This is a genomic window from Nitrospirillum amazonense (assembly GCF_007828035.1).
GTDB classification, from domain to species: domain Bacteria; phylum Pseudomonadota; class Alphaproteobacteria; order Azospirillales; family Azospirillaceae; genus Nitrospirillum; species Nitrospirillum amazonense.
Window position 1 is genome coordinate 57,672 of record NZ_VITV01000005.1, and the last position, 111,793, is coordinate 169,464.

The following is a 111,793-nucleotide window of genomic DNA, read 5'->3' on the forward strand; positions in this document are numbered from 1 at the left end:
GTTGGCGTTGATGTTGCCGGTGTTCAGGATGGCGCCCAGGCCGCCGTAGCGGTTTTCCGGACGCTCGGACAGGGCCAGCACGTGCGAACCGGCGGCGTTCACGCCGTTGGTCTGCGGCGGGGCGTACATGTAGCCGACATCGGCGCCGACATGGACGATGGTGTGCTCATCGTTGATCGGACGGAAGGCGGCGCGGGCGAAGGCGGCCTTCTGGTCGTCGGCGACACCGGTCACGGCACTGGACGTGACCGAGGCGGTCGCGCCGCCGGTGCTGGTCAGCACGGTGGTGCTGCCGAACGGGCTGGTGTTGACGTTGGCGCCGGTCAGGTAGACGTCGGCGAAATAGTTGTCGCCGAAGGTGCGCACGCCGGCCGACAGGCGGCCTTCGCTGGCGATCAGGCCGGTGACGACGTTGGTGATGCCGGGACGCTCCAGCAGGCCGATGTCGTTGGAGCTAATGCTGTCTTCGAAGGTGATGGCCGGCTGCATGGCGCCGACGTCGATCAGCCAGCCCTTGTAGCCGGTGTAGGTCAGCTGCGCGGTCTGCAGGCGGCCGGACTGGTTGAAGCGGCCCGGGAAGTCGGCCGTCACGTTGTAGGTGAAGTCGTTGAAGGCCTTGCCGGCGAAGCCGATGTAGGCGCGACGGAAGTTGAAGCCGTCGGTGATGTCCTTGTTGGCCCGGTTGTCGGGGTTCTTGGCATCCTGGAAGTTGTAACCGTAATCCAGGTGGATGCGGCCGACGGGCTGGAAGCTGAACGCCTTGTCCGCGGACGTGAAGGTCGGCACGCCGTTGGGGAAGGTGATGCTGGGCAGGTTCGCCGTGGCGGCGGTGGCCGAGGTGGCAGCCTTCTCGGCGGCGGCCTTGGACTCAGCGGCGGCCTTGTTGGCGGCGTCGGTCTGGGCCGAGATCGCCTGCAACTGCGCCTGCAGCGCCTGGATCTGCTTGTTCAGGGCGTCGATCTGCGCCTGGGTGGCCAGCGGGGTGGCGGCAGCGGCGGCGGTGGCGGAGGCGGCGTTCGACTTCTTGGTCTCTGCAGCGGAGGCGCCGGCGGCGGCGAAAGCCACGCTCAGCACCGTGCCAGCGAGCAACACGGTCTTCAGGTTCATTCCTAGATTCTCCCATCATCCGGTCTACGGCATGCCGCCCAATCCCGGGTTTCGGGGCCGACGTCACGCGTTTGGAGCGTTTGGGCTGCGGCCCTAACGAAGCGCTCGGTAGCAATATAGCATGACAGCGAGACTGCTAAAGGTTGACAGATTTATGAAAGGGGCTAGCTGTGGCGCCGCTGCAACAGTTTCGAGTCGGGCGTTTTAGGGGGCTTAAAGTAAGGCGGGGCAACAAATCCGGGACTACAGCAGTAGAGTTCGGACGGGCCCGGCGGGCTGAAAAAAGAGGGTGGGCGGATCGACTGCATCTATAGTGTTGTGAATAGGGCGCACCCCGGGGCCTGCTTATGACCACCAAGGGGATGCCGTTGCGGCGCAGAAAAAACGGCGGCGGGCTGCGCCTTCGCCGACACTTGAAAAGAAATTGAGAATCGGCGTTGACTCATAGAGTGCCGCCAGGTTGTGGCTGGTGTTGCAGCGGCACGCCAGCGCTGCCGGCCGGTACGGGGCGTGAACGAGGGGCGGCCCTGCGACAAAACGCCCACGGTTTCATAAAACTGTAACAAACTCGTCACCAAAGGTTCAGGACCCGGAATCTAGGGTCCGCCCGTCGAGACGGGATCAGGAAGCGGTCGCGGGGGCTTGCCCCTGGGCGGATCGGCCGAGGCCCCGAGACGGTCGACTAAGACGTTCCAACCCGTGGGGGAATCCCGTGAACTTTCAACCGAAGAACCTGCTGAAGGGCATGGTTGCCGCCGCGGCCGCGGTGGTGATGGTGGGCGCCGCCCAGGCTGCCGACATCAGCGGCGCCGGCGCCACCTTCCCGTACCCCATCTACGCCAAGTGGGCCGAGGCCTATAAGGCCAAGACCGGCGTGGGCCTGAACTACCAGTCCATCGGTTCCGGCGGCGGCATCAAGCAGATCAAGGCGAAGACGGTCACGTTCGGCGCCTCCGACATGCCCCTGAAGGCTGAAGAGCTGAAGGAAGCGGGCCTGCAGCAGTTCCCGATGATCATGGGCGGCGTCGTCCCGGTCGTGAACGTGAAGGGCATCGCCCCCGGCCAGATCCAGCTGGACGGCCCGACCATCGCCAAGATCTACCTGGGCCAGATCGCCTCGTGGAACGACCCGGCCATCAAGGCGCAGAACCCCGGCCTGAACCTGCCGAACACCTCCATCGTCCCGGTGTACCGTTCCGACGGGTCGGGCACGAACTTCCTGTGGACCACCTACCTGTCCAAGGAAGACAAGGAATTCGCCGAGCGCGTCGGCGCCAACACGTCGGTGCAGTGGGCCGCCGGCCTGGGCGCCAAGGGCAATGAAGGCGTCGCCAACATGGTGAAGCTGACCGACGGCGCCATCGGCTACGTCGAGTACGCCTACGCCAAGCAGAACAGCCTGACCTTCACCAAGCTGAAGAACAAGGACGGCAAGGTCGTCAGCCCGGAGATCAAGGCCTTCCAGGCCGCCGCCGCCGGTGCCGACTGGGCCAACGCCCCGGGCTTCTACCTGGTGCTGGTCGATCAGCCCGGTGCCGACAGCTGGCCGATCACCGGCGCCAGCTTCATCCTGGTCTACAGCCAGCCGCAGGACGGCGCCGCCGTCGCCGAGGCGCTGAAGTTCTTCGACTGGGCCTACAACAACGGCCAGGCCGCCGCCGAGCAGCTGGACTACGTCCCGATGCCGGCCGCCGTGATCGCCCAGGTCGAGAAGTCCTGGGGCACGGTGAAGACCGCCGACGGCAAGCCCGTCTGGTCGAAGTAAGAGTGCTCGGGTAAAAGGAAGCGCCCGCGGGGCTTCCGCCCCGGGGGACGAAGATCGGGAGAGGGGTCGCCTACGGCTCCTCTCCCTCTTTGTCGGCTTCCTTGATAGACATCCGGGTTTATTAGGTCATCGCGTTTCGGGTTATCGCAGGGCCTACGGCCGGAGGGGTGCTTTGGTGGACATGGCGGTAAAGGCATCGGACATCAGCGCGGAGAGTCCGCGGGCGCGCACGCAGCGCCGCAACGACCTTCTGTTTCGCGGCGCCACCCTGTTTTTCGCCCTCCTGGTGCTGACGCTCCTGGGCGGTGTAATTATCTCGCTCATTCACGGCGCGTTGCCGGCCCTGAAGGCCTTCGGCTTCGGCTTCGTCACGACCGAGATCTGGAACCCGGTGACGGAGAAGTTCGGCGCGCTGGCGCCCATCTACGGCACGCTGGTCACCTCGGCCATCGCCATGCTGGTGGGCGTGCCCGTCAGTTTCGGCATCGCCATCTTCCTGACCGAGTTGTGTCCCGCCTGGGCCAAGCGGCCCATCGGCATCGCGGTCGAGTTGCTGGCCGGCATCCCCAGCATCATCTACGGCATCTGGGGCCTGTTCGTGTTCGCGCCCTTCCTGCAGCGGACCGTCCAACCCTTCCTGATCAACACGCTGGGCACCATCCCGGGCATCGGCGCCTGGTTCAAGGGCCCGCCCTACGGCATCGGCGTGCTGACGGCCGGTCTGATCCTGGCCATCATGATCCTGCCCTTCATCACCTCCATCACCCGCGACGTGTTCGAGACCATGCCCGCCATGCTGCGTGAAAGCGCCTACGGCCTGGGCGCCACGACGTGGGAGGTGGTGCGCGACATCACCATCCCCTACACTCGCGTGGGCCTGGTGGGCGGCGTCATGCTGGGCCTGGGCCGCGCGCTGGGTGAAACCATGGCCGTGACCTTCGTCATCGGCAATTCGCACCGCATCGCCTCCTCGCTGCTGGCACCGGGCACCACCATCTCGGCCGCCATCGCCAACGAGTTCACCGAGGCGGTGGGCGACACTTACACCTCCTCCCTGATCGCGCTGGGCCTGGTGCTCTTCGTGATCACCTTCATCGTGCTGTCGCTGGCCAAGCTGATGCTGGTGCGCATGAACCGCAAGGCGGGGACCTGATCCATGGCCATCACCGACACCTCCCCTCCCGGCACCAACTTCGCGATGGGCCGCTATAAGCGCCGCAAGATTGGCAACACCATCACCATGGGCCTGGCCGTGGGCGCCGCCGTCTTCGGCCTGCTGTGGCTGGTCTGGATCCTGGCGGTCCTGCTGATCAACGGCATCAGCGCCATCAATCTGGGACTGTTTACCCAGATGACTCCGCCGCCCGGCAGCACCGGCGGCCTGCTGAACGCCATCTTCGGCAGCATCGTCATGACGGTGCTGGGCATGGTGATCGGCACGCCCATCGGCATCATGGCCGGCACCTATATGGCCGAATACGGCAAGGGCACGAAGCTGGCCGAGGTGACGCGCTTCATCAACGACATCCTGCTGTCCGCGCCCTCCATCATCGTCGGCTTGTTCATCTACACCATCGTCGTGGTCCCCATGGGCCACTTTTCCGCCTGGGCGGGCTCCATCTCGCTGGCCGTGCTGGTCATCCCGGTGGTGGTGCGCACGACCGAGGACATGCTGAACCTGGTCCCGGGTTCCCTGCGCGAGGCCGCTGCCGCCCTGGGCGCACCGCGCTGGAAGGTCATCGTGCAGGTGACCTACCGCGCCGCCCGCAGCGGCATCATGACCGGCGTCCTGCTGGCCGTGGCCCGCATCAGCGGCGAGACGGCGCCGCTGCTGTTCACCGCCCTGAACAACCAGTTCTGGAGCGTCAACATGAACGCTCCCATGGCGAACCTGCCGGTCACCATCTTCCAGTTCGCGCTCAGCCCCTATGAGGACTGGCAGCGCCTGGCGTGGGGCGGTTCGCTCCTCATCACGGTCGCCATCCTCGCGCTCAACATCGGCGCCCGCATGCTCGCTTCCATCGGCACCAAGAAAGGCCAGTGATCCCCATGACCGCGCTTTCCATGACGGCGGAACAGTCCCAGGCGGCCCTCGCCACCGACGGCGACATGCGCGAGAAGATCAGCGTCCGCAACCTGAACTTCTATTACGGCGGCTTCCACGCCCTGCGTAACATCAACCTGCCGCTGTTCGACAAGCGGGTGACGGCCTTCATCGGCCCGTCCGGCTGCGGCAAGTCCACGCTGCTGCGCATCCTGAACCGCATCTACGACCTCTACCCCAACCAGCGGGCCGAGGGCGAGGTGCTGCTGGACGGCGAGAACCTGCTGTCGCCCAAGCAGGACCTGAACCTGCTGCGCGCCCGCGTCGGCATGGTGTTCCAGAAGCCGACGCCCTTCCCCATGTCGATCTACGACAACGTCGCCTACGGCATCCGGCTGTATGAGAAGCTGAGCCGTGCCGACATGGACGTGCGCGTGGAAGAGGCGCTGCGCAAGACCGCGCTGTGGACCGAGGTCAAGGACAAGCTGCGCCAGAGCGGCCTGTCGCTGTCCGGCGGCCAGCAGCAGCGCCTGTGCATCGCCCGCGCCGTGGCCGTGCGCCCGGCCGTGCTGCTGCTGGACGAGCCGACCTCGGCGCTGGACCCCATCTCCACCTCCAAGATCGAGGAGCTGGTGGATGAGCTGAAGCCCGACTACTGCATCGCCATCGTCACGCACAACATGCAGCAGGCGGCCCGCGTCTCCGACTTCACCGCCTTCATGTACCTGGGCGAGCTGGTGGAATACGGCGCCACCGACACCATCTTCACCGCCCCCAAGGAAGAGAAGACCGAGCAGTACATCACCGGCCGCTTCGGCTGATCCGGCCGCTGTGTTGCCAGCGGGACGGGATTTTGACTCGTGCCGCTGTAGCCCGCGACTGCGGGCGCCGCAGCGAGCACCGCAGGGCGGAGCGAGGATAGCCAAGGCTGCGGATGCAGCCGCCCGGCGCCTGAGGTGCATTTGAGCGGCCACGATCAAATGCCACGCGTGTGAACGTGAAGGGCGGCGTCCTCCGGGACGGCCGCCCTTTTCCATAGAAGCGCCGCTTTTATCGTCCATATCGGCCCGGTCCCCTGCTATCACCCTTGTCCTGATCGGACGCGGCCCCATTTCCCCGATACCATGGATACCTTCCCGCCTTCCCAGCAGACACCGGCCGCGCCCTCCGGCCCGGAGTCCGCGCCAGAGGCGGAGGCGGAAGGAACGGCCGCGGCGGCCGTGGGCTCCACCCATGGACCGCAACAGGGCGCGGCGCAGCAGGGCGGGCCGCGCCGGCGCGCCAGCCGCCGCCTGCCGGTGGTCTGGCGGGCGCTGACCCATGCCCTGACGCCCAAGGGCCTGCGCTCCTCCGAGCTGTCCCTGGCCCTGCTCAGCGTGCCGGTGGGCATCGGCGTGGGCCTGGCGGTGGCGGGGCTGCACGCCCTGGTGCTGGCGCTGCACAGCCTGGCCTTCAAGGTGCCGTTCGGCGATCACATCAGCAGCGCCCTGTTCATCCCGTCCAGCCTGACGCTGGCCGCGCCGGTGGTGGGCGGCGCCCTGCTGGCGGGCCTGGGCCTGCTGTTCCGCCGCGCCCGTGACACCGTCGACCCCATCGAAGCCAACGCCCTGTATGGCGGCCGCATGTCCCTGCGCGACAGCTTGCGCCTGACCCTGTCCATCGTCGTATCGCACGGCGCCGGCGGTTCGGTCGGAATGGAGGCGGCCTTCACCCAGACCGGCGCCGGTCTGGCGTCCAACTTCGGCCGGCGGCTGAACCTGCGGCGCAATGATCTGCGCACCCTCGTGGGGTGCGGGGCGGCGGCGGCCATCTCCGCCGCCTTCACCGCCCCCTTGGCGGGCGCCTTCTACGCGTTCGAACTGGTCATCGGCACCTATACCATGGCGACGCTGGCGCCGGTCTGCGTCGCCGCCGTGGTCGCGAACCAGGTGGCGCAGATGGCGCTGAACCGCCCGGCCCTGTTCATCCTGGCCGAGCCGCCGGTCATCCGGGGCGGCGATTTCGCGACCTTCCTGCTGGTCGGCCTCGCCGCCGGGGCCCTGGCCATCCTCACCATGCAGGCCGTTACGCATGCGGAACGGTTGTTCCGCCAGCTGCCCATTCCCCGCGCGCTGCACCCCGTCCTGGGCGGGCTGCTGCTGGGGCCCATGGCCCTGGTGCTCCCGGGGGTGCTGGGGGGTGGGCAGGGCGCCCTGCAGTACGGCTTCGACCATGGCTACGGCCTGGGCCTGGCCTTCGTGATGCTGGTGGCCAAGGTTGTGGCGTCCGCGCTGTGCCTGGGCGCAGGCTTCCGTGGTGGCCTGTTCAGCGCCTCCCTGCTGCTGGGCAGCCTGTTCGGCAGCATGGTGTCCGACATCGGGACCCTGCTGCCCTGGGACCTGGTGGCCCAGCGCTCCGCCGTCATGCTGGTGGGCATGGGCTCCTTTGCCGCCGCTGTCGTGGGCGCGCCCGTGACCATGGTGCTGCTGGTGCTGGAGCTGACGGGCGACCTGCGCGCTTCGGCCGGCGTGCTCATGGGCGTCATCGCCTCCACCCTGCTGGTGCGCGAGACCTTCGGCTATTCCTTCGCCACCTGGCGCTTCCACCAGCGCGGCGTGCAGATCCGGGGCGGTCACGACATCGGCTGGGTCAAGGACATGACCGTGGGCCGGCTGATGCGCGGCGACCCCAAGACGGTGCCGGCCGACATCACCCTGGGCGCCCTGCGCGGCCACTACCCGCCCGGCAGCGCCAAGACGGTGTTCGCCCTGGATCCCAACGGCGCCTTCGCCGGCCGGGTGGACATGAACGCGGTGCACGACCCCCAGCACGAGCTGCCGGCCGACCAGCGGGCAGCGGAGGTGGCGCGCGATCGTGAGCATTTCCTGCTGCCCGACCAGTCGGTGCGCATGGCCCTGCAGCGCTTCGCCGACTGGGACGCCGACAGCCTGCCGGTGGTGGAGGGGGTCAGCAGCCGCCGCGTCGTCGGCTACCTGACCGAGGCCTACGCCCTTCGCCGCTATTCGCAGGAGCTGGAGCGCCGGCGCGGCGACGAACTGGGCGTGCGCGACCTGTTCGGCGGTGTCTGACGCCGCGAACTCTTCAACTAGACAGGGCTATAGATCGCCTTAGGCGTTGCGCCCGGTGCGCCGATGTTGCATCACGGGGGCGGCCCCATGTTCAGTGCGGCGTCCGCGCCCGGAACCCTCCGGGGTGCCGCCTGCCTTACTTCTCAGGGATAGTCCGCATTGTTCGATGATTTCGGCGTGTTGATCCGGGGTATCGTCCTGGGATTGGCCATCGCGGCGCCGGTCGGCCCCATCGGGCTGCTGTGCATCCGGCGGACGGTGGAGCGGGGCATCATCGCGGGGCTCGCCACCGGCTTCGGCTCCGCCCTGGCCGACGGCTTCTTCGGTGGCGTGGCGGCCTTCGGCGTCAACGCCATCCTGGAGGCCCTGCTGGGCCACGTGAAGGAACTGCGCCTCATCGGCGGCATCTTCCTGCTGGGCGCCGCCATCCATTCGCTGCTCAAGGAACCGCACGAGCGCAAGAACAGGCCGCCCGACGCCGGCAACCTGATCGGCTCCGTCGGCACCGGCCTGTTCCTGACGGTGACCAACCCCATCACCATCATGGGCATCATCACCGTCGTGGTGGGCTTCGGCGGCGCCCTGGACCATGCCAAGGCCGGCACCATGACCCTGGGCGTGTTCCTGGGCTCGCTGAGCTGGTGGTCCATCCTGTGCGGCGGCACCTTCCTCATCCGCCACCACTTCACACCGCGCCTCGTCCTGTGGATCAACCGGGGCACCGGCGTCGTGCTGGGTGTGGTGGGCCTGATGGCCCTGCTCAGCTTCTTCTCCCTGGTGCCGGAGAATTTGCAGGACCTGGTCGGGGCTTTTATTAGTAAATAGCCCTCAGATGCCGGGCGCCGCCATCCGGCGGCTTGGCTTCCTCGATTTCCAGTCCACTTCGTTCCCCGGAAATCTCCGGCGGACGCGGTCGCGTCCTACGGGCCTGGCGGCCCGCTGGTTTGGCGCCTCTCGGCCGCGACTGCGGCCGCCGCGGCGAGGAAGCCGAGAGGCCGGATGGCCACGCCGGCGCTCGAGGAAAACGGACCGACTAATAATCCCACTGGTACTTCAGGCCCACGGTGTCGTCCGTGCTGCCGACGGCGCCGTTCAGGCGCAGGCGGGAGGTCAGGGCGTATTCCAGGGTGACGTTGGTGCCGGTGCCGCCTACCGATTGGCTGACGCCGACATAGGTGCGGCTGTTGATGTAGCGGCCGGCGGTGACCGTGCCGAAGGCGCTGGAGCCAACGGCGGCGCTGGAGAATTCCAAGCGGTCGATGCCCAGGTTGCGCTTCACGTTGTCCAGGATGCCCGGGCCGCTGCCCAGCACGCCCGACAGCTGGGCCACGCCCTGGGCCAACTGCAAGGCCTCCAGCGCGCTGATCTGGCTGATGGGCCGGTCGAACAGCAGGCGGGACAGCACCTCGTCCTGCGGGCGGGGTGGGTCCGAGGTCAGGGCCACGGTGGGCTTGGACAGGCGGCCGGTGATGTTCAAGATGGCCGTGAAGTCCGCCTTGGTGGAGGAGGCGGAGATGTCCAGCAGGGGGTCGCTGTCGCCGGTGAAGGTGATGTCGCTCTTGGTCAGGGTGAAGGTCTGGCCCTGGGCGCTGAAATCACCCTTCACCAGGAAGACCCGGCCGGTCAGCTGCGGGTCGGCGCTGGTGCCGCGCGCCTGCATGTCGGCGGCGAACTCCGCCGTCAGGCCCCGGCCCTGGACGTAGATGCGGTTGCGCGCCTTGATGTCCACCTTCAGATGGACCAGCAGCCCGCCGCCGGCGGCCGACATCTGGCCCTGCGGTTGGCGCGGCCGGCCGTTGACGTAGCGCACGGGTAGGTCGGCCACGTCGGCCGGCGGCTTGTCCGGCAGGCCGACCCAGGTCTCGCGCAGGCGCACGGTGCCGGCCAGGTCCGGCTTGTTCATCAGGCCCTTCAGCGTCAGGTCGCTGTCCACCCAGGCGGTGATGGGGTCGGTGCGCAGCAGGCGGGCGTTGGTTGTGGTGACGTGCAGGTCCAGCACGGGCGCCTTTTCCTGGGCGTTGGGATCGCCCAGGTTGATGCGGCCGCTTAAATCCACGGCACCGCCGTCGGCCGTGTTGCCGTGGAACTTCTCCACCGCCAGGCCGCGCGCGTCGCCCACCAGATGGGCGTTGAGGCCGAAGATCTGGGTGCCGGTGCCGCCGTTCTCATACTTCGCGTCGATCAGGTCGACCGAACCGGTGACCTTCGGATCCGCCACCGTGCCGGCCACCGCCAGGTCGACCGAAACCTTGCCGCCCATGCGCTGGGCCGAGGCAGCCAGGAAGTCGTTGTAGCGCGACAGCTCCGTCCGGCCATTGATCTTGGCGCTGACCGGCCCCTGGATCACCGGCGACATCGTCTCCGGATTCAGCGCCAGGGGCGTGTCGGCCTCGGCGTTCAGGTCAACCGCACCGTCGGCGGTATGGGCCGCCAGGGTGCTGCGCAGCCGCCCGCCGCGCCAGGCGGCGGTCAGGGTGGCGTCGGCGTTCAGCCGCCGGTCGGCGCTGTTCTTGACCTCCAGCGTCTTTTTCTTGGCCGGGGTGGTGTCGGCGCCGGTGGCGTTGGCCGGATTGTTGGCGACGGTCGCGCTGACGGCGGGCTTGCCGTCGGGCGTGGCCTCGGGTGCGGTGCCCGGCGCCTCGGTTGCCCCGCTGTCCAGGGTCACGGCCAGTTGCTGCATGGACAGGCCGCGGATGCTGACGGTGGCGTCGGCCGTGGGGTTGGCGGCGGTGCCGCTGGCCGTGACCTTGGCGTCCAGGGTGCCGGCCAGGGTCAGCGCCGGGTCGGCCAGGGCGGCCAGCGCCAGCGGCAGGGCCGTCGCCTCCACCTGCGCCGTCACCTCCTTGCCGTTCAGCGCCAGGTCGGCGCGGATGCGGCCGGTGCCCAGCGCCACGTCCAGGCCCTTCACCGCCACGCTGCCCTTGGCCACGGTGATGGTGGCGGGGGCGGCCAGCTTCAGGGTGGTCTGGTCCAGGCGGCCGTCCAGCTGGTCCAGCCGCGCCACGGTGGGCCCTCGCGCCTCCTTCGGCGACCGGGGCTCCGGCGCCTGGGTCAGGTGGCCGGCGCTTTCCACCTGGAAGGCGCGGCGGCGGCCCACGCTGCCCACGCCCGTGGTGCCGTCCAGGGCCAGGGTGATGTCGCCCTCGCCCAGCGTGCCGCGCCAGGCGGCGGTCACCTTGTTGACCAGCACCTGGCCGGCCTCGATGCCGTCGGCCGCCAGGGTGACGTTGGGGCGGGGGCTGCCCAGCACGTCGTCGACATGGCCGCTCAAGGTGGCCTGATGGATGCGCTGGTCCTCCACCACCAGCTCGTCCAGCACCACCTTCAGGTCCACGCCCTGGGTGGCGCCCCTGGCGGGCGCGGGGGGCGGCGGGGCGGGCTGGCCTTTCTTCGCCTTGGGCTGCTGGGCCTTGGCTTGCCGGACGGCACGCGCGGGCGCCGGGGCGGCCGCGGCGGCGCCCAGCACGATGTCGGCCTTGGCGCGGCCCGCCAGGCGCGTGCCGGCCAGGGCGCCCAGGCTGGACAGGTCGGGGAAGGTTGCGGCCAGCTTGCCGGTGGCCAGCCGCCGGTCCAGGTCGGCGTCCAGCCCGCCCTCCAGCTTGTTCGGGCCCAATGCCGCCGCCAGGTCGCGCACGGTCAGGCGGGGCCCCGTCTTGACCACATGGGCGGCCACGCTGGCCGGGTTGCCCACCACCTGGCCGCTGCCCTTCAGGTCGGCCGTCAGGGTGTTGTCCTTCAGCGTGACGTTGCCGGCCAGGTCGATGGCGCCGGTGCGCACGGTCAGCGGGGTGACCGCCACGTCCTTGCCGTCCAGGGTGGCGCGGACCTTGCCGCTGATCTCCGCCCGGCCGGCCAGCAGCGCGTCCTCCGTCGGCTGGCCGGTGCGCAGGTCGGTCGCCTGCACGGACAGCGTGCCCTCGGCCACGCCGTCGGCCACCGTGCCCTCCACCGTCGCCGCCACGTGGCCGGTGATGATGTCCTCGGGCGCCGGCTTCGCGCTGGGCGGTTCCTTGCCGCCGGTGCCGCCCCCATTGGCCAGGGCCATCAGCGTGGCCAGCTCGCCATCGGCCAGCTTCAGGCTGCCCTTGGCCTGGCGGCCCCAGGCCTGGGCGCTGCCGCTGCCTGTCAGGTGGCCGATACCGCCCGTGAGGTCCAGCTTGTCCACCTGGATGTTGCCGCTGGCGCGGTCCAGCGCGCCGGTCAGGGCCAGGTCGGCATGGTCGGTCAGGGCCGGGGGCAGCCCGGGCGCATCCAGACCCTGCAGCTTGGACGTAAGGTCCAGCAGCAGGCGGGTGCCGTCCTCCTGCAGCTTGGTGGTGGCGGTCAGGTGGCGCACATGGGCGTCGTTGTAGCCCAGTTCCTCCACCGTCAGGTCGGCAGTCACCATGCGCTGCTTCTTGGCGCCGGCCTTGCCCGCCGCCGGGTCGGTGGTGTGCAGCACGGCGTCCAGCTTGCCCAGCGCCAGGCCGGGCACGGCGGGGGACAGGGCCTCCGGCGCCGCCGGCACCAGTTGCAGGGTCAGGTCGCCACCCTTGTCCTTCAGGCTGCCCTTGGCTGTGACGCGACCGAAGGCGGCGGCCAGATCCAGGCTTTCCAGGGTGATGGTGCCGTCATCGGCCAGGGTGGCGGCCGTCTGCAGGGTGGCGGCGTCGCCCGACATCCACACCAGATTGTCGGGCAACAGGCGGCCGGGGGCGGCCTTCAGGTCCAGGGTGACACGCTTGGCCTTGCCCTTGGGCCGGTCTAGGCCCACGTCGGCCACCAGGGCCACGGCGCGCGGGGTGATGCTGCCGCCATCGGCGGCCTTGGCCGCCTGCGGCGTCTCCTTCAGGTCCAGGTGCGCCTGGAACCGGTCCAGCGGCCCGCTGCCCGTCAGGTCCAGGGTCAGCGGCCCCAGTTCAGGGTGGCCGGCCAGGCGGGCCACCAGGCCGCCCGCCTCCTCCTGCCCGCGCAGCTCCAGGGTCAGGCTGCCGGGGCTGGTCAAGCCGGGTGCCGTGAAGCGGGCGGTCAGCTCGCCATGGGCGGCCCCGCCGTCCAGCTGCGTCAGGGTCAGGCGGCTGTCGCCGTCCAGGTTGGGCCCCAGCCGCACCGTGCCGCTGGTGGACAGCGCCGCCCCCTGGCCGCCGGCCAGGCTGGGCGCCAGCTCGATGCGCGGCAGGTCCAGGCGGGCCAGGGTGATGCTGAAGGGCAGGGTCAGGGGATTGGCGTCGTCCTTGACCGTGCCGTCCGGCGGCGGCTCCAGCGAGGGGGCCGGCTGGGCCACCCAGATGCGCCGGGCGCTGAGCGCGTCCACGGCCAGTTCGCGGTGGGCCAGGGGCAGCAGCCGCCAGTCGAGCGCCGCGTCCTCCACCAGCAGCCAGGGCTTGCCGGTGATCAGATCCACCAGGGTGGCGCGCGCCACCCGGGGGTGGAAGGGCAGGCCCGACAGGCCCTCCACCTTCAGGCCCGGCACATTGGCCTCCGCCTGGCGGGTGGCGAAGGCACGGCCGGAGCCCGTGTCCATCCACCACAGGCCGATGCCCGCCGCGGCGGCCAGGCCGGCGACGATGCCCAGGATGGCGAAGGCCGCGACATGGCCAGCCGACAGCAGGCGCCGTCCCCAGGAACGGTGAGGGGGCGGCGGGGCGGGGGCGGGACCGGGCGGTGGAAGGGTGTCGGACATGCCGGGTTCCGTCAGAAGGACTGGCCGATGCTGACGTACAGCTGCCACATGCTGTCGCCGCTGCGGCGATCCAGCGGCACGCCCACGTCCAGGCGCAGGGGACCGAAAGAGGTGAAATAGCGCACGCCCAGGCCGGCGCCCCAGCGCATGCCCTGGCTCAGGTCCGGATAGGCGGATTCGAAGACGTTGCCGCCGTCGATGAAGGGCACCAGGCCGATGGTGTCGGTCAGGCGGATGCGCAGCTCGGCGCTGGTCTCGATCAGCGAGCGGCCGCCGGTGGGGTCGTTGTTGACGTCCAGCGGGCCGACCTTCTGATAGGCGTAGCCGCGAACCGAGCCGCCGCCGCCGGCGAAGAACCGCTTGTCGGCCGGCACCAGGGCCAGCGAGCCGCCGAAGACGGCGCCCAGGTTCACCCGCGCCGCGAAGACATAGGCTTTGGCGTCGTCCAGCGCCCAATAGCCGCTGCCGCCGGCCTTGCCGATGACGAAGGTGCCGCTGTCGCCGAAGGGGCTGAAATAGGGAATGAGGCCGGTGTTCCAGCGATAACCCTGCGTGGGGTTCAAAAGGTTGTCGGTGTTGTCGAAGTTCAGCGTCACCGGCACGCCCACCAGGGTGTTGTCGGTGGTGGTCAGCACGCCGTTGCCCGTCAAGTCCTGCCGGATGGAGGACTGCTCCAGCGTCACGCCGGCGCTGGCCGTCAGATGGGGCGTCAGCGGGTGGGTGACGATGGCGCCCAGGGTGATGGCGTCGCGGGAATAAGCCTCGGGATGTTCGGAAACCGCCAGCGCCGACAGGTTCAGCGTGGTGTCGGTTTCCAGGAAGTCGGGCTTTTTCAGCGTGCTGCCCAGGCTGTAGTCCAGCCCGTCGGAATCGCGGAACTTCTTGCGGGCGATGCCGCCGATGGACCCGGTGACGGTCAGCGCCTCCGCCCCGCCCAGGAAGTTGCGGTCGCCCCAGGTGGCGGTGGCGGCCGCCCCGTCGGTGGTGCCGTAGGTCAGGCCGGTGTTGACGAAGTGGCGATCCCGTTCCTCCATCTGGCCCAGCATGGGAACCTCGCGCGACCCGTCCGGCTGCACCGTGCCCGGCACGTCGTCCAGAACCACCCGCACCTGGGAGAAGACGCCCAGGTCCGTCAGCTTGTTGCGGGCGGTATCGACCTTGGCCGGGTCGTACACGTCGCCCGGCTTCCACGGCAGGCGGCCATAGGCGACCTCGGGGTCCAGGCGGCCCAGCCCGGTGAAGGTGGTGGGGCCGAAGCGCACCAGCGGCCCCGGGTCCAGGGTGAAGGCCACAGCCATGGTGTGGGCCTGCACGTCCACCGCCAGGTCGCGCTGTCCCACCTTGGCACGGGCGTAGCCGCGCGTCGCCATCAGGGGCGTCACGGCCGCCTCCGCGTCACGGATGGCCGGCCCCCGGGCGGGGTCGCCCGGCTTCAGGTGCAGCTTGCCCAGGTCCAGCGGGCCGCCGGGGGGCGGGGAGCCGTCGGTCTGGGTCAGGGTGATCTTGGAGATCGTGTAGCGCTGGCGCGGTGTCACCTCGATGACCACGGCCACCGGTTTGGCGTCGGCGTCCACCTTCACCATGACGCTGCCGTCGAAATAGCCTTCGGAACGCAATGCGGCCGCCAGCTTGTCGTAATCGTTGTCGATGCGCTTCTCCAGGCCCAGCAGCGACGACGGCGGATCGTTCTGCAGGGTGATGAGGGAAGAGGCGCTGCGCAGCACGTCCATCAGGCCGTCGTCGGCCTCAACCCCCGGGGCCGGGTGGAAATCCACGGTGTAGGTCGCCGGTGGTGGCTCCGCGTCCGGCTGGCCGGCAGGGGCGGCGTCGGGCGCCTGCTCCGCCTTGCGCGCCAGCACGGCGCCGGGCGTGTCCGCATCATTGGACGAGTCCGCGGGCGTGTCGGCGGTCTGGGCCGCGCCTTGAGGGCGTCCGTCCTTGGTCGCATCCTCAGCGGCCGCGTCGTCGGGCTTGGACGGCGGTGTGGCGGGCGACGGCGCCGGCTGGGCCGCGGGCGCATCTTGGGCGTATCCCTGCGCGGACCAGCACACCAGGGGCAGGGCCAAGCTCAGGGAGGGGAGCAGCGCCAAGGCGATCGGGCGGACCGGCACTCGGTGCTGAAGACGGGGGGCGGCGAAGGGCGACGCGGGCTCCAACGGCTGCGGGTGGTCGGGCGGGCTTTGGGGCCAGGCGGATGACGGGCCGGGGCGGGGCGCCCGGGCGGGGGTTTTGCCTCCTTGTTTTTCGACCCATCCGCTGGCGGGCAGCGTTAAGTCTTTGTGACGCACCGGGGCCGGCCCAGGTGCCCCGAGTGAGGAAAAAGGGCCGGCGGACATGAGCTTAACCAACAAGATCGTGGCAAATTTATAGTCTGCCTTGCGGTACCCGTAACCCCCTCTTGCGTCCAACCCCCTTCGGCAGGCCTTTCTCCCGACCCTGCCAATAGCTATATTCCGCCTCGTGAAACCCGGTCCCGGCGCCGATGCGTCAGGGGGCGGGCTTTTGTTTTTGGGCCATCGCCAGGCGCACGTCGCGTTTTTGGACCGGGCCCCAAGCTTCGCGGGATTAGCGTCCAATGGATATGCGTAACATCGCCATCATCGCGCACGTCGACCATGGCAAGACCACCTTGGTTGACGTGCTGCTGCGCCAGTCGGGCGCTTTCCGCGACAACCAGCAGGTCGCCGAGCGCGCCATGGACAGCAACGACCTGGAGCGTGAGCGCGGCATCACCATCCTGGCGAAGTGCACCAGCGTCCTGTGGGAAGGCACCCGCATCAACATCGTCGACACCCCCGGCCACGCCGACTTCGGCGGCGAGGTGGAGCGTATCCTGAGCATGGTCGACGGCGTCATCCTGCTGTGCGACGCCGCCGAGGGCCCGCTGCCGCAGACCAAGTTCGTGCTGGGCAAGTCGCTGAAGCTGGGCCTGAAGCCCATCGTCGTCATCAACAAGGTCGACCGTTCCGACGCCCGTCCGGACGAAGTGCACAGCGAGGTGTTCGACCTGTTCGCGGCGCTGGACGCCAGCGACGAGCAGCTGGACTTCCCGACCCTGTTCGCCTCGGGCCGCAACGGCTGGGCGGCGGAAAGCCTGGACGCCCCGCGTGAGGACATGCGCCCGCTGTTCGAGCTGGTGCTGCGCCACGTGCCGGCGCCCAAGGTGGACGTCGACGCTCCCTTCACCATGCTGGCCACCACGCTGGAAGCCAACCCCTACCTGGGCCGTCTGCTGACGGGCCGCATCCAGACCGGTGTCGCCCGCGCCAACATGGCCATCAAGGCCCTGACCGCTGACGGCAAGCTGATCGAGCAGGGCCGCATCTCCAAGCTGCTGGCTTTCCGCGGGCTGGAGCGCGTGGGCGTGGAAGAGGCGCAGGCGGGTGACATCGTCGCCATCGCCGGCCTGACCAAGACCACCGTGGCCGACACCATCTGCGAGCCGCTGGTGTCCGAGCCGCTGGCCGCCCAGCCCATCGACCCGCCGACCCTGGCCATGACCTTCAGCGTCAACGACAGCCCGCTGGCCGGCCGCGAAGGCGACAAGGTCACCAGCCGCATGATCCGTGACCGCCTGATGCGCGAGGCCGAGGGCAACGTCGCGCTGCGGGTGCGCGAGACCGAGAACGCCGACGCGTTCGAGGTGGCCGGCCGTGGCGAATTGCAGCTGGGCATCCTGATCGAGAACATGCGCCGCGAAGGCTATGAGCTGTCGATCTCCCGTCCCCGCGTGCTGCTGAAGACGGATGAGAACGGCCAGCGCATGGAGCCGATCGAGGAAGTGGTGGTCGATGTGGACGAGGAATTCTCGGGCGTCGTCGTCCAGAAAATCTCCGAGCGGAAGGGCGACATGCTGGAGATGCGTCCGTCCGGCGCCGGCAAGGTCCGCCTGGTGTTCCACGTGCCGTCGCGCGGCCTGATCGGTTACCAGAGCGAGTTCCTGACCGACACCCGCGGCACCGGCCTGATGAACCGCCTGTACCACGGTTACGCCCCGTACAAGGGCCCCATCCAGGGCCGGCGCAACGGCGTGCTGATCTCCAACGGCGAGGGTGAGGCCGTGGCCTACGCCCTGTGGAACCTGGAAGATCGCGGTCCCATGATGATCGAGCCGGGCGCCAAGGTGTACCAGGGCATGATCATCGGCGAGCACAGCCGTGGCAACGACCTGGAAGTGAACGTCCTGAAGGGCAAGCAGCTGACCAACATCCGCGCCGCCGGCAAGGACGAGGCCGTGCGCCTGACCACGCCGATGGACATGTCCCTGGAAAAGGCCCTGGCCTACATCGAGGACGAGGAGCTGGTTGAAGTGACGCCGAAGTCCATCCGCCTGCGCAAGCGCCTGCTGGACCCGACCGACCGCAAGCGCGCCCAGAAGCAGGCCGAAGCCGGCTGATCGCTGGCCCTTCCGGTTTGATCAGTTCGAAGCCCCGTCCACCCACCGGTGGGCGGGGTTTTCGTTTAAGGACGCGCCGCGCACGAACGTCCAATACCGGTGTGCCGGTGGGGCGGCATGGTGCCGCCCACATCAAACCGGAGACCGTCATGCCGCCCACCCCCATCCGCTTCGCCGACAAGTTCGCCCTGTTCACCGAGCAGTGGCAGCCCAAGGTGGTGGCGGAAATGAACGACTATCAGTTCAAGCTTTCGCGCCTCGAGGGCGACTTCCTCTGGCACGCCCATGCCGACACGGATGAGACCTTCATCGTGCTGGAGGGAACGCTCCGCCTGGACTTCCGCGACGGCGCCATCACCCTGGGTCCTGGTGAGATGGCCGTGGTGCCCAAGGGCGTGGAGCACAAGCCCTCGGCCGAGGCGGAGGTGAAGCTGCTGCTGATCGAACCGCGCGGCGTGGTCAACACGGGCGACGCCGGCACGGGTGAGCGCACGGCGCTGAACGACGTGTGGATTTAAGCGACCACCCTGCGAATATCTGCTGTCTCCAGCACCGCCTGGGGTGCTCCTCTCTCGGCGGCGTTCAGCATGGCCTGGCCGATCTCCACCGTGGTCAGCACCTGGTTGGGGAACAGGCGGCGGGCCAGGGGCAGCAGCGGCGCCGTCAGTGTGTAGAACAGGCGGTAGGCCCGCGTCTTGGACCGGGCGCCGTGCAGGGGCGGGATCAGGCCGGGGCGGAACAGGTACACCGCCTTGAAGGGCAGGCGCCGCAAATCGTTTTCCGTCCGGCCCTTGACCCTTGCCCACATGGTGCGCCCCCGCTCCGTCCCGTCCGTGCCGGATCCGGAGACGTAGATGAAGGTCATGCCCGGGTTCAGGCGGGCCAGGGTGCGCGCCACCTCCAGCGTCAGGCCGTGGGTGATGCGGGTATAGGCGTCCTCGGTCATGCCGGATGAGGAGACGCCCAAGCAGAAGAAGCAGGCGTCATAGCCGGCCAGCAGCCCGTCCAGCGTTTCCCACCGGTCCATGGCCGGGTGGGTCAGTTCCGACAGCCTGGGGTGGGTCACGCCGGTCGCGGTGCGGCCCACGGCCAGGACCTGGGTGACCCGGGGGTCGTGCAGGCATTCCCGCATGACCCCCTGGCCCACCATGCCGGTCGCCCCGAACAGGATGACCTTCATGGGGCTGTCCTCACGACTGACGGGCGGCGGGCGGGGTGAGAACCGCCTGGGGCGCCGTCTCCGGCAGGGCGGGGACGGGGCCGTCATAGGCCACGTCGGTGGAGCGGCTGACCGCTTCCCACGCCGCCAGCTGGGCCGCGCGCTGGCCATCGGCCAAGCCAAAGTAATGCAGGGCGTCGCTGCCCAGCAGCAGGTGCGGGGGCAGGGTGGGGTGGTCGGCCAGGCGCAGGATCAGCTGGGCGATCTTGGCCGGGTCGCCGGCCTCATTGCCGATATAGGGCTTGAACATCTCCACCAGCGCGCCCACCGAGGTCTGGTAGTCCGGCATGATGGCCGGCGTGTCGCGCAGCGAGCGGGTGCCCCAGCCGGTGCGCATGCCGCCGGGCTCCAGGGCGCAGATCTGGATGCCCAGTGGGTTGATCTCCCCCGCCAGAACTTCCGTCAGGCCACCCACGGCCCATTTGGCCGCCTGGTAGGCGCTGAGCCCCGGCCGGCCCAGCCGCCCGCCGACGGATGACACCTGCAGGATGTGGCCGGCGCGCTGGGCCCGCATCACCGGCAGGGCGGCATGGGTGACGTTGACCACGCCCATCAGGTTGGTGTCGATCTGGGCGCGGAAGACCTCCAGGTCCATCTGTTCGAACGGGGCGACGTCGGCATAGCCGGCGTTGTTCACCACCACGTCCAGGCGGCCGAAGGCCTCCACCGTCAGGGCCACGGCAGCGCGGGCGGCGGCCGCGTCGGTCACGTCCAGCGCCAGGGGGCGCACCTGGTCGCCATACCGAGCGTGCAGGTCGGCCAGCCGCTCCGGCTGGCGGGCGGTGGCCACCAGGCGGTGACCGGCGGCCAGCACGGCCTCGGCGATATCGCGGCCCAGGCCGGCGGCGCTGCCGGTAACCAACCAAACTTTTGAAACGTTGCTCATGATGAAGACTCCATAGGTGGAAGAAAAATTGAGCGATCAATCACTCATTTATCAGGCAGGGAACGGGCATGAGCCCGGTGGATACGCCTCGGCCTTTAGCGGCTGAGGGCGTTCCAGAGGGCGTCGAAACCGGCGGCGCGGTAACGCTCGGCGCTGTCGGGCTGACGCAGGATGAAATCCATGGTGGTTTCCGCCAGCGAGGTCAGGATGGCGGCCACGAAGTCAGGGGGCTGGTCCCGCATCAGGCCTTGGGCCACGCCCTCCCGCACCACGCCGTCGATGCGGGCGAAACCCTCGCTGCCCAGCGCCCGGGTCTCGGGTGTCAGGCGGTCGGACACCATCAGCTGGGCCATGGCGCGGCGTTTGGCCGGGTCGCGCACGCCCCAGTCGACATAGCGGTCCCAGATGTGGCGCACCCGGTCGCGCAGGGGGCCGTCGGCGGGATAGGCGGCCATCATGGCGTCGCGCAATTCCGCCTTCAGCGCCAGGTACAACTGGTTCAGCAGCAAATCCTTGGTGGCGAAGTAGGTGAACAGGGTGCCCTCCGCCACCCCGGCCAGGCTGGCGATGCGGGCGGTGGGGGCGCCCAGGCCCTGGTCGGCGATGACCTGGACAGCCGCCGCCAGGATGGCGTCGCGCTTCTCTTCGCTTTTGGGCCGGGCCATGGGAACCACCAAGGGGAATAAAGAGTGAGTGAGCACTCAATATAGCGACCTTGTTTCGAACGCCAAGTGCGCGACGTCACAGGAGAGACGCGTGCGGTGTTTGATCCGAATCAGGGCGGCGCCCGCAGGCGCAAGTTAAGTTTCGACGTAAGGGCGCAACCGCACGCAAGGGTGTTTCGCGCTTTGGTGGTGCGGCGGCTGGTGAGCATGCTTGCGCCCGGATTGGTAAATGGCCGAGACTAGGGGCGGGGGATGACGAAAGGCCGCCCCCACCGGAATTTCCACCGCCTTTCCCGCCGGCCCCGTTAACCTTGACAGGGGCGCCGGTGGGGCGGGCCGCCCTATGATAGACGGGGCATGAAATCGTTCGGGAAGAGAGGAACATCATGGTCGAAGTGGTCATCGCCGGCGCCGCGCGCACGCCCATCGGCAGCTTCAACGGTGCGCTCAGCAGCCTGTCGGCTGTCGCTCTTGGCACCGTGGCCGTCACCGAGGCCCTGCGCCGCGCCCATGTCGACGCCGCCGAGGTGTCCGAGGTCGTGCTGGGCCATGTGCTGAAGGCCGCCACCGGCCAGAACAGCGCCCGCCAGGTGTCCGTCGCCGCCGGCGTGCCGGTGGAGCGCACCGCCTACACCCTGGACCAGGTCTGCGGGTCCGGCCTGCGCGCCGTGGCCCAGGGCTTCCAGGCCATCCGCCTGGGCGAGGCCGAGGTGGTGGTGGCCGGCGGCATGGAAAGCATGAGCCAGGCCCCCCACGCCATCCACCTGCGCAACGGCACCAAGATGGGTGACGCCAGCATGGTGGACACCATGATCAAGGACGGCCTGTGGGACGCCTTCAACAATTACCATATGGGCACGACGGCCGAGAACGTGGCCAAGAAGTGGGAAATCTCCCGCGAGGCCCAGGACGCCTTCGCCGCCGGCAGCCAGCAGAAGGCCGAGGCCGCGCAGAAGGCCGGCCGCTTCAAGGATGAGATCGTCCCCGTCACCGTGCCCGGCCGCAAGGGCGACGTGGTGGTCGAGGCCGACGAATACCCCAAGGCCGGCACCACCGCCGAGACGCTGGCCAAGCTGCGCCCGGCCTTCGCCAAGGACGGCACCGTCACCGCCGGCAACGCCTCGGGCATCAACGACGGCGCCGCGGCGCTGGTGCTGATGACGGCCGAGAACGCCGCCAAGCGCGGGGTGAAGCCGCTGGCCCGCATCGTTTCCTGGGCCACCGCCGGCGTCGACCCATCCATCATGGGCACGGGCCCCATCCCGGCCAGCAAGCTGGCGCTGCAGCGCGCCGGCTGGACCGTTGCCGACCTGGACCTGGTTGAGGCCAACGAGGCCTTCGCCGCGCAGGCCTGTGCCGTGAACAAGGACATGGGCTGGCCCGACGACAAGGTGAACGTCAACGGCGGCGCGATCGCCCTGGGTCACCCCATCGGTGCCTCCGGCGCCCGCGTGCTGGTGACCCTGCTGCATGAGATGCAGAAGCGTGACGCCAAGAAGGGGCTGGTCACGCTGTGCATCGGCGGCGGCATGGGCATCGCCATGTGCGTGGCCCGCGACTGAGTGTTCCCCGGTTGCGAAACCGGGGGCGCCGCCGGCGGATTGATCTTTCCGGCTGCGAAACTAACTAGGTGCCCGTTGGGTGCGGCGCGTTGGTGGTAACACCTCGTGCCGGACCCTCCGGGATCGGGGGCCGGGATGTCGGGCGTATGCCGACCCTCCTTCAAGCGTGATGCTCCATGGTCTTTCTGACTCGGGAAAAAGGGGAGGTTTAGATGACAGCGCGTGTTGCATTGGTGACGGGTGGTACCCGCGGCATCGGTGAAGCCATCTCGGTGGCGCTGAGGGACGCCGGCTACAAGGTTGCGGCCAACTACGGCGGCAACGAGCAGAAGGCGCGCGAGTTCACGGAGCGGACGGGGATCCCCGCCTATCGCTTCGACGTGGCCAGCTTCGAGGATGTGCGGCACGGCATGACCAAGATCGAGCATGACCTGGGCCCGATCGAGATCATCGTCAACAACGCCGGCATCACCCGCGACGGCGTGCTGCACCGCATGGATTTCGAGCAGTGGAACGAGGTCATCCAGACCAACCTCGCCTCCTGCTTCAACACCTGCCGCGTGGCCATCGACGGCATGCGGGCGCGCGGCTTCGGCCGCATCGTCAACATCGGCTCGATCAACGGCCAGGCCGGCCAGTACGGCCAGGTGAACTACGCCGCCGCCAAGTCCGGCATCCATGGCTTCACCAAGGCCATGGCGCAGGAAGGGGCGGGCAAGGGCGTGACGGTCAACGCCATCGCCCCGGGCTACATCGACACCGACATGGTGCGCGCCGTCCCGCCCAACGTGTTGGAGAAGATCGTCGCCAAGATCCCCGTCGGCCGCCTGGGCAAGGCGGAGGAGATCGCCCGCGGCGTGCTGTTCCTGGTGGCGGACGACGCCGGCTTCATCACCGGCTCCACGCTGTCCATCAACGGCGGTCAGCATATGTATTGAGAGTTCCCTCAGGCGCCGGGCGGCGGCATCCGCCGCCTTGGCTTGTCCTCGCGTTTCAGTCCGCTACGCTTCCCAAAACGCTCCGGCGGCCGCGGTCGCGACCTGGGAAATTTGGGGAAGAGGACGTGCCGCGAGGCATTAGCCTGGGGTGCATGCCTTGAGGTATGACAGGGGCGGGTCCGGTGACGGGCCCGCCCTTTGTCTTGGATGCCCCATGTCCGACCAGCCGTCCGCCTCACCGCATCTTTACCCTGACCAGCCCCGCGTGGGCGTCGGCGTGCTGGTATGGAAGGGGGACCAGCTGCTGCTGATCCGGCGGGCCAAGGCGCCCCTGGCCGGGGAATGGTGCCTGCCGGGCGGCAGCCAGGAATTGGGCGAAACCCTGTTCCAGACGGCGGCACGCGAGGTGCGGGAGGAAACCGCCGTTGCCTGCCGGCCCTACACCGTGCTGACGGCGGTGGACGGCATCACCCGCGACCCGCGTCCCCAGGGTGCCGGGCCGGAGGTGGAGCCCCGCGTGCGCTTCCACTTCACCATCGTGGAAATCATGGCGGAGTATGCGGGCGGTGAGCCCCAGGCGGGCGATGACGCGGCGGCGGCGCTGTGGGCCGATCGTGAGGCCTGCGAGCGGCTGGTGACCTGGCCCTCGATCAAGGCGGTGGTGGATCTGGGCTGGGTGGCGCGGGCGGCTGCGGGGCGGGGGGAATAGGCATGGTCGGCACAGTGGGGAACGACGCGACGGCAGTGGGCGGCATGACCGCCCGGCGGGCCACCCTCATCGGTGCCAGCGCCATCCTGCTGTGGTCCACCCTGGCGCTGCTGACCACGCTGACCGGCCCCATCCCGCCGTTCCAGATCGAGGCGGTGGCCTTCGCCGTGGCGGGCCTGGTCGGCATCGTCTGGATGGCGGCGCGCGGCCGGTCACCCTGGGCGGCATTGCGCCAGCCCCCCGTCGCCTGGCTGCTGGGGGTAGGGGGGCTGTTCGGCTATCACTTCCTGTACTTCCTGGCGCTGAAGTCGGCGCCGGCGGCGGAGGCCAACCTCATCAACTATCTGTGGCCCCTGCTGATCGTGCTGTTCGCCGGGCTGCTGCCGGGGGAGCGCCTGGGCCGCCGCCAGGTGCTGGGCGCCCTGGTCGGGCTGGCGGGCACCGGTCTGCTCATCACCGGCGGCCGGGGTATCGCCATCGACCCCGCCTATCTGCCGGGCTTCCTGGCCGCTGCCGGGGCCGCCGTCACCTGGGGCGTCTATTCCGCCCTGTCGCGCCTGCTGGGCGCCGTGCCCACCGACGCCGTGGCCTTCTTCTGCCTGGCTACGGCGGCGCTGTCGGCCCTCTGCCATTGGGGATTGGAGGCGACGGTGGCGCCCGACGCCGGGCAGTGGACCTTGCTGACGCTGATGGGCTTGGGGCCCGTGGGGGCGGCCTTCTTCGTCTGGGACATCGGCATGAAGAAGGGCGACATCCACACCCTGGGCGCGCTCAGTTACGCCACGCCGCTCCTGTCCACCCTGCTGTTGATCCTGGCCGGCCGGGCCCAGCCCAGCGGCGTGGTCGCCGCCTCCTGCCTGCTCATCATCGCCGGTGCTGTCGTCGCCAGCTGGAAGCCCCGCCGGCGCTGAAACTTTTCGCACATATAGCGCTTGCGCACGGGACCCGCATCCGCTACGTTCCGCGCCGCTTCGCCAGCCGGCCCCTTTCCCGTTCGACAGCAAAACGGGGGCCGGACACGGGAATGGATACGGAGAGGTGCCGGAGCGGTCGAACGGGGCGGTCTCGAAAACCGTTGTACCAGCGATGGTACCGTGGGTTCGAATCCCACCCTCTCCGCCATTCACTGAAGCGTTTCAATATCTTAAATGACGCTGTGCGCCCGGGCCGGGGATTTTGTCCTCTCGGCGTTGCCGGGAAGTCCGCCGGGCCGGTTCATTTCCGGCACTCGACGCACAGGCTTTCCATGATGCGCACCGGCTGCTGCGGCTCGACCTCGAAGATGTTCTCCACGTACTCGCTGCTGGCGTAGAGCGTTCTCTTGACGTGGGTGAAGCCTACGTGCTCCAGCACCCATTTCAGGGTGTCGAAGTCATAGCCGCACCTGTGGTCGTGATTGTGCAGCATGCCCATGAAGATGGCGGCATTGGTCACGTATAGAGCGGGGTCGAGCGCCTCCTTCACGTATTCCTCAAGGAAGAAGCGATCGTTGTTGATGTAGGCCTTGGCCCATTTCTCCAGGTCGGGGACCAGGATGCGCATCTTTCCGCCGTCGGCCAGCTTCGCATGGCATTCCTTAAGAAAGGTGATGCCGTCGGTGTAGCTGATGTGTTCCAGGAAATGGCTGTGGTAGATCAGATCCAGTGAACCATCGAGGGCGGGTATTCCCTCCCTCAGGTCATGGTTCATCATGAATGTCCCTTCAATGTTGTTGAGATCTTTGTACACGCCGCCATTTTGTAAATTTGGCCAATATCCTATGTTAAGGAATCCCCGATACAACATGGTGCCGCAGCCGAGATTATATTTCTTGAATGTATTCGACAGCGTCATCCATTGCGGATCCATTATATGATTTCCCTCCGTTGGGCTTGCGACGCGGAAAAACAGGAAGAAGAAATGAGTTTAGCGGCGGTCAAATGGGGCATCAGTGCGGCTATTTTTTAAAATCTATAGAGAGACTCATGGTTTAGCAACCGGCTGGGAGATGGCCCGCCCCCGAGGGGACGGGCCATCCAGGCGGGGGGTATCAGCAGGGGGGCGATCAACCGCTCCGGCATCACGGCAGCAGCAGCAAGGCCCCGGTCGTGCGGCCGGCCTCCAGCGCGGCGTGGGCCTGTGCCGCCTCGGCCAGCGGATAGCTGCCGCCGATGTCGGCGGTCAGGCCCCGTGCCAGCTGAGCCATCACTTCGGTGGCGGCCGCGTGGTAGATGCCGATGTCGGCCAGGCGGGCCAGGATGCTGGGCCGGGTGAAGGTGACGCCACGGTCGCGGGCCAAACCTTCCGCCGCCTCCACCGCGACCGGGCCGCCGGCTCGGCCGATGCTGGCCACCGTGCCGCCCGACCGTGTGGCGGCGATGAACCTCGGCAGCGCGTCGCCGCCCACGCCGTCGATGGCGTAATCCACGCCCCGGCCGCCGGTCAGCGACGCGACCTCGGCCGCCACATCGGCGTCGCGGCCGATGATGACGGCATCGGCGCCGTGGTGGCGGGCCAGGGCCGCCTTCTCCGCCGTGCTGGCGGTGCCGATGACCCGGGCGCCCAGCTGCCGGGCCCAGCGCGTGACCATGATGCCCAGACCGCCGGCAGCGGCGGAGACCAGCAGCACGGTATGAGGCCCCACCGCATGGGTCGCGGCCAGCAGCATCTGCGTCGTCAATCCGCGCAGCAGCGATGCGGCGGCATCCCGGCTGGACACGGCGTCGGGCAGGGGCAGGGCGCGGTCGGCCGGCAGCAGGCGGGTGCTGGCATAGCCGCCGGCGGTCCCGGCATAGGCCACGCGCTGGCCCACCGTCAGGCCGGTGACCCCTGCGCCCAGCGCCTCGATCACGCCCACGCCCTCCACCCCCGGCACGTTGCCGGGCAGGGGGTACAGGCCCCGGCGGTGATAGGTGTCGACGAAGTTGACGCCGATGGCCTGGTGGCGCAGGCGCACCTCGCCCGCCCCCGGTGCCTGGGGATCGCGCGGCGTTACGCGCAACTGGTCGACGCCGCCCGGGGCGGCCACGGTGATTACGATGTCCGTGGGATTGGTGCCAGAGGGATGCGTGCTGGGGGAATGCATGTCCAGATCGTGCTGGTCTAGAGAATGCGTATGGGGGCGGTTCATGTCTGGCCTCCTTCAAAGCCGGTTTGACGATGATCGAGATTGTCGCGCCCCGTCTTTGGTGAGAAAATTCCCGAAGTTTTACCAATATATGTGCAGAAATTAACGGAAGGCGGCGCCGTGGACCGGGCCATGGACTGGGAGGATCTGCGCCATTTCGCGGCCTTGGCCACGGGCGGCAGCCTGTCGGCGGCAGCCCGCGCGCTGGGGGTGGAGCATGCCACCGTCGCCCGGCGGGTGGCGGCCCTGGAACAGGCGCTGGGTCTCAAGCTGGTGGACCGGCGCGGCCGCCGCCTGGCCCTCACGGCGGAGGGGGAGCGCATCGCCGCCGTGGCGGACCGCATGGCCCGGGATGCCCGGGCGGTGCGCCGCCTGGCCGACGGCGCCCGGTCCGACATCGCGGGCACCATCACCATCAGCGCCCCGCCGGCCCTGGCCGTGCTGGTGCTGGCGCCCGTGCTGGCCACCTTGCGCCGGCGCCACCCAGCTCTGACCCTGACCCTGCTGGGGGAGGTGCGCAGCGCCTCGCTGGAGCGGCGAGAGGCCGACATCGCCGTGCGCATGAGCCGGCCGATGGAGGGTGACCTCACGGCGCGCAAGTTGGCGCCCTTGCCCTTTCACTTTTACGCCACGCCCGCCTACCTGGCGGCCACGGCGCCCGCCGATTGGGTCTTCATCGGCAGCGCCGCCCCCTTGGACCGGTCCCCGCAGCAGCAGGCGCTGGAAGGGCTGGCGGCCGGCCGGCCCACGGTCTTCCACGGCAACACGGTGGAGATTCAGCAGGCCGCCGCCGCCAGCGGCATGGGCGTGGCGCTGCTGCCCGACTTCATGGCGGCGGACGACCCTCGCCTGGCCGCCGTGCCCGGTCCGCCCGTCCTGTCGCGCGACATGTGGCTGGTGGTGCACAGCGACATGACGGCATCCGCCCCCATCCGGGCGACGCTGCGCTGCCTCCGGGAGGAGATCGCGGGAAGGGTGGCGCGACACGCGTGACCCTCCCGCCGCCATTGCCTATTCGAAGGCCTTGATGAAGTCGTCCGGCTTCCAGTCGGCGATGACCTTGAAACTGACCACGTTCAGATAGGCGCTCGGATGCTTGGAGCCGGCGAGGACCTCGTCCCACACGGCGCGTGCCTCCTCCGGCAGGCGACCGAAGAGATAGGCGGCGGCATAAACGCGCACGCCGTCATCCTCGTCCTTCAACAGTGGCACCAAGGCCATGCGTCCCTCAGGGACACCCGTGTCCAGAGCCTGGACGGCGTTGCCCATCTTCGGCAGGCAGGCCTTCATCGTCCGGCGATTGCCCATGATATCGGCATGGAAGTACCGTTTGACCTGGGTGCGGAATTCCTCGATCAGCGCGGCGGCGCTGGCGTCTTTTCCAGTCATAGCGTGGTCCCCTACTTCACCAAGCCGAGGGAGCGCATGACCTCCAGGCCCTTGCGCATCCGTTCCTCGAACGGGGCCGTCTTCAGGTATTCGCGTAGGCTGATGGGCGCGCCCTTATAAGCGGGGCGATTGAAGGCGGCCGTGACTTCCTCATGCAGCAGCCTGGGCACTAGGACGATGTTCCGCGTCGAGTTCACCAGTTCGGCCGGAATGCCGTCGCCAATGGCCGACTGCTCCACGATGTGGTGATAGTCGTAGCCGGGGCCGGCGGAGCCGTACCTCTTCCCCAACGCGTCGATCCCGTCCTCAGGGACCTCGGTCTTCTTGAAGGCGTCGTAGGAGGAGAAGGAAATCTCCTCGCTGGTGACCATCAGTTCCTCCGCGGTGCGCACGCCCGCGTCCGCGAACGCATGAACGGCGGCCACTTCAGCCGCCAGGGACTTCAACCGTCCCCCAAGTTCGGCCAAGTCCACCAAGAGCGCCGCATCACCCAGCACATCAAGCACTGGGACGGCGTTCGAGGCCAGTTCCAGCGCGATACGGCCCAGGCGGCGCCGGGTGAGAAGTTCAATGGCGGTTTGCCGGAATGCCCGCCGCACGGCGCGCTGGGCGGTGGTTTTAACCGCTTCCCGCAAGGCGGCCGTATCCTCCGTTTTGGGTTCGGGGGCGTCGGTTTCCGCCTGGTCCGCTTCGCTGAGTCCGCCATCCTTGGGCCGGAATTGGCCGCCCTTGCCCTCGGGGGATCCTTTCGGCCAGCCGGGATGATCAGGGTCGTCTGGGCTGGCCTTGGCCACGCGGGTGGTGGGTGGCAGGTCAAGGTACTGCGCACCGATGACGGCGCGCGCCAGACGGCCCTCGTTCAGCGCCTGGGCCACGGGCGACAGGCGGGCGTGCAGCCGTCGCGCATCGATCGCCCGTCCGGAGGTCGCCGTGACCAGCGCGTCCAACTCGGCGGCGGGGCGCGGCACCCATCCGGCGCTGGTCTTCACCAGCAGGCGGATGGAATTCCAGAGGGGGCCCTGATCATCGCAAACGACACCGGGCTTCACCTGTGGCGGGGCAAGCCGGTGGCCATACGTGGCGTGGAACGCCCCGTTCATGCCGCTCTCCATCTCTGTATTGACGAAGCGAAATGAGAACATAGAGGGAACGATAAGTCAATTCGGATTCTCGCGCTTTAAGCGCAAAAGGGAACGTGGATACCCACCTGCGGATTCATGGCTATCTCCATCCAAAGTCCATCCTGCCTTCCGTCCGCACTCGCGCCATGCTGCCGCCCGAACTTGGGAGGCGCTTATGGCCAAGGTCATGGGATGGATGGTGTTGGTGGTGACGCTGCTGGCGGGGCGGGCCTGGGGCTCAGCCCCGCCCACCGCCGTGTTCGACGTGCAGTTCGTCAACAGCTCCCCCGCCGACACCACGGCGGAGGAGACGGCGCGGGTGGCGCGGCTGGGGCAGGCGCTGCGGGCGGCGCTGGCGAAATCGGGACGCTACTCCCTGGTGGACATGACGCCGTGGGCCGCCACGCTGGCGGCGAAGCCGGCCCCGCGCGACTGCCCGCCCTGCGCGCTGGAGATCGCAGCCCAGGCGGGGGCCACGGTGGCCGTCATCGCCTGGGTGCAGAAGGTCAGCAACCTGATCCTGAACCTGAACATCAGCATCCGTGACGCCGCCACCGGCCAGGTGCTGAAGGGCGGCAGCGTCGACATCCGCGGCAACACGGATGAGTCCTGGGACCGGGGGCTGAAGTTCCTATTGGAGGAACATGTGTTGGAAGAAGGAAAGTAGGGTTCAGATCGGCTGGTCGAGGGAGGCCGCCAGCGGGGTGAACAGCTTCGGTCCCGTTTCCGTCATGTGCCAGCAATCCTCCAGCCGGATGCCGAATTCGCCGGGGATGTAGAGCCCGGGTTCGTCGGAGAAGCACATGCCGGGCTCCAGCGGTGTGGTGTCGCTTAAGACCAGGTAGGGGGACTCGTGGCCGTCCAGGCCGATGCCGTGGCCGGTGCGGTGCGACAGGCCGGGCAGGCGATAGCCGGGGCCCCAGCCTTCGCCCTCGTAATAGCGGCGCACGGCCTTGTCGATGTCGCCCACGGGAATGCCCAGCTTGGCGGTTTCCAGCGCGATCTCCTGCCCGCGCTTCACCGTGTCCCACACCTTGCGCTGGCGGGCGCTGGGGGTGCCGAAGACCCAGGTGCGGGAGATGTCGGACTGATAGCCGTGCACGGCGCAGCCCACGTCCAGCAGCACGGTGGAACCGTCCTTCACCACCTCCGGCTGGATCGAGCCGTGGGGATAGGCGCTGGCCTCGTTCAGCAGCACCAGGGAGAATTCGGGCCGGCCGCCCAGGGCGGCCGTGGCGCTGTCCACCAATGCTGCGATGTCGGCGGCGCGCATGCCCGGCCGCACATGGGCGTGGGCGTAGCGCAAGGCGGCCAGCGTCACCTCGTTGGCCACCTGCATCAGGGCCAGTTCCGCCGGCGACTTGTGCATGCGGCAGGCTCGGACCAGGGCGTCGCCGGAGACCAGGTCGTAACCCCTGGTCACCTGGCGGATGCCGTCGATGATGAAGAAGCGGGTGGTGGGTTCCACCGCAACCTTGCCCGCCGCCATGCCCCCCGGGGCCGCGCTGATATCCTTCAGGGCCTGGGCCAGGCGCTGGAAGGGGCTTTCATGTTCATCCCAGGCGCGGACGTCGCCGCCCACCTGCAGGGTCTCGCGCACCGACGGTTCCTCGAACGCGGGAGTCACCACGATGACCTGGCCCTTGGCGGGAATCAGGGCGGCGGTGGTGCGTTCGGAGCGGTGCCAGCGGATACCGGTGAAATAGTCCAGGCTGCTGCCCGATTCCACCAGGAAGGCGCCGATGCCCTGGCGGGCCATCAGGTCCTGCAGCTTGGCGATGCGGGCCCGCCGTTCCTCCACCGCGATGGGCTGGGCACCCGTGGTCAGCGACGTCAGGGCGGCGAGGTCGTCGGTGCCGGACGGGGCGGCGGCCCGGGCCGTGAGGGGAGCGGCGGAGAGAGGAAGGGTGGACGCGGCGGCGAGGAAAAAGCGGCGGCTGACCATGGTGAAGCTGTCCCGGATGTTTTTGGCCGGCCCTCCCGACGTCGGTCAAAAGGGGCCGGCGATCTGGCATCCCTCCTACCACAGCGCTGCCTTCTTTTCCCCGTCTTTCCCGATGGATGCGATGGTTTGGATATCTTATGCGGTCGCCGCACGCTGGCTCATAAACTGGCGCAAGCCGTCCTCCATCTCATCCCACACCCGGGCCAGGGCCGGACTTTCGCGCAAGGACTGGGCGTAGCCGGCGACCGCCGCGTGGCGGTCCAGCAGGTGCGTGCGGCCGGAGAAGCGCATCAGGCCCTCCAGCGTATAGCGCACCGGCACCAGCCAGGCGTCGGCGGTGCTGACCCGGCCACCGAAGGCGAAGGAGCCGCGCGCAGCATCCTCGGCCAGCAAGCCGTTCAGCAGGCCGATGCCACTGTCCAGCTTCGCCAGCTGCGCCTGGATGGCGGCCTCATCCGGCGTCTTGCTGTCGAACAGGCCGAACAGGGGAAAGGTCTCGCGCATCACGTAGTTGTCGGCCACGGCCGTCAGCAGGCGCACGCGGGCATGGTCCACCGGGTCGGCGGGACGCAGGGGGACGGCGGGGAAGGCGTCCTCCAGATACTCCACGATCACGGCCGATTCCGGGATGGACCGGCCGTCGTCCAGCACCAGCACGGGCACCCGCACCATGGGGTTCAGCGCCCGGAAGGCAGGGGAGGTGCGCCAGTCCTCCGGCGGGGTTAGGATGTCGACGGCCAGGTCCTTGGCATAGAGGGCGGCGCGGACGCGTGCGGCGAAGGGCGACAGGGCCAGGGAATAGAGTTTCATGGCGGCTCTCCACAGGAATGGGGATCAGGCGGGACGATAGGCTTGGGGAATTTCGTGGGCTTGGAAAAACGCGACCAGGATGGGGAAAACGCGTGCGCCCGGTGACGGCGGCGCCCAAGGGCGTGCTGGCGCCCGGGGCGGCGGCGCAGCGCTTCCGCCTGGGCCGGTATTTGCCGGCCGAGGATCTGGCGGCGGTGGTGGAGCATTACTGGGTGGTCGCCTGGGACCTGACCGGGCAGCCGCCCTATGTCCAGCGCACCTTGCCCTATCCCGCCGTGAATCTGGTGTTCGAACGGGGCCGCACCGCCATCTACGGCCCCATGCACGGCATCTTCGCCTATGAGCTGCAGGGCGCCGGCCGCGTGTTGGGCATCCGCTTTCGCCCCGCCGGTTTCCGCGCCCTGCTGGGGGCCCCCCTGACCACCCTGGTCGACCGCACCCTGGCCCTGGAGGCCGTGTTCGGCGCCGTGGCCGATGGTGCGGAGGCGGCGGTGCTGGCCGCCGAGGATGACGCCGGCATGGTGGCGGTGGCCGAGCCGCTGGTGCGCCGGAGGTTGATGGATGTGCCGGCGACGGTGGTGGAGATCAACCGGCTGGTGGCGCTGGTGGAGGCCGACCGCGACATCCTGCGGGTGGACGACCTGGTCGCACGCTGCGGCCTGGGCGTGCGCGCGCTGCAGCGGCTGTTCGCCGACCTGGTGGGTATGACGCCCAAATGGGTTATCCGCCGCGCCCGCCTGCATGAGGCGGCGCACCGCCTGGGCCAGGGCGAGGCGGTGGATTTGACCACGCTGGCCCAGGATCTGGGCTATTTCGACCATGCCCACTTCACCCAGGATTTCAAACAGGTCATCGGCCAGTCACCCTCCGCCTATCGCGAGGCCTGTGCCCGAAAGAACGACAGCGGGGATAGTCAAGAATGAGTATTCAGGATCGATTGCGCTGGCTGGTGCCGTCGGCGCTCGCGTGGTTCGTGGCGGACCAGGCGACCAAGGCCTGGCTGAAGCAGGTGCTGACCCCGGGGGTGGATCTGACGGCGCTGAACGGCGCCATCCTGGTGACGCCGGTCAACAACCCGGGCGCTTTCCTGAGCATCGGCGCTGGGCTGGACGACCATGCCCGGGGCCTGGTCTTCACCGTCGGCGTGGCCCTGGTCCTGGCTGCCCTGCTGGCGTGGAGCCTGCGGGCGAAATCCCTCAGCCGCATGGAACTGCTGGGCGCCGGCAGCTTCCTGGGCGGGGGCCTGGGCAACCTGCTGGACCGGCTGGTCCAGGGCGGCACCGTGTTCGACTTCCTGAATCTCGGCATCGGATCCGTGCGCACCGGCATCTTCAACGTGGCCGATGTGGGCCTGATGGTGGGCGTGGCCCTGTTCGTGGCCGGCGGCCTGCTGGGCGGGGGGCCGGTGGGTGGTCGGCGGCGAATTTAGTTATTGTCAGCAACTTTTCTGGACATCCACCGTTCCCGCGCGCACCTTGTTCCCGACCGATAAGAATAAACGGGAGAGGAACGTGCTGAACCATGACGCGGTGGCCGCCCCGGCGAACGCCCCGATCGCGGCGCCACAGGCCCCGGCGGGCGGCCTGATCAACCGCACCACGCTGCTGTGCCTGCTGGTCGCCGTCCTGGAGGGGGTGGATCTGCAGGCCGCCGGCGTGGCGGCGCCCAAGCTGGCCCCCGCCCTGCACCTGGCGCCGCAGGAACTGGGCGCCTTCTTCAGCGCCGGCACCATCGGCCTGTTCCTGGGGGCGCTGGTCGGCGGCCGGCTGGCCGACCGCTTCGGGCGCAAGGCGGTGCTGGTGGTCTCGGTCGCGCTGTTCGGCCTGTTCACGGCCGCGACCGCCCTGTCGCCGGACTTCACCACACTCTTCCTCATGCGCCTGGCCACCGGCCTGGGCCTGGGCGGCACCCTGCCCAACTTGGTGGCGCTGGCGGCGGAGAACAGCCCGTCGGGCCGCAGCGGCGGGGCGGTTTCCCTGATGTACGGCGGCATGCCCCTGGGTGGCGCCATCGTCAGCCTGATCGCCGTCTTCGCCGGGATGGGCGGCGGCTTCGACAGTTGGCGCACCATCTTCTATATCGCTGGTGGCGCGCCGCTGCTGGTTCTGCCCCTGCTGATCTGGGCCCTGCCCGATTCGCAGGCCTTTCGCGCAGCCGCGGCGGCGGACGGGGAGGCCCGGCCCGGCGTCCTAGCGATCCTGTTCGGCGGCGGCCGCGCGGTGGAGACGGTGCTGCTGTGGCTGGCCTTCTTCGCCACCCTGATGGTGCTGTACCTGCTGCTGAGCTGGCTGCCCCTGCTGATGACTGAACGGGGATTCACCAAGCCGCAGGCGGCGCTGATCCAGGTGATGCTGAACATTTCTGGAGCCATCGCTTGCGCCGTCACCGGGCCTCTGCTGGATGGTCCCCGGCGCTTCGGCTACGCCATCACCGTTTTCGTCGGCCTTGCGGTCTTCCTGGTGCTGCTGGCCGTGATGCCGGCCAACCTGGCGGTGGCCCTGTTGGTGGGATTGGGCGCCGGCGCCATGGTCCTGACCACCCAGGCCACTCTCTATGCCGCGGCACCCGCCTGCTACCCCACCGCCATTCGGGGCACCGGCGTGGGCGGGGCGGTGGCTGCCGGGCGCCTGGGCTCCGTCGTGGGGCCGCTGCTGGGCGGCGGCCTGGTGCAGGCGGGGCTGTCGGCACCGGATTTGCTGCTCAGCCTCGTGCCCCTGGTGGCGGTGGGCGGCCTGCTGGCGGTCCTGCTGATCCGGCGGCAGGCGCGCCGCCCGGCCTGACCCCCTCGCCAGCCCGCGCGGGAGCGTGTAACGCTGGCCCCCGTGAGAGTTGCGTGGGGGCGTGAATGGGGAAGAAAACGGATATGGTGCTGTCCGTGGCCGACATGGCCGGCACCGTGCTGTTCGCGGTCGAGGGCGCCATGGCCGCGCTGCGCGGGGGGCTGGACCTGTTCGGCGTCATGGTCCTGTCCTTCGCCACCGCGCTGGGCGGCGGTGTGCTGCGCGACCTGCTGATCGGGGCGGCGCCGCCCACGGCCCTGCGCGACTGGCGCTATCCCGCCATGGCCTTCGCCGCCGGGGCGGCCACCTTCACCGGTCATGCCCTGGTGGGCCAGGTGCCGGTGGGGCTGATGACCACCCTGGACGCGGCCGGCCTGTCGCTGTTCGCCGTGGCGGGCACGGAAAAGGCGCTGAACCGCGACATCCCGCCCTTCAGCGCCGTGCTGATGGGCACCATCACCGGCGTCGGCGGGGGCACCCTGCGCGACATCATGCTGGCCCAGGTGCCGGCCATCCTGCGGGTGGACGTCTACGCCACGGCGGCGCTGCTGGGCGCCGCCGTCATGACCGCCGCTATCCGCCTGGGCGTCGCCCCACGCTACGCGGCGCTGGCCGGCGGCGGGGCGTGCTTCGCCCTGCGCATGGTCAGCGTCTGGCAGCACTGGGCCCTGCCCACGGCGATGGGGCTGCAGGGCTGACTCTCAGTCGCGGCCCTGGTCATCCGGGGCGGGCGTGGCCGCGCCAGCCGGGCCATCGGTCTTCGGCTTGGCCTTCAGGGCGTCGGCGGCGGCCTTGTCGATGGGGATCATGCTGTCGATCAGGCAGACCGGCGGCACCGGCATGCCCACCAGGGTCAGCGGGTCGGTGCGGCACAGCTCGTCATTATGGGAAACGTAGGCGAAGCCGTAGAAGCCCAGCCCGGTGCAGCGGCCGGCCAGGTTGATGCGGATGAACTTGGTTCGGTCCTGCATCTCCACCAGGATGGTGCTTTCATCGATGACCTGGGTGCGGCGGATGGTACGGACCGGGATGCACATCTGGCCCCGGTCCTGCGACTCGGCCTTGGCCGTCTGGGTCCCGGGGGCGCCCTTGTCGGTGGCTGGGTCGGTGGCTGGATCGGTGGCGCAGCCGGCCAGTAGGCCGGCGGCAACGGTTGCGGTGATCAAGGCGGGGGCGAAGCGGAGCATGGCGGGGGCCTCCCAAGGCGTTCACCCTGGAAGGTAAGCGCCGACTCGCCCTGCCACAAGCGGCGGCCGCGTCGCAGGGGGCGGCCTCGCCCCAAATGACAGGGTTCGGGGCGGCGGGTTTTAGAGCTCCAGGCCTAATAGGCGAATCCGCGGCCGCCATGCTAGCATCCGGCCGATGTATAACGATGTCGTCGACCTGCGCGAATTCTACGAAAGCAGCCTGGGCCAGGTGGTCCGGCGGCTGGTGCGCCGCCGCCTGCGCGAGCTGTGGCCCGACGTCAGCGGCCAGCGTGTGCTGGGCATTGGTTACGCCACCCCCTTCCTGCGGCCCTTCCTGACGGAGGCGGAGCGGGTGATGGCCGTCATGCCGGCCGCCCAGGGCGTGGTCTTCTGGCCGCCCGAGGGGCCGGGCCTGGTGACCCTGGGCGAGGAATCGGAACTGCCGTTTCCCAACATGTCGGTCGACCGCGTGCTGCTGGTCCATGGGCTGGAGTTCACCGAGCACCTGAAGCCCATGATGCAGGAGATTTGGCGCGTGCTGGCCGGGGGCGGGCGCCTGATCGCCGTCGTGCCCAACCGGCGCGGCATCTGGGCCCGCACCGACCGCACCCCCTTCGGCCACGGCTCCCCGTTTTCCACGGGTCAGTTGCGCCGCGTGCTGCGCGCCAACCTGTTCGTGCCGGAGCGGGAGACGTCGGCCCTGTTCATGCCGCCGGTGAAGTCCCGATTCTTCATGGCATCGGCCGGGGCGGTGGAAAATCTGGGCGCCCGCTGGTTCAAGGCCTTCGCCGGCGTCCAGATCGTGGAGGCCAGCAAGCAGATCTACGCCACCACCGCCACCCGCGTGGTGGAGCCGCGGCGGCGCCTGGCCCCCTCCGTGGCGCAGCCGGCCTTCTCCGGCTTGGCGGCGGAACGGCGCCTGCTGCCCCGCCTTGCGGCCTCGTCGGGCGTGATCGTGGATCCCGATACGAAGCCCTGAGAATCCCGCAACGGTGCCGGGCGTCGGGATTCCGCGCGGACTCGTATTGGGGGTGCTTGACAGGGCCGAGGTCGCCTGTATAGTGCGCGCTCTCTTAGAAACGGGTCCTGTGCTAGGTCCCGTCGTTCCGTTTTGCGTGGGCGCTGGCCACTCTCGGCTGGGCCCGGCCAGATCAGTGGTGGGCTAGAATGTTCGCAGTCATCCGCACCGGCGGTAAGCAGTACAAGGTCGCGGCCGGCGACGTCATTAAGGTTGAGAAGCTGGCGGGTGACGCTGGCGCCTCCCTGAAGCTGGACGAGGTCCTGCTGGTCAGCGATGCCGGCAACACCACCGTCGGCACCCCGCTGGTGGCTGGCGCCGCCGTGACGGCCACTGTGGTGGCCCAGGCCCATGCGCCGCACATCATTATCTTCAAGAAGAAGCGCCGGCAGAACTACCGCCGCAAGAACGGCCATCGTCAGGACCTGACGATCCTGCGCATCACCGACATCCAGGCCGGCGCCTAATCGGCAGCCGACCTCCTCGATTTAAGGAGTTTTCGAGATGGCACATAAAAAGGCAGGCGGTAGCTCCCGCAACGGTCGTGACAGCGCCGGTCGTCGTCTGGGCGTGAAGGCCTTCGGCGGTGAAGCCGTCGTTTCCGGCAACATCATCGTCCGCCAGCGCGGCACGAAGTTCCACCCCGGCGCCAACGTGGGCCTGGGCAAGGACCACACCATTTTCGCGACCGCCGATGGCGCCGTGAAGTTCCACACCGGCCGTCAGGGCCGCACCTACGTGTCCGTCGAGCTGGCCCAGGAGCCGGTGGCCGTCGCCGCCGAGTAACCTGCCGCTTCGGCACCAGGTGTTTTGACTCTGATCGGGGGGACGGGTGACCGTTCCCCCGATTTGCATTTGCCGCGCGTCGCCCACGCGCTTTCGCTTCTTTCAGCTCTTTTCATAGGCCCCGACCGGGGCCGCCGGAGCGAGCACCGAAGGGCGGAGCGAGGACAAGCCAAGGCCACGGATGTGGCCGCCCGGCGTTTGAGGGGGCCTTTGATCCATCAGGATCAGAGGCCATTGATATAAGGCCCGCCCATCATGAAGTTCCTGGACCAGTGCAAAATCTACCTGAAGAGCGGTGACGGCGGCCCCGGCTGCGTCGGCTTCCGGCGGGAGAAGTTCATTGAGTTCGGCGGGCCGGACGGCGGCAACGGCGGGCGCGGCGGCGACATCGTGATCGAGGCTGTGGACGGCCTGAACACGTTGATCGACTATCGCTACAAGCAGCACTTCAAGGCCCAGCGCGGCGGCCACGGCATGGGCCGCGACCGCTCCGGTGCCGCCGGCGAGCCCATGGTGCTGAAGGTGCCGGTGGGCACCCAGGTCCTGGACGAGGACCAGGAGACGGTGCTGGCCGACATGATGGAGGTGGGCCAGCGCATCGTGCTGCTGAAGGGCGGCGATGGCGGCTTCGGCAACGCCCATTTCAAGACCTCCACCAACCGCGCGCCCACCAAGGCCGGCCCCGGCTGGCCGGGGGAGGAGCGCTGGGTGTGGCTGCGGCTGAAGCTGATCGCCGACGTCGGCCTGGTGGGTCTGCCCAACGCCGGCAAGTCCACCTTCCTGGCCGCCGTGTCACGCGCCCGGCCCAAGATCGCCGACTACCCCTTCACCACGCTGGTGCCCAACCTGGGCGTCGTGCGCGCGGGTGAGGAGGAGTTCGTGGTGGCCGACATCCCGGGCCTGATCGAGGGCGCGCATGAAGGCCACGGCCTGGGCGACCGTTTCCTGGGCCATGTGGAGCGCACCCGCGTGCTGCTGCACCTGGTGGACGGCACGCAGGAGGATGTGCAGAGGGCCTACCGCACCATCCGCCGCGAGCTGCGCGCCTATGGCGGCGGCCTGGCGGAAAAGCCGGAGATCGTGGCCCTGAACAAGGTCGACGCCCTGACCGAGGAAGAGCTGGCGGAAAAGAAGCTGAAGCTGCGCCGCTCGGCCAAGAAGCCCGTCATGGTGCTGTCCGGCGCCACCGGCGAGCATGTGCCCGACGTGCTGTATGCGCTTCTGGAGCAGATCAAGGCTGCGCGCCTGATGGATGGCGAGGAAGCGCGCAGCAAGGCATACAAGGCGCGGTACAATCCTCTGGACGACATCTCCCAGGCCGACAAAGGGACACGTTAGAAAATGAACGACGCCGCCGCCCGCACGGAAATTTCCTCAACCGGGGCGGCGGCGTTGTTTGATGTCCCGCCGGTCACGCAGGCCAAGCGCCTGATCGTCAAGATCGGCTCCGCCCTGCTGGTGGATGGCGAGACGCACCGCATCCGCCGCGACTGGCTGGACAGCGTGTGCGATGACGTGGCCGCCCTGCGCCGCCGGGGCGTGGACGTGGTCATCGTTTCCTCCGGCGCCGTCGCCGTGGGGCGGGAACATCTGGGTCTGGTGGGCCGCCCGCTGAAGCTTGAGGAAAAGCAGGCCGCCGCCGCCACCGGCCAGATCCGCTTGGCCCACGCCTACCAGGAAACGCTTGCCCGCCACGACATCACCGTGGCCCAGGTGCTGCTGACCCTGGACGATACCGAGGACCGCCGCCGCCACCTGAACGGCCGCGCCACCATCGAGACCCTGCTGAAGCTGGGCGCCGTTCCCGTGATCAACGAGAACGACACCGTGGCCACCGCCGAGATCCGCTTCGGCGACAACGACCGCCTGGCTGCCCGCGTGGCGCAGATGATCAGCGCCGACACCCTGATCCTCATGTCCGACATCGACGGCCTTTACACCGCCGACCCGCGCAAGGATCCCGCCGCCAAGCACCTGCCGGTGGTGACCGAGGTGACGCCGGAGATCGAGGCCATGGCGGGGGAACCGCCTGCCGGCTACAGCAGCGGCGGCATGGTGACCAAGATCGCCGCCGCCCGCATCGCCGTGGCCGCCGGTTGCCGCATGGCCATCGTCTCGGGCAAGCGCATGAACCCCCTGGCGGCGCTGGAGAAGACGGCGGAGCAGGGTGGGGCGCTGTGCACCTGGTTCCTGCCGTCGGCCGGCCCCGGCACGGCGCGCAAGCGCTGGATTGCAGGGTCACTCAAGCCAGCGGGGACCCTGGTGGTGGATGAGGGCGCGGCCCAGGCCCTGGCCCGGGGCGGCAGCCTGCTGCCCGCCGGTGTGCGCGGGGTGGAGGGTGACTTTGAGCGCGGCGACCTGGTGGCCGTCCGCACCCAGGCCGGCCGCGTCATAGCCCGCGGCCTGGTCGCCTATTCCGCCGAAGACGCCCGCCGCATCCAGGGCCGCCGCAGCGCCGAGATCGAAGCCAGCCTGGGCTGGCGCGGCCGGGACGAGATGATCCACCGGGACGACCTGGCGCTGGGGTGAGCAGGTTTGGCGAGGACCTTCGAATGGATTTGAATGGAGCTATTGTTTGCTGGCAGATAGCTGCGTATTACCGTCAATAAATTCGACTTCGGATGCGTGCCCCCTATCCGTTGTCCATTTTGATTTCATGTCAAGAAGTGTTTGACCTTTCTTCCCAAGGCCGCCAACGTCTATGACGAGATAAAATCCATGAATTGTTTCTTCTGCCTTTTTGTAGGCTTCGAGCTGATTTGAGTATCCCTGTATCAGCTTTCTATTCGTGGACAGTTTTATCTCGACGAGGACTCTTTTACTGTATCCATTTGAGAATTTAAAGTCCACCGGACCAGTTCCCGAGTCGCCCTCAGGCGTAATGTCTAAGTCATTAGCCTTGCAGTACGAGTCTGCGACGGCGAGAAAAAGTCTCTGAACAGATTTTTCAGGTCTTGGGTGGCCATCTGCCCAAAGTTCTTTCCAAAGTCCTTTATTCTCAATCAAATTCCGGAACTGATCTATTATAGCGGAAACAATGATGGAAACGGATCCAATATCTATATTATGCGGCTTTTCGATTTTAAGGGGATTTTTATCTGCTATATTCCCTATAACGCTGTGCCAGTATATAATTCCTTTCAGATCGGAATCTTGATCATACGGCTCCGATCTGATGTTGTTGATGGCATCACTAAAAACGCGAATTGAATCTGGCGACGAGAAAATTTTCCCACGCACAATGGCCTTATCTTTTCTTATTTTTTCCTTCCATATCTCGCCTAGATGTTTATTGAATTCGTCTCTTATTTCCATGTTCCTTTGAGCTGCAGCCATAATCTCATCCCAATCACCAGCTGCAGGTATTTCTCTCAATATATCCGTTGGTACTAAAATTATGGGTGTATCGTTAGATTGGGTCGGATTTTTAATTAGATTGCAGGAATGGATATTGTGTTGCGGGAAGGAAAAATGCGTTGTTCTCAAATTTAACTCAGACACCACCCTGTCATTAAATTTCAAAATATCTTTAATGATAACATTTGTCGTTAGGTCGCTAATTCTATCTGCTCCAACATTGTCTTCAAACAACATCATTGACGGAAACAATCGTGGGTTTTTTATACCGATATCGACTATTTCCTTTGCAGTACTTATTAGCCGGCTGCTAAGGCCTTTTCCAAAACCATGACCACTTATTGAATCGGCGCCAAAACCCAGACAGGTTCCTTTAATCTCGTTATAGGATATAAGTCTTTCTGCTGCCTTCCATGCGGGATCATTCGGCCGTTTCGTAGCTTCTAACAACTCCATTAATTTTTCGAAATGAGAAGAATAGGTTCTTGATGCTTCTCTCATTTCTGGATGTGCGCTTTTGTCAAGTAAAATAGGATCAATAAATAGCGGCGTATCCATATTCAGAGTCGGATCCATAATGCCAAGTTTCTTCATGATAGCTTGGCTCACTCTAAAATAGCGGGAAAATAGGACTGGATTTCGAATTTTAGCCATTGGGTTCCTCCTTCAATCATATATTACAACTCTGCCCTGTTTTATCAACAGGGGGTCGTATAACCAAAAGAAGGGGGATAGGCTGTGTCGCTTCCGATTCCTTACCTGGACCCTAACGCGCTCGGCAATTCACGTAAGGATGCAAGCTCGGTATAGGGGTGGGGAATCGGGCCGGATACCATCTCATGGGCCCAGGTGGTGTGGTAGGGCACGTGGAAGCCCTGGCCACCTAGGGCCGCCACGGGCAGGACGTCGGACTTCAGGGAGTTGCCGGCCATGGCGAAGTCGGCCGGGGCCACGCCGTGGCGGTCCAGCAGGCGCCGATAGGTGGCGTCATCCTTTTCCGACACGATTTCGATGCGGTGGAACAGGTCGGCCAGGCCGGAGCGGGCGATCTTGCTTTCCTGGTCGAACAGGTCGCCCTTGGTGATCAGCCACACCTCATGGTCCCGCTGCCGCAGGGTCTCGATGACCTCCACGGCACCGTCGATCAGTTCCACCGGGTGGGCCAGCATGGCGCGGCCGCGCTGCACCAGCATCTCGATGGCGATGCCGGGGATGCGCCCTTCCGTCAGTTCCAGGGCGGTCTCGATCATCGACAGGGTGAAGCCCTTGATGCCATAGCCGTAGGTCACCAGGTTGCGCCGCTCCACCAGCAGCAGGCGCTCATCGATGGTGGCTTGGTCCAGGTCGCTGTGGCGCAGCAGCAGGTCGCGGAACTCGGCGTACGAGGTCGAGAACATGGCCTCGTTGTGCCAGAGCGTGTCGTCGCCATCCAGGGCGATGACGCGGGGCGGAAGCGGTCTGGTGGCGGCAGGCGACATGGTTTTCCTGGAAATAACAGCTGTGTGAAAGAGAGTGGATCTATAGTCAGCTACAAAGCGTGTGGAAACCGGCAAGCTGAAATGGGGTTAAGGGTGTGATGGCTGAAGAGGATATGACGCCTCACGACTACAGGATCCGCCGGATGGGCTACGGTTGGCTCTACTTGGGCGCCGTGGTGTTCCTGGCGGGCTTTTCGTTTCTTGTGGCGGCGGCCATCTTCGGATACCGAGGCATCGACCGGGCCACGGGGCAGTCTGAGTCGGCTTGGGTGGCCATTGGCATTCCATGCGTCATGATGGCCGGCTCCAGTGTTTTCATCCTTCTCGGCCGCTGGATCATCCGGCAGTACAAGATGGGGCGCGTCAGTGGTCTGTGACCGGTGTGTCGCTCGCTTCCGCATTTGAAGAAGACGATACCCCCGCCGCCCGCATCAAGGCCAGGCAGAGCAGGGATGCGGCCAGGCCGCAGGCGGCGGCGCTGGTCCAGCCCCAATGGCCGGCGAAGGCGGCGAACAGCGGCGGCCCGATGAGGGAGCCGCTGGCGCCGAACTGGGTCAGCAGGCCGTTGGCGGCGGGCAGGCCCCGGTCCGACCCGGCTACGGCGGGCAGCATGGCGAAGGCCAGGCCGGGATAGACGCCGGACAAGGCGTTGAGCGCGATGACCACGATGCCGGCGATGGTGAGGTCCGGTGCCGGCCCGAACACCAGGAACAGCAGCAGGGCCGGCAGGACGATGCTGAGCGCCATCAGGGCGAAGGAGGGGCCGCGCGCCAGGTCCCGCCCGTGGTTACGGTGGTTCCACCAGCCGGCCACCCCGCTACCCGCCACGGTGGCGAAGGAGGCGACGCCGGTGATGAGCCCGGCGGTGTCGGCGCTGGCGCCCGCCTTGTCTACCAGGAAGGTGGGCAGCATCCCCAGCAGGCCAACCTCGAAGGTGGTGTAGCAGCCGAAGCCCACGGCCAGGGCCCAGGCGTGTCGGGTTGGTCCGGTGCCGCCCGCATCTGCCCCGCGCACCCGCGCCCCGACACCCGAGGTCATGGGCAGGGACAGCACCAGGGCGCCGGCCGCCACCACGCCGCCGCCGAACAGGGCGCCGCGCCACGACCACAACTCCGCCGCCCAGCCGGACAGGATGGCGCCCAGGGCCAGGCCCACGGGTACGAAGCTGCTCCACAGCGCCAGCGCCACGCCGCGCTGGCGCGGGGTCGCCGTCTCCAGGATCAGCATGGGGGCGGCGATGACGGTGGTCAGGTACCCGGCACTCTCCAGCACCCGCCAGGCGATCAGCGCCGCCGGGCCCGGCGCCAGGCTCTCGCCGATACCGCCCACGGCCAGGAAGGCGGTGCCAGCCAGCAGGGCGGGGCGGCGGCCCACCCGCTGGATCAGCCCGCCGGCGATGCGGCCGAAGCCGGCACCGCCGATCTCCAGCAGCGAGATCACCAGGGCCGCCAGGGTGAGGCTGAGGCCCAAATCGCGGGAGATGAGGGGGATCAGGGCCGACATCTTGCCCAGCTGGGCGGCGGCGATGACGCCGACGCAATAGAACCAGATGATCTTGACCCAGCGGCTGTCCATGATGCCCTCGAACGCGTGACGCCCACCGGAAGGGCGGGGGCGATATTTTTGGCATGGCCGGCCTTGATGCGCCGTGAATAAGATATGCATGGACAAGCGGCGGCGTTCTTGCCTGTGCCGCTCCCGCGGTCGGGGACGGAACCATCATGGCCAGCATCACTGCCGCCGTCGGCACCGCCATTGGCACCGCCGTTGGCACTCTGCCGCGCGTGGCTGGTCCCTATCTGGGGCAGTCGCTGCGGCTGTGGCGCACCCTGCGCCGGGTGAAGCAGAGCCATGCCGGCGAATTGCTGGGCGTATCCCAGGCCACGGTCTCCCGCTGGGAATCCGGCACGCTTGTGCCCGACGGCGATGAACAGGCGGCCATCCGCCAACTGATGCAGGCCGGCCTGGACAGTGCCGCCGACCGCGAACTGGCGCGCCTGGTGAACAATTCGGCCGGATCGGTGCACCTGGTCTGTGACCTGACCCATCGCCTGCTGGCTTTGTCGGCGGGGCGGGAGCGGGACTTTGGGCGACCGCGCGCCGACCTGCTGGGCACCTCCCTCTGGCCCTATGCCAGCGACGAGATCCGGGCGGCGGAGGCGACGCTCGCGGACCTCGGCTGGTTCGAGCCGTCGCCGCCGGCATTGGAACTGACCACCCGTGCCAACCGCTCAGCCGAGGTGAGGATCTTCGCCAGCCGTTTCCGCTGGGTGCGCTTTCAACTTTCGGACGGCAGCTTCGCCCGGCTGGTGGATACGATTGCCTATGAGATGCCTGGGCCGGTCGCTTAGGCGTGGCCGCCTCTAGTCCCGCCGCAGCAGGAAAATCCCCTGTTCGCCCGACCAGTTGGCGCGCCAGGTGGTGGCGTCGCTGGTCAGCTGGCGGCCGGCGTGGTCCAGGATGGCGCTGCGCTCCACCGTCACCCCGCCCAGGTCGGCGCACAGCGCGGTGAAGTCGGCGATGGTGCAGAAGTGGATGTTGGGCGTTTCCCACCACTGGAACCCCAGCCGGTCGGTCACCGGCATGCGGCCCGTCAGCAGCAGGGCCAGGCGCACCCGCCAGTAACCGAAATTGGGGAAGGAGACGATGACGCGGCGGCCGATGCGCAGCATCTGCAGCAGCACGCCGCGCGGGTCGCGCGTGGCCTGCAGCGTCTGCGACAGGATCACATAGTCGAAGGCGTCGCTGGGATAATCCTTCAGGTCGGTGTCGGCGTCGCCCTGGATGACGGACAGGCCGCGCGACACGCATTCGCGCACGCCATCCATGCCCAGTTCCATGCCGCGCCCATCGACGCCCTTTTCCCGGGTCAGCAGATCCAGCAGGGCGCCATCGCCGCAGCCGACGTCCAGCACGCGGGCGCCCGTGCTGACCATGTCGGCGATGCGGCGCAGGTCGCCGCGGATGTCGGTGCGGGGGGGGATGACCGTGGCGTCCATGGGATCAGGCCCGCCGTTTCAGGCCGCGATGATCGGCGCACCCGTTGATGAAGCCGCGCATGACCTGGTGGAACTCCGGCTCATCCAGCAGAAAGGCGTCGTGACCCTTGTCCGTCTCGATCTCCACGAAGCTGACGTTGGCGGCCACGGCATTCAGCGCGTGCACCACCGCCCGCGATTCGGAAGTGGGGAACAGCCAATCGCTGGAGAAGCTGGCCAGGCAGAAGCGCACGGGCGTGCCCTTGCCGCCCACGCGGAAGGCCTGGGCCAACTGGCCGCCGTGCTCCGCCGCCAAGTCGAAATAGTCCATGGCGCGGGTGATGTAGAGGTAGCTGTTGGCGTCGAAGCGGTCGACGAAGCTGGCCCCTTGATAGCGCAGGTAGCTTTCCACCTGGAAATCGGCGTCGAAGCCGAAGGTGATGGCCTGGCGGCTTTGCAGGTTGCGGCCGAACTTGCGATGCAGCGCCGCTTCGGACAGGTAGGTGATGTGGGCGGCCATGCGGGCCACGGCCAGGCCGCGCGCCGGGTTGGTGCCGGCCTGCTGATAGGCGCCGTCGCGCCATTCCGGGTCGGCCATGATGGCCTGGCGCCCCACCTCGTGAAAGGCGATGTTCTGGGCCGAATGGCGGGCGGCGGTGGCGATGGGCACGGCGGCGAACACCCGCTCGGGGTAGGACACCGCCCACTGCAGCACCTGCATGCCGCCCATGGACCCGCCGATGACGCAGAACAGCTGGTCGATGCCCAGCGCGTCGATCAGCAGCGTCTGCGCCCGCACCATGTCGCCGATGGTGATGACGGGGAAATCGATGGCATAGGGCTGGCCCGTGGCCGGGTTCACGTCGTGCGGCCCGGTGGACCCCATGCAGCCGCCGATGACGTTGCTGCAGATGACGAAGAACCGGTCGGTGTCCACCGGCTTGCCCGGGCCCACCAGCATCTCCCACCAGCCGGGCTTGCCGGTGATGGGGTGGCGGTCGGCCACGTACTGGTCGCCCGTCAGGGCGTGGCAGACCAGGACGGCATTGGACTTGTCGGCATTCAGGGTGCCGTAGGTCTGGTAGGCCACGGTGAAGGGACCCAGCTGCCCGCCGCCGTCCAGGGGCATGGGCCGATCGGCGCCCAGCACCATGCGGTGTCCGGGCAGGACCCCAAGGGCGGGCGCGGCCGTGGCGCCGGAACTATCCGTGTAGGCAGGCGGGGTGATCATCGTCGGGCGGGCCTTGGAATGCAGCCTGCATGACTAGGAAGCGGGGTACCCCAAGTCAACGTTTTCTTTGATTTTGCGGGGGGCAGGCTCTAAGACTCAGTCGTTTCAGGTCCTATAATCCGAACCCGTCCATGCCCCCTGCCAGCCCCTCCGTCGACGCCCTGCGCCGTGAAATCGATGAGATCGATGCGGCCATCCATGACCTCATCATGCGGCGCGCCCGGGTGGTGGAGCGTATCGCCCAGTCCAAGGCGGGCGCCAAGGTCTTCATCCGGCCAGGGCGTGAGGCAGGCATCCTGCGGCGCCTAGTGGCCCGGCACCAGGGCAGCGTGCCCGTGGCCGCCATCGTGCGCATCTGGCGCGAGATGATCGCCGCCATGACCCTGATCCAGGGGCCCTTCGCCGTCGCCGTGTACGCCCCCGACGACGACCGCCGCCTGTGGGACATCGCCCGCGACCATTACGGCACCGTCACCCCCCTGGCCCCGGCCAACACCGCCCAGGCCGTGCTGCGCGCCCTGGCCGAGGGCAGCGCCACCGTCGGCGTGGTGCCGGTGCCGGAGGAGGAGGAGACGGACCCCTGGTGGCGTTTCCTCATCAGCGACGACACCAAGACGCCCAAGATCATCGGCCGCTTGCCGTTCTGCAGCCGCCCCGGCCAGAAGGAGGGCGGCGACGCCCTGATCCTAGGGGCGGTGCCGCTGGAGGCCACGGGCCAGGATCACACCCTGCTGGGGGTGGAACTGGCGCAGGACATGAGCCGCGGCCGCCTGAAGGACATGATGGAGGCCGTCAACCTGCCCGTGGGGTGGTTCCGCATCTTCCACCTGCCGGGCGGCGGCGGGTCCGTTCACCTGATCGAGGTGGAGGATTTCGTGGATGGCGACGACGCCCGCCTGGGCGCCCTGGCGGAAAAGCTGGGCGATGCCCTGGTGCGCGTGCTGCCCGTGGGCGCCTATGCCCTGCCCATCACGCTGGAAGCCAGGAAGTCCTGAGACGGGCCACCCCGAGTCGCCTCAGGAAGCCCGCCGAGTCGCGCCCCACCGGCGCAGGGCATGCGCCCCCGATTCGCATAAGGCTTTGATAAGACTCACAGCTATCCTTACCTGCGTGCGGGTTTGACCTAAGAACCCGCCGCCCGCGAGAAGAAGACCGCCACCGCCTGCCAGAAGGTTTCCCAGCATCATGTCCGCTCCCGTTCCCAACCCCGGCATTCTCGATATCCATGCCTATGTCGGGGGCGAGGCGCATGCGCCGGGGGCGTCGCGGCTGATCCGCCTGGCCTCCAACGAGGGGGCGCTGGGTCCCAGCCCCAAGGCGATCGCGGCCTACACCGCGGTGGCGGGGCAGATCCATCGCTATCCCGACGGCGGATCCAAGGCGTTGCGCGCCGGCCTGGGCCGCCGCTTCGGCCTGGATGCCGAGCGCATCGTCTGCGGCAACGGCTCCGACGACGTGCTGCAGCTGCTGACCCGTGCCTATGCCGGAACCGGTGACGAGGTGCTGCACACCGTCCACGGCTTCGCCATCTATCCCATTAGCGCGCGCTTTGCCGGCGCCACGCCGGTGGCCGCACCCGAGACCAACCTGAAGACCGATGTGGACGCCTTGCTGGCCCGCGTCACGCCCCGCACCCGGGTGGTTTTCATCGCCAACCCCAACAACCCCACCGGCAGCTATCTCAACAGGGACGAGCTGCGGCGCCTGCACGCGGGGCTGCCGGAGAACGTGCTGCTGGTCATCGACGCGGCCTATGCCGAGTATGTCGACGCGCCGGACTACACCGATGGGTCCGACCTGGTCGACGCATTCAGCAACGTCGTCATGACCCGTACCTTCTCCAAGATTTTCGCGCTGGGCGGCCTGCGCCTGGGCTGGGCCTATTGCCCGGCCGCCGTGGCCGACGTGCTGAACCGCGTGCGCGGGCCCTTCAACGTGGCGTCCAGCGCCCAGGCCGCCGGCCTGGCGGCGCTGGAGGATGTGGAGTTCCTGGAAAAGAGCCGCCGGCACAACGTCCAGGTGCGCGAGTGGTTCGTCGGCCAGGTGCGTGAGCTGGGCCTGGTGGTCCATCCCTCCGTGGCCAATTTCGTCCTGATCTCCTTCGCGGAGCAGAAGGGCGACCGCGCCAACGCCGAGGGCGCCCGGCTGCTGCTGAAGTCGCGCGGCATCCTGGTGCGCCAGGTCGGCTCCTACGGCCTGCCGCATTGCCTGCGCGTCACCATCGGGCTGGAGGATGAAATGCGGGAGGTCGTGGCCGGACTCGCGGATTGGGTGGCCGGCAAATGACCGATACGCCCCTCTACAATCGCATCTGCGTCATCGGCCTGGGCCTCATCGGCTCTTCCCTGCTGCGCTGCTTGATGGCCGACCGTTCCCTGGCGGCCGAGGTGGTGGCCTGCGACCGGTCTGACACCGTCTGCGCCCGCGTGGCGGAGCTGGGCATCGCCGACCGGGTGGAAAGTGACGCCACCATGGCCGTGGCCGGCGCCGACCTGGTCATCCTGTGCACGCCGGTGGGCGCCTATGCCGATGTGGCGGCGCTGATCGGCCCGCACCTGGCGCCGGGCAGCACGCTCAGCGACGTTGGCTCCGTTAAGCAGGCGGTGGTGCGCGACGTCTCTCCCCACGTGCCGGACGGCGTGCACTTCGTGCCCGGCCATCCCCTGGCCGGGACCGAGCACTCCGGCCCCGACGCCGGCTTCAAGGAGCTGTTCCGCGGCCGCTGGCTGATCCTGACCCCGCCGCCGGGCACGGATGCGGATGCTGTGGACCGGCTGGGCCGGCTGTGGGCGGCGTGCGGCTCGCAGATCGAGGTCATGGACGCCAGCCACCATGACCAGGTGCTGGCCATCACCAGCCACCTGCCGCACCTGATCGCCTACACCATCGTCGGCACGGCCACGGATTTGGAGGAGACGACGAAGTCGGAGGTCATCCGCTTCTCGGCCACCGGCTTCCGCGACTTCACCCGCATCGCGGCGTCCGACCCCGTCATGTGGCGCGATATCTTTCTGAACAACCGCGAGGCGGTGCTGGAGATGATCCAGCGCTTCACCGAGGATCTGACGGCCCTGCAGCGCGCCATCCGCTGGGGGGAGGGGGACAAGCTGTTCGACCTGTTCACCCGCACCCGCGCCATCCGCCGTTCCATCATCGACGCCAAGCAGGCCTGATCGGTTCGTTCGCCTCAAGCGCCGGCGGGGCATCCGCCCCTTGGCTATCCTCGCTGCGCCCTTCGGTGCTCGCTGCGGCGGACGCCGTCGCGTCCTTGTCGCTTCGCCCCGTTTCAACTAATGGGTAGCCGCGCTCAGGTTTGAAGCCGGCTTAGCGCCAGGCGATATCGGGGTAATGGGCCACGGTCAACGGGCCCACCTGCAGCTTATGGTCCTGCATCGTGATGGGTAGCTTCAGCGTGGGGGCGCCGCCGTTGGCCTTGGGCTTGGCCAGCAAGGCGACGCCCAGGTGCGCCCAGGTCGCGGCGTTGCCGCGCAGGCTGCCGCCGTCGTGCAGCGCATCCACCAGATTGTCCAGGCCCGACAGTTCCGCCGTGCCCGACCCCTGGGGCTGCAGGTTGGCATCCAGCGCCAGGGTGGCGTTGGCCCCCATGTGCAGGTCGCCCCAATCCAGCTTCAGGCTGTCGATTTCCACCGTGCCGCCCTCCTTGGACCAGGGCGTCACCGCGTCCACGGTGGGCGCGGCCGGCACCGGTCCCTGCACCCGCGCTGCCAGGATCAGGCGCTGCACTGTCGTGCCCAGGCTGCGCACCGGCGGCACGGTCATGTTGGTGACGTCCACATGCAGGGCCAAGCCCGTGCCGGTGTGGTCCGTCGGCGGCGTCAGCGGCCGTTCCACCGTGACGGACAAATTCTCGATGGGGTAGCTGCCGGCCGGCACCAGGCTTGCCGGTGGCGCGTCCGCCGGGGCGCCCTCCGGCGTCGGCAGGGCGGCGGCGACCAGGGTGGCGTGGTTCAGATTCACCTGCACCGAGCGCGGGGCGCCGGTGGCCAGGTCCAGGGTGACGCGGCCGCCGGCGATGGTGGCGGAGGCCTCCAGCGCCGGCCGCCCGCCCTCATGCGGCAGGGTGGCGTGGCCACCCTTGGCCAGGGTCAGCACCACCTGGTCCAGGCGCCAGATGGGCGCGGAGGCCTTGACCGTCTCGGCCGACCAGCTCAGCCCGTCCGGCTTCGCGACCTTCACGTCGGTGGCGGTGATGGAAATGCCCAGGGGAAAGCCGCCCAGCGTGGGCGGCTGATAGGTGATGCTGGCGCCCGCCGCGCGCGCCAGCTCGGTATTGTGCTCCAGCAGGCCCAGCAGGCGGGTCGCCATGCGGTGCCACCACACGGCATAGCCGGTCACCAAGACCAGCACCAGGAACAGGACGAGCGTCAGGGGGCGGACACGCATGGGAAATTCCGAAAGGCAGCGGCCGGGCATGGACGCCGGGGCGATGAGGCCACGCCCGGATGGGCTTGGCAAGCGCGGTGCCGTCGCGCCGGCCTTCAGTCTTAGATCGGGATCAGCCGCCTGGAATGCCAGCGCCAATCGGCTTACCGACGGTTGACGGCGGCGGGGAAGCCGTCCAGGGTCGGGAGCATCATGGTCGTTTCCCCTGCCTGGCATGCCGCGCTTGTCCCCATCCGCCCCTGAAATCGCCGCCCCCTACCGTGCCATCGGCGTCGCCGCCGGTGACGATGTCTGGGTCTTCGGTTATGGCTCCCTCATGTGGAATCCGGGTTTCCCTTTCGTGGAGCGGCGGTTGGCCACGGTGCGCGGCTGGCACCGGGGGTTCAGCGTCTATTCCTTCCGTCATCGCGGCACCCGTGCCTGTCCGGGCGCCGTCCTGGGACTGGACCGGGGCGGGGCTTGCCGGGGCATCGCGTACCGTGTGGAGGCGGCCGAGGCGGCGGGGGTGCTGGACTATCTCTGGGCGCGGGAGATGCAGAACGCGGTCTATGAGCCGCGCCTGCTGACCGCCACGCTGGACAACGGGACGAAGGTGCCCACCGTGGCCTTCACCGTGCTGCGCGGGCATGAGCAATATTGCGGGCGCCTGCCGCCGGAGGAACTGGCCGGGCTGATCCGCCAGGGCGTGGGGGAAAGCGGGCGCAACGTCGACTATCTGGTCAACACCGTCCGGCACCTGCATGAGCTGGGCATCCGCGACCGCAACCTGGAAGGGCTGGTGGAGCGGGTGACGGCCTCGTGAGGGCGGTTAAGCTCACCCCCGCTTGAGGAACAGCACGCGGGTGTCGCCATAGCGGCGGTCGTCCCGTTGCTCGAAGCCCAGCGGCGCCTGGAAAGCGTCATCGCCGCCGATCTCGACGACGCACAGGGCCTCTCGCGCCAGCCAGCCGCCGACCGCCAGGCCTTCCAACGCGCGCGGTGCCAGCTCCTGGCCGTAGGGCGGGTCCAGGAAGACCAGCTCGGCCGCCTGCCGGGCGGGAGGGGGCTTGGTGGCGTCGCCCAGGGTGAACTGGCAGCGGCCGCCTTCCCGCAAGGTGGCGGCGTTGGCGCGGGCCAGGTCCAGCGAAGCGCGGCTGACATCCAGGAACAGGGCGGCCTCCGCCCCGCGCGACAGAGCCTCCAGGCCCAGGGCGCCGGTGCCGCAGAACGCGTCCAGCACCACCCGGCCCTCCACCGTGGGGCCTTCGTCGGCGAAGAAATCGCCATGCTCCAGGATGTTGAACAGGGCCTGGCGCGTGCGGTCGCTGGTGGGCCGCACGTCCCGGCCGCCGGGGGCCGCCAGGGTCCGCCCGCGATGCCGCCCGCCGACGATGCGCATCAGGTCTTCTTGCCCCTGGGCGCCGGCTTGCCCGTTGGGCGTGCGGGCTTGGAGCCGGCAGATTTGGGGCTGGTGGATTTGGCGGAAGCCGCTTTAGGCGTTGGCTTGCCGGTGCGCGGGGGGGCCGCCTTGGCCGTATCCCGCTTGGCCTCGCCCCGCTTGGGCTCGCCGCGCTTGGCGCCATCCCGCTTCGGGGCCCGGCTATCGACGCGCTCACCCAGGCTGGGGGCGCTGCGCGTCACCGCCGCCTTGCGCGGGCGGCGGGCGGGGGTGTCGTCATCATCGTCGGGCGTGCCGTCCAGCGCCCGGTCCAGGGCGAGGGCCAGCGCGCGCGCCTTGTCGGCCGCGCTGTCGCCGGTGGAAGGCGGGCGCTTGGCGCGGGTGGCGGCATCGGCCGGTGCTGAAGGGCGTTCAGCGGATCGGGATGTGGCTCGGGCCGGGGCACGGGCGGCGCGGGGAGCCTCCACCCCCTCCTCACGGCGGATGCGGGCCGGGGCGGTCTTTGCCGGTGCCGCCTTGGCAGCGGGTGCGGCCTTGGGCGCCTTATCGAAGCGCAGCGCCGGCGCCTCGGCCGCCAACTTGCCGCGCGCCTCCTTGCGGTCCTGGGCGCTTTCCTTGGGGAAGAACTGGGGCAGCTGGTCGCGCAGCACGCGGCGCGGCACTTCCTCCACCTCACCCTTTTCCAGCTTGCCCAGCTGGAACGGGCCGTAGGCGACGCGGATCAGCCGGTTCACCGTCAGGCCCAGGTGCTCCAGCACCTTGCGGATCTCGCGGTTCTTGCCTTCGCGCAGAGTCATGGTCAGCCAGGCGTTGCTGCCCTGCTCCCGGTCCAGCACCGCCTCGATGGGGCCGTACTCGATGCCGTCGACGAAGATACCCTCCGCCAGCTTGGCCAGCTTGGCGGTATCCGGCGTCCCGTGCACCCGCACCCGGTAGCGGCGGGGCCAGGCGGTGGACGGCAGCTCCAGATGCCGGGCCAGTTCCCCGTCGTTGGTCAGCAGCAGCAGGCCCTCGGTGTTCAGATCCAGCCGGCCGACGCTGATGACGCGCGGCATGCCGTCGGGCAGGCGGTCGAACACCGTGGCGCGGGCCAACTCGTCGCGAGCCGTGGTCACCAAGCCGGCGGGCTTGTGATAGCGCCAGACGCGCGTCGGCTCCTGCTCCGGCAGAACCTGGCCGTCGACGACGATGCGGTCGCCGGCTTGCACGTTCACGCCGGGCGAGGTCAGTACCTGGCCATTCACGGCCACGCGACCGTCAGCGATCCAGCGCTCGGCATCGCGGCGGGAGCACAGGCCGGCACGCGCCAGCCGCTTGGCGATACGCTCGCCGTCTTTGGGGGCGCCGGACTTCTCGGGGGATTTGGTATCGGACATGGGGCGGACTGTATGCGCGCCCAGCCGCCTTGCCAAGCGCCAGACGGCGCCGGCCCAAGCCGATGGGGGCCTCGCCTGGGGCATGGCTGCGCTTGATTCGGAAATGATCGTTTCCTATAATGCTGCCATGACCGCCTCGCTCTCTCCCCGCCGTCCTGGCCCCGGCCGCCCGCGCGAATTCGACACCGACCTGGCGTTGGATCGCGCCATCGCGGTGTTCAGTGAGCGCGGCTATCAGGGTGCTGCCATCAGCGACCTGACCCGGGCCCTCGGCCTGACCGCCGGCAGCCTGTACAAGGCCTTCACCGACAAGCGCGGCCTGTTCCTGGCCGCCTTCGACCGCTACGTGGCCCTGCGGACCGAGCGGTTACGCGCCGCGCTGGAGGGCGCTCCCACCGGGCGGGCCAAGATCAAGGCGGTATTGGATTTCTATGCCGACAGCAGCCATGGGGCTGATGGTCGCCGGGGGTGCCTGGTGGTGGCCGGCGCTGTGGACCTCGCCGCCGCCGATCCGGAAATCGCGGCCCGGGTGACCGGGGCGCTGCACCTGAACGAGGGACGGCTCGCCGACCTTGTCGCTGAAGGACAGGCCGATGGCACGGTCGCCCCGCATCTTGATCCCTCGGCCACTGCCCGGTTGTTGCTGTGCGTGCTGCAGGGGATGCGCGTCATCGGCAAGACGGGGCGGGACCGCGCGGAAATGGCGCCCTTGGCGGACAACGCAATGAAACTGCTGGACTGAAGACGGCCCGCCATCGCCGCCGCAGTGGCGGTTGCTCAATTAGGAAACGATCATTCCCAAAAAAGGAGATAACCCCATGCAACCCTTCAACGCCGATCGCTTCTGGCGACGCTTCCGACACGGCCTGGTGACCGCCAACGGTGTGCGCCTGCATTACGTCGAGGGTGGGCCAGAGGGCGAGCAGCAGGGGCCGCCGGTGCTATTGATCCCGGGCTGGCCACAAAGCTGGTACGCCTGGCGCCATGTCATGCCCTTGCTGGCCGATGCCGGGCGGCGGGTCATCGCCGTGGACCCGCGCGGCTTCGGCGACTCGGATCGGCCGGCCGACGGTTATGACCTGGGCACGGTGGCGGCCGACATGCACGGCCTGGCCACCGCCCTGGGCCTGCTGGACGATGGCCCGATCGACGTGGTGGGCCATGATGTCGGCACCTGGATCGGCCATGCCTATGCCGCCGACTGGCCAGGGGACGTGCACCGCCTGGCCCTGGTTGATGCGGCCCTGCCGGGCATCACGCCCCCGCCACCGCCCGGCATCCCATCGGACGAGGCCAACGCCCGCACCTGGCACTTCGCCTTCAACCGCCTGGATGACCTGCCGGAACTGCTCATCCAGGGGCGGGAACACGCCTACCTCGGCCACTTGTTCAACGCCAAGGCCCTGCGGCGCTGGGCCATCGGGCCGGCCGACCTGGACGAGTACGTGCGGGTGCTGTCCCTGCCGGGCGCCCTGCGCTCCACCTTCGCTTATTATCGCGAGGTTTTCCGGCCGGCAGAACTGGCGCGGGCGAGGGCGCGGGCGGGGAAGGGGCTGGTGCTGCCCATTCTGGCCGTGGGGGCCCGGGCCGGCGTGGGCACCCTGCTGGCCGATACCTTGCGCGGCTATGCCGCCGACGTGCGGGCCCAGGTGCTGGACTGCGGCCATTATGTGCCGGAGGAGTCGCCCGACGAATTGGCGGCCGTGCTGGTCGATTTTCTCGCCGGATGACAGATGCGCCGCCCGCCCGCTTGACGCCGCGCGCGGCGCTGCCCCACGCTGGGGACATGCTGTCGTCCCCGCTTGAGACCGAGCCCGATCCGTCCCCCATGGAGCGCGCCTTCGCCGAGGCCGCGTCCGCCGCCGCGCGGGGGGAAGTGCCGGTGGGCGCCGTCATCGTCGACCCCGCCTCCGGTGCCGTCCTGGCCGCCGCCTCCAACCGGACGGAGGAGTTGGCCGACCCCACGGCCCATGCCGAGGTGCTGGCCATTCGTGCCGCCTGCGCCGCCGTAGGCCAGCCGCGCCTGCCGGGCCTGGACCTCTATGTGACGCTGGAACCCTGCGCTCTGTGCGCTGCCGCCATCAGCTTCGCCCGTCTCAGGCGGGTCTATTTCGGGGCCTACGACCCCAAGGGCGGGGCCGTGGAGCATGGCCCCCGTTTCTTCAGCCAGGCCACCTGCCATCATGCGCCCGATACCTATGGCGGGCTGCAGGAACGGCGGGCGGGTGCGCTGCTGCAGGATTTCTTCAAGGAACGACGCTGACGCCGCCGCCACAGCAAGGGGATGGGAACCGCATGCCGCTCTACCGGGACGACTACGGCGCCTACTACTGGTCCTTGCGCGGCGATGTGACGGGCGAGGTGGTGCGCGACACGCCTTTCCACAAGGACGCCGGCATGCGGGTGCTGCGGGTCCGCCCGGGGCAGGAGGGGCGCATCCTGTGGACGGTGCGGGGCGCTTTCGCCCTGTTGGGGCTGGAGGCGCTGGCCATCCTGGCGCTGGCCGCCGGTCTGGTCATCGTTCCCGCCGGCTGGCAGACCGCTCTGGCAGTGAACGCCTTCCTGCCCACCACCGTCCTGGCGGTGCTGGCCTTGTCCGTGCTGCTGCCGCTGTCGTGCGAATGGACCATCGTGCGCCACCCCCTGCGCATCGTATACGGTCAGCCGCGCAGCCTGCTGCTGGCGCCGCTGCTGCCCCTGCTGGGGCCGCTGCTGATCGTCCTGGCCACCGCCGCCGTATTCTGGCGTCAGGCCGGGGTGTTCCGGGGCCTGCGGACCATCGTGCACGGCGCCGACCTGTGGGTCTGGGGCATCGTGGCGGCGGCCGTTCTGGGGCTGGCCGTGCTGGCCGGCTGGCTGATCCGCCAGTGCTGGGTGGGCTGGAAAGAGGCCCACCGCCGTCCGCCGCCCCGCATCCTCGGCCTGAGGGTGGCGGCATCGCGCGAGCGGCGGCGGGACCGGACCGGGTCTTAGGCTCCCGGCTTCTCTTCGGCGGCGGCTTCCTCAGCCTGGGGGGCTTCCCCGCCCTTGGCTTCGGCGGCCGCCTTCTCGGCGCGATAGGTGTCGAAGGCGATCTTCACCGACCGCGCGGCCTCGCTGTCCGGGTAGGCGGCGGCCCACTGGTCGGCGCGGTCGGCGGCGGCGTCGCCATTGCCCATCTGCGCCATGACCGTCAGGGCCCGGGCGTAGAACTGCTGCGGCACCGGATGCGCCGGCGTGGTCTGGATCAGCACCCAGATGATCTGGGCGGCCTCTTCGGCGCGGCCCATGGCGATCAGGGTGTCGGCCAGGGCCAGCCGGGCGTCGCCCTGGGACGGGTCCAGGGTGGCGCAGGCATGGAACTCGGCGGCGGCCGCGTCCAGCCGACCGGTGTTGCGCAGGATCAGGCCCAGGTTGAAGCGGGTCTCGGCCCGGTTGGGGTCCAGCTCCAGCGTGCGGCGCCAGGCGTCCTCGGCCCCGGCCAGGTCGTTCTTCTGGCCCGAAGCCACGCCCAAGGCGTGCCAGGCCTCGGTGAACTGCGGGTTCAGTTCCACCGCGCGGCGGAAGCTTTCCAGCGCCTCGTCCACCTTGCCCTGGGCCAGCAGCGCCATGCCCAGGTTCTGGTGGGGCGGCGGGTGGTTGGGATTCAGCGACCGCGCCTTCTTCAGCGCCGTCACCGCCTCCTCCAGCTTGCCCAGGCCCTGCAGCACCGCGCCCAGGTTGGACCAGGCGACGCGGATCTCCGGGACGGAGGCGTAGATGCGGATGATGGCGCGGTAGGCGTTCTCCGCCTCCTTCAGCCGGCCCTGGCGGTGCAGGTCGGCGGCCACCCGCATGTCGTTGACGAAGGGCGCGCCGGCATTGGCGTCCTTGGAGATTTCCGCGATGCGGCGGCGGCGGTCCTGGCGATTCATGATCTCATGTCCCTAAAAACGGCGGGGCCCCGTGCTGGGGCGCCGGCCTTATCCCTGCTTCTGTCCCCGTTAGGCCTTTTCGCGCTCGGCCTTTTCGCGTTCCAGGGCGCGCCAGCCGATGTCCCGGCGGCAGAACCCCTCCGGCCAGCGGATGCGGTCCACCGCCTGGTAGGCGAGTGCCTGCGCCTCGGCCACCGTCTTGCCGATGGCCGTCACGCCCAGCACCCGGCCGCCATTGGCCAGCACATGATCGCCATCTGCTTTGGTGCCGGCATGGAAGACGGTGACCCCGTCGACCTTGCCCGCATCCTCCAGCCCCCCGATGGCGGTGTTCTTCACATAATCACCCGGATAACCCTGGGCCGCCATCACCACGCACAGGGCGGGGTCGTCGTGCCAGCGCACGTCCACATGGTCCAGCTGCCCGTCGCAGGTGGCCAGCAGCAGCGGCACGATGTCGGATTTCAGGCGGCGCATCAGCACCTGGCATTCCGGGTCGCCGAAGCGTGCGTTGAACTCGATCAGCCGCGGCTTCGGTCCTTCCGGGCTCGCAACGATCATCAGCCCGGCGAACAACACCCCGGTGAAGGGCTTGCCCTCGGCCGCCATACCGCGCACCGTGGGTTCCACGATCTCGCGCATCACCCGGTCCTGCAGCTCGGGCGTCAGCACGGGCGCGGGGGAATAGGCGCCCATGCCGCCGGTGTTGGGGCCCTGGTCGTTGTCGAGCACCCGCTTGTGGTCCTGCGCGCCCACCAGGGGCAGGGCGTGGGTGCCGTCGCACAGCGCGAAGAAGCTGGCCTCCTCGCCATCCATGAATTCTTCCACCACCACCTCGGCGCCGGCGCTGCCGAAGCGGCCGTGCAGCATGGCGTCGTCGATGGCGGCATGCGCCTCCTCCAGGGTCATGGCGATGACGACACCCTTGCCGGCGGCCAGGCCGTCGGCCTTCACCACGATGGGCGCGCCCTGCTCGGTAACGTAGGCCTTGGCGGCGCTGGCGTCGGTGAAGCGCCGGTAGGCGGCCGTGGGCACGCCGTACTTGGCGCAGATGTCCTTCATGAAGCCTTTGGAGCCTTCCAGGGCGGCGGCCGCCTGGCTGGGGCCGAAGGCCTTGATGCCGGCGGCCGTCAGGCGGTCCACCAGGCCCAGCACCAGCGGCTGCTCCGGACCCACCACCACCAGGTCGACGGCGTTGGACGTGGCGAAGGCCACCAGGCCGTCCACGTCGTCGGCCTTGATGTCCACGCAGCTCGCTACGTCGCGGATGCCGGCGTTGCCGGGCGCGCACCACAAGGTGCCGCACAGGGGGGAGGCTGAGATGGCCCAGCACAGCGCATGCTCCCGCCCGCCGGATCCGACCACCAGGATCTTCATCGCCTCTACCCCCGATCACGATTCCATCTGTTGAGCGGGTGCTTGTATCATGCCCGCGCCATGACTCAAGACTTCCCCGACTCACCCCCGACCTCCTCCGCCGATCTCGGCTATGCCGGCGCCGCGCCCGTGGCCGGCGGCAACCTGCCCGAGCTCAGCGTTTCCGACCTGTCGCGCGCGCTGAAGCGCACGGTGGAGGAGACGTTCGGCTATGTCCGCGTGCGTGGGGAGGTCAGCCAGCCCAAGCGCGTTTCCTCCGGCCACCTCTACCTGCGCCTGAAGGACGACCAGGCGGTGATCGAGGCCGTGTGCTGGAAGGGCACGGTCATGCGCCTGGCCGTGAAGCCGGAAGACGGGATGGAGGTGGTGTGCACCGGCCGCCTGACGACATACCCCGGCCGCTCACAATATCAGCTGATCATCGAAACCATGGAGCTGGCGGGCGAGGGCGCGCTGCTCAAGATGCTGGAGGAGCGCAAGCGCCGGCTGGCTGCGGAGGGCCTGTTCGATGCCCAGCGCAAGCGGCCGCTGCCCTTCCTGCCCAGGGTCATCGGCGTGGTGACCTCCCCCACCGGCGCCGTCATCCGGGACATTCTGCACCGCCTGGCCGACCGCTTCCCCCGCCATGTGCTGCTGTGGCCGGTGGCGGTGCAGGGCGAGCAGGCGGCGGCCCAGGTGGCCCGCGCCATCCAGGGCTTCAACGCCATCGCCCCGGGCGGCCCCGTGCCCCGGCCCGACCTGCTGATCGTGGCGCGCGGCGGTGGCAGCCTGGAAGACCTGATGCCCTTCAATGAGGAGATCGTGGTGCGGGCGGCGGCGGCCAGCCAGATCCCGCTGATCTCCGCGGTGGGGCATGAGACTGATACGACGCTGATCGATTTCGCTTCCGACCGCCGCGCGCCCACGCCCACGGCCGCCGCCGAGATGGCGGTGCCGGTCCGGGCCGAACTGATGGCCCAGGTCATGGAATGCGGCCGCCGGCTGGAGGGGACCGCCAACCGCCTGCTGGCCGAGCGCCGCAACCGCGTGGAAGGGCTGGCGCGTGGCCTGGGCGACCCCCGCGCCCTGCTGGAAGGCTGCGCCCAGCGCCTGGACGACCGGGGCGAGCGCCTGGCCCTGTCCATGACCGGCCTGATCCGCCGCCACCGGACGGAGGTGGCCAAGCTGGGCGCCGGCCTGCGCCATCCCGCCCAGGTGCTTGGCCTGGCCTATGCCCGCCTGGACATCGCCCAGCGGGGCCTGTCGGGTGGCCTGACCCGCCTGCTGGCCGACCGTACCACCCGCGCCCAGAACCTGGCCCAGCGCCTGACGCCCCAGCCGCTGGTGCGCCGGGCGGAGGAGGGCGGGGCGCGCCTGGAGGACCTCGGCCGCCGCCTGGACGCCAGCTTCGGCCGCGCCGTGGCCGATGGCGCCCGCCGGCTGGAAGGCCAGGCCAAGCTGCTGGAGACGCTGTCCTACCGCGGCGTTCTGGCGCGCGGCTTCGCCCTGGTCACCACCGCCGACGGCCACCCCGTGACCAAGGCGGCGGATGCCCCCGCCGGCGGCCGCGTGCGGGTGGAATTCATCGATGGCGCCGTGGGTGCCACCCTGGACGGGGAAGGGGCGCCTGTTCCGGCGCCCGCTCCGCCCCGCGAGTCTGCCCCCACGCCCAAGCCGCGCGCGGCGGCGCGGCCCGGCGGGCAGGGCAGCCTGTTCTGAGCAGCGGGCGGGAGCCCCTATTTCGGCCATCTCCGGTGGGTCCACAGCCATTGGCCGGGGTTGTCCAGCACCCACCGCTCCAGAAGCTGGTTCACCGCCACGGTGATGGCGCGGATGTCGGCCGGGCGGTCGCCGGTGGGCGCCGGCAGGTCCATCGGCGGGAACGCCTCGATGCGGAAGCGGGCGCCCTTGGCCTTGCGCGTCACCCGCACCGGCACGACCACGGCGCCGTGGCGCACCACCACGTCGCCGGCGATGGTGCCGGTCATGGCGTCATGGCCCAGGAAGGGCACGGCGATGCCCTCGTTCAGTTTCTGGTCGGCCAGGATGCCCAGGATGCCGCCCGCCCGCATGGCCGCCAGGATGCCCTTGGCCGAGGCGCGGCCCTTGGGTACCAGGGTGGTGCCCAGCTCGCCCCGCGCCTCGGCCAGCAGCTTGTCGACCGAGGGGTTGTTGGGCGCGCGGTAGATGGCGGTCATGGTGGCGCCGCACTTGAACACGGTCATGGCCACCAGTTCCCAATTGCCGAAGTGGCCGGTCAGGATGACGCCCGGCTTGCCATCGGTCACCAGGCCGCGCACATGCTCCGCCCCGATCAGCTCCACCCGCTGTTCCCACTCGCGCGAGATGGTCTTCAGGTGCGGATATTCGGCCAGGGTGCGGCACAGGTTGTCCCAGGATTCGCGGGCCACACGCTGGCGCCCCGCCGCATCCAGCTGGGGCATGGCCCGTTCCAGGTTGCGGAGCACCTTGGCGTTGCCGCCGATGCGCGGCCCCAGGGTGCGCCCCACCCAGCCGCCGAAGTCCGACGCCACGTCGGCGGGCAGCAGGCCCAGCAGGTTGAACAGGGCGCGGATGCCTGCCGCCTCGATGGCGTAGCGCAGGGAGGAAGGCTGGGTACCGTGCTCGGCCATGGAAGCTCCCGTGCCGGTCCCCATGGCGATGGGCCGGCCGTCCTGGGGGGAATTGGGTGTCGACCCCTTATCCGGACCCCGGAAAGGTGACCTCCAAGGCGGACAAAAACGGGTGCCGCCGGGTCCCGACGCCGGCGGCGGCTAAGCTATCGGGCGCTTTTTGCCAGGGGTCAAGCGCGCTCGCACGCGCCCGCCCTGGGAACCCGATATCCCTAGGACATCGTTCGCAGAACACGCTCCAGGGCGCCGGGGTCGTCGAAGGCCAGCATCACGGGCAGGGCTTTTATGGCGGTTTGGTGCGCGGCGGGTAGTCGCACCCAGTCCTTCTCGGTCGTCAGCGGTATGGCGCCCAGGGTGGTGGCGCGCTCCAGCAGGCCGGTGACTTCGGCCTCGGCATAGGGGTAATGGTCGGGGAAGGGCGCCGTCTCCGCCACCGTCAGGCCCAGCTCAACGCAGGTGTCGAAGAACTTTCCCGGCCGGCCGATGCCGGCGAAGGCCAGGACCGGGCGCCCGGCCAGCCCGGCGGCCACGGCTGCGTCCGGCACCAGTCGGGCGGCCAGGATGGGCAGGGCGGGGGCGAGTGCCGCCACGCTCGCCCTGGCTTCCGTGCGGTCGGCACCCACGATCACCACGGCGTCCGCCCGGGCCAGGCCGTCGCCAAGGGCCTCGCGCAGGGGGCCGGCCGGGATGACGCGGCCGTTGCCGAAGCCCGCGCCGCCGTCCACGACCAGCAGCGACAGGTCCTTGGCCAGGGCCGGGTTCTGGAAGCCGTCATCCATCACCACGGCCTCGGCGCCGCCATCGCGCGCGGCCCGGGCGCCGGCCAGGCGGTCCGCCGATATCCAGGCCGGGGCGGTGCGCGACAGCAGCAGCGGCTCATCCCCCACGTCGGCGGCACCATGCCGGGCCGGATCGACCCGCAGGGGGCCCTTCAGCCGGCCGCCATAGCCGCGCGACAGGTAGTGGGCCTGGACGCCCCGGGCGCGCAAGTGCCGCATCACCGCCTGCGACAGCGGCGTCTTGCCGGCGCCGCCCGCCACCAAGTTGCCGACGCAGATGACGGGGATGCCGACGTCCTGCGGCGTGGCCTTGGCCTGGCGCCGGCGGGCGCCGAGGGTGTAGAGGCACGCCAGGGGGCTCAGCAGTGCCGCCAGCGGCCCGGCGGGGCGATACCAGAAGCCGGGGGCCTTCACCGGGCATCCCCGGCAGGGTGCAGGCCGGCCTCGGCCAGCAGGGGCGCCAGGGCGGCCAGCACCCGGTCCACGGCGTCGCGGTTGTCGTCGGCAACAGCCTTGGCGGCGGCCGCCTGGGCCTCGCGCGCCGGCCGGTCAGTCAGCAGGGTTTGCACTGCCGCGGCCAGGCCTTCGACATCCGGCACGCGCCGGGCGCCGCCGGCCGCCTCCAGGGTCGCGGCGATCTCCGCGAAGTTATGCATGTGCGGACCATAGATGACGGCGGCCCCCAGCTGTGCGGGCTCGATGGGGTTGTGCCCGCCCACCGGCACGAAGGATCCACCGATGGCGGCCACCGGTGCCAGGCGGAAGAACAGCCCCAGCTCCCCCAGCGTGTCGGCTACATGCAGGGCGTCGGTGGCGTCCGGCAGGGCGCCGGTGGCGCGACGGCTGACGGTCAGGCCTCGGGCCTGGAAGGCGGCGGCGATCTCCGGCCCGCGCGCGGGGTGGCGTGGCACCACCAGGGTCAGCAGTCCCGGCATGCGGGGGGCCAGGCGCTGGTGCACCTGGACGGCCAGGTCATCCTCGCCTGGATGGGTGCTGGCGAGGACCCAGGCGGGCCGGCCGGCCACGGCGGCCCGGAGGGCGGCCAGGGCCTGGGGCTCCGCCGGCAGCGGGCTGGTGGAGTATTTCAGGTTGCCGACGCAGCGCACGTCGGCCAGGCCCAAATCGCGCAGGCGCCCGGCCTCCGTCGCCGTTTGCGCCAGCGCCAGGCGAAAGGTGGACAGCAGGCGACGGGCGGTGCGCGGCGCGCGCCGCCAGTTGCGGTGGCTGCCGGCCGACAGGCGCGCATTCACCAGGGCGGCGGGCACCTGGGCCTTGCGCAGGGCGCGCAGCAGGTTGGGCCAGAATTCCGATTCGATCCACAGCGCCGCGTCGGGCCGCCAGTGGTCCATGAAACGGGCCACGGCCGCCGGCAGGTCCACCGGCACGAACTGGTGGATGGCGCCCGGCGGCAGGCGCTTGGCCATGAGCGCGGCGGAAGTGACGGTGCCGGTGGTGACCAGGACGGTGGGCCGGGGCGACAGGGTCAGCAGCCGGTCGATCAGCGGCAGCACGGCCATGGACTCGCCCACGCTGGCGGCATGCAGCCAGATCAGCCGGCCAGGGGGGCGGGGCAGACCGGCATGGCCCAGGCGTTCGGGCAGGCGGTGGGGGTCTTCCTTGCCGGCGGCCAGCCGCCGGTCCAGCAGGCGGCGGACGGCGGGGCCGGCCAGGGCAGTCAGCCCGCGATAAAGCGCTTCCAGCATGCCGATCGTGTCAGGGGAACGGATGGGGCGGCGGGGCGGCCCGCCACGGTCGCCGCCACCCTAGCACCGGGTCCGCGCCGTCTTCAATGAACGCGGGAACCCCTACGGTCAGCTGGCCTTCTTGGTCTCGTCCGCTCCGGGGGCCAAGCCGGTGTCCAGGGCCGGGGCCGGGTCCAGGGCCGGATGGCCGCGGAAGGGGCGCAGGTTGTTCAGGAACTGCGCGGCGGACGCGGACCAGGAGAAGGTCAGGGCGTGGCGGCGGCACTTGTCGCCCGGAATCTCCAGGGCGGCCAGCGCGGCCTTGCGCAAATCCTCGTCCAGCACGGCCACGTCCGACCCGGCCAGCACGTCCAGCGGCCCGGGCACCGGGTACGCCGCCACCGGCACGCCGGAGGCGAGGGCCTCCAGCAGCACCAGGCCGAAGGTGTCGGTGCGCGAGGGGAAGACGAAGACGTCGCCGGCGGCGTAATGCTTGGCCAGTTCCTCGCCATGCTTGGGGCCGACGAACTGGGCGGCCGGGTACTTGGCCTTCAGTTCGTCCAGCTGCGGGCCGCCGCCCACCACCACCTTGGTGCCGGGCAGGTCCAGCGACAGGAAGGCCTCTATGTTCTTTTCCACCGCCACCCGGCCCACATACATGAAGATGGGGCGGGGGAAGGGCAGGAAGTCCTTCTCGCGCGGGCGGAACAGGTCGGTGTCGACGCCGCGCGACCAGCGCTTGATGTTGCGGAAGCCCCGGTCCACCAGGTCGTTCTCGATGGACGGCGTCGCCACCATGACGGCGGAGGCCGGCGCGTGGAAGCGGCGCACCAGGGCGTAGCTGAGGCGCAGCGGAATGGGGAAGCGGTCGCGGACGTATTCCGGGAAGCGCGTGTGATAGGCGGTGGTGAAGGGAATGCGCCGGCGCAGGCAATAGCGCCGCGCGGCCAGGCCCAACGGACCCTCCGTCGCGATATGGATGGCGTCGGGCGCGATCTCGTCGATCATGCGGCGCAGGCGGGCGCCGGGCTTCAGCGCCAGCCGGATTTCCGGGTATGTCGGCATGGGCACGGTGCGGAAGCGGTCGGGGGCGATGACCTCGACCTCATGGCCCAGCTGGCGCAATTCATCGCGCGTCGTGGTCAGGGTGCGGACCACGCCGTTCACCTGGGGGTGCCAGGCGTCCGTGACGATCAGGATTTTCACGCTGCAGCCTTCTGCGTCGTCCCGCCCGGCTGCCCAGGCTGCCGCGCTGCCGCGCGCTTGCGCACTTCGTCCGCCCAATGAAGGATCTCCAGCGTGCCGTCGGCGTGTTCGACCAATGCGGTGCACGATTCCACCCAGTCCCCGTCGTTGCAGTAGAGGACGCCACCCATGTCACGCATCTCGGCGTGGTGGATGTGGCCACAAATGATGCCGTCGACCTGCCGGCGCTTGGCCTCGTCGGCCAGCGCCTGCTCGTAATTGCCGATGAACTCCACCGCCTTCTTGGTCCGGTTCTTCAGATAGGCGGACAGCGACCAGTACTGGAAGCCGAAGCGGCGGCGGGCGGCGTTCAGCCAGGTGTTCAGGGTCAGCAGCACCGTGTAGGCGCTGTCCCCGACATAGGCCAGCCACTTGGCGTACTTCACCACCGCGTCGAACAGGTCGCCGTGCAGCACCAGGAAGCGGCGGCCGTCGGCGGTGGTGTGGACCGCGTCCTCCAGGATGGTGACGCCGCCGAACTGCAGGCCGATGAAGTCGCGGAAGACTTCGTCATGGTTGCCCGGGATCAGGAAGACCTTGGTGCCCTTGCGCACCCGGCGCAGCACCTTCTGCACCACGTCGTTGTGGGCCTGCGGCCAGTACCAGCCCTTCTTCAGGCGCCACCCATCGACGATGTCGCCGACCAGATACAGGTATTCCGACTCGGTGTGCTTCAGGAAGTCCAGCAGCATGTCGGCCTGGCAGCCCCGGGTTCCCAGATGCAGATCGGAAAGCCAAATGCTGCGGTACCGCCGCGGGGCCTCGTGTTCCGTCTCCATGTCCGTCTCCATGCTACGCCCCCGAGATGACCCACGCAGACAATCAATAGTAATGTTGACAGGGCTATACCGCAGCATGTAGGGCAAGACAAATGGTGATGAAGGTAAGTTCAAGGACTTCACCATATATTCACGGGGCATTCATAAATATGTCTTCCGCCCTTCACTTGGCTGTCACGGAACCTGTGTCCGCGCCCGCGCGCCGACTACTGATCATTCACAATCCTGTGGCGGGCCGTCGCCGGCGGGGCCTGATGGGGCGGGTGGTCGATGCCCTGCGCCAGGGCGGCGCCGACGTGGCGGTGGTGGAAACCACCGGCCCGCGCGACGCCGAGCGCCTGGCCGGCCTGGCCGCCTCCGGCGCGCTGACGGACGGCCGCATTCCCGACGCCGTCGTGGCCTCGGGCGGCGACGGCACCATCAACGAGGTGGTGAACGGCCTCCTGGCGGCGCCGACCCTGTCGCCGCCGGCCCTGGGTCTGATCCCTCTGGGCACGGCCAATGTGCTGGCGGCGGAGCTGGACCTGCCGTTCGGCGTGGCCGAGCTGGCGCGCACCCTGGCGGGCGCGATGCCGCGCACCATCCATGCCGGGCGCGCCAACGGCCGCCTGTTCACGATGATGGCCGGCGTGGGCCTGGACGCCCATGTGGTGGAAGGGGTGGATCCTGGGGTGAAGCGCCGTATCGGCAAGGGCGCCTATGTGCTGGAAAGCCTGGCGCAGATCGCGCGGTGGCCCAGCCCGCGCTATCGCGTGATCACGACGGACGCGGCCGGCCATGTCCGCGAGCACGAGGCCGCGTCCTGCATCGTGGCCAAGGGCCATTTCTATGGTGGCCGCTTCGTCTGCGCGCCCGATGCCCGGCTGGACGAGGGCGGCTTCCACGTCTGCCTGTTCGAGGCGGGCGGACGGCTGGCGGCGCTGGGCTATGGCGCGGCGCTGGTGACGGGCCGGCTGGCCCGCTGGACGGAAGCGAAGGGGGGATTGGGATACCGGATCATGCAGGCGGTGCGGGTGCGGATCGAGGGGCCGGTCGGCGATCCGGTGCAGGGGGATGGCGACACCATCGCCCGGCTGCCGGTGGATATGGAAACGGCGGCGCCTTTCCGTGTGCTGGCGCCGCCGCTCCGCCCCGTGTCCCGTCTGCCCTGAAGGGGCGCTGGTCTGCCCCCTGGCATCAAATCAGGCAACGCTACTGAAGCCGGTGTTCAGGCAACTCTGGTTCCAGGCAACGCTAGGCCACTCGACTGGTACGCGACTCCAAGACTCTATAAACGTCAGGCCACTCAAAATCGGGTTCTCACCAGGCAACTCAGGCTCCGATGGGGCCCATGGCCCCCTCGTTCTTTAGTATAGCAGCGGACGTTCAACGGCCCGCCTGCGCGCCGGCCTCGGCCGTGGCGCGCGGCACGCGGCCCCGCCACACGGACAGGCATTCCTCGGCGCTCTCACCGGTGCCGATGCAGTACCAGCCGCGGCGGTCGTTGAAGTACAGGCGATAGGTGCCGCGGCGATCACGCTCGAACCGGAAGACCGGGCGGTCCAGGTTGGGGAAGCGCACGATCAGCTGATCATGGTCGGGCGCGGTGTGGCGGCTGACCGTTTCCCACAGGCCACGCTCCAGCTTGGGCTGGGCGACGCTGTTCCACTCGGTCAGATCGAAGGGGGTGAAGCGGGCAGAGGAGAAGGGGACGACAGTCATGACTCACCAGCACTCTGCCACCCTGGATCGGAGGCGCCCGGAAGGTTCCGGACTTTTTCGTCAGTGCGCCGGGTGGCTTTGGCGCGTTGAGGGGACTATGCGGCCCCAACTGTTAATGGCGCCTTAAAGCGGGCTGCTCACCCGTGGGATAGTATGCTTTGGATGGAGTGATGGAGTTGCGCCCTGCGGCGCCCTGTGTTATGTGCACGACGCCCGACGCCGGGGTGGTTTTCACCCGGTTCGGACCCACATTGCTAAGGCCCTGAAATCCTTCAGGTCTGCGGATTAACCGAGGTTTCCAGGTGGCATCCCAAGGGACAGTCGTATCCGGACTGGCGGCCCGCTACGCGGCGGCGCTGTTCGACCTTGCCGACGAGCAGAAGGCGCTGGACCAAACCGCGCAGGACCTGACGTCGCTCAAGCAGGTTCTCGCCGAAAGCGCAGACCTGCGTCGCGTTGTGCGCAGCCCCGTCCTGTCGCGTGCCGAGCAGGCCCGCGCCATGGAGGCGGTGCTGTCACAGGCGGGCACGTCCGAGCTTGTGCGCAAGTTTATTGGTCTGGTCGCCCAGAACCGCCGGCTTTTCGCCCTCGATGGCATGATCGCCGCCTTCCTCGCCGAGCTGGCCCAGCGCCGCGGTGAAGAGACGGCCACCGTCATCTCGGCCCGCCCGCTGACGGAAGAGCAGCTGTCGGCCGTGACCGACGCGCTCAAGAAGGCCCTGGGCTCCAAAGTCTCCGTCGCCGCCAGCGTCGACCCGACGCTGCTGGGCGGCATGATCGTTAAGGTCGGATCGCGCATGATCGACAGTTCCGTGCGCACCAAACTGACCAAGCTGAAAATCGCCATGAAAGGGGTGGGCTGATGGAAATCCGCGCCGCAGAGATTTCCGCGATCCTGAAACAGCAGATCGCGAATTTCGGCACCGAGGCCGATGTTGCTGAAGTGGGCCAGGTGCTCTCGGTCGGCGACGGTGTTGCCCGCATCCATGGCCTGGACAAGGTCCAGGCCGGTGAGATGGTCGAGTTCCCGGGTGGGATTCAGGGCCTGGCCCTGAACCTGGAAGCCGACAACGTCGGCGCCGTGATCTTCGGCGACGACCGCGCCATCAAGGAAGGCGACACGGTCAAGCGTACCGGCGCCATCGTCGAGGTTCCGGTGGGCCGCGGCCTGCTGGGCCGCGTCGTGGACGGCCTGGGCAACCCCATCGACGGCAAGGGTCCGCTGGTCGACGTCGTGCGCAAGCGCGTCGAGGTGAAGGCCCCCGGCATCATCCCGCGCAAGTCGGTGCACGAGCCCATGCAGACCGGCCTGAAGGCCGTGGACGCCCTGGTGCCCGTCGGCCGTGGCCAGCGTGAGCTGATCATCGGCGACCGTCAGACCGGCAAGACCGCCGTCGCCATCGATGCCTTCATCAACCAGAAGGGCATCAACGCCGGCGGCGACGAATCCAAGAAGCTGTACTGCATCTACGTGGCCATCGGCCAGAAGCGCTCCACGGTCGCCCAGATCGTGAAGACGCTGGAGGAAGCCGGCGCGATGGAATATTCCATCGTCGTGGCCGCCACCGCGTCCGAGCCGGCGCCGCTGCAGTACCTGGCGCCCTATACCGGCTGCGCCATGGGCGAGTTCTTCCGCGATAACGGCATGCACGCCCTGATCGTGTACGACGACCTGTCCAAGCAGGCCGTCGCCTACCGTCAGATGTCCCTGCTGCTGCGCCGTCCGCCGGGCCGCGAAGCCTACCCCGGCGACGTGTTCTACCTGCACAGCCGCCTGCTGGAACGCGCCTGCAAGATGGCCGACGGCTACGGCGCCGGCTCGCTGACGGCCCTGCCCATCATCGAGACCCAGGCGGGTGACGTGTCGGCCTACATCCCGACGAACGTCATTTCCATCACCGACGGCCAGATCTTCCTGGAAACCGGCCTGTTCTACCGCGGTATCCGCCCGGCCATTAACGTCGGCCTGTCGGTCAGCCGCGTCGGCTCCGCCGCCCAGATCAAGGCGATGAAGCAGGTCGCCGGCACCATTAAGCTGGAACTGGCCCAATACCGCGAAATGGCCGCCTTCGCCCAGTTCGCCTCGGACCTGGACGCCGCCACCCAGCGCCTGCTGAACCGCGGTGCCCGCCTGACCGAGCTGCTGAAGCAGCCGCAGTACAGCCCGTTGCCGGTGGAAGAGCAGGTGGTTTCCATCTTCGCCGGCGTGAAGGGCTTCCTGGACAAGGTGAAGGTCGAGGACGTGAACCGCTTCGAGGCGCGCTTCCTGGACGAGATCCGCAGCAAGGGCCAGGACATCCTGACCGCGATCCGCACCGACAAGCAGATCAGCAAGGACACCGAGGAAAAGCTGAAGGCCTTCCTGGAGAGCTTCTCCAAGGTCTTCGCCTGATCTCCGCAAACGGCGGGCGGCGCCGTCATGGCCGCCGCCCGCCCAAGTCTCCCTAGGAAGTGAAGGCACGGCATGCCCAGCCTTAAGGACCTCAAGATCCGGATCGACAGCGTCAAGTCGACGCAGAAGATCACCTCGGCCCTGAAGATGGTGGCGGCCAGCAAGCTGCGCCGCGCCCAGGAACAGGCCGAAGCCGGGCGTCCCTATGCCGAGCGCATGGGCCGCATGCTCTCCTCCCTCGCTGCCAACGTGCCGGCGGGCGCGCAGGGCCCGAAGCTGATGGCGGGCACCGGTTCCGACAAGACGCACCTGCTGATCGTCCTGACCGGCGATCGCGGCCTGTGCGGCGGCTTCAACGCCACCATCGTCCGCGAGGCCAAGCGGCAGGTTTCCCGCCTGACGGGCGAGGGCAAGACCGTGAAGCTGCTGACGGTGGGCCGCAAGGGCCGCGACCTGCTGCGTCGCGAGTTCGGCTCGATGATCGTCCACAGCTACGAGAACCTGGGCGGCAAGCGCCTGGGCTTCGCCGACGCGGCCCAGGTCGCGGACAAGGTGCTGGAGCTGTTCGACGCCGGCGAGTTCGACGTCGCCTCCATCATCTTCAACAAGTTCAAGTCGGCGATGACGCAGATCGTCACCGTTCAGCAGATCGTCCCGTTCGCCGTGGCGGCCACGACGGAAGAGGCCCCGGCCTCCACCGAGCCGAAGGCCATCTACGAGTTCGAGCCGTCGGAGGAGGACATCCTCAACGACCTGCTGCCGCGCAACCTTTCCATCCAGGTGTACACCGCCCTGCTGGAAAGCTCGGCCTCGTTCTTCGGCGCGCAGATGACCGCCATGGACAACGCCACGCGCAACGCCGGCGACACGATCAAGAAGCTGACGCTTAACTACAACCGCACGCGCCAGGCCTTCATCACCAAGGAGCTGATCGAGATCATCTCCGGTGCTGAAGCGGTCTGACGGCGCCACGACAACATTCGCAAGGGTCCGAGGGAGCTTACCCCATGGCTACGACTAACCAGGCGACCAACGCCGTCGGCCGTATCACGCAGGTGCTGGGCGCCGTGGTGGACGTGCAGTTCGATGCCGAACTGCCCGCCATTCTGAACGCCCTGCACACGCAGAACGAGGGCAAGACCCTTGTGCTCGAAGTCGCCCAGCATCTGGGCGAGAACACCGTCCGCTGCATCGCCATGGACAGCACGGACGGCCTGGTGCGCGGCGGCGCCGTCGCCGACACCGGCGGCCCCATCAACATGCCGGTCGGTCCCGCCACCCTGGGCCGCATCCTGAACGTCATCGGCGAGCCGATCGACGAGCGCGGTGCCGTTGCCTCCGAGAAGACCTACCCCATCCACCGGTCCGCGCCCGAGTTCGCCGAGCAGGCGACCGACGCGCAGATCCTGGTCACGGGCATTAAGGTCATCGACCTGCTGGCCCCGTACCTGAAGGGCGGCAAGATCGGCCTGTTCGGCGGCGCCGGCGTGGGCAAGACCGTCACCATCATGGAACTGATCAACAACGTCGCCAAGGCGCACGGTGGTGTGTCGGTCTTCGCCGGTGTGGGCGAGCGTACCCGCGAGGGTAACGACCTGTACCATGAGATGATTGAGTCGGGCGTCATCAAGCTCGACGGCCCGGGCTCCAAGGTCGCCCTGGTGTACGGCCAGATGAACGAGCCGCCGGGGGCCCGCGCCCGCGTCGCGCTGTCCGGCCTGACCATCGCGGAATACTTCCGCGACGAGGAAGGCCAGGACGTGCTGCTGTTCATCGACAATATCTTCCGCTTCACCCAGGCGGGTGCCGAGGTGTCGGCGCTGCTGGGCCGCATCCCCTCCGCGGTGGGTTACCAGCCCACGCTGGCCACCGACATGGGCGCCTTGCAGGAACGCATCACCTCGACCAAGAAGGGCTCGATCACCTCGGTGCAGGCCGTGTACGTGCCCGCCGACGACCTGACCGACCCGGCCCCCGCCACCTCGTTCGCCCACCTGGACGCCACGACGGTGCTGAGCCGCGCCATCGCCGAACAGGCCATCTTCCCGGCCGTGGACCCGCTGGACAGCACCTCCCGCGCGCTGGATCCGCGCGTCGTGGGTGAAGAGCACTACCAGACGGCCCGTTCGGTGCAGAAGGTGCTGCAGACTTACAAGTCGCTGCAGGACATCATCGCCATCCTGGGCATGGACGAGCTGTCGGAAGAGGACAAGCTGACGGTCGCCCGCGCCCGTAAGATCCAGCGCTTCCTGTCCCAGCCCTTCCATGTGGCCGAAGTGTTCACCGGCACGCCCGGCGTGCTGGTCAGCCTGGAAGACACCATCCGCGCGTTCAAGGGCATCGTGGCCGGCCAGTACGACCACCTGCCGGAAGCGGCCTTCTACATGGTCGGCACCATCGAAGAAGCCGTCGAGAAGGCCCGCAAGATGGCCGCCGAGGCCGCCTGATCGCCTGAGTAGTACCGGGACGGGAAGGGGAACCCCCTTTCCGTCCCTTATCGTAAGACGCTGAACGGAAGCCCCATCATGGCCGATAAGGTTGAATTCGAGCTGGTGTCGCCGGAGAAGCTGCTGGTTTCCCAGCCGGTCGACATGGTGGTCGTCCCGGGCACTGAAGGCTACCTGGGCGCCCTGCCGGGCCACGCCCCCCTGATCACCACGCTGAAGCCGGGCGTGATCGACATCTACCTCGATGGCATCACCACCATCAGCAACCGCATCTTCGTCGCCGGCGGTTTCGCCGAGGTGACCGAGACGCGCTGCACCGTGCTGGCGGAAGAGGCGATCGAGGTTGCGGCCCTGGACCGTGCCGCGGTGGAACAGCAGGTGAAGGACCTGGCCGAGGACGTGGCCGACGCCGCCAACGACGTCGAGAAGCGCGCTGCGGAGGCCAAGCTGCTGGTCGCCCAGGCCAAGCTGGAAGCCCTCGGCACCGGTCCGGCCGCCCACTAAGGGCTGATCCCCGGCAGTTGAGAGCGAATCGCAAAAGGTCCGAAGGGGGCTAGGACATCATGCCTAGCCCCCTTCGCCCTTAGGCAGGCCCCCTAGGACGTAAGCCAGTCCCTTGATTCAGCACAATAGTTCCCACCCTTGACGGGTGGGCATTTTGCCAATTGGCGGCATCGTGCTAGCTTGGCGCCGTGCCGAGCTTGGCGGATGTTACGAATTTGTGGCATACCGGCCGGTGGGGCATCACGAAAAGCCCGCCGGCTTTCCTGTTTCCGGGCGGACCTTTTCGAATTGAGTGGGGTTCGATCGTCGCAGTGGGGGCACGGCGGCGACATCGGGCCCGTATAATGGTCATCGGATGCTGGTACCCGGAAGCGAGGGCGCCGGCCCTGGGGCACGAAGAACGGAACGCGCATGGCAGACGTCAACGGCACGGAATCTCAGGCCACGGAAAGCCGCAACGGTCATTGGACGGTTGCGGGCCTGCCTTGGGACAAGCTGGACCCGTCCAAGGTCAACCCCGATATCCTGAAGCTCATCAAGGCCGCCGCCCTGGTGGAATACAACGGCGACAGCTACGCCGATTACCTGTGCAATGTCTTCGCCGACAACGCGGAGTTCTGCCGGACAGCCCGCCAGTGGGCGGTTGAGGAAGTGCAGCATGGCGAGGCCTTGGGCGCCTGGGCCGAGCGCGTGGACCCCAGCTGGAACTTCCAGGCGGCGGTGACGCGTTTCCGCGAGGGCTACAAGATCGACATCGACGTCAGCCAGTCGGTGCGCGGTTCCCGCGCCGGTGAACTGGTGGCGCGCTGCATCGTCGAGACCGGCACCAGCAGCTATTACACCGCCCTGGCCGAGGCCACGGACGAGCCCGTGCTGAAGCAGATCTGCCGCCACATCGCGGCCGACGAATTCCGGCACTACAAGCTGTTCTACGATTACCTGGGCGATTACCTGACCCAGGAACGCCTGGGCAAGTTCGGCCGCCTGCGCATCTCCCTCTCGCGCATCAACGAGACGGAGGATGATGAACTGTCCTTCGCCTATCACGCCGCCAACGCCGACGAAGGTGCGCCCTACCACCGCGAGACGGCCTTCGCCAATTACGTGCGCCGGGCCTACAGCTATTACCGCCCGCACCACCTGGACCGCATGGTCGCCATGGTGTTCAAGGCCAGCGGCCTGAAGCCCCAAGGCTGGCTGCACGACGTCGCCTCGCGCTACGCTTACAAGCGCATGATGAAGAAGGCCGGCGTGCCCCCGCTGGCCGCCTGACGCCTCTTCCGCGCTGAGAACAAAAACGCCGCCCTGGGTGACCGGGGCGGCGTTTTTGTTTTTGGAGCTGTGGGTGCTCATGCCCATCGATCTAGGATGACCATAATGGGCAGCAGGTGGGTTTGATCGATGGTGAAGCTGAATGAAAGGGTGCTGGCGTCGGCCCATTCGTCCTGAGCGTGTGCTGTCACCCGGACATGACCCCGTCCATCACCCTTGAGCACGAGGCTGAAATTAGAGAACCAGGTGTCCGTGCTTACCTCACCCTTTAGGCTTTTATGCAACCGCCTCAGGTCGCTGCGGAACCGGTCCCAAGCCTGGAGGGAAAGATAGGTCGTGGCCAGGATGCTGCCAGTGAACGGCCCGCCAACTAGGTCCACCTTCATATCGAAGCCATGACCGTCCGGGTCTGCTTCCGGTGGATTAAGGGTCACGCTGCTGCGGCCGTCGCTGATGACGATGCGGTCGTTCATGGCCGGAAATTACCCCACCAGATGCCGGAAGGCAGCGACCACCTGCATGTAGATCTCGCGCTTGAAGGGGACGATCAGGTCCACCGTCCGCTCCAGCGGCACCCATTGCCAGGCGTCGAACTCGGGATGGTCGGTTTCCAGGTTGATGTCGCTGTCCTGGCCGGTGTAGCGGCAGGCCAGCCACTTCTGCTTCTGGCCGCGGTACTTGCCCTTCCACGCCACGCCCACCAGGTCCGGCGGCAGGTCATAGCGCAGCCACTCGGCCGTTTCCTCCAGGATCGTTGCCTGGTTGGTGCCGATCTCCTCCATCAACTCGCGCAGGCCGGCTTCCGCCGCCGTCTCGCCCTTGTCGATGCCGCCCTGGGGCATCTGCCAGGCGCCGGGGGTGTCGCGCCGCTGGCCGACGAACACCAAGCCCTGGGCGTTCAGCAGGCAGATGCCGACACAGGGGCGGTAGGGCAGGGTGCTGGGATCGACCGGCTTCGTCATGGGGTGGGCTCTTCAGAGGGGAAACTGGCGGCAGACTACCGGGTGGAACGGGGCCAGGCCAGCGTGGCGCCCGAGTCGCGGTGTGGAAAAACGGCGGTTCGACGCGCTGAGTGGCAGCCAGCGACAGGGTGTCGGCGGCGGGCGTAAGGATAGAACCTAAATGGCGGCTGCCGGGAACGAGTCGGCGCGATTGCTGCGGTGCTTCCGACAGGAAATATGTCAGCATATATGACCTATTTCCTGTCGCATGCATCCCTGCTTAGATGCCGGGGTAAGCCGAGGGAACATCGGCGCCGGACCTTGGCTGACCCCCAGGCAGCAAGGCACCGTTCCTTGGGACGTCCGCGACCCGACCGCACCGGGCGCAGATATCCCAAGACTAGGCAGGGGACCAGTTTCACCCGAGTGGGAGATGCGTTATGACGCTGGCCGCCGTTACCCTTGATGACAAGTACGTCCTGCGGGACGGCCGGGTCTATATGACCGGGACCCAGGCGCTGGTGCGCCTGCCCATGCTGATGCGCGACCGCGACCGCGCGGCGGGCCTGAACACCGCCGGCTTCATCTCGGGCTATCGCGGCTCCCCCCTGGGGGCCTACGACCAGGCGCTGTGGCAGGCGCGCAAGCACCTGGCCCGCCACGACATCCATTTTCAGCCGGGCGTGAACGAGGAACTGGGCGCCACCGCCGTCTGGGGCAGCCAGCAGGTCAACCTGTTCAAGGGCGCCAAGGTCGACGGCGTGTTCGGCATCTGGTACGGCAAAGGCCCCGGCGTTGATCGCTCGCTGGACGCGCTGAAGCACGCCAATTTCGCGGGCACCAGCCGTCATGGCGGCGTGCTGGCCATCGCCGGCGACGACCACGCCTCCAAATCCTCCACCCTGCCGCATCAGTCCGACCACGCCTTCATCCACGCCTTCATGCCGGTGATGAGCCCGGCCGGCGTGCAGGAGTTCCTGGACTACGGCCTGATCGGCTGGGAGATGTCGCGCTATTCCGGCTGCTGGGTGGGGTTCACCGCCCTGGCCGACACCATCGACACCTCCGCCATCGTGCGCGTGCCCGATGTCACCAGCGGCGTGGTCCTGCCGGCCGATTTCGAGATGCCGCCCGGCCGGCTGAACATCCGCCTGCACGACACGCCGCTGATCCAGGAAGACCGCATGATCCAGTGGAAGCTGGACGCGGCGCGCGCCTTCGCCCGGTCCAACCACCTGGACAAGGTCATCCTGGGCGCCGCCAAGCCGCGCCTGGGCATCGTCACCGTGGGCAAATCCTACCTGGACGTGCGCCAGGCCCTGGATGAGCTGGGCATCACCGCCGAGATGGCGGCCGACCTCGGCATCGCCATCTTCAAGGTGGCCATGACCTGGCCGCTGGAGCCCCACGGCATCCGCGACTTCGCCGAGAGTGCCGAGGAGCTGCTGGTGGTGGAGGAAAAGCGCGCCCTGATCGAGGCGCAGCTGAAGGAACAGCTGTATAACTGGGACCGCCGTCCCCGCATCCTGGGCAAGACGGATGAGGACGGGCGGCCGCTGCTGTCGGAAAAGGCGGAACTGTCGCCCACCACCATCGCGCTGGCCCTTGCCGGCCGTATGGCCAGGCTGGGCCTGATGGTTGACCGGGTGGCGGAGCGGGTGCGGGCCCTGGAGGCGCAGCTGCGCCCCACCGCTTCCGCCAGCACCGTGGTTCGTGCGCCGTTCTACTGCTCCGGCTGCCCGCACAACACTTCCACCCACCTGCCCGAGGGCAGCCGCGGCCTGGCCGGCATCGGCTGCCACTACATGGTGACGTGGATGGGCCGCAACACCGACGTCTTCAGCCAGATGGGCGGCGAGGGTGTCCACTGGATCGGCCAGGCGCCTTTCGCGGGGGAGGAGCATGTCTTCGCCAATCTGGGCGACGGCACCTATTTCCATTCCGGCATCCTGGCGGTGCGCGCCTCCGTCGCCGCCAAGGTCAACATCACCTACAAGATTCTCTACAACGACGCCGTCGCCATGACCGGCGGCCAGAAGGTGGACGGCAGCCTGTCCGTGCACCAGATTGCCCGCCAGCTGGAGGCTGAGGGTGTGGAGCGCATCGTCGTGGTCAGCGACGATCCGGAAAAGTACGGCCTGGGCCAGGGCCTGCCGCCCTTCACCACCATCGAGCACCGCGACGACCTGGACCGGGTGCAGCGCGAGATGCGCGAGATCAAGGGCGTCAGCGTCCTGATCTATGAACAGACCTGCGCCGCCGAGAAGCGCCGCCGCCGCAAGCGCGGCACCTTTCCCGACCCGGCCCGCCGCGTGGTGGTGAACGAACTGGTGTGCGAGGGCTGCGGCGACTGCTCCACCAAGTCCTCCTGCTTGTCCGTGGTGCCGGTGGAGACGGAGTTCGGCCGCAAGCGCCAGATCGACCAGTCCAGCTGCAACAAGGACTTCTCCTGCCTCAAGGGCTTCTGCCCCAGCTTCGTGACGGTGGAAGGCGGGTCCCTGCGCAAGCCCAAGCCGGCCGGCGGCAAGACGGACGCGTTCGAGGCCCTGCCGGAGCCGGCGCGCCGTACCCTGGACCGTCCCTGGAACATCCTGGTGACGGGCGTGGGCGGCACCGGTGTGGTCACCATCGGCGCCATCGTCGCCATGGCTGCCCACTTGGAAAGCCGGGGCTGCACCGTGCTGGACATGGCGGGCCTGGCGCAGAAGGGTGGGGCGGTCACCAGCCACCTGCGCATCGCCGAACGGCCGGAGGACATCCACGCCACCCGCATCGCCGCCGGTGGTGCCGACGTGGTGCTGGGCTGCGACATCGTGGTGGCGGCCAACGCCGACGCCCTGACCAAGATGGCCCAGGGCCGTACCCACGCCATCCTGAACACCCACGAGGCCATCACCGCCGCCTTCGTCACCAACCCCGACTTCCAGATGAACGGCGGGTCCATGGTGGCGACGGTGGCCAAGGCCTGCGGCGCCGACGCCGTCAACGCCGTGGATGCCACCCGCATCGCCACCGGCCTGCTGGGCGACAGCATCGCCACCAACCTGTTCATGCTGGGCTACGCCTATCAGAAGGGCCTGGTGCCGGTCAGCGCCGAGGCGCTGGAGAAGGCCATCGAGATGAACGGGGCGGCGGTGAAGATGAACACCGACGCCTTCCGTTGGGGCCGCCGCGCCGCCCTGGACCAGGCGGCGGTCGAGAAGATCGCCACGCCCAGGGGTCCAGCGGCCGACCAGCCCCACCGCCGCCTGTCGCAGACGCTGGATGAGGTGATCGAGCGCCGCGCCGCCTTCCTGACCGATTATCAGGACGCAGCCTACGCCGACGCCTATCGCCAGTTCCTGGCCCAGGTGCGGTCGGTGGAGGCGGCCAGGGTGCCGGGCGCCGACCAGCTGACTGAGGCCGTGGCCCGCTCGCTGTTCAAGCTGATGGCCTACAAGGACGAGTATGAGGTGGCGCGCCTCTACACCCAGACCGGTTTCCTGGACCAAGTGCGCCAGCAGTTCCAGGGCGATTACAAGCTGGTCTTCCATCTGGCGCCGCCCACCGCGTCCCACGCCGACCCGGCCACGGGCGAGATGCGCAAGCGTGCCTTCGGCCCCTGGATGCTGACGGCCTTCCGCCTGCTGGCGGCTTGCAAGGGCCTGCGCGGCACTGCGCTGGACATCTTCGGCCGCACCGCCGAACGCCGCATGGAACGCCAGCTGATCGTCGACTTCCGCGCCACGGTGGCGGAACTGCTGGCCGGCCTGTCCGAAGACAACCATGCGCTGGCGGTGGAGATCGCGGAGCTGCCGCAGAAGATCCGCGGCTATGGCCACGTCAAGGAGAAGGCCTACGCCGAGGTCAAGGCCAAGGAAGAAGCGCTGCTCCGCGACTGGCGCACCGGCACGCCGGGCCAGTCCACGCCCCTGGCGGCGGAGTAAGGATCAAGCGAAGCAGCCCGCGACAAATCTCCTGTCGCGGGCTGTCGCTTGAGGTCTATGGTTGGCGCCCTCAAGGATGCCGTTCTCAAGGACAGATCTCATGGACAGCAACACGGGCGCGGACAAGGTCACCCTGGAGGATGTGCGGGCGGCGGCCCTGGCGCTGGGCGGCCAGGTCATCGACACGCCCTGCATCCCGTCGCGCACCCTGTCGCGCATCGCCGGCTGCGAAATCTGGGTGAAGTTCGAGAACCTGCAGTTCACCGCCAGCTTCAAGGAGCGTGGCGCCCTGAACCGCCTCTTGTCCCTGACGGAGGAGGAGCGCCGGCGCGGCGTCATCGCCATGTCGGCCGGCAACCATGCCCAGGGTGTCGCCTACCACGCCGGCCGCCTGGGCATCCCCGCCACCATCGTCATGCCCGAGGGCACCCCCTTCATCAAGGTGGAGCATACGGAGAACTTTGGCGCCAAGGTGGTGCTGAAGGGTGCGGTGCTGGCGGAAGCGGCGGCGGAAGCCGAGCGCCTGCAGCGGGAACACGGCTACGTCTTCGTTCACCCCTATGACGACCCATTGGTCATCGCCGGCCAGGGCACGGTGGCGCTGGAGATGCTGAACGCCGCCCCGGACCTGGACGTGCTGCTGGTGCCCGTGGGCGGCGGCGGCCTGATCTCCGGCATGGCCATCGCCGCGAAGGCCCGCAAGCCCGACATCGAGGTCATTGGGGTGGAGGTCACGGCCTATCCGCCCATGTACCAGGCCCTGCACAACCTGCCGGTCAGCGTGGGCGGCGACACCATCGCCGAAGGCATCGCCGTCAAGAACGTGGGCGCCACCACGCTGGAGATCGTCCGGCAGAAGGTCGACGACATCATCCTGGTGGAGGATTGGGAGGTGGAGCGGGCCGTGGCCCTGTTCCTGAACATCGAGAAGACGGTGTCCGAAGGGGCCGGCGCCGCTGGCCTGGCCGCCGCCCTGAAGCATCCGGAGCGCTTCGCCGGGCGCAAGGTGGGCCTGGTGCTGTCCGGCGGCAACATCGACAGCCGCGTCCTGGCCAGCGTCATCCTGCGCCAGCTGGTGCGTGAGGGCCGCATTGTGACCTTGCGCGTGGTCATCCCCGACCGGCCGGGTGCCCTGGGCCGCATCACCACCCTGATCGGCGAGGCCGGCGGCAACATCATCGAGGCCGTGCACCAGCGCCTATTCAGCACCGCCAACGTCAAGGCCACCGACATCGACATCACGGTGGAATGCCGCTCCGCCAACCACGCCGGCCGGGTGGTCGAGGCGCTGCGCAGCAATGGCTTTCAAGTCAAGGCCTTGGCGGGAGAGTGAGCGCCGCCTGAAGTTGACAAGAAAAGAGGCGGCTCGTCGGTGGAAGGACCGGCGGCCGCCTTTTTCTTATCCCGCGTGCCGAGGGTCACCCCCGCTGCCGCGTGATCTCGATCCCGGCGGAGGCGGCGTCGGGGAAGACGTCCAGCTTTTCCACCCGCACCGTGACGCTGTGCACCCGGCCATCGGCCAGCAGGCGCTGGGCCACCGTCTCGGCAAAGGTTTCCACCAGGTTCAGATGGCCCTGGGCCGCCAGCTCGCGGACGATGGTGACGCCGTCCTCGTACGACACCACGTCGGCGATGTCGTCGCGGCGCGCCCCCAAGCGGTCCAGCACCATCATGTCCAGGTTCACGCGCAGGCGCTGGGCCTTCTGCTTCTCATGCTCATAGATGCCGACGGTGGCCATCACCACCAGGTCGCGCACGAAGATGCGGGCCAGCGGCGCGGGATTGGTGACAGCCGGGGAGGCGGACTGCACGGGTACGGCCTTGGCCGGACCGCCGGTCACTTGGGAGAAGAGCTTATTCATAGGGCTCCTCTACCACCCCGGCCGGGTGGCGGGAAGGGCCGCTCAGTGCATCTCGGCGATGACGCGCTGGCGCAGCATGTCGATAGGGGCCAACTGACCGCCCTCGACATAGTGCCAGAAGGTCCAGCCGTTGCAGGCCGGCAGGCCCTGCATGGCCGCACCCACCTTGTGGATGGAGCCGTTGTGCTCACCCAGATGGTTGGCGCCCACCAGGGTGCCGTCGGCCTTGATCCGGGCGCTGTGGCGGCGGCGGGTGTCATAGAGGGTGGTGCCGGGCTGCAGCAGGCCGCGTTCCACCAGCCAGCCGAAGGGGACCCGCGGCTGGGCGCGCTTGGACGGCGGCTCCAGCAATTCGGCCTCGGCCGCGGGCTCCACCGCCGCGATGCGCGACAGGGCCACTTCGGCGTAGGTCTTCTCCCGCTCGATGCCGATCCAGTTGCGGCGCAGGCGCTTGGCCACGGCACCCGTGGTGCCGGTGCCGAAGAACGGATCCAGCACCGTGTCGCCCACGCGGGTGGAACTGGACAGCACGCGGTACAGCAGCGCCTCCGGCTTCTGGGTGGGGTGCGCCTTGTTGCCGTCGGCGTCGCGCAGCCGCTCCGAGCCGGTGCACAGGGGGAACAGCCAGTCGCTGCGCATCTGCAGCTCCTCATTCAGGTTCTTCATCGCCTCATAGGCGAAGAAGTACTTGGCGTCCTGCGACTTGGCCGCCCAGATCATGGTCTCGTGGGCGTTGGTGAAGCGCTTGCCCCGGAAGTTGGGCATGGGGTTGGTCTTGCGCCAGATGATGTCGTTCAGGATCCAGTAGCCCAGGTCCTGCAGGATGGCGCCCACGCGGAAGATGTTGTGGTAGCTGCCGATGACCCACAGCGTGCCGTCGTCCTTCAGGGCGTGGCGGGCGGCGGCCAGCCAGTCGCGGGTGAAGCGGTCATAGGTCGCGAAGTCGGCGAAGCGGTCCCACTCCTCATCCACGCCGTCGACGCGGGTGTGGTTGGGGCGCATCAGGTCGCCCGACAGCTGCAGGTTATAGGGCGGGTCGGCGAAGACCATGTCGACCGAGCCGGCCGGCAGACCCTGCATCAGGGAAACGCAGTCGCCCACAAGTATCCGGTTGGCGGGCGCCGCCTCCCGCACCTTGGACTTGGTCTTGGAGTCAGTACGGGTTTCCGGGGTCTTCAACATGGGGAGTATTCGCCGAATCGGGGTTGATTTTTGCCGACAATGAGTCGGCCCCGAGTCGCCGTCAATGTAATTTTTTAGGCAAGAGTCAGTAGAGTCAAAGGTTTAGAGCTAATTGTTCTGAGATTGGAGCAAATGTACGGCGGTGAGCGGGCGTGACCCCCAATATCTTGATTGCGTCACGATGTTCGGCCGTGCCGTAACCGGCGTTGCGTTCCCACCCATAACCGGGGTGCGACAGGGCCAGATCCGCCATCAGACGATCACGCGTGACCTTGGCGATGATCGACGCGGCGGCGATGGACAGGCTCAGCGCGTCGCCGCTGACCAGGGTGGCGATGCGGGGGCAGGGCAGACCCGGCGGACGCTGGTTGCCGTCCACCAGGGCGGTCAGGGGGGCGGGGCCGCCATCCGCCCCCAGGGCCTCCACCGCGCGCCGCATGGCCAGGAAGGTCGCCTGCAGGATGTTGACGGTGTCGATCTCCTCCACCGTGCTGATGCCGACGCCCACGCGGGCGTTGGCCCGGATGGCGTCGAACAGGGTATCGCGCGCGGCGGCCGTCAGCTTCTTGCTGTCGTTGATGCCGGCGCACCAGGGCGGGGCTTCGGTGCTGCCGGGCGGGCACACGGGCAGGATGACGGCGGCGGCCACCACCGGACCGGCCAGCGGGCCACGCCCCGCCTCGTCCACGCCGCAGACCAGGCTGTCATGGGCGTGGCCGGCATCCAGTTCTGGCCGCAGGGTGGGCGGTCCCAACTGTATGATAATTTCGGAGGTGGGCTTGCGGGGGCGAGGCATCGGTCACAGCTTAAGCACGGGCGTGGCCGCCATGATGGCCGACCGCACCCCTCGCGGGCAAGCGCCGGACCTTCGGGAATGAGGACCTTCGGGAATGAGGAGAGGTTGAGGCAGATCATTTTGCCACCGACGCATCGGGCGCAGCATGCGTCCGTCCCAACATCGTCCCGCCAGGTCCGCCCCATGCGCCCCGATCTCGTCGCCAAGTACCGCAACCAGCGTGTTCCCCGGTACACCAGCTATCCGCCCTCACCGCAGTTCAGCGCGGCGGTCACGGCCGACGACTATCGCCGCTGGCTGGGGCAACTGACGGCGGCCGACACCCTGTCGCTCTATCTGCACGTCCCCTTCTGCCGCAGCATGTGCTGGTACTGCGGCTGTCACACCACCGTGGTGAAGCACGAGGCGCCCATCCGCCGCTACCAGGCGGCCCTGGAGGCGGAGATCGACGCTGTGGCGGGGGCGCTGGTCCCCGACTCTACGCTGTCGAGGGGGGGCGGCCTGCCCCCCGTCACCCATATTCACTTCGGGGGCGGCACGCCCACCTTGCTGCCCCCCGACGCCTTCCTGTCGCTCATGGACCGGCTGGCCCAGCGCTTCGGCCGGCCGGCCGCCACGGCGGAGATCGCGGTGGAGATCGACCCCCGCACCCTGACCCCGGCCATGGCGGCGGCCTTGGGGCAGGGCGGTGTCACCAGGGCCAGCCTGGGCGTGCAAAGCTTCGACGACCGGGTGCAGCGGGCCATCAACCGCATCCAACCGTACGCCGCCACGGCGGAGGCGGTGGCCCGCCTGCGGCAGGCCGGCATCGGCGGCATCAACCTGGACCTGATCTACGGCCTGCCCCACCAGACGGTGGACAGCTGTGTCCAATCCGTGACCCAGGCCCTGGAATTGGCGCCGGACCGGCTCAGCGTCTTCGGCTATGCCCACATGCCGTCGCTGAAGGCCCATCAAGGCCGTATCGAGACGGCCGCGCTGCCTGGGGCCACCCAGCGGACCGAACAGGCGGCCGCCATGGCCGAGACGCTGGAGGCGGCGGGTTACGTCGCCATCGGCCTGGATCATTACGCCCGCAAGGACGACGTCATGGCCACGGCCTATGCCGCCGGCCGGCTGAAGCGTAATTTCCAGGGCTATACCGTCGACACGGCCACGGCGCTGCTGGGCTTCGGCGCCTCCGCCATCGGGCGCACGCGCGGGGGATATATCCAAAATAAGGTGGAGGTGCCCGCCTACCTTAAGGCGTGGGAAGCCCATGCGGCGGGTGAGGGCACGGGATGGGCCGTGGCCAAGGGCCTGGCCCTCAGCGATGACGACAGGCTGCGCGCCGACATCATCGAACAGTTGATGTGCCGCTTTTCGGTGGACTTAAGCGATACCTGCCGCCGCCACGGTGGTTCTTTGGAAGAGATCCTGACCCCGGCGACCCGCCGCGCCTTGGCCGCGCTTGCCGACGATGATATGATAATCTGTGATAAAACTAGGGTCGAGGTAAGGGAGGAGGCTCGACCCCTGGTCCGCAGCGTCGCGGTTCTGTTCGATGCTTACTTCGATCCGGAATCGGGACGGCACAGCTATGCCGTGTAGATTTTTTTCAGAATTTTTCAAGATGGGGCGGATCGCCGCGTCCGCGAAACCCATGGTGTTCCCGGCCCGCTTTCACAATGTGCCTTAGAAGACTGAAAAGAAACAGTCCCACAGGTTAACGGAGGAGAGTCCCCAAGCCCCTGCTGCAATGCAGCAAAATGGCGATCGTGCCCCGCGAAAGTTGCATGAAATTACGAAGGCTGGCTGGTTTAAGACAGGCAGTGACCGAGAGAGTCATTTCCTGCATACCTGCCGCTTGCGTGCGTCTTAGAAATCGGGCATACGAAAACGCAACAAGGCTCGACTGTGAAGGTCGACAACGATCGCAAGCGGTGTTCAGGTCCGTGAAAAGCGGGCCGTGGTGCTTGGGGCTGGTGTTTGTCAGGTTATGAAATAACCGGATGTGCACCACGGGTGCCGGATACTGCTTCGCAAATGAATTGGAGGCAGATGTGGGAAGGTCGGTGTTGGTCGACCCCAGGATTGCGTTTCGATGTCCAGGCGGACCCCAGGTCCCGGGCATCACGGATTCCCCCCGTTCTGCCTCCCGTGAATCACTTCCGCTCGGATGCGCCGCGGCGTTTTCCGATGCGGTGTCTTCCTTCGTGATGTGACCGCAGGAAAATGCCTTACACCGCAAAACAATCGTCAAGCAGCCGGTTGATCGGGCTGGTCGCCACAGTCCTCATCCAGGCCGGCATCGTTTACGCTCTCGTCACCGGTCTTGCGAACAAGGTCGTCGAGGTGGTCAAGGGTCCTGTGGAGACCAAGATCATCGAAGAGATCAAGGACGAGACCCCGCCGCCGCCGCCGCCGCCGCCGCCGCCGCCGCAGACCGTGCAGCCGCCGCCGTTCGTGCCGCCGGTCGAAGTCAACATCGAGACCCCGCCGCCGCCGGTGGTGGCCTCTGTGTCGACGGCCAAGCCGCCGACGCCGCAGCCGCCCGTCGCTCCGGTGCAGCCGACTGCACCGCCGGCTCCACCTTCCACCCCGGTGAAGCTCGATCAGGCGAGTTTCGGCCGATATCAGCCGGAATATCCGTCGGCGTCCTCGCGCCTGGGTGAAGAGGGTCGCGTCGTCTTCCAGGTCTACTGCGATGCCAACGGCAGGGTCACAGATGCCAAGGTTGCTGAATCCAGCGGCCACGAGCGTCTGGATGAAGCGGTAGTCAAGCAGGCCCAGCGTGGCGTGTGGAAGTGCACCGCCGAGACGCAGGACGGCAAGGCGCTGGCGACGTGGTCGTCCACCAAGATGGCATACCGCTTCCAGCTCAAGGACGCGCGTTAACAGTTCAAGAAAACCGGGGCCTCTTAGACGCGGATGCGCAAGGGTTCCTCATCCCCTCAACCCAAATGTGTTGGAATTGTCATGAGCATTAGGGAGCGTTTCAAGCTGACCGCCGGTTCCATGGTGCGTTTCGCCATGGTGGCCCTGGTCGTCGGTACCTTCACCTCGGTCGCGGTCGCCCAGACCACGACCCCGTCCACCGACAGCTCGGCCCCGGCCGCCGCCGCTCCGGCTCCGGCTGCTGATCAGGCCGCTCCGGCCGCCGCGCCCGCGGCCGACACCGGTGCCAGCGATGTCGCCGCCCCGGCGGCCGCCACCGCGACCGTCGAGAACCCGTACGGCCTGAACGCCCTGTGGAACGGCGGTGACTTCGTGTCCCGCGGCGTGCTGATGATCATGGTCATCATGATGACCGGCACCTGGTACATCATCGTCACCAAGCTGATCGAACAGACCCTGCTGCTGCGCTCCGCCGCCCAGGCCGACAAGTCCTTCTGGACCGCCCCGTCCCTGGCCGACGGCGCCGCCAAGCTGAGCAAGAACAGCGTGTTCCGCATGCTGGTCGAAGACGGCCTGCGCGCCACCGAGCACCACGAAGGCACGCTGGTCGACCAGATCGACCTGCACACCTGGGTGACCATGCAGCTGCAGCGCTCGGTCGATAGCATCAGCAACCGCATGAAGGGCGGCCTGGCCTTCCTCGCCACCGTCGGTTCGACCGGTCCGTTCGTCGGTCTGTTCGGTACGGTGTGGGGCATCTATCACGCCCTGACCAACATCGGCATCGCCGGTCAGGCCTCGATCGACAAGGTCGCCGGCCCCGTCGGTGAAGCCCTGATCATGACCGCCATCGGTCTGGCCGTCGCCGTGCCCGCCGTGCTGGGTTACAACTGGCTGCTGAGCCGCAACAAGACCGCCATGGACCGCGTCCGCAACTTCTCCGCCGACCTGCACGCCCTGCTGGTCAGCGGTGGTCGTCTCGGTGCCGGCAAGTCCGCTCGGAGCGCGTAAACATGGGGATGAACGTCGGTTCTGCCGGCGATGGTGATGATGATGGCGAGGTCGTATCGGCGATCAATACGACCCCCCTCGTCGACATCATGCTGGTGCTGCTGATCATCTTCCTGATTACGGTCCCCGTCGTCACCCACACGGTGAACGTGGACCTGCCGAAGGAACGTAATCAGCCTACCAAGACGAAGCCGGAAAACATCGTCATCGCGGTCAACCGCGACGGCGACATCTTCTGGAACGAGTCCAAGGTGCCGGACTACAGCGCGCTGCTTGAGAAGCTCAAGGTGCGCGCCGTGGAACAGCCCCAGCCGGAAGTCCACATCCGTGGCGACAAGAATGCGCGCTACGAATATGTGGGCCGGGTGGTGGTCGCGGCCCAGCGGGCCGGCATCGTGAAGATCGGTTTCATCACCGAGCCGCCGGCGGGCGCGATCCCGGTCGCGCACTGACGGTTCCGCCGAAGGAGTTTAAGCCATGGGTATGAACGTTGGCGGAGGTGGTGAAGACGAAGCCATGATGGACATCAACACCACGCCGCTTATCGACGTGATGTTGGTGCTGATCATCATGCTGATCATCACCATTCCGATCCAAACCCATGCGGTGAAGTTGGACATGCCGTCGGCGACCCCGCCGCAGTCCAATACGACGCCGCCTGAGGTGGTCAACATCATGGTGGATTTCGACAACACGATTCAGTGGAACGGAACCACCGTTGATCGCCATGAACTTGAGCTGCGTCTGAAGGACGCCGCGCTCAAGAACCCGCAGCCCGAGGTTCATCTTTGGCCGAACAAGCTGGCCAAGTATAACACCGTGGCGATGGTCATGGCCTCGGCCCAGCGCCTGGGCGTGACCAAGCTGGGTCTGGTGGGTGCGGAACAGTTCATGGACTAAGTCCGTGTCTACGGCGGCCTCGTTACCCGAGCTGGTCTTGGGATGCGGGGCCGCCGTAACCGTTTTCGGGGCTCGTGATCTTTTGGGGGCACGGGCCTTTTTCGGGATGCCTGTCCCTATTTCACCCCAATTGCCGATTTAGATTTCCCGATATGAGGGGCCGCTCGTCGGTCCAGCCCTTCAACAAAGCAGGTAGAGTCCTCGGAATGATCGCCACGCACTTCCTTCGTGCCGCACTGCTCGCCTCGGCGCTCACCATGGGCGGCGCCGTTGTCATCAGCGCCACCACGCCGGCCCACGCCGCCGAAGCCAAGAAGTTCAGCCCGGAAGTCGGCAAGCCGCTGCAGGAAGCCCAGAACGCGCTGAAGGCGGGCAAGTTCAAGGAGGCCTTGGACAAGATCGACGAGGCCGAGAAGGCCAGCAAGACGAAGTCGGCGTTCGAGACCTGCACGTTTGAGACGCTGCGCGCCTCCGCCTACAGCGGCCAGAAGGACATGGGCAATTTCGCCAAGTCGCTGGAAGCGACCCTGTCGAGCTGCCAGCTGGCTGATGCCGATAAGGTGAACCGCGATAAGCTGATCGCCGAGGCCTACTTCAGCGTGAAGAACTATCCGAAGTTCTCCGCCGCCTCCGATCGCTACTACAAGGATGGCGGCACCGAAAGCCGCCTCAAGGAACTGGCCATCCAGATTTACCTGGACCAGAAGGACTACGCCAACGCCTCCAAGGCCGCGCGTGCCATGATCCAGGCCCAGGGCGGCAAGCCGTCCAAGACGCTGCTGCAGACCATCGCCAGCGCCGAATACAACATGGACCACAAGCCCGCCTTCCTCGACGCGATGGAGCGGATCCTGGTGAATTACCCGGATCAGGAAAGCTGGGAAAGCGTGATCCGTGGCGTGCAGAAGCTGCCGGGCTTCAATTCCAACCGCCTGCAGATCGACGTGCTGCGCCTGCAGATCGGCGCCGGCCTGGTGAAGGATCCGGGCCCGTACCTGGAATTCGCCCAGCTGGCCATGAGCGACGGCCTGGGCACCGAGGCCAAGGCCGTCATGGACAAGGGCTTCAAGGCCGGCATCCTGGGCAAGGCCCAGGGCGACCGCGAGAAGCGCCTGGCCGACATGGCCGGCAAGCAGGTCGAGGACGATCAGCGCAAGCTGCCGGACGACGAGAAGGAAGCGGCCGCTCAGCCGGACGGCAAGCAGCTGGTCAAGGTTGGCACGCAGTACCTGGCCCTGGGCAATGCCGCCAAGGCCATCGAGGTCATCCAGGCCGGTATCAAGAAGGACCAGCTGAAGTATCCGGAAGAGGCGAAGCTGCGCCTGGTGCAGGCCTATCTGGCCGCCGGCCAGAAGCCCAAGGCGCTGGACACCATGAAGAGCATCAAGGGCACCGACGGCACCGCCGACATCGCCCGCCTGTACCTGATCCAGGCCGGCGTCAGCCCGTTCTGATCCGTCCGGCGCTTCGGCGCCGGCGACAAGGTGTGAGCGAAGGCCGGTTCCTCACGGGGCCGGCCTTCGTCATTTCATATTCAAAACAACGCCAGCTGATCCCCCGCCTGGGGCGGGGGCCGGAACAGATCGCAGCGCATGCTCCAGCGCCGCTGGTCCAGGCCGAGGCGCTTGACCGCCAGCTTGTAACGAGCGTTCAGCAACTGGGCGTAGACGCCGGTGCCCCGCATGCGGGTGCCGAATTCGGCATGGTTGCGGCCGCCGTCGCGGCACTGGCGGATCAGGCTCAGCACACGGTCGGCCCGGTCGGGCACGTGCAGGCGGAGCCACTCCTCCATCAGGTCGCCCAGTTCCCGGGGCAGGCGCAGCAGGATGTAGTGGCCCTGGCTGGCCCCCGCGTCCTTGGCCGCGGCCAGGATACCCTCCAGCTCCGCGTCGTTCAGCGCCGGGATCATGGGGGAGGCCAGGACGCTGACGGGCACGCCCGCCTGCGACAGCTGGCGCACCGCGTCCAGCCGGCGCTGTGGCGTGCCGGCGCGCGGTTCCAGCTTGCGGGCCAGGTCGCGGTCCAGGGTGGTGATGGAGATGGAGACACGCGCCAGGCCGTCGGCCGCCATGGGCGCCAGGATGTCCAAGTCGCGCAGCACCAGGGGCGACTTGGTGATGATGCCCACCGGATGGCGGAAATCGCGCAGCACCTCCAGCACGCCGCGGGTGATGCGCTCCGTCCGCTCGATGGGCTGGTAGGCGTCGGTGTTGGCGCCCAGGGCGATGGGCTGGGGCGTGTAGCCCTTGGCCCGCAGTTCCTTGGCCAGCAGGGCCGGGGCCTCGCGCTTGGCGTAGAGGATAGTCTCGAAGTCCAGGCCCGGCGAATGGCCCAGATAGGCGTGGCTGGGCCGGGCGAAGCAATAGACGCAGCCATGCTCACACCCCCGATAGGGGTTGATGGAGCGGTCGAAATTCACGTCCGGGCTGTCGTTGTAGCTGATGACGCTGCGCGAGGCGTCCAGGCGCACCTGCGTGGCGGCGGCAATCTCAAGGTCCGCCTCTTCATCCCAACCGTCATGGCCCGCCCGGGCCCATCCGTCGTCGGTGCGCATGCGGGCATGGGCCTCGAACCGGCCCACCCGGTTGGAGATGGTGCCCCGGCCCTTCAGCGGGCGGTCATCCAGGATGTCGACCATGGCGTCCTCCGTTACCCGGAGGGCAGCCTACGCCCGACAAAATAAGAACACAACATGAACATTTGCGCCGCCAGCCCTTGTGGCGGGCAGCAAAAAGGCCGCCCCAGCAGTTCCGGGGCGGCCTTTCCCTGGGGCGGCGGCCGGCTCAGGCGGCGGCGACGGCCAGCCGGGCGCAGACGGCTTCGATCAGCATCTGTCGGGCCCGGTCGACGATATCGTCCATGGAGGAGGTGCGCACGAACATGGCGGCGGCCCGTTCCTTCAGCTCCTCCCGCGTGGGCAGGGTGGGCATGCTCGGCATGTGCAGTTCCGGCAGGCTGGGCATGGCGGGCATATGAAGCTCGGGCATGTGCAGCGAGGCCAGCATGGCCTCGGCCTGGGCGCGGGCGTTCTGCAGCTTGTGCTGCAGCTCGGCCTTCACGTCGGCCAGCGAGGGGGTGTCGGCCAGGGTGGCCTGCAGGCGGGCGGCAATCTGCTCCACATGGAAGGTGGCGACCAGCTGGCTGGCGGCCTTCTCGATGATGGCCTTGCCCAGACGCTGCTCGCCCCGCACCACGGCAGCCGGCGGGCGGTGCAGGTCCCAGGTGATGCCCACCCAGGAAAGCGCCTTCAGGATGTAGTATGTGGTGTCCACCTCCCACCAGCGGAAACCCTGGCAGGCGGCACTCTGATAGGCGTGGTGATTGTTGTGCCAGCCCTCGCCCATGGTCAGCAGGGCGAACCACCAGTTGTTGCGGCTGTCATCGCCGGTCAGGTAGCGGCGGCGGCCGTATACATGGGCCAGGGAGTTGATGCAGAAGGTACCGTGGTAGGTGGCGATGGTGCTCCAGAAGAAGCCCACCACCAGGCCCGACCAGCCGGCCGCGAACCACACGGCGACGGCCAGGATGAAGGCGGGCAGGTAATGGAACCGGTCCAGGAAGCGCAGCTCGGGGAACTTGGCCAGGTCCGGCACGGCGGCCAGGTCGGTCTTGTCATGGCGCGCGGTGAAGATCCAGCCCATGTGCGCGTACCAGAAGCCGCGCTGCACCGGGGAATGCACATCCGCCGGGGTGTCGGAATAACGATGATGGTGGCGGTGCTTGGCCGCCCACCACAGGATGCCGCGCTGGGCCGACGTCTGGGCGATGAAGGCCAGGATGAACTGGAACCAGCGGCTGGTCTTGTAAGCCCGGTGCGAGAAATAGCGATGGTAGCCGCCGGTGATGCCGAACATGCGCAGGCCGTAGAGGCCCACGGCCAAGGCCACGTCCTGCCAATAGACCCCCGTCCAGATGGCGCCCAGGCAGGCCAGATGCACCAGGATGAAGGGAACGGCGCCGGTGGCCTGGATATCGTCCAGGTAGTGATCAGCCGGGCTTTCGGCCCCGGGAAGGGTCTCGCGGGCAGGGGTGGTCACAGGCGTGTGCACTCCGTCAGGGGCCGGCGGCGAAGGGGCCGGGCGGGGATGATGTCTATATCGTCTGGATAGCAGGAATCGGTCCTAAAGCCGACTCCGCGTTTGGGGCGCTGTTCCTCTGACCCCAGGGTAAAGGGGCAACCCTAAAGGGGAGCTTAACACCGGCGGTGGTTCTGGCGATTTGTGCTGGGTCAAAAGTCCGGCGAGAGATCGTCCGGCATCAGCGGCTGGGCGGGGATGACAGCGTTGCTGGCCGCCCCCTCCATCCACCAGCCGGAATCGGCCAGCTTGCCTTCATATAGTTCCATCACCGGCTTCTGCAGCCGATCGACCAGCACCATGTCGTGTGTCGCCACCAAGCAGGTGGTGCCCAGTTTGTTCAGCTCGATGAACAGCCGCATGATGCGCAGGCTCATCTCGCGGTCGATGTTGCCCGTGGGCTCATCGGCGATGATCAGCTTGGGCCGGGTGACGACGGCGCGGGCGATGGCCACCAGCTGCTTCTGCCCGCCCGACAGGCGCAAAGGCCGCTCGTCCAGCTTAGCCTTCAGCCCCACCCAGGACAGCAGCTCCGTCACGCTTTCCTGCACGTGCGCCTCATCCTGGCCGGCCAGGCGCAGGGGCAGGGCCACGTTGTCGAACACCGTCAGGTGGTTCATCAGGCGGAAGTCCTGGAACACCACGCCGATTTCCCGTCGGATGGCCGGCAGGGCCTTGCGCGGGGTCTTGGACAGGGGATGGCCCAGCAGGGTGATCAGGCCGCGCGACGGCCGCTCCGCCAAGTACAGCAGCTTCAGCAGGCTGGATTTGCCGGCGCCGGTGGGGCCGGTCAGGAAATGAAAGGACCCGGGCGCCAGTTCGAAGCTGATGTCGCGCAGCACCTCGGGCCCGGTGCCATAGCGCAGGCCGACGTTCTCGAAACGGACCAAGGGCGAGGTATCCTTGAAACGGAAAGGGCCCGGCCCCGCCCGCTAAGGGGCGGGGCCGGGCCCGATTCAGGAAAGGGAGGGCGCTTACTCGGCTGAGGCCGCCTCGGCGTCCGCGCGTTCGGTAGCGGGGAACAGGCCGGCCTTCTCGAACGCGGTCAGCGTCTCCTGCGCCCAGGCGCGCAGGTCGGTCAGGCCGCTGTGGCCCGTCCACACGTCGATGCCGTAGCGCTTTTCCAGGTCGGCGTCGGTCATCTTCAGCGCATCGCGGACGGAGATGAATTCCTTCTCCAGCAGCTTCCAGATGTCGCTTTCGCAGCGCTTGATGGTGATGAGGCCGACGCCCTGGCTCTGGAAGCTTTTCAGGCGGCGGAAGGACTGGTCGTTCTCGTACGGGGCGAAGCCGCCGGCGACCTCGTTCAGCACCACGAAGCGGCGGCCGAAGGGCAGCCATTCGTTCTTGTCGAACGAGTACTGGATCAGGGCGCGGGCGTCCTCGATGGCCTGGGCCTCGGCCTTCGTGGTGACGATCAGGTCGATGGGGTTGCTGTTGCGGCGGCGCAGCAGGGCGCCGGCGTTGCGCGCCTCCGCCCAGGCGAACAGGTCGGCGGCCACGTTGGCACCCACATCCACCACATAGCCGCCCTCCAGCAGGGTGCGGCCGAACTCATCCCAATACTTGATGGCCAGGTTGGGATCGGTCGAGGTCTTGATGTTGGTCAGCTGCTCGCCGATACCCAGTTCCTTCACACCCGCGAACAGGCGGCCGAACTTGGACCGCTGGTTCAGCGTGTCGCTGTCGGCGGCGGCCAGCTTCACGGGCGCGCCCTTCTGCTCGTGCTGCAGGACCAGCATCTGGGCCACCAGCGTCTTGCCCTGGCCGCCGGTCTTGGCCATCGAGATATAGGTTCGCGTCATGGGGTCGTTCTCCTGGTCCCGCATTCTTGGTGCCGGCATCCCTGGCCGCCCACGTCCCCGTCGCCCGTAAGCGATATCCCCTGGGAAAGGATCCCCGGAACGCGTCTGGCCTCGGGCTGGACGGCATGGAAAAGGCGCGTCCGGCCGGGCCTTGAATCGATACAGGTTTTCACCCCGCGCTTCAACTGCGGGGGGCCGCCCTTAACCGAAATCGCAGGCGAATGCGGCCTGACGCCCCGTCTTCAGGGGCGGTGCTCCTGCAGGCGGGGCATGATTTCCACCAGGTTGCAGGGGCGGAAACGGTTGTCCAGCTGGTACTGCAGGATCAGGTCCCAGCCGTCGCGGCAGGCGCTGGGGCTGCCCGGCAGGGCGAACAGGTAGGTGCCGCCCGCGACCCCGCCGGTGGCCCGGCTTTGCAGGGACGAGGTGCCGATCTTGGCAAAGGACAGGGTGCGGAACATCTCGCCGAAGCCGTCGATTCGCTTCTCATAGACGCTCTCGAACGCTTCCGGCGTCACGTCGCGGCCGGTCAGGCCGGTGCCGCCGGTGGAGATGACGACGTCCACCGCCGGGTCCGATATCCAGGCCCGCAGCTGGTCCGTGATGGCCGCCTGGTCGTCCTTCACGATGGTGCGGGCAACCAGCACGTGGCCGGCGCCGGTCAGCCGCTCCACCAGGGTGTCGCCGGACTTGTCGGTCGCCGGGTCGCGGGTGTCGGATACCGTCATCACGGCGATCTGCACCGGCAGGAAGGGGCGGGTTTCATCGATGCGGGACAAGGGGAAGGCTCCTGTTCGGGTCGTCCCTTAAGTGAGGGGGCGGGCGGCCGCCGTCAACCTGTGGGATGGTCAGACCTCGACCACTTCCAGCAATTCGCCATCGGGGCCGAAGCAGCCGCAGGCCAAGGTGCCGCTGAAGCCGCAGCCGCCGTCCAGGGTCACGGTGGCGGGCGTGGCCGCCAGCCCGCCGTGGCCGGGATCGTAGCCGCGCACCACCCGGCCGAAGCCGGCGTAGGGGCCATCGATGCGGGACCAGGCGCCGCCCCCCCACCAGAAGCTGTCGCCCTGGGCGGCCAGCGGGCGCGAGGTGTCGATGCCGGCGTTCACGAACAGCAGTTCGGGCAGCCGCTCCTGCCGCCGCTCGGTATAGGCGGCGCGGCGCAATGCCGCGAACAGGGTGTCGTGACCGGGGGCGGCGCGCTGGGCGGCGCGCAGCTGTCCGGTCCAGCGGGCCAGCGAGACGGCGCCGTCGCGGGCGGCGGCCACCCCTTGGTAGGCGCTGCCGCCATAGGCCGCCAGCGTGGCGTCCACGCCCTGGGTCATCATCCACTGCAGCACTTCGGCGGGATTGGGGGCGAACTGCAGCTGCAGCAGCTTCTGCCACATCTCCTCCTGCCCGCCGCGCAGATAGACCAGATCGCTGACGATGACGCCGCGCACAGACAGGACGGCGCGGCGGAAGGACAACAGTTCATCCATCGTGTCCCGCACGCGGGGGCCGCGGCCGATCAGGTTGCCCAGGTAGATCAGCCGGTCACCCGGCTGGAAACGCGCGCCGATGTCGTCGTGCAGGGCGGCCAGCCGGTCGACGTCGCCATGGATCGCCCCCACGGCCCAGATGCGCCGTGGACGGCCCAGCACGACAAAGCGCTCTTGTTCGTTCATGCGTTGGGTCAGATCGGCAGAGGAAGTTGCCGACCAGTGTATGCGCCGCCGCCCCATGAAAAAAGGGGCGATCGAGCCCGATCACCCCTTTTTCCACTAAGTATAGTGATGCCAGCGAACCGTACCCCCAATGGGCGGATACCGGCGGACCTTGCGGCGGATGGCTTAGGCCGCCTTCGCCAGCACGGCCTCCAGCCGCTCGGTCGCCTTGCGCTCATCGATCTTCTCGACGGCGGCCAGCTCCCGGGCCAAGCGCTCCAGCGCGGCGTGGTAGATCTGCCGTTCGCTGTAGGACTGGTCGGACTGATCGGTGCCGCGGTGCAGATCGCGCACCACCTCGGCGATGGACACAGGGTCGCCGGAGTTGATCTTGGCCTCATACTCCTGGGCGCGGCGGCTCCACATGATGCGCTTGATCTTGGACGGGCCCTGCAGGGTCTCCATCGCGTCCTTGATCCGATCCTTGCTGGACAGGCGGCGCAGGCCGGCGTTCTTGGCCTTCATCACCGGCACCTTCAGCGTCATCCGCTCCTTCTCGAAGGTGATGGCGTACAGCACCACCTCCATATCGGCGATGGCGTGCTTTTCGATGGCCACGATGCGTCCCACCCCGTGGGCAGGGTAAACGACGTAATCACCAGTGACGAAATCGAGCTTATCGGTCATTTGGATCGGCTCTCACAATTCGGCTTTTAAAGTCCCGCCTTGGGGAAGACGGGCCTGGGCGCCGGGAACGGCATGCAAAGGTCGCTGTCGGCCCGGCAGGGGGCCGCGACAAGGGACGAACAGCACGAAGGCGCTGGGGGAACGTGGCACGCACTTAAGCGTTCGCGAACGGCGTGCCGATCCTCGCGTCCAGGACTATACTCGATATGACGGTGCGATGACAGGTCGACAAGACCGTGTTCGACTTAAGTTCCCGGCATAGGCCAGGATGTCGGACATGCGAATCGCGCATGTCTTGGGCAGGGGCCGCCGAAGATTTAGGCAGGCCGGCCGAAAGAGTAAGAAAAAGCGCCGCGCGTCCCGGGGACGGCGGCGCCTCATGCCAATCTCAGTTGCCGCTGCCCGGCTTGTCGCTGAAATAGGTCTTGAACTTGTCCGGCACGCCCTTGAAGGCGTCGGCGTCGGCGGGCGCCGCCTTCTTACGGTTCAGGTTCGGCCAGGCGGCGGCGTACTGCCGGTTCATCTCCAGCCACTCCTCGGCGCGGCCGTCGGTGTCCGGCAGGATGGCCTCGGCCGGGCATTCCGGCTCGCAGACGCCGCAGTCGATGCATTCGTCGGGGTGGATGACCAGCATGTTGTCACCCTCGTAGAAGCAGTCCACGGGGCAGACTTCCACGCAGTCGGTGTACTTGCACTTGATGCACTGCTCGGTCACGACATACGGCATTGCTCGCACTCTCCTTGAAAACCCGGTTCCCCTGGCGCCCGGGTCGGGGCAGCCTACAGCGGGGCGGCACGGGGGCACGTATAGCCTGATATCGCCCAGGGGTATAGCACCCGTGAACGTTGGCGAAACCTACGTTATCCGGATAGCGGCCGGACGACAGCGCGAGAGGTAGAACATGCGTGAGGCGGGCGCAACAAGGTTCCGTGTGCGTCGTCCTGGCCCCCGCGTCGCGTCTGGTGCAGGCTACCCCATGCAAGGCCGTGCCGCACCTTCGGCCATTGCACGCAAAAAGAGTAAGTCTGATTGAAATTGCCCATTCACAGCGGATAGTCTGACCCCGTACCCGGGACACAGCGGGAGGCATCAGGGACGGCATGACAGCGCACAGCGACACTGACCCGTCCGGGGCCCCGCAAGCCCAAACCCCACAGGCCCGAGCCCCACAGGCCCAGGGCCCTGCGGCACCCGAACCGTCGCCGGCCATGGCGGCCCAGCTCTACGCCGTGCTGCAGCGCTTTTCCCAAGCCATCGTCGTCTTCGGGCCCGACGACCGCGTGGTGTTCGCCAACGACCGCTATCATGAAATGTTCCCCCGCTCGCCGGCGCCGGGCGTCATTCTGGGTTGGCGGTTCGAGGATTTGCTGCGCCATTCCATCGCCGCCGGCCAGGTGCCCCAGGCGGAAGCGGACCCGGAAGCCTACATCGCCCGCCGCCTGTCCCAGCGCGGCATCGCCCGCGAGGGGCTGATCGGCGACCGCTGGTACCGCGCGGTGGAGGAACGCATCCCCGGCGGCGGCATCGTGCTGAGCTACAGCGATATCACCGACCGCCGCCTGGTGGAGGAGGAACTGCGGCGCAAGTCCGCCATCCTCAGCGCCGCCATGGAGGCGGTGCCGGGCGGCTTTATGGTGATGGACGAGCGCTTCAATTTCGTGGTGTGGAGTCGCAACTGGCCTGCCATCGGCGGCGCCACGGATGAGATCATCCGCGCCTATCCCAACATGCCGGACCTTGCCCGATGGCAGTCCCGCCGGGGTGATTACGACGCCATCCGGCTGGACCCCACCCAGCTCGACGCCCAGGCTGCCGCCGCCGTGCCTTGGCTGGGCCGGCTGCTGGCCCTGCAGGCCGCCCGCCCGCCGCAGCTGACCCCCAGTGACGAGGAACGGGAGCTGCTGGTGCAGTGGCAGCTGCTGCGCTATCGGGCCGAGGGCCGGCCGGATGGGGAGCGGGCGGAGGGCAGCGGCACCATCCATATCGGCGGCGAGGATGGGCGCATCGTCGAGTTCCGCCGCAACCGCATGCCGGGACTGGGCTGGGTGTCGATCTACAACGACGTCACCGAACGCTACCGCCATGAGGAGGAAACGGCACGGGCCCATGCGGAGACCGCGCGGGCGCTGCAGGAATTGCGCGACACCCAGGAGAGCCTGGTGCAGGCGGAAAAGCTGGCCTCACTGGGCGAACTGGTGGCCGGGGTGGCGCATGAGCTGAACACGCCGGTGGGCATCAGCTATACCGCCGCCACCTTCCTGGCCGACCGCCTGCGGGAATTCCGTAACGATCTCGCCAATGGCCCGCCGCGCCGGACGGCGCTGATGGAGTTCCTGGACCTGGTGGAGGAGACGGCCAACCTGATGACCGTCAACGCGGGGCGCGCCTCCCGCCTGGTGCAGAGCTTCAAGAACATCGCCGTCGACCAGACCAGCGACGAACGCCGGGTGCTGTCGCTGAAGCCTTACCTGGAGGAAATCGCCATCAGCCTGGGTCCGCAATGGAAGCGGCCGGGCCATGTGCTGACCATAGACTGCCCAGCCGGCCTGGTGCTGGACACCTATCCCGGGGCGCTCAGCCAGGTTCTGACCAACCTGATCGTCAACGCCACGCTGCATGCCTACGCCCCGGGGCAGGCGGGACGCCTGACCATCACCGTCTCCCCCCTGCCGTCGCCGCCGTCGGCCATCGGCCGGCCGCCGGTGGAGCATGTGGAGATTCTGTTCGCCGATGACGGCAAGGGCATCCCGGCCGATGCCCTGCCCCGCATCTTCGATCCCTTCTTCACCACCCGGCGGGGGGCCGGCAGCACGGGCCTGGGCCTCAACATTGTGTTCAACCTGGTGACCCGCACCCTGGGCGGCCGCATCGAGGTGGACAGCGCACCCGGCCGGGGCACGCGCTTTTTCCTGCGCCTGCCCAAGGTGGCGCCCCAGCCGCCCGCCGCGACCCCGCCGTCAGCGCCCGTAGACCCGGCGTCCGCCGGTCGTTGACGGCAGCCGGCGCTTGCCCCGGCGGGGACGCGCCACTACCGTGAGGGGGCCCGGTTCCGGACCCGGGCTGGGGATGGGGCTTTGGGGGGCCGTGCATATGGGGGCATCGTTGCATTGCCGGGCCGGGCGCTGCCGCGTCTGGGCGGCCCGCTTGGCGCTGTTGGCCGGCTTCGCCGCGCTGAACAACCCCTTGTGGCCCGCGGCGGCCCACGCGGCCCCGTCCAGCGCGGCCCGATCCGACGCGGCCCCGTCCGGTGCGGCCCCGTCCGGTGCGGTAGCGGCCAAGATTCTGGTGCGCTCCATCGGCGGCGCGCCGGTGACGTTGGATCCGCAGCGCGCCGACCTTTCCTCCGAAAGCCTGGTGATTGACGACCTGCTGGAAGGATTGCTGGCCCCCGACGGACGAGGCGGGGCCCGACCGGCCCTGGCGGAAAGCTGGACTGTTTCCCCTGACGGGCGCATCTACACCTTCAAGCTGCGGGCGGATGCCAAATGGTCGGATGGCACGCCCGTCACGGCGGATGATTTCGTCTTCTCCTGGCGCCGCCTGGCGGATCCGCGCACGGCGGCACCCTACGCCTATTACATGTGGATCGTGGTGAATGGCGAGGCCATCACCAAGGGGACGATCAAGGACGTCAGCCGCCTGGGCGTGACGGCGTTGGATGCCACCACCTTCCAGGTGGAACTGGTGCGGCCCACAGCCTATTTCCTGGCCATGCTGCAGCATCAGGCCCTGTTCGCCGTGCAGAAGGCCAGCGTGCAGACCCAAGGCGACGCCTTCACCGAGCCTGGCCACTACGTCTCCAGCGGCGCCTACGTGCTGGCGGAAAACGTGCCGCGCGACCACCTGACCCTGGTGCGCAACCCGGTCTATTACGACCAAGCCAAGGTTCCCATCGCCGTGGTGCGGGATTTGCCGCTAGAGGATCGCGCGGCGGAGATGCGGCTGTTCCGCGATGGGCAGGTGCAGACCACCTACGAACTGCCCATAGATCAGGTGGCGTGGGCGCGGTCGGCGCTGAAGGAGGCTTTCGTCAGCGGCGACACCTACGACACCTATTTCCTCAGCTTCAACCTGCGCAATGAGCCGTGGAAGTCCTCACCGGCCTTGCGCGAAGCCCTGACCCTGGCGGTCGACCGCGAGGCGCTGGCCAACCGCGTGCTGGGCGGGGAGAAGCCGGCCTACAGCTATGTGCCGCGCCTGGCGCCCGGCCCGGGCATCACCGGCTATGAACCGGGCTGGCCCGCCTGGCGCGACCAGCCGCAGGCCGAGCGTGAGCGGCAGGCGCGTGCCTTGCTGGTGGAGGCCGGTTACGGTCCCGGTGCCGGTTCCAAGGGTGGTCCGGGGGGCAGGACGCTGCCGCCCATTTCCCTCCTGTTCCCCACAGGCGCCAACTGGCAGGCCGTGGCCGTGGCGGTGGCCCGGCAATGGCATGACGTGCTGGGGGTGGAGGTGCGCTTGGACGCCCAGGACTTCCGCGTCGTGGCCGCCCAGTCGAACGCGAAGACCTTCAAGGACGTGGTCTTCGCCTCCTGGATCGGTGACTACGCCGACGCCAACAGCTTCCTGGCGCTGATGCGGGGCGATGCCGGGCAGGAGAACTATGCCAGCTACCGCAATCCGCTGTTCGACGCGCTGATGGAGGAGGCGAACGGCGAGCCCGATCCCGGCCGCCGCGCCGGCCTGCTGCGCCGGGCGGAGCGCCTGATGATGGACGACACGCCCGTCATCCCCCTGTTCCACAAGACCATGCGGCGCCTGGTGTCACCCCGCGTCACCGGCTGGGTCCCCAACCCCCTGGACCTGTCACCCACCCGCTTCCTGGATCTCACGCCGTGAGGCGTTCACGGTCCCTTGTCCACCTTGGGAAGGCGGGCGCTGGGCGCCGTGGGCGGCCGGTCAGGCTCCGGCGGCATGTCCCAGCCATGGGCCAGCGTGCTGTCGGATAGCGCAAGGAAGCTCTGCCCCAGGTCTACGGGCAGCTGGAACCCGGGCTTGCCCGGATCGGGGCAGGAGGCGGACTTGGCCCGTAAGGCCCAACCCCCGGGTAAGGGACGGTCCCACACGAACACCGTGCAGGGACCCATGAGGGGCGGGCGGGGCATATAGGTTTCATCAATTTGGAAGCCGGGATAATTGCCCCGCGCGCTCCCGGTCTGCCCCGCGAAGGTTTGCGCCGTAAGGGGTGGGGGCGCCGGCGGAACCAGCCCCGTTTCCGGTGTCGCGCACGCCGACAGCCCCAGCAGAACCCCACCCACGCACCACCATCGCTTTGCCATGGCGCCCCCTTCCGCATCCTATGCGCGTCCCCATCCATGCCGAGGGATGCGCGTGGACGGCGGCGGCCTTGGGGCGGAAGCGTGGCGTTTTGAGGGCGGTCACCCTTTTCCGGCCGCCAGGATGATCTTCCCGAAGCCGCCGCCGCGTTCCATCTTTTGGTGCGCCGCGGCCGCTTGCTCAAGCGGCAATACGCGGTCGATCACCGGATGAACCTCACCACTCGCCAAGCGGGGCAGGGCACCCGCCGCGAAACGGGCGACCATGGCACGCTTCTCCTCCGGCGTCCGTGACTTCATCACCGTTCCAATGAGGCGGAGGTGGTGGTGCAGCACCAGGTCGAGCGGGATCGGCGTGTCGGCATCGCCACTGAGGACACCGACCTGGACCAGCGTACCGCCGGGCGTCAGGCTCCTGAGGTTCCGCACCAGATAGTCGCCGCCGATGAAGTCAATCACCGCATGCACCCCCGCGGTCTCCGTGAGGCGGGAAACCTCCGTCTCGAAATCGGTGGCGCGATAATCGATCACGGCGGCGGCACCCAGGCCCCGCACGTCCGCCGCCCGCTGGGCCGAGGCCGTGGCGTAGACGGTGGCGCCCAGGGTGCGGGCAACCTGCACGGCGGCCGAACCGATGCCGCCGGCCGCCGCGTGGATCAGCACCCGCTGCCCGGGCTGGACCCCCGCCAGATGCGCCACCGCCTCCCAGGCGGTGACGAAGGCCTCCATGACCCCGGCCGCCTCCGTCAGCGGCAGTCCATCCGGCACCCTCACGGCCATGCCGCGATCGACGCGGGCGACCTCGGCATAGGCTCCGCCGCCAACGATGGCCATCACCCGATCCCCCACCCGCATGTCCGTGACGCTGGGGCCGACCTCGATGACCTCGCCGGCGAGTTCCAGACCCAGCAGGGGACTGTCGCCGAAGGTCTGGCCGCCGTAGAAGCCGGCGCGCTGCATCAGGTCGGCCCGGTTGATTCCCGCCGCCGCTACCCGAACCAGCAGGTCATGGGGGCGGACCTGCGGCGCGGGCGCCTCAACCAGCCGAAGCACGTCCGGCGGGCCGAAGCGGTCATAGGCGATGGCTCTCACGACACCGCCTCCTTGGCATTGGCCAGGGCGCGGCGGGCGATGCTCTCGGCGAACAAGGGGGTTTCGCGGCGGTTGTGGTCACCGCCGGCGGCTTGGCGCGCCGCGGCGGCGTCCTCATAGGCGATGCCATGCTGCGCCAGGAAATCCATGAAGGCGTCGGTGGGGTGGGCGGTCACACGGTTGGTGTACCGGGTGCGATTGCCGTCGATCGCTTCGGCCATCAGTTCCCAGACGACGTTCACCTGGGTGCGACCGTTGGCGGTGAAGACGTCCGAGATTGAATTCATGCGGCAGTAGGTCTTGCCCGCCTCCTCGGCCACGTAATGCTGCACCACCAGGCCGGTTCCGATCATCTCCACATTGATGGACATGCGCCGTCCGTCGTCGGTGGTCGTCACCCCGGCGGCGATGTGATCGGGGGCGCAACACCGCAGGTATTCCGCCTCAGGCAGGGTGAACAGCCAGTCGGCGATGTCGATTTTTTCAATCGGAACATCGACTTCATGGCTATACGCGGACTGGGATAGGATGCGGTCGAGGACGATGGCCATGGCGGCGTCTCCTGGTTGGGTTGGCTCGGGCGGGCGGAGTGCCGCGTCCGATGGGCCCAACCATGCAGCCAGAGGCGGCGCCTGATAACGCGGCCATTCCTCGAAATGGTTTTGCCTGTGGAGCAAAGATGAAGGACCCGAGGTTCGCCGAGTTCGTGGCCGTTTTCGTCGACGTCGTGCGGGCGGGAAGCTTCTCAGGCGCCGCCCGCCGGCGGGGGGTGACGCCATCGGCCATCGTCCGGCAGATCGACGCGTTGGAGTATGACCTGGGGGTTAGGGTGCTGGTGCGCTCCACCCGGGCGCTGGCGATGACGGACGCCGGGGAAAGACTGTTCGAGCGCGGCCAGCGCCTGATCGATGATCTTGTCGACGTTCATGCCGAAATCGCCGCGTTCGACGGGGCGATCGCCGGCGTCCTGCGCGTCGCCTGCTTTCCCACCTTCGGCAAGCGGTACGTTCTCCCGGTGGCGGGCGCCCTGATGCGGGACCATCCCGGCCTGTCGGTGGAACTGGATTTGACGGAGCGCCTGGCCGACCCGGTGCGCGATCGCCTCGACGCCGTCATCCGCATCGGGCACCTTGCCGACAGCGCCTTGATTGCCACCAAGCTCGCCGATCAATCCCGGCTGGCGGTCGCCGCCCCCGGTTATCTGGCCCGGCACGGCACGCCGAACGGTATCGACAATTTGCGCAGCCATCGGCTGCTCGACAAGCTGCACGGCGCCGACCTCCTGGGCTGGGCCGACGTGCTGGGCGACGCGGCGGGCCAGCCGAGCTGTGGCGCGGTCGTCTTTCGGTCCGACGACTTCGAGGCGCTACGGCTTGCCGCCCTTGAGGGCGTGGGCGTGGCTTTCCTGCCCAGCTGGGTGGTGGGGCCCGATGTTCGCGCCGGCAACCTCAAACGGCTCGCGCTGGACGGGGAGCCCTGGGCAAGGGACCCACAGGGCATCTTCCTGCTCCGGGCCTTGCAGGAGCCATCGGCCAAGCTGCGCGCCTTCATCGATGGCTTGCGGTCGGCGATCGGAACCCCGCCTGTCTGGGAACCGTGATCGCCCGCCCCAAAACGGAAGCACCCGCCGGACGTGCGGTCCGGCGGGTGCTGCCATACTGGGCCTGAAAACCGGGGCGGCGCCTGAAGGCGGCCGCCTGGGCTTCACAACAGGGCGCCTCAGGCGTCCTTGTTGTTCATGCCGCGGCCGGTGGTGCGCTCGGAGATGCGGGCCGACTTGCCGCGGCGATCGCGCAGGTAGTACAGCTTGGCGCGGCGCACGTCACCCTTGCGGATGACCTCGATGCTGTCCAGGCGCGGGCTGTACAGCGGGAACACACGCTCCACGCCTTCGCCGTAGCTGATCTTGCGGACGGTGAAGCTGGAGTTCACGCCGGCGTTGCGGCGGGCGATCACGACGCCTTCGTAGGCCTGCACGCGCTCACGCGAGCCTTCGACGACCTTCACGTTCACCTTCACGGTGTCGCCCGGGGAGAATTCCGGGACCGCACGGGTGGCGGTCAGCTTTTCAATCTGCTCTTGCTCGAGCTTCTGGATGATGTTCATGGCACTCAACTCCACATGATGACAATGGCCAGCCTCACGGCGGTCAATCCAGGTTTGGCACAGGCGCCGTTTCCGCGGTGGGGTCCACCAGGGAAACGCCATCCCCTAGGGTCGAACCGCTTCGCGGCTTGCGCCGGCGGCGGCTCTTGGCTTCGGCCTTGGGCCGGCTCTCCTCGTAGCGCTGCCACAGGTCCGGTCGCCGGTCCCTGGTGATGCGCTCCGCCTCGGCCAACCGCCAGGCTTTCACCTTCTCATGGTGCCCGGAGAGTAGAACCTCAGGCACCGCGCGGTCCTGCCAGATGGCTGGCCGCGTATAGTGGGGATACTCCAGCAATCCCCGCTCGAAACTCTCTTCGCCCGCCGTCTCGACGTTGCCCATGACGCCCGGCAATAGCCGGACGCAGGCGTCGATCAGGCACAGCGCCGCGGGCTCACCCCCGGAAAGCACAAAATCCCCGAGGCTCACTTCCTCGAGGCCCTGCGCTTCCAGGACCCGCTCATCCACCCCCTCGTACCGCCCGCACAACACGGTGAGGCTGGGCACCGATACGAGTTCCCGTACCAGCGCCTGGTCCAGCACACGTCCACGCGGCGAGAGGTAGATCGCCCGGCCCCGTTCCCTCTGGTCCTGGCTCAACCGCGACCGGCTGGCGGTCAGCGCTGCATCCAGGACGTCGGGCCGCATGACCATGCCTGGTCCGCCGCCGAACGGGGTGTCGTCCACGGAGCGATGCTTATCGCTCGCGAACGACCGGATGTCCACTGATTCCAGCGACCAGGTGCCATTTTCAAGCGCTTTCCCCGCAAGGCTCATGCCCAGCGGTCCCGGAAACATCTCCGGGAACAGGGTCAGCACCGTCACATGCCAGCCGGCCGTCATCGAATCAGGCCTCTTCGTCACCATTGGCCTCGTGGGCCTCGGGCACGCCGCCTTCCGACGCCACCGCCTCGTCAGCGGCGGGGCCGCCTTCCATCTCGGCCAATTCCTCCGGTGTCGGCTTGACCTTCTCGAACAGGCCGGCCGGCGGCTCAACCGTGACGATCCCCGCCTTCACGTCCACCACCGGAACGGCGGCGCGGGTGAAGGGGATGGTGACCATCTTGCCGGAGGCCGCGTGCGCGATCTCCAGCATGTCGCCGCCACCGAAATCGTAGATGGCCTTGATCTCGCCGAAGGGCTCGCCATCGGCGGTGGTCGCCACCAGGCCGATCAGGTCGGCGTGGTAGAACTCATCCTCGTCGTCGGTCGCCGGCAGCTGGTCGCGGTTGATGTACAGCCGCGTGCCCTTCAGGGCGTCGGCGGCGTCACGGTCGCGCACGCCCTGCAATTCCGCCAGGAAGTGATCCTTGCCCATGCCGGTCATGGTCAGGGCGAAGGCGCGGGCGCCCGATTCGTCGGTCAGCTGGCCATAGGCGAACAGCGACTCCGGCACGGCCGTATAGCTCTTCACCTTGACGCGGCCGCGCACCCCGTGGCTGCCCACGAACTGCCCGACGCAGATGCGCGTGGCGGTTTCCATAACGATACTCTCTGGAAGACTGTAAACGGCGGAAAAGCTGAACGGGGGCGGTCACCCGCCCCCGTCGCAACCCGTCAACCTTCATGCCGGCCAACCAATGGCGAGCCGGCCTCAGGCCAATCAGCCCTCGCTGCCGGCGGCAGCAGCGGCCAGCTTGGCGCGCTCCTGGGCCTTCGCCTTCGGGGCGGACTTCTTCGGGGTCTCGCGGACCTTCGGCAGCTCGATGATGTTGGCGCGGCCCAGGAACAGGGCGACGCGGTCGGTCGGCTGGGCGCCCACGGACAGCCAGTGGCGGGCGCGCTCTTCCTTCAGGGTGATGCGCTCGGCATGGTCACGCGGCAGCATCGGGTTGTAGGTGCCGATCTTCTCGATGAAGTTGCCGTCGCGGGGCGAACGGCTGTCGGACACGACGATGCTGTAGAACGGACGCTTCTTGGCGCCACCGCGGGCCAGACGAATCTTGAGGGACATTTCTTACTTCCTGACTCTGATGTTGAACTGAAGGTGATGGTGAAAGGCGGATACTAAATTTGGCTGGCGGATCAGCGGCCCTTGGGCATCAGGGCCGACAGGCCCTGGCGCATGAGGCCCTTTTTCCCCAGTTTCTTGAACTTGCGCATCATGTCGGCCATGTCCTGGTACTGCTTCAGCAGCCGGTTGACGTCGGCCACCGTGGTCCCGGACCCCAGCGCGATGCGGCGCCGGCGCGATGCGTTCAGTATCTTGATGTCGCGGCGCTCTTTCTGGGTCATGGAGGTGATGATCGCCTCCTGACGCTTCAGCATGCGCTCGTCGATGTTGGCCTTGGACAGCTGGTCCTTGATCTTGCCCACGCCGGGCAGCATGGACAGCATGCCGCCCATCCCGCCCATCTTCCGGATCTGGCGCAGCTGGGACAGCATGTCGTCCAGGTCGAAGTTGCCCTTCTCCATCTTCGCGGCAAGCTTCTCGGCTTCCTCGCGGTCGATGGTCTCGGCGGCCTTCTCCACCAGGCTGAGCACGTCGCCCATGCCCAGGATGCGGCCGGCGATGCGATCAGGGTGGAAGGCCTCCAGCGCGTCGATCTTTTCGCCGGTGCCCAGCAGCTTGATGGGGCGGCCGGTAATCTGGCGCATCGACAGGGCGGCGCCGCCCCGGGCGTCGCCGTCGATGCGGGTCATGACGATGCCGGTGACGCCGACCTTGTCATTGAAATTGGTGGCTACGGTGACGGCGTCCTGGCCGGTCATGGCGTCCACCACCAGCAGGCTTTCCACCGGCTTGGTCACGTCGCGGATGCGCACGACCTCGTCCATCAACTCCTCGTCGATGGCGAGGCGGCCGGCGGTGTCCAGCATGACGACGTCATAGCCTTCCAGTCGGCCGACGCGCATGGCGCGCTGGGCGATCGTCACCGGGTCTTCGCCGGGGACGATGGGCAGGGTGGCCACGTCCACCTGCTCACCCAACACCCGCAGCTGTTCCTGGGCGGCTGGGCGTCGCGTGTCCAGCGACGCCATCAGCACCTTTTTCTTTTCGCGGGTCTTCAGCAGGCGGGCGATCTTGGCGGTGCTGGTGGTCTTGCCCGAGCCCTGCAGGCCCAGCATCAGCACCGGCACCGGCGCCTCGGCGTTGAGGTTGATGCCCTCGTTCTGCTCGCCCAGCATCTCGACCAGGTGGTCGTGGACGATCTTGATGACCATCTGGCCGGGGGTGATGGACCGCAGCACCTCCTGCCCGACGGCCTTTTCCTTCACGCCGTTGATGAAGGACTTGACCACGGGCAGGGCCACGTCGGCTTCGAGCAGGGCCACGCGCACTTCGCGCAGCGCGGCGCCAACGTCCTCTTCGGTGAGGGCGCCACGCCGACGCAGCCGGTCGAAGATATCGCCGAGCCGTCCTGTCAAGCCGTCAAACATAACCCGTCCTGGCCATTGCCGTTCCGATCTTCATCCCGCCCCTAGTCCAAGCGTCCATTCAGGCCCATTTGCCCAAACGAAAAGCGCCAGTGCACGAAACTCGTGGACTGGCGTCGCGCCTTGGCGCGGGATGCGGTCTCAGTCCCGGATCTGACGGATCCAGGGCCGAGGTGGGGCTATCTAGACCTGTGGAGGGCGTCTGTCAATGCTTCTGGAGTCAAGGACGCCCCGCGGCAAGGCGGTGATGGTAACGGCGATGTCGCGCCTGGATCAGGGACGGCGGCGGCGGGTCCTTAACCAAAACGGGCGATTGTCAACGGCCTGTACACCTGTAATAGACGGGGTGACAGGCCCGCTATTTCGCCTAGAGGCTCATTTTGGGTGCGCGCCCCCTCTTCCAGCGCGCCTTTAAGATAAGGTATGAACGGGTTATCGGGGTAGTCTTTGGGTAGTGCGCCATTCCGTGGCGGATTCGAATTGCGGGGGGGACCGGCCCCGCGGAGGCTTGTATGTCGATGTCGTCCGGCAGAAATGCCGAACCCGAACGGTCCAGGATGAGCCAGACGGAGTTGCTGGCGATTGTTGGCAAGCATCGGGCGTTTCTGACGAAGCAGCCTGGGGGCGTGCGTGCCAGCTTTAAGCTGCGTGACCTTTCGCATATGGATCTGTCCGGTCTGAACCTGGCCGAGGCCGATTTCTCGGGCGCCAAGCTGTTCGGCGCCCGCATGGTGGATTGCGTCCTGACAGGGGCGTCGCTGTACGCCGCCGACCTGCGCCTGGCCAACCTGGAACGCTCCGACCTGCGCCGGGCCGACCTGCGTGGCGCCTGCATGCGCGGCGCCGTGCTGAACCAGGCCTCCATGGCCGAGGCCGACCTGCGCGAAGGCACCATCATGCACGTCCGCAAGGACGGCAGCATCACCGCCCACGAATTCGACGCCGTGCCCGTGCAGACGGAACTGTCCTGCGCCACCGTGGTGGGCGCCGACCTCAGCCGGGCCAAACTGTCCAACACCTTCCTGGTGCAGTCGGACCTGACGGATTGCATCATGCGCGGCGCCAAGATGGCGCGCGCCAACCTGACCAACACCAACCTGACCGGCTGCGATCTCAAGGGCGCGGATCTGACGGGCGCCAACCTGACGGGCGCCAAGCTGCACGGCGCGGACCTGACGGGGGCGGAGCTGGGGCTTGCCCGATTCGCCGGCGCCCTGATGATGGGCACCATCCTGGACGACAACGCGCGTCGCGCCGAAGAGGTGCTGGAGGGCATTCACGCCCCCACGCCCGAGGACGCCGGCCTGGACCTGTCCGCCATGCTGGTCCTGCATTCCGAATGGGTGGAGACGGGGGGGCGTGAGGGCGCCCGGGCCGATCTGTCCAGTCTGGACCTCAGCGGCGTCGATCTGGCGGGCGCTAATCTGTCGGCCGCCCTGCTGCACTGCGCCTGCCTGCGCAAGGCCAACCTGGTGGGCACCTCACTGCCCATGGCCGACCTGTCGCTGGCCGACCTGCGCGACGCCAACCTCAGCCGCGCCGACCTGCGCGGCGCCTCGCTGGAGCGCGCCACCCTGAATGGCGCGCAGTTGGTGCGGGCCGATCTGGGGCCTGTGTTGATTCAAAGCTCCACGGGGCGGTTGTGGAGCGCCAACCTGCACCGCGCCCGCCTGGACGGCGCCAACCTGACCGGCGCCATGCTGAAGCGGGCGGTGCTGTCCCAATCCTCGCTGGTGGGGGCGGTGCTGAAGGATGCGGAACTGTCGGACGCCAAGATGGCGGGGGCTGACCTGCGCGACGTCGACCTGGCCAATACCGACCTGGATGGGGCGGACATGGCCGACGTGGTCGGTATGGTACACTGACATGGTGCACTGATCGGCTGTCACCGACCTAGTTTCGCCCTAGTTTCCTGACAATTCTGTAGCCCAATCCGCCGCCCGCCAATTCCTGCCTGCCGGACGCCCATGCTGCTGCCCACACAAGACCGTTCCGCTCGCCGCCTGGCGCTCAGCCTGCTGCTGGCGGGCCCCTTCCTGTTCGGCCTGTGGGCGGTGCTGCTGGGCCAGGATGGCAACTGGGATTTGCGCAACTATCATTGGTACAATGCCTACGCCTTCCTGACCGGGCGCTGGGGCATGGATGTGGCGCCGGCCCAGGTGGCCAGCTTCTACAACCCCACCCTGGACCTGCCCTTCTTCATGGCTTCCCAGGTGCTGCCCGCCCGCGTGGTGGAGTTCCTGCTGGGCAGCATCCAGGGCGCGAACCTGGTGCTGCTGTACGGCCTGGCCTGGACGGTGCAGCGTTCAGCGACGCCGGAACGCCGCCGCGTTCTGGTGGCTCTGGCCGTCGCCGTCTGCGGCATGGTGGGCGGCGGCCAGGTCGGCTTGCTGGGCACCACCTTCTACGACAACGTCATCAGCCTGTTCGTCCTTGGCGGCATCCTGGTGGCCGTTGGCGGGGAAGGGGCGGCCTGGAGTGCGCCCAATGGCCCGGCCTTCCGCCGCGTGGTGCTGGCGGGCCTGCTGGTGGGCAGCGGCGTGGGGCTGAAACAGCCCACCATCGTCTTCGCCGTGGGCACCTGCGCCGCCTTCCTGGCAGCAGGCGGCACGCCCTGGCGCCGCCTGCTCCTGGCCTTCTTCTTTGGGCTGGGCGTGCTGGCCGGCATGGCGATCTTCTCCGGCCACTGGATGTGGTTCCTGTGGAGCCATTTCCAGAATCCGCTGTTCCCCTATTTCAACAACGTCTTCCATTCCCCCTGGGGCACGCCCGACCCCTACCGGGACGACAAGTTCATCCCCAAGGGGCCCGTCGCCGCCGCCCTGTTCCCCTTCGCCTGGGCCCTGGATCCCAAGCTGGTGGGTGAGATCGTCTTCCGCGATTATCGCGTGCTGGCGGCCTATGTCGTGCTGCTGCTGACGGGCCTGATGGTCCTGGCCCGCTGGCTGCGCGGACAGTTCGCGGCCGAGGGGCCGCCCGTGGTGGACACCACCGGCCCAGCCCGCGCCCGGCGTTACCTGCTGCTGGCCGGCAGCTTGAGCTACCTGGTGTGGCTGAAGCTGTTCGCCATCTACCGCTACCTGATCCCGCTGGAGATGCTGGCGCCCGTGCTGATCCTGGCGGCCGTGGCCCTGTGGCCGGCGCCGGCCCGG

104 protein-coding genes and 1 tRNA gene (2 of these 105 only partly in view) are annotated in these 111,793 nt (G+C 68.1%); 55 read left to right on the plus strand and 50 right to left on the minus strand.

Annotation, left to right across the window (positions count from 1 at the left end; translation table 11 throughout):
• Positions 1-1,107 carry the 5' portion of an OprO/OprP family phosphate-selective porin gene (locus tag FBZ87_RS15385; RefSeq protein WP_145611200.1) on the minus strand. 507 nt of this gene lie to the left of the window's left edge, so 1,107 of the gene's 1,614 nt are visible here — the first part of the coding sequence; the start codon lies at positions 1,105-1,107; its stop codon lies off the left edge, out of view.
• A 712-nt stretch (positions 1,108-1,819) separates the two neighbouring features.
• On the opposite strand from FBZ87_RS15385, the gene pstS reads away from it, so the two are divergent.
• The 6 genes from pstS to FBZ87_RS15415 all read left to right on the plus strand — a co-directional run bounded on the left by pstS (position 1,820) and on the right by FBZ87_RS15415 (position 8,809).
• On the plus strand, positions 1,820-2,872 hold the full coding sequence (gene pstS, locus FBZ87_RS15390) for a phosphate ABC transporter substrate-binding protein PstS (protein WP_246134422.1): 1,053 nt from the start codon (positions 1,820-1,822) through the stop codon (positions 2,870-2,872).
• Positions 2,873-3,053: 181 nt separating this feature from the next.
• Complete coding sequence (gene pstC, locus FBZ87_RS15395) at positions 3,054-4,025, plus strand: phosphate ABC transporter permease subunit PstC (RefSeq protein WP_088872617.1); 972 nt, start codon at positions 3,054-3,056, stop codon at positions 4,023-4,025.
• A gap of 3 nt (positions 4,026-4,028) precedes the next feature.
• Entirely contained in the window at positions 4,029-4,916 is an 888-nt protein-coding gene (gene pstA, locus FBZ87_RS15400; RefSeq protein ID WP_145611201.1) for a phosphate ABC transporter permease PstA, read from the plus strand.
• Between the two features lie 5 nt (positions 4,917-4,921).
• Positions 4,922-5,737, plus strand: coding sequence for a phosphate ABC transporter ATP-binding protein PstB (pstB, locus tag FBZ87_RS15405; RefSeq protein WP_040843855.1), 816 nt, complete (start codon positions 4,922-4,924; stop codon positions 5,735-5,737).
• 303 nt (positions 5,738-6,040) lie between these two features.
• On the plus strand, positions 6,041-7,984 hold the full coding sequence (locus FBZ87_RS15410) for a chloride channel protein (protein ID WP_145611202.1): 1,944 nt from the start codon (positions 6,041-6,043) through the stop codon (positions 7,982-7,984).
• Positions 7,985-8,143: 159 nt separating this feature from the next.
• Positions 8,144-8,809, plus strand: a complete 666-nt coding sequence (locus FBZ87_RS15415) for a LysE/ArgO family amino acid transporter (protein WP_088872141.1) — start codon at positions 8,144-8,146, stop codon at positions 8,807-8,809.
• A 208-nt stretch (positions 8,810-9,017) separates the two neighbouring features.
• On the opposite strand, the gene FBZ87_RS29225 is transcribed toward FBZ87_RS15415, so the two are convergent.
• Positions 9,018-13,646, minus strand: a complete 4,629-nt coding sequence (locus FBZ87_RS29225) for a translocation/assembly module TamB domain-containing protein (protein WP_186454783.1) — start codon at positions 13,644-13,646, stop codon at positions 9,018-9,020.
• A gap of 11 nt (positions 13,647-13,657) precedes the next feature.
• Positions 13,658-15,736, minus strand: a complete 2,079-nt coding sequence (locus FBZ87_RS15425; protein WP_145611203.1) for an autotransporter assembly complex protein TamA — start codon at positions 15,734-15,736, stop codon at positions 13,658-13,660.
• A gap of 485 nt (positions 15,737-16,221) precedes the next feature.
• On the opposite strand from FBZ87_RS15425, the gene typA reads away from it, so the two are divergent.
• A complete protein-coding gene (gene typA / locus FBZ87_RS15430) occupies positions 16,222-18,042 on the plus strand; it encodes a translational GTPase TypA (protein ID WP_088872138.1) in 1,821 nt (606 codons plus the stop codon).
• Between the two features lie 149 nt (positions 18,043-18,191).
• Positions 18,192-18,560: a cupin domain-containing protein gene (locus FBZ87_RS15435; RefSeq protein WP_145611204.1), complete on the plus strand. Its 369-nt coding sequence runs from the start codon at positions 18,192-18,194 to the stop codon at positions 18,558-18,560.
• On the opposite strand, the gene FBZ87_RS15440 is transcribed toward FBZ87_RS15435, so the two are convergent.
• The 3 genes from FBZ87_RS15440 to FBZ87_RS15450 form a co-directional block, all read right to left on the minus strand.
• Positions 18,557-19,222: a Rossmann-fold NAD(P)-binding domain-containing protein gene (locus tag FBZ87_RS15440; protein WP_145611205.1), complete on the minus strand. Its 666-nt coding sequence runs from the start codon at positions 19,220-19,222 to the stop codon at positions 18,557-18,559. The genes FBZ87_RS15435 and FBZ87_RS15440 overlap by 4 nt on opposite strands.
• 10 nt (positions 19,223-19,232) lie before the next feature.
• Complete coding sequence (locus tag FBZ87_RS15445) at positions 19,233-20,147, minus strand: SDR family NAD(P)-dependent oxidoreductase (RefSeq protein WP_145611206.1); 915 nt, start codon at positions 20,145-20,147, stop codon at positions 19,233-19,235.
• Between the two features lie 95 nt (positions 20,148-20,242).
• A complete protein-coding gene (locus FBZ87_RS15450; protein WP_145611207.1) occupies positions 20,243-20,812 on the minus strand; it encodes a TetR/AcrR family transcriptional regulator in 570 nt (189 codons plus the stop codon).
• A 386-nt stretch (positions 20,813-21,198) separates the two neighbouring features.
• Between FBZ87_RS15450 and FBZ87_RS15455 the strand changes: the two genes are divergently transcribed.
• The 5 genes from FBZ87_RS15455 to FBZ87_RS15475 all read left to right on the plus strand — a co-directional run bounded on the left by FBZ87_RS15455 (position 21,199) and on the right by FBZ87_RS15475 (position 25,143).
• On the plus strand, positions 21,199-22,374 hold the full coding sequence (locus FBZ87_RS15455; RefSeq protein WP_145611208.1) for an acetyl-CoA C-acetyltransferase: 1,176 nt from the start codon (positions 21,199-21,201) through the stop codon (positions 22,372-22,374).
• 212 nt (positions 22,375-22,586) lie between these two features.
• Positions 22,587-23,312 (plus strand): acetoacetyl-CoA reductase, encoded by a 726-nt coding sequence (phbB, locus tag FBZ87_RS15460; protein ID WP_145611209.1) that lies wholly within the window; start codon positions 22,587-22,589, stop codon positions 23,310-23,312.
• A gap of 214 nt (positions 23,313-23,526) precedes the next feature.
• The gene (locus FBZ87_RS15465) at positions 23,527-24,021 is read left to right on the plus strand and encodes an NUDIX hydrolase (RefSeq protein WP_145611210.1); all 495 of its coding nucleotides are present in this window, start codon (positions 23,527-23,529) and stop codon (positions 24,019-24,021) included.
• 2 nt (positions 24,022-24,023) lie between these two features.
• Positions 24,024-24,932 carry an aromatic amino acid exporter YddG gene (gene yddG, locus FBZ87_RS15470; protein ID WP_246134423.1) on the plus strand — a complete coding sequence of 303 codons (909 nt, stop codon included), beginning with the start codon at positions 24,024-24,026 and terminating at the stop codon, positions 24,930-24,932.
• 121 nt (positions 24,933-25,053) lie between these two features.
• A tRNA-Ser gene (locus FBZ87_RS15475) sits at positions 25,054-25,143 on the plus strand.
• Between the two features lie 93 nt (positions 25,144-25,236).
• Here FBZ87_RS15475 and FBZ87_RS15480 read toward each other — a convergent pair.
• Together FBZ87_RS15480 and FBZ87_RS15485 are read right to left on the minus strand one after the other, a co-directional pair.
• Positions 25,237-25,854, minus strand: coding sequence for a class I SAM-dependent methyltransferase (locus FBZ87_RS15480; protein ID WP_186454784.1), 618 nt, complete (start codon positions 25,852-25,854; stop codon positions 25,237-25,239).
• Positions 25,855-26,080: 226 nt separating this feature from the next.
• Positions 26,081-27,130, minus strand: a complete 1,050-nt coding sequence (locus FBZ87_RS15485) for a quinone oxidoreductase family protein (protein ID WP_246134424.1) — start codon at positions 27,128-27,130, stop codon at positions 26,081-26,083.
• 129 nt (positions 27,131-27,259) lie between these two features.
• Between FBZ87_RS15485 and FBZ87_RS15490 the strand changes: the two genes are divergently transcribed.
• A complete protein-coding gene (locus FBZ87_RS15490) occupies positions 27,260-28,120 on the plus strand; it encodes a LysR family transcriptional regulator (RefSeq protein ID WP_145611719.1) in 861 nt (286 codons plus the stop codon).
• Positions 28,121-28,138: 18 nt separating this feature from the next.
• On the opposite strand, the gene FBZ87_RS15495 is transcribed toward FBZ87_RS15490, so the two are convergent.
• Entirely contained in the window at positions 28,139-28,516 is a 378-nt protein-coding gene (locus FBZ87_RS15495; protein WP_145611212.1) for a hypothetical protein, read from the minus strand.
• Between the two features lie 11 nt (positions 28,517-28,527).
• Positions 28,528-29,616, minus strand: a complete 1,089-nt coding sequence (locus tag FBZ87_RS15500) for a hypothetical protein (RefSeq protein WP_145611213.1) — start codon at positions 29,614-29,616, stop codon at positions 28,528-28,530.
• 196 nt (positions 29,617-29,812) lie between these two features.
• On the opposite strand from FBZ87_RS15500, the gene FBZ87_RS15505 reads away from it, so the two are divergent.
• Positions 29,813-30,304, plus strand: a complete 492-nt coding sequence (locus tag FBZ87_RS15505) for a DUF3280 domain-containing protein (protein ID WP_186454785.1) — start codon at positions 29,813-29,815, stop codon at positions 30,302-30,304.
• 3 nt (positions 30,305-30,307) lie between these two features.
• Here the strand turns inward: FBZ87_RS15505 and FBZ87_RS15510 are convergent, their stop codons facing one another.
• On the minus strand, positions 30,308-31,582 hold the full coding sequence (locus tag FBZ87_RS15510; protein WP_145611215.1) for a M24 family metallopeptidase: 1,275 nt from the start codon (positions 31,580-31,582) through the stop codon (positions 30,308-30,310).
• A gap of 135 nt (positions 31,583-31,717) precedes the next feature.
• Positions 31,718-32,392 (minus strand): glutathione S-transferase family protein, encoded by a 675-nt coding sequence (locus FBZ87_RS15515; protein WP_145611216.1) that lies wholly within the window; start codon positions 32,390-32,392, stop codon positions 31,718-31,720.
• 92 nt (positions 32,393-32,484) lie between these two features.
• On the opposite strand from FBZ87_RS15515, the gene FBZ87_RS15520 reads away from it, so the two are divergent.
• The 4 genes from FBZ87_RS15520 to FBZ87_RS15535 all read left to right on the plus strand — a co-directional run bounded on the left by FBZ87_RS15520 (position 32,485) and on the right by FBZ87_RS15535 (position 35,870).
• Positions 32,485-33,315, plus strand: a complete 831-nt coding sequence (locus tag FBZ87_RS15520; protein WP_211106961.1) for a helix-turn-helix transcriptional regulator — start codon at positions 32,485-32,487, stop codon at positions 33,313-33,315.
• Positions 33,312-33,821, plus strand: a complete 510-nt coding sequence (gene lspA, locus FBZ87_RS15525; RefSeq protein ID WP_145611218.1) for a signal peptidase II — start codon at positions 33,312-33,314, stop codon at positions 33,819-33,821. The genes FBZ87_RS15520 and lspA overlap by 4 nt, the downstream gene beginning before the upstream one ends.
• 82 nt (positions 33,822-33,903) lie before the next feature.
• Positions 33,904-35,172: a 3-(3-hydroxy-phenyl)propionate transporter MhpT gene (mhpT, locus tag FBZ87_RS15530; protein WP_246134425.1), complete on the plus strand. Its 1,269-nt coding sequence runs from the start codon at positions 33,904-33,906 to the stop codon at positions 35,170-35,172.
• Between the two features lie 65 nt (positions 35,173-35,237).
• Positions 35,238-35,870, plus strand: a complete 633-nt coding sequence (locus FBZ87_RS15535) for a trimeric intracellular cation channel family protein (protein ID WP_145611219.1) — start codon at positions 35,238-35,240, stop codon at positions 35,868-35,870.
• A 3-nt stretch (positions 35,871-35,873) separates the two neighbouring features.
• Here FBZ87_RS15535 and FBZ87_RS15540 read toward each other — a convergent pair whose 3' ends face one another.
• A complete protein-coding gene (locus FBZ87_RS15540) occupies positions 35,874-36,359 on the minus strand; it encodes a DUF6491 family protein (protein ID WP_145611220.1) in 486 nt (161 codons plus the stop codon).
• Between the two features lie 175 nt (positions 36,360-36,534).
• On the opposite strand from FBZ87_RS15540, the gene FBZ87_RS15545 reads away from it, so the two are divergent.
• The 5 genes from FBZ87_RS15545 (at position 36,535) to proB (ending at position 40,692) form a co-directional block, all read left to right on the plus strand.
• Positions 36,535-37,338 carry a class I SAM-dependent methyltransferase gene (locus FBZ87_RS15545; RefSeq protein ID WP_145611221.1) on the plus strand — a complete coding sequence of 268 codons (804 nt, stop codon included), beginning with the start codon at positions 36,535-36,537 and terminating at the stop codon, positions 37,336-37,338.
• Positions 37,339-37,526: 188 nt separating this feature from the next.
• Positions 37,527-37,844 (plus strand): 50S ribosomal protein L21, encoded by a 318-nt coding sequence (rplU, locus tag FBZ87_RS15550; protein WP_004272539.1) that lies wholly within the window; start codon positions 37,527-37,529, stop codon positions 37,842-37,844.
• A gap of 37 nt (positions 37,845-37,881) precedes the next feature.
• Entirely contained in the window at positions 37,882-38,163 is a 282-nt protein-coding gene (gene rpmA / locus FBZ87_RS15555) for a 50S ribosomal protein L27 (RefSeq protein ID WP_004272538.1), read from the plus strand.
• Between the two features lie 255 nt (positions 38,164-38,418).
• Positions 38,419-39,501, plus strand: coding sequence for a GTPase ObgE (gene obgE / locus FBZ87_RS15560; RefSeq protein WP_145611222.1), 1,083 nt, complete (start codon positions 38,419-38,421; stop codon positions 39,499-39,501).
• A gap of 3 nt (positions 39,502-39,504) precedes the next feature.
• On the plus strand, positions 39,505-40,692 hold the full coding sequence (gene proB / locus FBZ87_RS15565) for a glutamate 5-kinase (protein ID WP_145611223.1): 1,188 nt from the start codon (positions 39,505-39,507) through the stop codon (positions 40,690-40,692).
• 39 nt (positions 40,693-40,731) lie between these two features.
• Here proB and FBZ87_RS15570 read toward each other — a convergent pair whose 3' ends face one another.
• Positions 40,732-42,114, minus strand: coding sequence for a hypothetical protein (locus tag FBZ87_RS15570; RefSeq protein ID WP_145611224.1), 1,383 nt, complete (start codon positions 42,112-42,114; stop codon positions 40,732-40,734).
• A 161-nt stretch (positions 42,115-42,275) separates the two neighbouring features.
• The gene (locus FBZ87_RS15575; RefSeq protein ID WP_145611225.1) at positions 42,276-42,998 is read right to left on the minus strand and encodes an HAD family hydrolase; all 723 of its coding nucleotides are present in this window, start codon (positions 42,996-42,998) and stop codon (positions 42,276-42,278) included.
• 98 nt (positions 42,999-43,096) lie between these two features.
• Between FBZ87_RS15575 and FBZ87_RS15580 the strand changes: the two genes are divergently transcribed.
• Entirely contained in the window at positions 43,097-43,375 is a 279-nt protein-coding gene (locus tag FBZ87_RS15580; RefSeq protein ID WP_145611226.1) for a hypothetical protein, read from the plus strand.
• Here the strand turns inward: FBZ87_RS15580 and FBZ87_RS15585 are convergent.
• Positions 43,362-44,573: an MFS transporter gene (locus tag FBZ87_RS15585; RefSeq protein ID WP_186454786.1), complete on the minus strand. Its 1,212-nt coding sequence runs from the start codon at positions 44,571-44,573 to the stop codon at positions 43,362-43,364. The two genes, FBZ87_RS15580 and FBZ87_RS15585, sit on opposite strands and share 14 nt — an antisense overlap.
• A gap of 146 nt (positions 44,574-44,719) precedes the next feature.
• Here FBZ87_RS15585 and FBZ87_RS15590 point away from each other — a divergent pair, with 146 nt between their 5' ends.
• Positions 44,720-45,349, plus strand: a complete 630-nt coding sequence (locus tag FBZ87_RS15590) for a helix-turn-helix domain-containing protein (RefSeq protein WP_145611228.1) — start codon at positions 44,720-44,722, stop codon at positions 45,347-45,349.
• 12 nt (positions 45,350-45,361) lie between these two features.
• Here the strand turns inward: FBZ87_RS15590 and metW are convergent, their stop codons facing one another.
• Both metW and metX read right to left on the minus strand, forming a co-directional pair.
• The gene (gene metW / locus FBZ87_RS15595) at positions 45,362-45,997 is read right to left on the minus strand and encodes a methionine biosynthesis protein MetW (protein WP_145611229.1); all 636 of its coding nucleotides are present in this window, start codon (positions 45,995-45,997) and stop codon (positions 45,362-45,364) included.
• Between the two features lie 4 nt (positions 45,998-46,001).
• Positions 46,002-47,207 (minus strand): homoserine O-acetyltransferase MetX, encoded by a 1,206-nt coding sequence (gene metX / locus FBZ87_RS15600; protein ID WP_145611230.1) that lies wholly within the window; start codon positions 47,205-47,207, stop codon positions 46,002-46,004.
• 131 nt (positions 47,208-47,338) lie between these two features.
• Between metX and FBZ87_RS15605 the strand changes: the two genes are divergently transcribed.
• The 3 genes from FBZ87_RS15605 (at position 47,339) to FBZ87_RS15615 (ending at position 50,380) form a co-directional block, all read left to right on the plus strand.
• Complete coding sequence (locus FBZ87_RS15605) at positions 47,339-48,202, plus strand: chorismate mutase (protein ID WP_145611231.1); 864 nt, start codon at positions 47,339-47,341, stop codon at positions 48,200-48,202.
• Between the two features lie 190 nt (positions 48,203-48,392).
• Positions 48,393-49,493 (plus strand): histidinol-phosphate transaminase, encoded by a 1,101-nt coding sequence (gene hisC / locus FBZ87_RS15610; RefSeq protein WP_145611232.1) that lies wholly within the window; start codon positions 48,393-48,395, stop codon positions 49,491-49,493.
• Positions 49,490-50,380: a prephenate/arogenate dehydrogenase family protein gene (locus tag FBZ87_RS15615; protein ID WP_145611233.1), complete on the plus strand. Its 891-nt coding sequence runs from the start codon at positions 49,490-49,492 to the stop codon at positions 50,378-50,380. Before hisC ends, FBZ87_RS15615 begins: the two co-directional genes overlap by 4 nt.
• A gap of 151 nt (positions 50,381-50,531) precedes the next feature.
• On the opposite strand, the gene FBZ87_RS15620 is transcribed toward FBZ87_RS15615, so the two are convergent.
• Entirely contained in the window at positions 50,532-51,611 is a 1,080-nt protein-coding gene (locus FBZ87_RS15620; RefSeq protein ID WP_186454787.1) for a DUF2125 domain-containing protein, read from the minus strand.
• Positions 51,612-51,834: 223 nt separating this feature from the next.
• On the opposite strand from FBZ87_RS15620, the gene FBZ87_RS15625 reads away from it, so the two are divergent.
• The gene (locus tag FBZ87_RS15625; protein ID WP_246134426.1) at positions 51,835-52,413 is read left to right on the plus strand and encodes a gamma-glutamylcyclotransferase; all 579 of its coding nucleotides are present in this window, start codon (positions 51,835-51,837) and stop codon (positions 52,411-52,413) included.
• A 12-nt stretch (positions 52,414-52,425) separates the two neighbouring features.
• On the opposite strand, the gene FBZ87_RS15630 is transcribed toward FBZ87_RS15625, so the two are convergent.
• Together FBZ87_RS15630 and FBZ87_RS30225 are read right to left on the minus strand one after the other, a co-directional pair.
• On the minus strand, positions 52,426-52,989 hold the full coding sequence (locus FBZ87_RS15630; RefSeq protein WP_145611236.1) for an RsmD family RNA methyltransferase: 564 nt from the start codon (positions 52,987-52,989) through the stop codon (positions 52,426-52,428).
• On the minus strand, positions 52,989-54,365 hold the full coding sequence (locus FBZ87_RS30225; protein WP_145611237.1) for a pseudouridine synthase: 1,377 nt from the start codon (positions 54,363-54,365) through the stop codon (positions 52,989-52,991). The genes FBZ87_RS15630 and FBZ87_RS30225 overlap by 1 nt, the downstream gene beginning before the upstream one ends.
• A gap of 103 nt (positions 54,366-54,468) precedes the next feature.
• Here FBZ87_RS30225 and FBZ87_RS15640 point away from each other — a divergent pair, with 103 nt between their 5' ends.
• The 4 genes from FBZ87_RS15640 (at position 54,469) to FBZ87_RS15655 (ending at position 57,338) form a co-directional block, all read left to right on the plus strand.
• Positions 54,469-55,107 carry a TetR/AcrR family transcriptional regulator gene (locus FBZ87_RS15640; protein WP_145611238.1) on the plus strand — a complete coding sequence of 213 codons (639 nt, stop codon included), beginning with the start codon at positions 54,469-54,471 and terminating at the stop codon, positions 55,105-55,107.
• Positions 55,108-55,183: 76 nt separating this feature from the next.
• On the plus strand, positions 55,184-56,095 hold the full coding sequence (locus tag FBZ87_RS15645) for an alpha/beta fold hydrolase (RefSeq protein ID WP_145611239.1): 912 nt from the start codon (positions 55,184-55,186) through the stop codon (positions 56,093-56,095).
• A 98-nt stretch (positions 56,096-56,193) separates the two neighbouring features.
• The gene (locus FBZ87_RS15650; protein ID WP_186454815.1) at positions 56,194-56,628 is read left to right on the plus strand and encodes a nucleoside deaminase; all 435 of its coding nucleotides are present in this window, start codon (positions 56,194-56,196) and stop codon (positions 56,626-56,628) included.
• 32 nt (positions 56,629-56,660) lie between these two features.
• On the plus strand, positions 56,661-57,338 hold the full coding sequence (locus FBZ87_RS15655; RefSeq protein ID WP_145611240.1) for a hypothetical protein: 678 nt from the start codon (positions 56,661-56,663) through the stop codon (positions 57,336-57,338).
• Here the strand turns inward: FBZ87_RS15655 and FBZ87_RS15660 are convergent.
• Both FBZ87_RS15660 and purD read right to left on the minus strand, forming a co-directional pair.
• On the minus strand, positions 57,335-58,258 hold the full coding sequence (locus FBZ87_RS15660; RefSeq protein WP_145611241.1) for a tetratricopeptide repeat protein: 924 nt from the start codon (positions 58,256-58,258) through the stop codon (positions 57,335-57,337). The genes FBZ87_RS15655 and FBZ87_RS15660 overlap by 4 nt on opposite strands.
• A 69-nt stretch (positions 58,259-58,327) precedes the next feature.
• Entirely contained in the window at positions 58,328-59,635 is a 1,308-nt protein-coding gene (purD, locus tag FBZ87_RS15665) for a phosphoribosylamine--glycine ligase (RefSeq protein WP_145611242.1), read from the minus strand.
• 60 nt (positions 59,636-59,695) lie between these two features.
• Here purD and xseA point away from each other — a divergent pair, with 60 nt between their 5' ends.
• Positions 59,696-61,333 (plus strand): exodeoxyribonuclease VII large subunit, encoded by a 1,638-nt coding sequence (gene xseA, locus FBZ87_RS15670; protein ID WP_145611243.1) that lies wholly within the window; start codon positions 59,696-59,698, stop codon positions 61,331-61,333.
• Positions 61,334-61,350: 17 nt separating this feature from the next.
• Here xseA and FBZ87_RS15675 read toward each other — a convergent pair whose 3' ends face one another.
• The 5 genes from FBZ87_RS15675 to FBZ87_RS15695 all read right to left on the minus strand — a co-directional run bounded on the left by FBZ87_RS15675 (position 61,351) and on the right by FBZ87_RS15695 (position 66,732).
• Positions 61,351-62,247: a lysophospholipid acyltransferase family protein gene (locus tag FBZ87_RS15675; protein WP_186454788.1), complete on the minus strand. Its 897-nt coding sequence runs from the start codon at positions 62,245-62,247 to the stop codon at positions 61,351-61,353.
• A gap of 212 nt (positions 62,248-62,459) precedes the next feature.
• Positions 62,460-63,440 carry a tetraacyldisaccharide 4'-kinase gene (gene lpxK / locus FBZ87_RS15680; RefSeq protein ID WP_145611245.1) on the minus strand — a complete coding sequence of 327 codons (981 nt, stop codon included), beginning with the start codon at positions 63,438-63,440 and terminating at the stop codon, positions 62,460-62,462.
• On the minus strand, positions 63,437-64,729 hold the full coding sequence (locus FBZ87_RS15685; protein WP_145611246.1) for a 3-deoxy-D-manno-octulosonic acid transferase: 1,293 nt from the start codon (positions 64,727-64,729) through the stop codon (positions 63,437-63,439). The genes lpxK and FBZ87_RS15685 overlap by 4 nt, the downstream gene beginning before the upstream one ends.
• 108 nt (positions 64,730-64,837) lie before the next feature.
• Positions 64,838-65,914 (minus strand): glycosyltransferase family 4 protein, encoded by a 1,077-nt coding sequence (locus FBZ87_RS15690; protein ID WP_145611247.1) that lies wholly within the window; start codon positions 65,912-65,914, stop codon positions 64,838-64,840.
• Positions 65,911-66,732: a UDP-2,3-diacylglucosamine diphosphatase gene (locus FBZ87_RS15695; RefSeq protein ID WP_050898217.1), complete on the minus strand. Its 822-nt coding sequence runs from the start codon at positions 66,730-66,732 to the stop codon at positions 65,911-65,913. Before FBZ87_RS15695 ends, FBZ87_RS15690 begins: the two co-directional genes overlap by 4 nt.
• Before the next feature lie 149 nt (positions 66,733-66,881).
• Between FBZ87_RS15695 and FBZ87_RS15700 the strand changes: the two genes are divergently transcribed.
• Entirely contained in the window at positions 66,882-67,883 is a 1,002-nt protein-coding gene (locus FBZ87_RS15700; RefSeq protein WP_145611248.1) for a diacylglycerol/lipid kinase family protein, read from the plus strand.
• A gap of 214 nt (positions 67,884-68,097) precedes the next feature.
• Here the strand turns inward: FBZ87_RS15700 and FBZ87_RS15705 are convergent, their stop codons facing one another.
• A complete protein-coding gene (locus tag FBZ87_RS15705) occupies positions 68,098-68,433 on the minus strand; it encodes a hypothetical protein (RefSeq protein ID WP_088872042.1) in 336 nt (111 codons plus the stop codon).
• Between the two features lie 302 nt (positions 68,434-68,735).
• Between FBZ87_RS15705 and FBZ87_RS15710 the strand changes: the two genes are divergently transcribed.
• The 6 genes from FBZ87_RS15710 to FBZ87_RS15735 all read left to right on the plus strand — a co-directional run bounded on the left by FBZ87_RS15710 (position 68,736) and on the right by FBZ87_RS15735 (position 75,048).
• Positions 68,736-69,296: a F0F1 ATP synthase subunit delta gene (locus FBZ87_RS15710; protein ID WP_145611249.1), complete on the plus strand. Its 561-nt coding sequence runs from the start codon at positions 68,736-68,738 to the stop codon at positions 69,294-69,296.
• Positions 69,296-70,825, plus strand: coding sequence for a F0F1 ATP synthase subunit alpha (gene atpA, locus FBZ87_RS15715; RefSeq protein WP_145611250.1), 1,530 nt, complete (start codon positions 69,296-69,298; stop codon positions 70,823-70,825). Before FBZ87_RS15710 ends, atpA begins: the two co-directional genes overlap by 1 nt.
• 72 nt (positions 70,826-70,897) lie before the next feature.
• Entirely contained in the window at positions 70,898-71,788 is an 891-nt protein-coding gene (locus FBZ87_RS15720; protein WP_145611251.1) for a F0F1 ATP synthase subunit gamma, read from the plus strand.
• Positions 71,789-71,832: 44 nt separating this feature from the next.
• Positions 71,833-73,272 carry a F0F1 ATP synthase subunit beta gene (atpD, locus tag FBZ87_RS15725; protein ID WP_145611252.1) on the plus strand — a complete coding sequence of 480 codons (1,440 nt, stop codon included), beginning with the start codon at positions 71,833-71,835 and terminating at the stop codon, positions 73,270-73,272.
• Between the two features lie 78 nt (positions 73,273-73,350).
• Positions 73,351-73,776 (plus strand): F0F1 ATP synthase subunit epsilon, encoded by a 426-nt coding sequence (locus FBZ87_RS15730; protein ID WP_145611253.1) that lies wholly within the window; start codon positions 73,351-73,353, stop codon positions 73,774-73,776.
• Positions 73,777-74,187: 411 nt separating this feature from the next.
• On the plus strand, positions 74,188-75,048 hold the full coding sequence (locus FBZ87_RS15735) for an acyl-ACP desaturase (protein WP_246134428.1): 861 nt from the start codon (positions 74,188-74,190) through the stop codon (positions 75,046-75,048).
• Between the two features lie 77 nt (positions 75,049-75,125).
• Here FBZ87_RS15735 and FBZ87_RS15740 read toward each other — a convergent pair whose 3' ends face one another.
• Together FBZ87_RS15740 and FBZ87_RS15745 are read right to left on the minus strand one after the other, a co-directional pair.
• Entirely contained in the window at positions 75,126-75,521 is a 396-nt protein-coding gene (locus tag FBZ87_RS15740) for a WapI family immunity protein (RefSeq protein ID WP_145611254.1), read from the minus strand.
• A 9-nt stretch (positions 75,522-75,530) separates the two neighbouring features.
• Positions 75,531-76,010: an RNA pyrophosphohydrolase gene (locus FBZ87_RS15745; protein ID WP_145611255.1), complete on the minus strand. Its 480-nt coding sequence runs from the start codon at positions 76,008-76,010 to the stop codon at positions 75,531-75,533.
• A gap of 419 nt (positions 76,011-76,429) precedes the next feature.
• Here FBZ87_RS15745 and FBZ87_RS15750 point away from each other — a divergent pair, with 419 nt between their 5' ends.
• Complete coding sequence (locus tag FBZ87_RS15750; protein ID WP_145611256.1) at positions 76,430-79,915, plus strand: indolepyruvate ferredoxin oxidoreductase family protein; 3,486 nt, start codon at positions 76,430-76,432, stop codon at positions 79,913-79,915.
• Positions 79,916-80,015: 100 nt separating this feature from the next.
• On the plus strand, positions 80,016-81,248 hold the full coding sequence (locus tag FBZ87_RS15755) for a threonine ammonia-lyase (protein ID WP_145611257.1): 1,233 nt from the start codon (positions 80,016-80,018) through the stop codon (positions 81,246-81,248).
• 85 nt (positions 81,249-81,333) lie between these two features.
• Here FBZ87_RS15755 and folB read toward each other — a convergent pair whose 3' ends face one another.
• From folB to FBZ87_RS15770, 3 genes are all read right to left on the minus strand, one after another.
• Positions 81,334-81,777: a dihydroneopterin aldolase gene (folB, locus tag FBZ87_RS15760; RefSeq protein WP_145611258.1), complete on the minus strand. Its 444-nt coding sequence runs from the start codon at positions 81,775-81,777 to the stop codon at positions 81,334-81,336.
• Positions 81,778-81,819: 42 nt separating this feature from the next.
• Positions 81,820-82,857 carry a site-specific DNA-methyltransferase gene (locus FBZ87_RS15765; RefSeq protein WP_246130165.1) on the minus strand — a complete coding sequence of 346 codons (1,038 nt, stop codon included), beginning with the start codon at positions 82,855-82,857 and terminating at the stop codon, positions 81,820-81,822.
• A gap of 196 nt (positions 82,858-83,053) precedes the next feature.
• Positions 83,054-83,755 (minus strand): ribonuclease HII, encoded by a 702-nt coding sequence (locus FBZ87_RS15770; RefSeq protein ID WP_145611260.1) that lies wholly within the window; start codon positions 83,753-83,755, stop codon positions 83,054-83,056.
• A 183-nt stretch (positions 83,756-83,938) separates the two neighbouring features.
• Between FBZ87_RS15770 and hemN the strand changes: the two genes are divergently transcribed.
• The 6 genes from hemN to FBZ87_RS15800 all read left to right on the plus strand — a co-directional run bounded on the left by hemN (position 83,939) and on the right by FBZ87_RS15800 (position 89,997).
• Positions 83,939-85,345 (plus strand): oxygen-independent coproporphyrinogen III oxidase, encoded by a 1,407-nt coding sequence (gene hemN, locus FBZ87_RS15775; protein WP_145611261.1) that lies wholly within the window; start codon positions 83,939-83,941, stop codon positions 85,343-85,345.
• Positions 85,346-85,969: 624 nt separating this feature from the next.
• On the plus strand, positions 85,970-86,632 hold the full coding sequence (locus FBZ87_RS15780) for an energy transducer TonB (protein ID WP_145611262.1): 663 nt from the start codon (positions 85,970-85,972) through the stop codon (positions 86,630-86,632).
• An 81-nt stretch (positions 86,633-86,713) separates the two neighbouring features.
• On the plus strand, positions 86,714-87,643 hold the full coding sequence (locus FBZ87_RS15785; RefSeq protein ID WP_246134429.1) for a MotA/TolQ/ExbB proton channel family protein: 930 nt from the start codon (positions 86,714-86,716) through the stop codon (positions 87,641-87,643).
• Between the two features lie 2 nt (positions 87,644-87,645).
• Positions 87,646-88,095, plus strand: coding sequence for an ExbD/TolR family protein (locus FBZ87_RS15790; protein WP_004271983.1), 450 nt, complete (start codon positions 87,646-87,648; stop codon positions 88,093-88,095).
• Positions 88,096-88,120: 25 nt separating this feature from the next.
• The gene (locus FBZ87_RS15795) at positions 88,121-88,543 is read left to right on the plus strand and encodes an ExbD/TolR family protein (RefSeq protein WP_145611263.1); all 423 of its coding nucleotides are present in this window, start codon (positions 88,121-88,123) and stop codon (positions 88,541-88,543) included.
• Between the two features lie 206 nt (positions 88,544-88,749).
• Positions 88,750-89,997, plus strand: a complete 1,248-nt coding sequence (locus FBZ87_RS15800; protein WP_145611264.1) for a hypothetical protein — start codon at positions 88,750-88,752, stop codon at positions 89,995-89,997.
• A gap of 80 nt (positions 89,998-90,077) precedes the next feature.
• On the opposite strand, the gene FBZ87_RS15805 is transcribed toward FBZ87_RS15800, so the two are convergent.
• The 8 genes from FBZ87_RS15805 to fdxA form a co-directional block, all read right to left on the minus strand.
• Positions 90,078-91,181, minus strand: a complete 1,104-nt coding sequence (locus tag FBZ87_RS15805; protein WP_145611265.1) for a PA0069 family radical SAM protein — start codon at positions 91,179-91,181, stop codon at positions 90,078-90,080.
• A gap of 145 nt (positions 91,182-91,326) precedes the next feature.
• On the minus strand, positions 91,327-92,580 hold the full coding sequence (locus tag FBZ87_RS15810) for an acyl-CoA desaturase (RefSeq protein ID WP_246134430.1): 1,254 nt from the start codon (positions 92,578-92,580) through the stop codon (positions 91,327-91,329).
• A gap of 191 nt (positions 92,581-92,771) precedes the next feature.
• Positions 92,772-93,509, minus strand: a complete 738-nt coding sequence (ftsE, locus tag FBZ87_RS15815; RefSeq protein ID WP_088872023.1) for a cell division ATP-binding protein FtsE — start codon at positions 93,507-93,509, stop codon at positions 92,772-92,774.
• A gap of 84 nt (positions 93,510-93,593) precedes the next feature.
• A complete protein-coding gene (locus FBZ87_RS15820) occupies positions 93,594-94,424 on the minus strand; it encodes a hypothetical protein (RefSeq protein WP_246134431.1) in 831 nt (276 codons plus the stop codon).
• Positions 94,425-94,666: 242 nt separating this feature from the next.
• Positions 94,667-95,203 carry a molybdenum cofactor biosynthesis protein B gene (gene moaB / locus FBZ87_RS15825; RefSeq protein ID WP_145611268.1) on the minus strand — a complete coding sequence of 179 codons (537 nt, stop codon included), beginning with the start codon at positions 95,201-95,203 and terminating at the stop codon, positions 94,667-94,669.
• Between the two features lie 69 nt (positions 95,204-95,272).
• A complete protein-coding gene (locus FBZ87_RS15830) occupies positions 95,273-96,088 on the minus strand; it encodes a metallophosphoesterase family protein (protein ID WP_145611269.1) in 816 nt (271 codons plus the stop codon).
• A gap of 165 nt (positions 96,089-96,253) precedes the next feature.
• The gene (locus FBZ87_RS15835; RefSeq protein WP_040845774.1) at positions 96,254-96,754 is read right to left on the minus strand and encodes a CarD family transcriptional regulator; all 501 of its coding nucleotides are present in this window, start codon (positions 96,752-96,754) and stop codon (positions 96,254-96,256) included.
• Between the two features lie 388 nt (positions 96,755-97,142).
• Positions 97,143-97,481, minus strand: coding sequence for a ferredoxin FdxA (gene fdxA / locus FBZ87_RS15840; protein ID WP_004272685.1), 339 nt, complete (start codon positions 97,479-97,481; stop codon positions 97,143-97,145).
• 482 nt (positions 97,482-97,963) lie between these two features.
• Between fdxA and FBZ87_RS15845 the strand changes: the two genes are divergently transcribed.
• Complete coding sequence (locus FBZ87_RS15845) at positions 97,964-99,748, plus strand: sensor histidine kinase (RefSeq protein ID WP_186454789.1); 1,785 nt, start codon at positions 97,964-97,966, stop codon at positions 99,746-99,748.
• A gap of 97 nt (positions 99,749-99,845) precedes the next feature.
• Positions 99,846-101,591: a peptide ABC transporter substrate-binding protein gene (locus FBZ87_RS15850; protein ID WP_145611271.1), complete on the plus strand. Its 1,746-nt coding sequence runs from the start codon at positions 99,846-99,848 to the stop codon at positions 101,589-101,591.
• Positions 101,592-101,596: 5 nt separating this feature from the next.
• Here the strand turns inward: FBZ87_RS15850 and FBZ87_RS15855 are convergent, their stop codons facing one another.
• The 3 genes from FBZ87_RS15855 to FBZ87_RS15865 form a co-directional block, all read right to left on the minus strand.
• Positions 101,597-101,857, minus strand: coding sequence for a hypothetical protein (locus FBZ87_RS15855; protein ID WP_145611272.1), 261 nt, complete (start codon positions 101,855-101,857; stop codon positions 101,597-101,599).
• A gap of 273 nt (positions 101,858-102,130) precedes the next feature.
• The gene (locus tag FBZ87_RS15860; RefSeq protein ID WP_145611273.1) at positions 102,131-103,120 is read right to left on the minus strand and encodes an NAD(P)H-quinone oxidoreductase; all 990 of its coding nucleotides are present in this window, start codon (positions 103,118-103,120) and stop codon (positions 102,131-102,133) included.
• Positions 103,117-103,671, minus strand: coding sequence for a hypothetical protein (locus FBZ87_RS15865; RefSeq protein WP_145611274.1), 555 nt, complete (start codon positions 103,669-103,671; stop codon positions 103,117-103,119). The genes FBZ87_RS15860 and FBZ87_RS15865 overlap by 4 nt, the downstream gene beginning before the upstream one ends.
• Before the next feature lie 128 nt (positions 103,672-103,799).
• On the opposite strand from FBZ87_RS15865, the gene FBZ87_RS15870 reads away from it, so the two are divergent.
• Complete coding sequence (locus tag FBZ87_RS15870) at positions 103,800-104,720, plus strand: LysR family transcriptional regulator (protein WP_145611275.1); 921 nt, start codon at positions 103,800-103,802, stop codon at positions 104,718-104,720.
• Between the two features lie 119 nt (positions 104,721-104,839).
• Here FBZ87_RS15870 and rplS read toward each other — a convergent pair whose 3' ends face one another.
• The 5 genes from rplS to ffh all read right to left on the minus strand — a co-directional run bounded on the left by rplS (position 104,840) and on the right by ffh (position 108,644).
• Positions 104,840-105,226: a 50S ribosomal protein L19 gene (gene rplS / locus FBZ87_RS15875; protein ID WP_145611276.1), complete on the minus strand. Its 387-nt coding sequence runs from the start codon at positions 105,224-105,226 to the stop codon at positions 104,840-104,842.
• 43 nt (positions 105,227-105,269) lie between these two features.
• Positions 105,270-106,106 (minus strand): tRNA (guanosine(37)-N1)-methyltransferase TrmD, encoded by an 837-nt coding sequence (trmD, locus tag FBZ87_RS15880; RefSeq protein WP_145611277.1) that lies wholly within the window; start codon positions 106,104-106,106, stop codon positions 105,270-105,272.
• A 4-nt stretch (positions 106,107-106,110) separates the two neighbouring features.
• A complete protein-coding gene (gene rimM / locus FBZ87_RS15885) occupies positions 106,111-106,746 on the minus strand; it encodes a ribosome maturation factor RimM (RefSeq protein ID WP_145611278.1) in 636 nt (211 codons plus the stop codon).
• A 120-nt stretch (positions 106,747-106,866) separates the two neighbouring features.
• On the minus strand, positions 106,867-107,217 hold the full coding sequence (gene rpsP / locus FBZ87_RS15890; RefSeq protein ID WP_040848024.1) for a 30S ribosomal protein S16: 351 nt from the start codon (positions 107,215-107,217) through the stop codon (positions 106,867-106,869).
• Positions 107,218-107,288: 71 nt separating this feature from the next.
• Complete coding sequence (gene ffh / locus FBZ87_RS15895; protein ID WP_088872013.1) at positions 107,289-108,644, minus strand: signal recognition particle protein; 1,356 nt, start codon at positions 108,642-108,644, stop codon at positions 107,289-107,291.
• Between the two features lie 659 nt (positions 108,645-109,303).
• Here ffh and FBZ87_RS15900 point away from each other — a divergent pair.
• Both FBZ87_RS15900 and FBZ87_RS15905 read left to right on the plus strand, forming a co-directional pair.
• Complete coding sequence (locus FBZ87_RS15900; RefSeq protein WP_246134432.1) at positions 109,304-110,506, plus strand: pentapeptide repeat-containing protein; 1,203 nt, start codon at positions 109,304-109,306, stop codon at positions 110,504-110,506.
• A gap of 102 nt (positions 110,507-110,608) precedes the next feature.
• Positions 110,609-111,793: the 5' portion of a hypothetical protein gene (locus FBZ87_RS15905; RefSeq protein ID WP_145611280.1), read on the plus strand. The gene runs 504 nt beyond the window's last position; 1,185 of the gene's 1,689 nt are visible here — the first part of the coding sequence; its start codon is at positions 110,609-110,611; its stop codon lies off the right edge, out of view.

Bases quoted from the DNA above. Each gene is read 5' to 3' on its own strand.
- pstC (WP_088872617.1), top strand. From the start codon at position 3,054: ATGGCGGTAAAGGCATCGGACATCAGCGCGGAGAGTCCGCGGGCGCGC.
- pstA (WP_145611201.1), top strand. From the start codon at position 4,029: ATGGCCATCACCGACACCTCCCCTCCCGGCACCAACTTCGCGATGGGC.
- pstB (WP_040843855.1), top strand. From the start codon at position 4,922: ATGACCGCGCTTTCCATGACGGCGGAACAGTCCCAGGCGGCCCTCGCC.
- FBZ87_RS15410 (WP_145611202.1), top strand. From the start codon at position 6,041: ATGGATACCTTCCCGCCTTCCCAGCAGACACCGGCCGCGCCCTCCGGC.
- FBZ87_RS29225 (WP_186454783.1), bottom strand. From the start codon at position 13,646: ATGTCCGACACCCTTCCACCGCCCGGTCCCGCCCCCGCCCCGCCGCCC.
- typA (WP_088872138.1), top strand. From the start codon at position 16,222: ATGGATATGCGTAACATCGCCATCATCGCGCACGTCGACCATGGCAAG.
- FBZ87_RS15435 (WP_145611204.1), top strand. From the start codon at position 18,192: ATGCCGCCCACCCCCATCCGCTTCGCCGACAAGTTCGCCCTGTTCACC.
- FBZ87_RS15440 (WP_145611205.1), bottom strand. From the start codon at position 19,222: ATGAAGGTCATCCTGTTCGGGGCGACCGGCATGGTGGGCCAGGGGGTC.
- FBZ87_RS15445 (WP_145611206.1), bottom strand. From the start codon at position 20,147: ATGAGCAACGTTTCAAAAGTTTGGTTGGTTACCGGCAGCGCCGCCGGC.
- FBZ87_RS15450 (WP_145611207.1), bottom strand. From the start codon at position 20,812: ATGGCCCGGCCCAAAAGCGAAGAGAAGCGCGACGCCATCCTGGCGGCG.
- FBZ87_RS15455 (WP_145611208.1), top strand. From the start codon at position 21,199: ATGGTCGAAGTGGTCATCGCCGGCGCCGCGCGCACGCCCATCGGCAGC.
- phbB (WP_145611209.1), top strand. From the start codon at position 22,587: ATGACAGCGCGTGTTGCATTGGTGACGGGTGGTACCCGCGGCATCGGT.
- FBZ87_RS15465 (WP_145611210.1), top strand. From the start codon at position 23,527: ATGTCCGACCAGCCGTCCGCCTCACCGCATCTTTACCCTGACCAGCCC.
- yddG (WP_246134423.1), top strand. From the start codon at position 24,024: ATGGTCGGCACAGTGGGGAACGACGCGACGGCAGTGGGCGGCATGACC.
- FBZ87_RS15480 (WP_186454784.1), bottom strand. From the start codon at position 25,854: ATGACGCTGTCGAATACATTCAAGAAATATAATCTCGGCTGCGGCACC.
- FBZ87_RS15485 (WP_246134424.1), bottom strand. From the start codon at position 27,130: ATGAACCGCCCCCATACGCATTCTCTAGACCAGCACGATCTGGACATG.
- FBZ87_RS15490 (WP_145611719.1), top strand. From the start codon at position 27,260: ATGGACTGGGAGGATCTGCGCCATTTCGCGGCCTTGGCCACGGGCGGC.
- FBZ87_RS15495 (WP_145611212.1), bottom strand. From the start codon at position 28,516: ATGACTGGAAAAGACGCCAGCGCCGCCGCGCTGATCGAGGAATTCCGC.
- FBZ87_RS15500 (WP_145611213.1), bottom strand. From the start codon at position 29,616: ATGAACGGGGCGTTCCACGCCACGTATGGCCACCGGCTTGCCCCGCCA.
- FBZ87_RS15505 (WP_186454785.1), top strand. From the start codon at position 29,813: ATGGCCAAGGTCATGGGATGGATGGTGTTGGTGGTGACGCTGCTGGCG.
- FBZ87_RS15510 (WP_145611215.1), bottom strand. From the start codon at position 31,582: ATGGTCAGCCGCCGCTTTTTCCTCGCCGCCGCGTCCACCCTTCCTCTC.
- FBZ87_RS15515 (WP_145611216.1), bottom strand. From the start codon at position 32,392: ATGAAACTCTATTCCCTGGCCCTGTCGCCCTTCGCCGCACGCGTCCGC.
- lspA (WP_145611218.1), top strand. From the start codon at position 33,312: ATGAGTATTCAGGATCGATTGCGCTGGCTGGTGCCGTCGGCGCTCGCG.
- FBZ87_RS15535 (WP_145611219.1), top strand. From the start codon at position 35,238: ATGGGGAAGAAAACGGATATGGTGCTGTCCGTGGCCGACATGGCCGGC.
- FBZ87_RS15540 (WP_145611220.1), bottom strand. From the start codon at position 36,359: ATGCTCCGCTTCGCCCCCGCCTTGATCACCGCAACCGTTGCCGCCGGC.
- FBZ87_RS15545 (WP_145611221.1), top strand. From the start codon at position 36,535: ATGTATAACGATGTCGTCGACCTGCGCGAATTCTACGAAAGCAGCCTG.
- rplU (WP_004272539.1), top strand. From the start codon at position 37,527: ATGTTCGCAGTCATCCGCACCGGCGGTAAGCAGTACAAGGTCGCGGCC.
- rpmA (WP_004272538.1), top strand. From the start codon at position 37,882: ATGGCACATAAAAAGGCAGGCGGTAGCTCCCGCAACGGTCGTGACAGC.
- obgE (WP_145611222.1), top strand. From the start codon at position 38,419: ATGAAGTTCCTGGACCAGTGCAAAATCTACCTGAAGAGCGGTGACGGC.
- proB (WP_145611223.1), top strand. From the start codon at position 39,505: ATGAACGACGCCGCCGCCCGCACGGAAATTTCCTCAACCGGGGCGGCG.
- FBZ87_RS15570 (WP_145611224.1), bottom strand. From the start codon at position 42,114: ATGAAGAAACTTGGCATTATGGATCCGACTCTGAATATGGATACGCCG.
- FBZ87_RS15575 (WP_145611225.1), bottom strand. From the start codon at position 42,998: ATGTCGCCTGCCGCCACCAGACCGCTTCCGCCCCGCGTCATCGCCCTG.
- FBZ87_RS15580 (WP_145611226.1), top strand. From the start codon at position 43,097: ATGGCTGAAGAGGATATGACGCCTCACGACTACAGGATCCGCCGGATG.
- FBZ87_RS15585 (WP_186454786.1), bottom strand. From the start codon at position 44,573: ATGGACAGCCGCTGGGTCAAGATCATCTGGTTCTATTGCGTCGGCGTC.
- FBZ87_RS15590 (WP_145611228.1), top strand. From the start codon at position 44,720: ATGGCCAGCATCACTGCCGCCGTCGGCACCGCCATTGGCACCGCCGTT.
- metW (WP_145611229.1), bottom strand. From the start codon at position 45,997: ATGGACGCCACGGTCATCCCCCCCCGCACCGACATCCGCGGCGACCTG.
- metX (WP_145611230.1), bottom strand. From the start codon at position 47,207: ATGATCACCCCGCCTGCCTACACGGATAGTTCCGGCGCCACGGCCGCG.
- FBZ87_RS15605 (WP_145611231.1), top strand. From the start codon at position 47,339: ATGCCCCCTGCCAGCCCCTCCGTCGACGCCCTGCGCCGTGAAATCGAT.
- hisC (WP_145611232.1), top strand. From the start codon at position 48,393: ATGTCCGCTCCCGTTCCCAACCCCGGCATTCTCGATATCCATGCCTAT.
- FBZ87_RS15615 (WP_145611233.1), top strand. From the start codon at position 49,490: ATGACCGATACGCCCCTCTACAATCGCATCTGCGTCATCGGCCTGGGC.
- FBZ87_RS15620 (WP_186454787.1), bottom strand. From the start codon at position 51,611: ATGCGTGTCCGCCCCCTGACGCTCGTCCTGTTCCTGGTGCTGGTCTTG.
- FBZ87_RS15630 (WP_145611236.1), bottom strand. From the start codon at position 52,989: ATGCGCATCGTCGGCGGGCGGCATCGCGGGCGGACCCTGGCGGCCCCC.
- FBZ87_RS30225 (WP_145611237.1), bottom strand. From the start codon at position 54,365: ATGTCCGATACCAAATCCCCCGAGAAGTCCGGCGCCCCCAAAGACGGC.
- FBZ87_RS15640 (WP_145611238.1), top strand. From the start codon at position 54,469: ATGATCGTTTCCTATAATGCTGCCATGACCGCCTCGCTCTCTCCCCGC.
- FBZ87_RS15645 (WP_145611239.1), top strand. From the start codon at position 55,184: ATGCAACCCTTCAACGCCGATCGCTTCTGGCGACGCTTCCGACACGGC.
- FBZ87_RS15650 (WP_186454815.1), top strand. From the start codon at position 56,194: ATGGAGCGCGCCTTCGCCGAGGCCGCGTCCGCCGCCGCGCGGGGGGAA.
- FBZ87_RS15655 (WP_145611240.1), top strand. From the start codon at position 56,661: ATGCCGCTCTACCGGGACGACTACGGCGCCTACTACTGGTCCTTGCGC.
- FBZ87_RS15660 (WP_145611241.1), bottom strand. From the start codon at position 58,258: ATGAATCGCCAGGACCGCCGCCGCCGCATCGCGGAAATCTCCAAGGAC.
- purD (WP_145611242.1), bottom strand. From the start codon at position 59,635: ATGAAGATCCTGGTGGTCGGATCCGGCGGGCGGGAGCATGCGCTGTGC.
- xseA (WP_145611243.1), top strand. From the start codon at position 59,696: ATGACTCAAGACTTCCCCGACTCACCCCCGACCTCCTCCGCCGATCTC.
- FBZ87_RS15675 (WP_186454788.1), bottom strand. From the start codon at position 62,247: ATGGCCGAGCACGGTACCCAGCCTTCCTCCCTGCGCTACGCCATCGAG.
- FBZ87_RS15685 (WP_145611246.1), bottom strand. From the start codon at position 64,729: ATGCTGGAAGCGCTTTATCGCGGGCTGACTGCCCTGGCCGGCCCCGCC.
- FBZ87_RS15695 (WP_050898217.1), bottom strand. From the start codon at position 66,732: ATGGAGACGGAACACGAGGCCCCGCGGCGGTACCGCAGCATTTGGCTT.
- FBZ87_RS15700 (WP_145611248.1), top strand. From the start codon at position 66,882: ATGTCTTCCGCCCTTCACTTGGCTGTCACGGAACCTGTGTCCGCGCCC.
- FBZ87_RS15705 (WP_088872042.1), bottom strand. From the start codon at position 68,433: ATGACTGTCGTCCCCTTCTCCTCTGCCCGCTTCACCCCCTTCGATCTG.
- atpA (WP_145611250.1), top strand. From the start codon at position 69,296: ATGGAAATCCGCGCCGCAGAGATTTCCGCGATCCTGAAACAGCAGATC.
- FBZ87_RS15720 (WP_145611251.1), top strand. From the start codon at position 70,898: ATGCCCAGCCTTAAGGACCTCAAGATCCGGATCGACAGCGTCAAGTCG.
- atpD (WP_145611252.1), top strand. From the start codon at position 71,833: ATGGCTACGACTAACCAGGCGACCAACGCCGTCGGCCGTATCACGCAG.
- FBZ87_RS15730 (WP_145611253.1), top strand. From the start codon at position 73,351: ATGGCCGATAAGGTTGAATTCGAGCTGGTGTCGCCGGAGAAGCTGCTG.
- FBZ87_RS15735 (WP_246134428.1), top strand. From the start codon at position 74,188: ATGGCAGACGTCAACGGCACGGAATCTCAGGCCACGGAAAGCCGCAAC.
- FBZ87_RS15740 (WP_145611254.1), bottom strand. From the start codon at position 75,521: ATGAACGACCGCATCGTCATCAGCGACGGCCGCAGCAGCGTGACCCTT.
- FBZ87_RS15745 (WP_145611255.1), bottom strand. From the start codon at position 76,010: ATGACGAAGCCGGTCGATCCCAGCACCCTGCCCTACCGCCCCTGTGTC.
- FBZ87_RS15750 (WP_145611256.1), top strand. From the start codon at position 76,430: ATGACGCTGGCCGCCGTTACCCTTGATGACAAGTACGTCCTGCGGGAC.
- FBZ87_RS15755 (WP_145611257.1), top strand. From the start codon at position 80,016: ATGGACAGCAACACGGGCGCGGACAAGGTCACCCTGGAGGATGTGCGG.
- folB (WP_145611258.1), bottom strand. From the start codon at position 81,777: ATGAATAAGCTCTTCTCCCAAGTGACCGGCGGTCCGGCCAAGGCCGTA.
- FBZ87_RS15765 (WP_246130165.1), bottom strand. From the start codon at position 82,857: ATGCAGGGTCTGCCGGCCGGCTCGGTCGACATGGTCTTCGCCGACCCG.
- FBZ87_RS15770 (WP_145611260.1), bottom strand. From the start codon at position 83,755: ATGCCTCGCCCCCGCAAGCCCACCTCCGAAATTATCATACAGTTGGGA.
- hemN (WP_145611261.1), top strand. From the start codon at position 83,939: ATGCGCCCCGATCTCGTCGCCAAGTACCGCAACCAGCGTGTTCCCCGG.
- FBZ87_RS15780 (WP_145611262.1), top strand. From the start codon at position 85,970: ATGCCTTACACCGCAAAACAATCGTCAAGCAGCCGGTTGATCGGGCTG.
- FBZ87_RS15785 (WP_246134429.1), top strand. From the start codon at position 86,714: ATGAGCATTAGGGAGCGTTTCAAGCTGACCGCCGGTTCCATGGTGCGT.
- FBZ87_RS15790 (WP_004271983.1), top strand. From the start codon at position 87,646: ATGGGGATGAACGTCGGTTCTGCCGGCGATGGTGATGATGATGGCGAG.
- FBZ87_RS15795 (WP_145611263.1), top strand. From the start codon at position 88,121: ATGGGTATGAACGTTGGCGGAGGTGGTGAAGACGAAGCCATGATGGAC.
- FBZ87_RS15800 (WP_145611264.1), top strand. From the start codon at position 88,750: ATGATCGCCACGCACTTCCTTCGTGCCGCACTGCTCGCCTCGGCGCTC.
- FBZ87_RS15805 (WP_145611265.1), bottom strand. From the start codon at position 91,181: ATGGTCGACATCCTGGATGACCGCCCGCTGAAGGGCCGGGGCACCATC.
- FBZ87_RS15820 (WP_246134431.1), bottom strand. From the start codon at position 94,424: ATGACGCGAACCTATATCTCGATGGCCAAGACCGGCGGCCAGGGCAAG.
- FBZ87_RS15830 (WP_145611269.1), bottom strand. From the start codon at position 96,088: ATGAACGAACAAGAGCGCTTTGTCGTGCTGGGCCGTCCACGGCGCATC.
- FBZ87_RS15835 (WP_040845774.1), bottom strand. From the start codon at position 96,754: ATGACCGATAAGCTCGATTTCGTCACTGGTGATTACGTCGTTTACCCT.
- fdxA (WP_004272685.1), bottom strand. From the start codon at position 97,481: ATGCCGTATGTCGTGACCGAGCAGTGCATCAAGTGCAAGTACACCGAC.
- FBZ87_RS15845 (WP_186454789.1), top strand. From the start codon at position 97,964: ATGGCGGCCCAGCTCTACGCCGTGCTGCAGCGCTTTTCCCAAGCCATC.
- FBZ87_RS15850 (WP_145611271.1), top strand. From the start codon at position 99,846: ATGGGGGCATCGTTGCATTGCCGGGCCGGGCGCTGCCGCGTCTGGGCG.
- FBZ87_RS15855 (WP_145611272.1), bottom strand. From the start codon at position 101,857: ATGCCCCGCCCGCCCCTCATGGGTCCCTGCACGGTGTTCGTGTGGGAC.
- FBZ87_RS15865 (WP_145611274.1), bottom strand. From the start codon at position 103,671: ATGGCCATCGTCCTCGACCGCATCCTATCCCAGTCCGCGTATAGCCAT.
- FBZ87_RS15870 (WP_145611275.1), top strand. From the start codon at position 103,800: ATGAAGGACCCGAGGTTCGCCGAGTTCGTGGCCGTTTTCGTCGACGTC.
- rplS (WP_145611276.1), bottom strand. From the start codon at position 105,226: ATGAACATCATCCAGAAGCTCGAGCAAGAGCAGATTGAAAAGCTGACC.
- trmD (WP_145611277.1), bottom strand. From the start codon at position 106,106: ATGACGGCCGGCTGGCATGTGACGGTGCTGACCCTGTTCCCGGAGATG.
- rimM (WP_145611278.1), bottom strand. From the start codon at position 106,746: ATGGAAACCGCCACGCGCATCTGCGTCGGGCAGTTCGTGGGCAGCCAC.
- rpsP (WP_040848024.1), bottom strand. From the start codon at position 107,217: ATGTCCCTCAAGATTCGTCTGGCCCGCGGTGGCGCCAAGAAGCGTCCG.
- ffh (WP_088872013.1), bottom strand. From the start codon at position 108,644: ATGTTTGACGGCTTGACAGGACGGCTCGGCGATATCTTCGACCGGCTG.
- FBZ87_RS15900 (WP_246134432.1), top strand. From the start codon at position 109,304: ATGGATCTGTCCGGTCTGAACCTGGCCGAGGCCGATTTCTCGGGCGCC.